Raw genomic sequence first — 114,304 nt, 5'->3', positions numbered from 1 at the left:
GCGGCATAGGGTGTGCGGTTTTCGAGCTGCCACATGGCGTGTGCCTCGTCAGTTGATGCCCACGTAGGCACCCTTGACGCGGTTCGCACCGCGCGAGCGCGTGAGCACATAGTTGCCGTTGATCAACACCTTGCCCGCACGCGTGAGCACGATGCTGGCCTCGCCGCAGCGCAGCTCGATGCGCTCGCGCGCCTGCAGCACGACGCGCTCGCCATCCACGCGCGCATCGAGTGCCGGTGGCGCTTCGGTGCGCAGCGGCTGCACGCGTCCGACGATGACCGGGTGCCGCACCTCGCCCTGCTCGAAGGCCACGACGATCGCCGCGCCTGCATCACCAGGCGCCAGGCCCACTGTCGAGAGCGCCTGCACCGGCGTCATGCCATCGCCCAGCGTGACCAGGAAGCGCCCCTCGGCATCGAAGCCGGCAAAGGCGGCCACCGCCACGCCCTGGCCCGACAGTTTCGACCAGGCCGCCACGCTGTGCAGCACGCTGCGCGCGCTCTGAAGATCGGTGTGGTCTTCCACGGCTCAGTCCTCCCCCAGGTTGGAGCCCTTGATCTTGATCGAGCCACCGGCCTTGAACGACGCGCTGCCGTCGGCCTTGATGGTGATCTTGGCGCCCTTGATGGTGATGCCGCTGGCGTTCATGACGATCTTGCTGCCGCCCGCCTTGAGCATGATGGTGGGCGCCTCGACCATGCAGATCGCGCCCGCCTTGATCTTGATCGGCCCCTTCGATGTCTCCGAGATCACCGCGGCCGACAGCTTGTGCGGACCGCCCACGGAGATCGACTGCAGCGCGCCCACGCTCACCTTTTGCACGCCGCCCACACTGACCATCTGCGCGCCGCCAACGCTCACGGTCTGCACGCCGCCCACGTTGATGGCCTCGCCCGCGCCAACGCTGTGCATGCGGCCCGCGCCCACGGTGTGCGCCTCGGCCACAGAAATGGTGGTGGTCTGCATGCCATTCACGGTATGACTGCGCCCGCCGTTGACGGTCACGGTCTCGCCGCCGTTCACGGTCTCCGTACGATGGCCGGTGATGACGATGGTCTCGGTGCCGCCCACCGTCTCGCTGCGGTTGGAGCCTATCGACACGGTCTGGTCGACGCCCACGTGCTGCTTCTGGTTGTTGCCCACGCTCTCCGAGTCGTCCACGTCGATGGTGTCGGTGCGGCTGTTGTGCACGGTGGTCGTCTGGTTGTTCTCGACCGTGGTGTTCATGTCGTACTGGCCGTGGATGGTCACCTTCTCCTTGCCGGCGGTGTCGTCCATCGACAGCTCGTTGTAGCCCTTGCCCTTGTGCGTGTTCGACTTGATGCCGCTCACCACGGCGCCGGCCGGCAGGCCGAAGGGCGCCATCGATTCGCCGTTGTAGAAGCGGCCGACGATGATGGGCTGGTCGGGGTCGCCATCCAGAAAATCGACGATCACTTCCTGGCCGATACGCGGGATGCTGATCGCGCCCCAGCTCTTGCCGGCCCAGGGGTGCGACACGCGCACCCAGCATGAGCTGTTCTCGTCGTTCTTGCCGTAGCGGTCCCAGTGGAACTGCACCTTCACGCGGCCGTGCTCCTCGGTCCAGATCTGCTCACCGCTGCGGCCCGTGACGATGGCGCTCTGCGGGCCGGGCATGGTGACGCGCGGCGTCAGGCGCGGCGGGCGCCAGGGCGTGTTCAGCGGAATCACCGTGAGCAAAAAACTGCTGCTCGCGCGCTGGCCGGTGCTCAGCGCCGGCGTCTCCGCGATCAGGTCGCCCACCAGTTCGCCCAGCCCGGTGTTGACGGGGTCGTCGGCCAGCGCGTCGTGCAGCACGACGTCGATCGAACGCCGGCTCTCGGGAAAGTTCGCGCCCTCGTAGCCGGGATGGCTCGCGACGAATGTGCAGGCCGCGATCAGGTAGTCACCGTCGCGCTTGCCGTCGGGATCGCCCTTGAACGCGAAGCTGCGCCCGGCCGTCACGTCGGGCCAGCTGGTCAATGCCCAATGGCGCTGCCGCCGGCCGATCAGCTCGTCGAGCCGCAGCTGCGCGAGGTTGTCGGTGTCGTCCCCCGACTGATAGCCGCCCGGGAACTCGAACACTTCCAGGTCCGACAGCTCGTGCGTGTCGGGATCGCCCTTGTCGGCGCGCAGCTGCTTGCTGATGACCTTGAAGTCCCGGTCGCGCGACGCGAACTTGCCCGATTCGAATTGGCGCGAGCTGATCCAGCGCGTGATCTCGTTGAAGCGCCCTTCCGACGCACCGCGCTCTGCATGGTTCAGCGTGTCGGCAACGGGCAGTTTCTCGTGTGCCAGCGTGCTGCTGTCCGACAGGTACAGGGTGCCGGGCGCGTCGTGCGCGTCGAACCAGTAGTAGATGCCCTCTTCTTCCAGAAGGCGCGAAAGAAACTGGTAGTCGCTCTCCCGGTATTGCACGCAGTACACGTGGGGCTCATGGGGGCCGACCACGCCGCTCGCCTTGAGCTTCTTGAGGCTGCCGATTGGGCTGTCGTCGAGCACGGCATCGATCACGCCCAGCACCGGCTTGTTCTGCAGGATGCGTGCGTTGACGCGCTTGCTCAGCAGCCAGAACCACGAGCGCAGGCTGATGCGGTATTCGAGGAAGCGCCCGCTCTGCGCCACGCGCGTGAAGCGCACGGCATGCCCCTGGCAATGCCGCTTGTGGGTGTCGCCGTCGGCATCGGCGAATTCGATCACGACGTCGAAGGAGCGGCCCAGTATGTCCGCGGCATCGATGCTTTCGTTGTCGGTCAGCACAGTGAGTTCGTAGGCCGACGGGCGCGCCAGCACCTCGTGGCCCACGATGCGCCAGAACATGAGCTTGTCGACTACGGGCGAATCGCCCTGGATGCTGAACTTGTGATCGGCCATGCTTCCCGTCCCTTTTTTTGCGTTCCCCTCCCTCGCGAGCCGCACCGCCGTGCGGCCGCGCAGCCACCTCCGCCTACGGCGCCAGCAACAGCACCAGCGGCTGGCTCGGCACCGTGCGCACACCGGGGCAATTGGTGCTGTTCTGCAGCGACGTGCTGGTAAGCCGCGACGCGGGCATGCCCATCCACAGCACCGTGAAGGCGCCGGTGAGATGGCGGCTCGGCCCCATCACCGTGCCCGAGGCCACGCCCAGCATCACGCCCGGGTTGTCGCCGTTGGTCATGGGAATGGTGGTGTCGAGGTTGTGCGCCGGCCCGCCCATGATGAGGATCGTGGGGCAGTTCGGAATCGCCATCGGCCCCATCGCGATGTTCGGATATGGCACCGGAATGGGCGACGGCGCAGCGGGCGTGATGCAGACATCGGGAAAGCCCATGTCGGTGCCCATCAGCTGGCAGTTGGCGAACATTTCCTGTTCTCCCTTTTCGCTTCAGCCGAAGTGGATCTGCGCGCCGCGCGCCTTGATGAGCTCGCGGCCGTTCACCAGCGTGTGCTCGCCTTCGAGCCGCAGCAGTTGCTTCGCCTCGCACTCCAGATGCGTGGCCGCCACGCGGTCGATGCCGTCGGTGGTACGCAGGTAGTGCTTGCTGAAATGCTGCACGCGGTCCATTACCGAAGACAGCACCGAGCCGACCAGCTTGATGCCGGTGCCCACCACGGTGAGCTGGCGGCCGACGACGTCTGCGGTGTCGGTGGCCAGGCGCGTGCGCTGGGTGGCCACGTCGAGCTCTTCGGCCGCGAGTTCGAGCCGGCCGCCCTCCACGGCAATGCGCATGTTGTTGCCTTCGCAGCTGACGACGTTGGCAGTGCCTTCCTCCCGCTGCAGCACGGCCATGACCCAGACCTCGTCGGGCGCGATGCGCAGGCAGGCAACGCTGTCGCCGGCTGCGGGCTCGAGCAGGCAGCTCGCCGCGCGCCGCGTGCGAAGCCGCAGGCCGCCACTGTCGACGACGAGCGCCCCGACCTCGTCGAGGCCGAGCACGCCGACGCACCACTGGCCGGTGATGGCCTGGGCGGGCGCTGGTTTCAGGCTGCTTGTCTTCATGGTGTGTTCCCTCCGTTGCTTGGCTTCGATGTGGTGTGGCTGCGATGTGGCGTCATGCGACCAGCGGCTGCCAGCGCTCGGATTTCTCCAGCTCCGGGTCGCTCTCGATGGCGCGTGCGCGGTCGGTCATCTGCGCGTCTTCCGTATTGGCGCCATGCAGCACGGTGCGCATCAGCGTGGCGTGGCGCAGGTCGGCGGTGCCCAGGTCGGCATGGCGGAAATCGGCATAGGTGAGTTCGGCGCCCGTGAAGTTGGCGCCGCGCAGCTTCGCGCCCGCGAAGTGCGTCTGGTACAGGTCGCAGCCCGAGAAGTTGGCCTGCGGCAGCACGGCCCCGGTGAACAGCGCCTGCCTCAGCTTCGCGCCGGAGAAGTCGCACCCCGTGCCGCCCGCCTCGCAGAAGATCGACGAGGGCGCCACCGCCTTAGCGAACTTCGCTCCATCGAGCCGCGCGCCCTGGAAGTTGCACTGCCGCAGCACGATGCCACTGAAGTCCGCGCCACCCAGGTCGGTGGACGAGAACTGGCAACCCTCCAACTCCAGCCCCGCGAACGACATGCCTTTCAGCGAGGTCTTGAAGAACACGTTGCGCAGCATGCGCGCCCCGGTCCACGTGAGGTGCGACAGGTCGCACTCGTTCACCGCGGTGTAGTGCCAGCTGGTGTCGTCGGCGCACACGTCCAGCAGCACCGACTGGCTGAACACCGCCGAGTCGAGCTGCGCGCCGCGCAGCACCGCATGGTCGAGCCGGCACTTCGCGACGGTGGCCATGGTGAGCACGGTGCCGGCCAGCTGCGCGTGCGTCAGGTCGCATTCGGTGAACACCGCACCGTGCAGGTTGGCCTCGCGCAGATCGACGTGGTCGAGCAGGCAGCGATTGAACACAACCTTGCGAAGGTTAGCGCCCGAGACGAGAGCGCCACGCAGGTCGCACTGGTCGAACACGGTCTCGCGCAGGTCTGCTGCGCGCAGGTCTGCTTCGGCGAAGTTGACCTTGGAGAACACGCCGCCGCCCAGCGGCAGTTTCGCGAACTGGCCCTTGCGCAGGTCGAGGCCTTCCAGCGTCTCTCCGACGCCAACGGCAATGGCGAGCAGTTGCGGTGTCATGCTGCAGCCTGCTGTTCAGGAGTGAGCCTGGGCCACGTGCGCGCACGCTGGAGCAACGCGCCGTCGAAGCTGGTCGATCCGTCGAGCCGCACGCGGCTGAGGTCGGCACCGAAGAGGTTGCTGCGCCGCAGGTCGGCACCGCGCAGGTCGGCCGACTGGAACACCGCGTCGCTGAAGTTCACGCCCGACAGCAGCGCTCCGGTGCAGATGGCCTTGCGCATCAGTACGCCCTTGGCGCTGGCCAGCCGCAGGTCGGCCCCGTCGAGCCGCGCATCGCAGAGGTTGGCGCCGTCGAGCACGGAACGCACCAGCTTCGCACCGCGCAGGTCCGAAGCGCCGAAGTTGAAGTTGCGCAGGTCGGCCAGGCCCATCTCGGCATCGGCGAGGCTGGTGCCCTTCACGGCCACGGCGCCGGCGCACTTCGCGCCCATGAGCCGGGCGGCGTCTAGCTTGCAGGTGACGAAGGTGGCGGCTGCGAGCGTGGCGTCGTGCATGTCCACGCCCGTGAGGTCGCACTCGATGAAGTTGCAGGCCGACAGGTCGGCCTCGGGCCAGCGCATGCCCTTGAGGTCGAGCTTGTGGAAAACCTGGCCCGCGAGCATTGCACCCGTCCAGTCCGCCTCGCCCCAGGTGGTGTCGAGCAGCTGGGCCTTCGTGAAGTTGGCGCGCCGCATCTGCGTGTCGCCGAAGGCGCAGTGCATGAGCATGGCCTGCGAGAAATCGCAGCCGTCGAACACGGCGCGCGCGAGCCGCGCCTTGCCAAGGTTGGCCTCGCGAAAGCTGGCACCGATGGCAATGGCGCCTTCTAGGTTCGCATGCGCGAGCACCGCCCCCGCGAAAGTGGCGCCCGAGAGATTGGCATTGCTGAAGTTGGTGCTCTCCAGCCATGCGCCTTCGAAGTTCACCTCGCGCAGGTCGAGGCCAGAAAAGTCGGCGCCCGTGAAGTCGGCGCGCGAAAACAGCTTGATGCCGGCCGCGATGGCGCGCGTCATCTCCGCACGCAATACCGCTGCCGCATCGGCCGGCATCGCAAAGGCCGGCGGCTGCACATGCGCGGACTGCAGGTAGCCCTTGCGCTGCACTTCCTCGAGTTCGCAGAGCCTGGGGAACATCGGCGTCAGGTCGACCTTGCGGGTGCTGCCCGCCGCCTGCGCCTGCATCTCGGCCAGATGCTTCTCGGCGTTGTAGAGCGGCGGCCCGCGGTGCTGCACCTTGGCGAGGTCGATGCGGTGCTGCTCCGCCGCTTCCAGTGCCTTCTCGAGCACGGTCACGGCGTCTTCGACGGCAGCCCAGCCCTGCGCGTTGGCCTCCTTCATCTTCTTCTCGAGGTACGGTGGCAGCTCATCGCCCACCGGCACCTTCTCGCGCGGCGGCATCCTGATGCCGAGCGCGTCGGGGTCCTTGCCCATTTCCACGGCCTTGTCGCGCGCGAACTCGACATCCATCTCCGCTCGGCGGTACTGCGCCTCGCCCTGCAGGCCGTCCATGCCGAACGGTGCCTTGGCGGCTTCGACGTCGGGGTCGAGCGTGCTGATGCCTTCGGGCAGCAGGTCGCTGTCGATGATGGCGTAGACGGGGCCCATCTTCGGGTCTGCGCGCTTCGCGGCGGCCTCAAGGTAATGCGCGTCGCTGCGCGGCTCGCCGGTGCGCTCTACCGCGCCCATCAGGCTGGCCACGTCGGAGCCGTCGTCGGTACCGACCTCGGCCAGCCCCTGGAAGATCGCGATGCAGCGCTCCGCATGCGGGAAGAACCACACGGTGGTCAGCCGCAGCGGCACCTCGCGCACCTTGGGCTCGCTGCTGCCGGCAATCCTGTAGCCGACGAACACGCGCGCGCGCAGGCCCGGCAGGCGGCCTTCGATGCGCGGCTTTTGCGGGTGCATGTTGTCGAAGGCGAAGGGCTCGTCGCCGACGAGAGGCGCGGCCATCCACTGGTCGGGAGGCGCGAGGTTGAAGTAGCGCCAGTCGGTGTCGGGCGCAAAGCCCGGCGCATGCAGCTTCAGGTAGTCGGCGTCGTAGGTGCCGCGGTACTGCGCGCGCTGCGGATGCATCAGGTCGAGCGCGCCGAAGCCGGCCGGCGCAATGGCCTGGTCGGGCCTCAGCAGGCGGTCTTGCGGCAACTCGGTGTTCGGCAGCCACAGGACGCCGTCGCGTGCCTGCCGACCCCGTCCTTGCGGGTTCTGCGCGAAGTCGGCGCCGCCGTATGCGGCAGCCCAGTCGAGCGGCAGCGACTCGAAGGGCTGCGGCGCGGTGACGCGCGTGCCCTCCCAGTGCCGCTCGCCAAAGACGAGCAGCGTCTTCTCGCACGCGCCGAAGCGCGCGCGCACCGCGCAGGCATCGGGTCGGTCGGCCGGCGCGAAGGCCTTGCCGTGCACCAGGAACTCGGGCGTGAGCTTGGCGACGCCTTCGTCGATCAGCGGCTGCGCCATTTCCTTCGCAAGAAAAGACCACATCGACTGCTCGGCCCACAGCGTGCCGCGCTCGCCCTGCGCGAACGGCAGGTGCAGGTACGCGCTGACGCTGAGTCCGAAGCGCTTGCGGAACTCGATGGGCCGCGTCGAGAGGCCGAGCGCCTGGGGTTTGAGGACTTGCATTCGGCGCCCCGGCTAGTCGTCTTCGGGCTCGCGCTCTGCGGGCGGCCGGGCCGAGCCGTCGGGCTCGACGGCGTTGTTGACCTTGCCGAGATCGGCGGTGCCGCTGGGGTCACTGGTAAAGACCTCCGCGATCGGCAACCCCAGCCCCATGATCGGCACCAGGCCGAGGATGGCGTCGAAGCGCCGGTTGCTGGCCTTGCCCGCCAGCGACCGAAGCCGGTCTTCCAGGCTGTGCAGGCCTTCGGCATGCGCGTCGTCGGCGGCCTTGCCCAGGGCCTCGGCCGCATCGGCGTACTGCTTGAGCGTGGCGCCGATGTCGACATAGGCCGAGGCGGCGCCTGCCACGGCGGCCAGGCCGCCGGCCACCGCGGCCGCCCCGGCGCCCGCGCCACCGGCGCCCGGCGTGAAGGTGTGCAGCGCCGATTGCTTGACATCCATCGCCACCGCCGCGATGTCGGGCGCCGCGCAGTTGGTCAGCTTCACGCCCGCCGTGTTCTCGATGTTCACGCCCAGCACGTTGGCCATGGCCAACGCCAGCGCATTCTCGATGCTCATGCCGATGAAGGTCGAGCGGGTCACGCCCATGTTGGCTTCGCTGTTGGTGCCGATATAGCCGCTCGAGTTGGAGCCCAGCACCGTGGTGTTCGAGCCGATGGAGGTGGCGTTGATGTCGCCCACCGCCATCATCTCGATCTTGGTGTTGCTTATCAGCTTGATCTTGTCGGCCATCAGCCCCAGCGGGCCGCTGGGCACGGTGATGTACTTGGAGTTGGAGCCCGTCACCAGCCAGTCGATGTGGGCGGCCTCGAAGCTCATCTTCGCGGCCTTGTAGGTGACGTTGCCGCTGACGGTGATGGTCTGGTTGCCGGTGACGTTGCGGGTTTCGCCGGCGCGCGAGGTGTCGGTGCGCGCGCCTGTCACGTCGCTCAGGCTGGTGCCCGTGACCATGGTCTTGTCGTCGCTGTCGACGAAGGTGGTGCGAGTGCCAACCACCTGGTTGTTCTGCTTGCCCTTGACCGTGTTCTTCTGGTCGACCACCACCATGTTGGTGTCGTTGCGCGTGACGGTGCTCTTGCGGTCGCGGTCTACCAGGCTGGTCTGGTCGCGCTTGACGGTGACGGTCTGGTCGCGGTCGATGGTGGTGGAGTCGTCGCGCTCCACGCTGCGGCTCATGTCGAGCTCGGCGTGGATGTTGATGTTCTCCTCGCCCTTCTTGTCCTCGAACATGATCTCGTTGTAGTTCGCAGGGCCGCCGCCGGGCGTGGAGCGGGTCTTGAAGCCGCTCTGCGTGGGCGACTTGTACGGAATGGGCTGCTCGTCGTTGTAGACGCGCCCGACGATGATCGGCCGGTCGGGGTCGCCGTTGAGAAAGTCGACGATCACCTCCTGCCCGATGCGCGGAATGAAGTAGCCGCCCCAGCCCTTGCCGCCCCAGGGCTGCGACACGCGCACCCAGCAGGTCGACTTCTCGTTGCTCTCGTCGTAGCGGTCCCAGTGAAAGTGCACCTTCACGCGGCCGTGGTCGTCCACGTGCAGCTCATCGCCCTTGGGGCCGACGACGATGGCGGTCTGCGGGCCGGGCATGGTCACGCGCGGCGTGAGGCGCGGCGCGCGGAACAGGCGATCGGCCGGCATCACGGTGAGCAGGAAGATGCTGTTGCCGGTCTGCGCGGCGGCCAGCGCGGGCGTGGCGGCGATGAGCTCTTCGAGCACAGGCAGCGTGTCGGCGTTCACCGCGTCGTCGCGCAGCACGTCGGCCAGCGCGTTGTGCACGGGCCGCGCCGCGGCGCTGGCGCTCACGCCCTCGTAGCCTCGGTGGCTGGCGACGAAGGTGCAGGCAGCAATGACGTAGTCGCCGTTGCGCGTGCCGTCGGGGTCGCCCTCGTACTTGAAGCCGCGCCCGGCGGTGACGTCGGGCCACGGCGTCACGGCCCAGTGGCGGTCGCGGCGCGCGTTGAGTTCGTCGCCGCGCAGCTTGGCGCGGGTCTCGGCTTCGTCGCCGGTGAAGTAGCCGCCCGGAAACTCGAACAGCTCCAGGTTGGCCAGCTCGTGGTCGTCCGAGGCGTCGATGTCTGCGCCCAGCTTTTTCTTGATGGCCTTGAAGTCGCTGTCGCGAGATGCATGCTTGCCGGTGTCGAACTGGCGCCCGCTGACCCAGCGCGAGATTTCGTTGAAGCGCGGCTCGGCGGCGTTGGTGGCCATGTGGCGCAGGGTGTCGGCAGCGGGCAGCTTGTCGTGCGCCATGTCGCTGGCGTCCGAAAGGTGCATGGTTCCGGGGGCGTCGTGCGCGTCGAACCAGTAGTAGATGCCTTCGTCCTCGAGCAGGCGCGAGAGAAACTGGTAGTCGCTTTCCTGGTGCTGCACGCAGTAGCGGCGCGGGTTGTGGGTGCCGACGACGTTGTCGGCCTTGGTTTTCTTGAAGCGCTTGATGGGGCTGTCCTCGAACACGGCGTCGAGCACTTCGAGAACTTTCTTTTCTTGCAGGATGCGGGAGTTGGCGCGCTTGGTGAGCAGCCAGAACCACGAGCGCAGGGTGATGCGATATTCGTAGTGCCGTCCCATGTGGCCGGCGCGCACGAAGCGCACGGCATGGCCCTGGCAGTGGCGCTCGTGCGTGCCGCCGTCGGCATCCTGGAACTCGATGACCACGTCGAAGGCATGCCCGAGGATGTCCTTGGCCTCGATGGCCTTGTTCTGCGAGATCACCGTAAGCTCGTAGGCCGACGGACGCGCAAGCGCCTCGTGGCCGACGATGCGCCAGAACATCAGGTCGTCCTTCGCGGGTGAATCGCTTTCTATGCGGAACTCGTGGTCGGCCATTTTTTTCTCTTGATGGTGGTGGCGTGTCAGTCAGTCAGGAAGACATTCGGGGTGCGTGCGAATGACACCGGGTACTCCCCTCCGCGAATGTCCCCCGCCTTCGGCTCCTCCTTTATTTCGCTGCGGGGAGCACCCGATGCCATTCGCACATGGACGCGGCTGTGGTGCTGGCCGATCAACCACCGATGCGAACAACGATCACGCCGATGGGGTGCCTTGCGCAGCGAAATAAAGGAGGAGGCCGCAGGCCGGGGGACATTCGCGGAGCAAGGCACCCCGTCGGCGTGATCGCACCCCGAACCAGCGCAGCGAATAAAAGAGCAAGACGACATCTCAGTCGAACGCGTAAGTGAAGTCCGCATCCTTCACGTCCAGCGCAACACGGCGGATCTCCCCACCAGAGGCCAGACGCTGCAGATACTCGACAGAAATCGTAGGCAGCACGGTGTTGGTAAGGATCGCGTCGATCACGCGCCCACCCGACTCCGGGTCCTGGCACCGCGCGACCACCTGCTCGACCACCGCTTCGCTGTACTCGAAGGGCACGCCGTGGTTGGTCTCGACGCGCTTCTTGATGCGCCCCAGCTGCAGCCGCACGATCTTCTTCATCATCTCGGGCGACAGCGGGTAATAGGGAATGGTGACGATGCGGCCCAGCAGCGCGGGCGGGAACACCTTCATCAGCGGCGCCTTCAGCGCATCGGCAAGCGCGTTGGAGTCGGGCAGCAACTCGGGGTCGCGGCACATGCTCATCACCAGCTCGCTGCCGGCGTTGGTGGTCAGCAGGATGATCGTGTTCTTGAAATCGATCATGCGGCCCTCGCCGTCTTCCATCCAGCCCTTGTCGAACACCTGGAAGAAGATCTCGTGCACGTCGGGGTGGGCCTTCTCGACTTCGTCGAGCAGCACCACGCTGTAAGGGCGGCGGCGCACCGCCTCGGTCAGGATGCCGCCCTCGCCATAGCCCACGTAGCCCGGAGGCGCGCCCTTGAGCGTGGAGACGGTGTGCGCCTCCTGGAACTCGCTCATGTTGATGGTGATGATGTTCTGCTCGCCGCCGTACAGTGCCTCGGCCAGCGCCAGCGCGGTCTCGGTCTTGCCCACGCCGGAGGTGCCGCAGAGCATGAACACGCCGATCGGCTTCTGCGGGTTGTCGAGCCGCGCGCGCGATGTCTGGATGCGGCGCGCGATCATTTCCAGACCGTGCTTCTGGCCGATGACGCGCTGGTTGAGCGTGTCGGCGAGCTTGAGCACCGCCTCCACTTCGTTCTTCACCATGCGGCCGACGGGAATGCCGGTCCAGTCGGCGACCACCGAGGCCACGGCCTGTTCGTCGACCGAAGGCAGGATGAGCGGCGACTCGCCCTGCACCGCGTGGATCTTGGCCTGCAGCTCGTGCAGCTCGGCGAGCAGCGCGGCTCGGTCGTGCGCGGGCTCGGCGGCGGCTGGTGCCGCATCGGTGGCAGCTGCAGCCGCAGGCGTATCCACCGGCTTGTTGCCTGCACGCAGCTTGCTGCGAAGTTCGAGCAGTCGGTCGACCAGCCCTTTTTCTTCCTGCCAGCGCGCATTCAGCGCATCGAGCTGCACCTTCGATTCGGCCAGCAGCGCGGTGACCTGTGCTGCGCGCTTGGTCACGTCGATGCCGATGGCTTCTTCGCGGCCGATGATTTCCTGCTCGACCGTGAGCCCTTCGATGCGGCGCATGCAGTCTTCCACCTCGGGCGGCGTTGCGTGCTGCGACACGGCCACGCGCGCGCAGGCCGTGTCGAGCAGGCTCACGGCCTTGTCGGGCAGCTGCCGCGCGGGAATGTAGCGGTGCGACAGCTTCACGGCCGCCTCGATGGCCTCGTCGAGCAGCTGCACGCGGTGGTGCTTCTCCAGCACGCTGGCCACGCCACGCAGCATCAGGATCGCCTTGGTCTCGTCGGGCTCCGGCACCTGCACCACCTGGAAGCGGCGGGTGAGCGCCGGGTCTTTCTCGATGTACTTCTTGTACTCGGCCCAGGTGGTGGCGCCGATGGTGCGCAGGTTGCCGCGCGCCAAAGCCGGCTTCAGCAGGTTGGCCGCGTCGCCCGTGCCTGCCGCACCGCCCGCACCCACCAGTGTGTGGATCTCGTCGATGAACAGGATGATGGGCGTGGGCGAGCTCTGCACCTCGTCGATCACCTGGCGCAGGCGCTGCTCGAATTCGCCCTTCATGCTCGCGCCGGCCTGCAGCAGGCCGATGTCCAGCGTGAGCAGCTTCACGTCTTTCAGCTGCGGCGGCACGTCGCCGCGTGCGAGGCGCTGCGCAAAGCCTTCGACCACGGCCGTCTTGCCGACGCCGGCCTCGCCGGTGAGCAGCGGATTGTTCTGGCGGCGGCGCATGAGGATGTCGACGATCTGGCGGATCTCTTCGTCGCGGCCCGTGACCGGGTCCATCTCGCCCTTCTTGGCCTTCTCGGTGAGATCGACCGCGAACTTCTTCAGCGCATCGCCCTTGCCCATGGCGGCTGGAGCCATCGCGCCCGAGTCTTCGCCGGGTGCGCCGCTGCCCATGCCGGTGCCGTCCTGCGCGCGCATCTGTGCTTCGGGCGAGGCATCGCAGATCTTCGCGAAGTTGTCGGCCAGGTCTTCGACCTTGACCTTCTCGAACTGCTTCGACAAGCCGAACAGCGGGTTGCGCAGGCTCTGCGTCTTCAGCATGCCCACCAGGATGTAGCCGGTGCGCACCTGCGCCTCGCCGAACTGCAGGGTGGCATAGGTCCAGGCGCGCTCGATGGCGTTCTCGATGTGCGGAGAAAAGTCGCTGATGGCGGTGGCGCCGCGCGGCAGGCGGTCGAGCGCGGTGGTCATGTCTTTCGCAATGACCGACACGTCGAGCCCGTAGTGCTGGATCACGCGGTGCAGGTCGGAGTCCTGCGCCTGCAGCAGCTGGGCGAACCAGTGCTCCAGCTCCACGTACGGATTGCCCCGCATCTTGCAGAACACGGTGGCGCCTTCGATGGCCTTGTAGGCCAGCGAGTTGAGTTTGCCGAAAAGGGCGGTGCGGCTGATTTCACTCATGAGGGACTCCGTATCTCTTCTGAACGAATGAAGATGGGTTTGTTGAAAGACTGGTTGCCGATGCGCACGTCCGCTGCATCGCGCGAGCGCTTGCGCTGCCCGAGCCACGACACCCAGCCCAGGCGCGGTGCATTGCCCTTCGCGTCGCCAAGGCGCGTGAGCGGAACCTGCGCCTTCTCGAGCACCAGCTCGGCGTCCCACTCGAGCTCATCGCCGAGCAGCTGCTGCATCCAGCGCTGCAGCACGGGGCGCGCATTTCCGATGGGAAGGAACATCCGGTACTGCTCCAGCGTGAGCGGGCCCAGGTGCAGGCGCACGCGGTGCTGGCGGTCCCAGGCGCGGGTGCCGAGCATGGCGCCCATGCCCATGGAGCGCGAGCTCTCGCCCTGCCCCAGCCGCGTGAGCTCTGCCACCGGCAGGCTCATCCAGTGGCCGACCCAGCGCTCCAGCTTCACGGGCACGCCGAAGTAGCTGCACAGCACCGACTCCACGCTTTCCACGTTGTGCACGCGGCGCGCGAGCCAGCCCGAAAAATGCAGGCGCGCGTCGTCATGGATCTCGTCGCGGTCCACGCGGCCCGGCGTGCCGATGCCGACCAGCGCACCGACCTGCAGGCGGAAGCGGTCTTCGCCCGGCCGGTCGAGCGCCACGGCCGGACGCGACTGCGCCCACGCGCGATAGAAGTGCAGCGAGAAGCGGTGCGAAAAGCTGTCGAGAAAGGCCAGCCACGTCGGGTCGCCATGGTTCAGGCTGCGCTCGCGAATGAAGTCGCTCAGGTGCACCGGCAGCGGACCATTGGGGCCGATGTAGCTGAAGAAGTGCTGGCGCAGGCGCGGCGGCGAATAGGCTGTGGCGGGCTCGAAGCGGCTGAAGCTCGCGGGCGCGAACGACAGCGATGGCTCCTGCCCCACGCGCACCGGCTCGGCGCTCGGCAGCAGCGCGCGGCCCCAGCGCGGCGTGGTCTTCGCGACGGACTCCAGCCGGCGCATGACGGCAAAGTAGTCGAACGACCACGGCTCCGCGGACCACCCGCGCAGCGCGTTGTCGACGCGGGTGCTCACAGAATCTGTCGCGTCCCGCACAGCGGCCTCCAGCGCATGGTCTCGCCCTTGCCCGCGATGCGCAGCACGGTCTCGACGAAATGGTTCACCTCCACATGGCGCGACAGGAAGCGCGCCAGCACGGCCCCGAACAAGAAGGCGCTGTGGCCATGAAAGGCGTCCTTGTCGACTTCGAGCGTCACTTCGAGCCCACGCCCGAAAGCGATCGGGCCCTTCAGCGGCAGGCGGCGCGCAACCGGCTTGCACTTCACCGACAGCAGGCCGCGCACCTGGCCCTGGCGCATCTCGTCGGCATGCACGGCATAGAGCATCAGCGTTTCGCGCAGCGCGGCCGCGCCCTGCTCCGGCGTGCTGTCGGACAGCGACAGGTAGTTCAGCGCAAGGTGATCGACCACGCGCCACCCCAGCCCCTGGCTCACCACCGGCGACACCGGTCGCGACGGCCCGCGCACCATGCGCACGCGCTGCACGGGAAATGAATCGACGCAGTCGAAGTCGTTCTCGCGGCCCAGCGGCATCAAGAGCGGCAGGTCGCGGTTGGTGCACAGCGCCGTCACCGCCAGCTGCCGCAGCGTGGCCGCATACGGCGCCTGCTGCGGATCGACGATCTGCATGTAGACCTCGGAGCCGATGTGGCTGCTGCGGTTGCCCTCGGTGCGCTGTCGCACCGACAGCATGCGCGGCTCGCGCGTGGTCGTGAAGTAGGCCGGGTGGCTGTTGCGGCTGCCGTGAAAGGCCGAATAGAAAGGCCTGAAAGGCTGCTCGGCCGCGACCGCATCGGCACCGGGCGCGCCGTGGCCGATGACTTCGGTGATGGTGTGCACCTCGAAGTCCTGCGGGCGCGTGCGATCGGGCACCAGGTGGAACTGGCTCACGCCCTCGGTCATGGGCACGCGGTCGAGCCGCTTGCTGAACAGGTTGACGGCGGGCACACAGTGCAGCTGCACGTTGTCGGCGCTCACCAGCTTTTCGAGTGCTGCGTCGCCGCGCGAGAACAGCAGCACGATTTCGACGTCGGTCACCGGCATGGCCGCGAGCAGCGCCTGGAGCCCGCCGATGCGCACGAACTGGAAGCGCTGCGGAAACGCGAAGTACTCCTGCAACAGCCTGAAGCCCGAGAAGCCGGTGGCGGTGGTGGGCAGCAGCGCTTCGTCCTCCTCGAAACCCACCGCGCCGATGGCGCTGGCCGGCAGGCTCTGCGCCACGCCTTGCAGCGCACCACCGGGCGCGAGCGGCCGCACCAGCACGCCGATGGGCTGGCCCAGCGCGCATTCGTGCAGTTGCCAGGCCACGTCTTCGGCACCGCCGAAGTGCAACACCAGATCGTCGAGTGCGATCTGGCTGAAGTTCAGGCCGGCCGTGGCATGCAGCGCAATGCGCAGGCCGCCGCGGATGGAACGCGACTGCGGGTGCGTGTTCAGCGGCAGGTCGGGCGCGTAGGTGAAGTACTGCGCGCGCTGCACTTCGATGGGCCAGATGCGCAGCGCACTGGCCGTGCGGAATTCGCAATGCGTGTTCTGCCCCACCGCTTGCCGTGCGCGCAGTCCGCTGCCGCGCGGCAACGTGGGGCCGGTCGCAAGGTTCGCGTCGTCGGGGTCGGGCACGAAAGACACGACCACCATCGCCGGCGTGGGCGAAAGAAAGTGCGGATAGACGATGTCGAGCAGGTGGCCCGTGAAGCGCGGGTACTCGGCATCGAGCTTCAGGCCCACCCGCGCCGAAAGAAACGCCGTGGCCTCGATGAGCCGCTCCACATACGGGTCGGCCACTTCCTGGCCCTCGATGCCAAGTCGATGCGCAATCTTTGGAAATGCCCGCGCGAACTCGGAAGCGCTTTCGCGGAAGTAGCGCAGCTCCTGTTCGTACAGGCTCAGCAGCCGAGGGTCCATGCGGGACTCACCTTGGGTTTTGCGCCATGTCCACTATCTCGATGCGTCCTTCTTCCAGGTCAACGCGGCTTCGCATCAGGAACTCCAGCGGCACGGGCTGTGCCCACAGCATGCCGCGTATCTGCAGGCCGATGCTGTTGTGGGAGTCCAGTGCCGGGCCTTCCATGACGAGTTCCACTTCGAGTGTGCGGGACAAAATGCGCGGCTCGAACTGCAGGATTGCGTTCTTCAAAGCCTGTTCCATGCTGACACGCTGCACCGACGAGGTGAACTGGCCAGACAGCATAGGCAATCCGTAGTTGATGACCGAGCGCGCCGCATTCGGGTATTGCTTGTCGTCCATCGAGAGGCCGTAGCCGGTGGCGTTGAACAGCCAGCCGAGGTCGCGCAGCACGGCCTGGCGCAGCGCCTGCTTGGTCAGCGTGCGCTTCTCGTCGCCCTCGCGCTTTTCGTCGGGTGCGTTGTCGACGAGGCGATCGAGCAGCGAGGGCTGCAGCCGCTCCTGCGCGGTGAGCTCAGCCATCGACGCTGCCCTCGGCCTCTCCGGCCTCTGCAACGCTTTCGCTGGCCTGCGTGAACAGGATCTCGCGCACGTCCATCAGCGCGTACTCGCCCGCGTCGCTGCCGAGCACGCGCTGGCCGTAGCCGGCCCAGACTTCGGGGCGCAGCTCGCGCCACTCGGTCTTGCGCGCGAGACGCAGCTCGCCGTCTTCCACCTTCTCTGTGCCCTCGTAGCGCGTGGGAATCAGCGCAAGGGTTTCACCGCCGTTCTCGAACTGCAGGTGCGCGGGCATCCACACGCAGTCGCGCAAGTCTTCGGGCGGATCGATCTTGATGTGCGCGAGCCGCGCGTACGGAATCCAGTAGTACTTGCCGTTGACGAAGGCTTCGAGCACCGGGCCCAGTCGCATGTCGGCATCGGCCAGCCATTCGAAGGGTGCGCCGTCGATGGTGCCGCTGATGGCGGGCGCGCCGTCGAAGGCGCGCTGGCGCAGGTCCTCGGCCAGTTCGCTCTCGCCGCGGCCCTGGCGCAGCAGCGACTCGATGAGCAGCGCCAGCCATTGGTCGGGCTGGCCGAAGATCATGGGCGTGCGCGTGCCGGCGAACACTTCGGCGCGCAGGCCCTCGCAGCGCACGGCCTCGCCGTAGACCTGTTTCATGGGCACGGCCAGCGCGTCGAGCTCGGCCGCAACGGTCAGCTGGTTGAGCGCGCGCTCCCACTGCCCGAGCACGCACAGCAGCTGCGCCATGAACACGCGGTGCTTGCTGTCGGAAGGCTTGGCGCGCACGTCGTCGCTCAGGGCCTTGAGGGCGGCGGCCGGATCGGCGGCCTTGAGGAATTCGGCGGCGGTCGTCATGGTGTGCGGCTCCTGGGTGGGGTGATGAGGCTCAGGCGCGGGTGAACTGGCATTCGCGCACCGCGCCGCGCAAGCCGGTGGTCTTCTGCGGTGCCGACTTGACCTTCACCGTGCGGTAGCTGATGGAGATCAGCTCCGAGGGCACGCCCCAGTGGCCGCCGGAGTTGAGCACCAGCCGGCAGATGCGCGCGTTCTCCAGCACCAGCTCGAAGGTCGACTGCGCATCGGGCGAGCGCTCGTCGCCGCCCGACTTGAAGGCGCTGATGACGACCTTCAGGTCTTTTTCCTGCGCGCGCAGCAGGCTGGCGATGGTGGCGGTGGCCGCATCGCTGCGACGCGCAACGATCAGGTTGTTGGGCACGACCTGGTTCTGGCTGGAAGACTCGGGCACCTGCACCGACCAGTAGTAGCCGCCGATGTTCATGCGCGCCTTGCCGTCGTCGAAGGGGCGGTCGAGCTCGCCTTCGACTGGCGCACCCTTGTTCTCGATCAGCATGACCAGGTCGGTTTCGGCTGAGCCGGTGCCGATCAGTTCGTAGAACCGCTGGGCGTCTTCAGGGCTCCAGGAGCCGTCGTCTAGAAATGCCATATCACCTCCGGAAATCGAAACAGGAAAAGGAAACCGTGATCTCGGACCGCGCTGTCATGGCCGGGCTCCGCCGTCCGCTGCGCCGCTGCTCCTGCGCAGCAGGGCCGCGAACACCTGCCGCTCGCCGCTCTCCGCCGGCGGCTGGCCACCGCGCACGCGCACTTCGGACACATCGGTCTGCGCATAGGCCACGCCGAACAGGCGCGGCGCGCTGTAGGGCGTGGCGGGCACTGCCATGACCAGCAGGCGCGCGTCGCCGGCGGCATCGAGCCACGGCAGGTCGAAGCGCTTGACCGAGGGCTGATCGGGCGTGCCGCGCTTGAAGCGGTTGGTTTCGCCGACGAGCTCGTCGGGGTAGACCGACTGCAGGTTGCCGCGCGCGTCGATGCCGGCGATGACGAGGTCGAGCGAACGGCCGCTGGTGTTGCGCACGTTCAGGCGCAGGCGCTCGCCGGCGCGCAGCGAGGGCAGCGCGTTCGCCGCTTGGGCCTGAACTTGAACGATGGGCGTGCTGCGCAGCATGCGGTCGGCGCTCCACACTTCGAGCGCGGCGTCGAAGCCGTCGAGCTGGCCGTCCTTCCCGTGGGCCTGCAGCTGCGCGAGCCACTTGAGCTGTGCCAGTGCCTGCAGGCGGCGGCGCAGCGCGGCGGTGTCGGGCAGCACCACGGTGGAGACAGTGGCGCCGAACAGCGGCGAGAGCAGTTCGAGGCGCTGGCCCGAGGGGCCGAGGTCGGTCCAGCGCACGTCGGCGGTGGCCGCATCGTCGGTGGGGCGGATCGCAGCCGGGTAGTCGAGGCTGAGGCCGGCGGGCAGCGGCTTGTCGGCGCGCACGCGCAAGGCGGTGGCGGCCGGTTCACTCATCGGCGTGACGCTCCAGAACGCAGCGCCCGACACATCCTTCAGCGCCGCCGGCACGGCCAGCCACGCGCCGCCGAGCTTGATCTGCGACACGGTGGCCGGTGCGCTGCGCACGGCGCCGTCTTCGAGCGTGGCGAGCACGCGCAGCTCCTGCTGCTGCGCGAGGCCGTCGAGCAACCCGGCCTTGATGGCCAGGCTGTCGCCGCTGCGTTGCGCGCGCCATACGGGGCGCGTGGATGCGGGCGCGCCGCTGTTGGCGAACAGCGGCGCATCGAGGTTGCCTTCGGCCACCGGAGACGGCAGCTCGCGCGTAGGAAAGCGCTGCGCGAGTTCGTCGATGACCGGCGGGTACTGCGCGAGCACGCCGTCGAACAGGTCGCGCCAGGTGGCGGGCTTGCGCGACAGCGCCTCGACCACGGCCCAGGTCAGCAGGCCCTGCGGCCGGGCATTGCGCCCCTTGCGGGGCAAGCGCAGCTCGGGCGTGATCTGGTGGCTTTCGGACGCGAAGAAGGCGACGTAGCGGGCGCGGGGCACGGCTTCGGTCGGCACGGGTGGCGTCTGCGGTCGCGCGGGTGGTGCCCCGCCGGTCAATTGCGTCACGCGCAGGCCGCGCCAGCGCACTTCGTCATCGGGCGGGCCTTCGGCTGTGGCGGGTGCATCGGCCGTGCCGCGCGTCATGGAGTTGGCCGAGCAGGTGTCGAACACCGAGGCGACGAACACGTTCTTCGCCAGGAAAGACTGGATCCACGCATCGAAGTCGACGTCGCGCAGGTCGCCCGTGAGCACGTTGTCGCTCCCGAGCGTGCCGCGCACGTCGCGCGCGAGAAAGTTCTCCGACAGCCCATCAGGCTCCTGGTAGCGCTTGGCAATGTCGCGCAGGCGGGTGCCGTGGCCGGAGAAATACAGCAGCACGAAGTCGCCGCTCTTCGACTGCGCGAGCAGCCTGGCCAGCGCGTCGTGGATGGCTTGCGATTCTGGCAGCGCGGCGCCGCTCACGCCGTCGGCGAGTACTGCGATGTCGGGCGCCGCGAAGCCCTGCCTGAGCAGCGCGTCGCGCATCAGCATCACGTCGTTGCGAGGCGCCTGCAGCCACAGCGCCTGCGGCTGGTTGACGAGTTCGGAGACGCCGACGAGCAAGGCGCGCTGGGTGGCGAAGGCCAGGGTGCAGCAGGCGAGCAGCCACAGCACGAGCAGCACCTGGAGAAAGCGCAATTGCGTGACGCCCTTCCCCTTGGGCCGCAGGTGAAGGTGCAGACGGGCGGCATGCCCGAAGGCCGCGGCGCGTGTCATGGCCGCTGCTCCCCAGCCGGCCCGGCTGACTCGACCAGCGGCGAAGCCGCGAGCACCGCCAGCGCATCCACTGGCTCCGGCACCCGCAGCCGCCATACGCCATTGCCACCCGGATCGCCCGGCCCGCCCACCACGTCGGCCGATATCGATTGCAGCAGCCGGTCGGCCTCGTCCATGCGCACGCCGGCTTTCCAGCGCACCACCAGGTCGGCGCGCGCCGGCGCGGGTGCGGCTGGCACGTCGCGGAAGCGCACCTCGTCTTCCTCGGGAGCACCGCGGCCGCCGAGCAGCCCGACGTTCTGGATCACCACGAACAGCGCCAGCACCGCGAAGGCCGGGCGCGTCCAGCCTTCCGCGCCGAACCAGCGGCGGATGCTGCCCCACCAGCCGCCTTCGGGCCTGGGCTGCGGCCGTGCAGGCGATGGAGCGGGAGAAGAAGAAGCCTCGTCGCCCTGCGGCCGCGTCAGCGCCCTCCCCAGCTGCAAGCCCACGTCGCGGTACAGCTCCTGGTAATCGGCACGCGGGTCCTGCGGCCCGAGCGGCGTGCCCGACAGCACCGAGAACACACCGCCCACGCCGCGCAACGCGATGCGCCCGGGCTCCGGCGCAATGGCGAGCGATGCGTGCGCGGCCCACTCGTCGTGCACCGCGCGGATCGCGGCGAGCCGCGTGGCCGAAACCTCGCCGAGCACGCGCGCGCAAAGCTGCGGAGCAGGTGCCAGCGTGAGCACGTTCCAGGCCTGGATCACGCCGAACATCGGCTCGAAGGGCTCGTCGTCAGGCTCCAGCAGCACGTCGAAGGCAGATGCCCAGTCGGCCTCGCCGGCGGCCATCCAGCCCTGCCAGAGATCGCCCTGGATGCAGCGGTCGAGCAGCACGCCGAGCAGCCGCCCTTCGTGCACCACGCTGACAAGGCGGCCCGGCGCCCAGCGGGCCGGAAAGGCGCGCTGGGCGACAGCCTCGCGGCGCCGGGCCAATTCGACAAGAGGCAGCAGCAGGTCGGATGCGGCAGGCGCCGGGGCCGGTGCTGCGCCCGTTGGAGGGGACGTGCCCGGCATGGCCACGGTGGCCGTGCCGGGTGCGCTGTCCGGCGCATCGTCGGGCACGGTCGCGCCGGTTTCCAACGCGTGGCGGATCACGCTGAGCGGGGGCCAGAGGTCGTGGGTCATGGCGTCTGTTCCTGAATGGCTATGTCTTCAGGCATAAGACGCTTCAGCACCGAGGATTTTGAAAACCTGCAGGATCGCGGCCATGTTGTCGGGCTCGATGGCGATGCCCAGCGTCTGCTGGAGCCAGCCGCCGATCCGGGTTTTGGCGTAGTCCGCGGTCAACCCCTCGCGCTTGTGCACGAGGCCGAGCCGGCCCGCGCGGTAGTGATAGGAAGCAATGGCGTGGCGCGAGGCAATGCCCGACAGCCCGCCCTCGGCCTCCTTGCCGAAGCCCTCGCACAGCAGCAGGCGCTCGGGCTCGGGCAGTTCGGCGATGAAGGCGCGCGCGGCCACTTGCACGGCCTGCGCACTCAGGCCGTGCTCGGCCAGGCAGCCGTCGAGGTCTTCGCCCGCGCCGATCTCGTCTTCGAGCTGCGCCTCGGTGATCTGGTCGCCGATGGAGAGCTTGCGGCGGAAGGAGCTGGCGCGCGTGCAGTCGATGAGATAGCGGCGGAAGTAAGCGCACAGGGCAAAGGCGGTGGAAGGCGCGCTGTGGCTCGCGCGCTCGTCGGCTTCGTCCGGGTCGGCATCGAGCCGCAACACCTTCACATAGATGAACTGCGCCACCAGCTCCTGCCGGCCCTCGCCCAGCACCTGCAGCTCTGGCGGATTGCAGGCCACCAGCGCATCGCCCACGATGCGGTACATGGCGCCCATGTCGTTCGGGGACAGCGTCTGCCGCCGCCGCCAGAGGCGGACGAGCTCACTGCTTTCCGCGGACGAAAGGGTTTCCTGCATGAGGAGTCAAGGCGCCCGATCGATCAGTCGTCGACGCAGCTGCCCTCCGAAGGCACCAGGCACTGCGGCAGGTTCGCGCCCACCGGCCCGCCGCGCGTGCGGATGGCCGACGACACCGCGGCCTGCGCAACGGCCAGGCCGCGCGGCAGCAATATCCACAGCTGGCCGCGCTCCTTCATGCGGCGCGCGTTGGTCGCGGCCTGCTGGCCGTTGCCGAAGAAATAGTCGGCCCGCACCGCGCCGCGGATGGCGCCGCCGGTGTCCTGCGCGATCGTCAGGCGCTGCATCGGCGCGCCGCTGCCGGGCGTGCGCGTCGACACGAACACCGGGTAGCCCAGCGGCGTACTGCGCGGATCGACGGCAATCGAGCGCCCCGCCGACAGCGGCACGCCGAAGGCGCCCACCGGGCCGCCCACGGGCGAGGTCGATTCCTTGAAGAACACATAGCTCGGGTCCTTGATGCCCGAGCCCGACACCGCGCCGGCCGCGCGCCGCCCCGGCACCACGACCGGGCCGCTGGCAACGGGCCGCGCGAGCGTGAAGCCGCGCGTGCGGATGGTGCCGCTGTCGACCGCGCCGACGTCGTCGTCATCGCCGTCGTCAAGCTGCAGCTCGATGGACGAGCCGCGCACCTTCACCGGACTGCGCGGCTTGCCGTTGGAAGCCTGCGCCAGCGTCGGGCGGAAGGGCTGGCCGTTCTGCTCGGCGTAGGCGACACGAACGATGTCGCCGTTGGCCAGCTTGATGCGGCCCGAACCCTGGATCTGCATTTCGTACAGCGCAGTGGCGCTGCTCACGAAGGCCAGCACCTTGGCGTTGGGCGCGCCCTTGGTCTCGATTTCTTCGCGCGTGTAGTACGGCAGCAGCTGCTTGCCCTCGACCCGCAGGCGCACCTTGCGGTCGAGCGTGTCGCGCGAGATGGCCGAGAGGTCGAGCGCAAAGAGGCCCGGCGCGCCCATGTCGCGCGTGCTGAGACCGGTCTGCACCACCACGTTGCGCCCTTCCACGCGGGCCGCCACCGTGCCGTTGCCGGCGGGCAGCTTGCGCGCATCGGCGAACAGCATGTCGTCGGGCTGGCCGTACACGGGGTAGATGAAAGGCGCGCCGTACTGGCGGGCGCCCGCGATCTCGGGCTCGAAGTAGCCGGTGACCACGCCGTCGGGCTTGCGATCGTCGTCGCGAATCTGGTAGGCCGAGAACTCGCCCTCGAAGAAGCCCCGGATGGCGTTGTTGTTCTTGCCGTCGACCTTGAGCGCGCGGTCGCACACCTCTTTCCATTCGGCGCCGCGCCCGGTCAGCACCTTGCAGCTGCCGAGAAAGGCGGGCCAGCTTTCGGAGAAGTCGTCGCGCGACCAGCCCGGCACCGAGTCGAAGCCAACCGAGGTGTAGGTGGCGAGCTGGGTCGAGAAGGTGCGCGCCTGGCCGGCCACGCTGGCGCCGGTCGGCGGTGGGCGCGAGGCGCTGCTGCTCGTGCCGGCGGTGTCGGTCGTGGCCGCGCCGGTGCCCGTGGTGGCCGGTGGCGGGGCGGTGCAGCCCGCCAGCGAGGCGATGACGGCAACAACGGCTGCAGTAGCGGCCCACTGGAGCACGTAGTTGAGGCGCTGTTGCAGCTGCTGTTGTCGTTGCTGCTGCAGTGCTTGCGAAGTGGTCATGAAAGTCTCCTTGTCCGGAAAGTGGCGACCCGAAGGGCCAACGCTCTACAGACGATTACTTCTCGACGATTTTGAAATTCCCGACGCCATAGACGTCGTTGCACGGGGCGCCGGGTGCGCACACGGGTTTGCCCAGCAACGGCGAGGGGCCGGTACCGCGCGTGGCTTCGAGCGCGGCCAGCACCGGCAGCGGGAACACCGGGAACACGCCGTCGTTCTGCACGCCGGCGGCGCTGAAGTCGCGCTCGTGCTCGCTCACGAGCACCGCGAACTGGTCGGTGCCGGCCGGGCCGCCCGCGTCCATCGGCCACGAAGCGCGCGGCAGAGAAAGCGAACCGCCCGCGGTGATCTTGTTGTACTTGTCGAGCAGGTTCGGGAACAGCAGGAACATCTCACCGCCGCTGGACAGCAGGAACACGTAGACAAAACCTTCGCGCTTGCTGCGCACCTCGAAGGCAAGGCGGTCCTTGCCGATGGCGACTTCGGCCTTCTTCGGCGTGGCCGTCACCTCGAAGCCGGGCGCGGCGCCGGTTGCGAGAGATTGCAGCGATTCGGCGGGCGTGCGCGGGGCCGGAGGGGGCGGTGGTGGTGGCGGCGGTGCTGGAGGAGCCTCTGCGATCTTTGTGTCGGGTGGCGGGGCCGGCGTGGTGGTGACGACCTTCTTGTCATCGGCGTTCGTGTTGCCGCCGGTGCGGCCCTGGAACCACCACCAGCCGCCACCGGCCGCGGCTGCAAGCACGGCGACCGATACGAGTGCGGCGACGGTCTTGTTGCTCTTGCCCCCGCCGCCGGTGGGAGCGGGCGCGGGCGCCGGTGCCTTGCCACCTGCCTTGCTCTTTCCGCTCGCGATGACTGTCGCAGCGTCGGCGTTGCTGTTGCCGCTGCGCGCACCCGAAGGCGGCTGCGTGCGCGGCGTCGGCGCGATGCTGTGCCCCACTTCGAGATCGAGCGCGGCTCGCAGCTCGGCCATCGACTGCGGCCGCTGCTCGGGCCGCACGCCGAGGCCCGCGTCGATCGCCTCCAGCAGCCGCAGGCTGTAGCGCTGCCGCAGGATCTCGTTGCCCGCAAGCGGTACATAGCTGTCGGACAGCAGCCGCGCCACCGAAGGCGGCGGCGCGCGACCGCACACCGCCACGTGCATCACGGCCGCGAGCGCATACACATCGGTCCACGCGCCCTGCGACATGTCGGGCATCTCGGCGTACTGCTCGATGGGGGCGTAGCCAGGCTTGAGGATGACGGTGATCGCCTGGGTCTTGTCGGTGATCACACGGCGCGCGGCGCCGAAGTCGAGCACCACCGGGCGGCCCGAGCCTTCGAGCAGAATGATGTTGTCGGGGGCGATGTCGCGGTGGTAGCAGTTGGCGTTGTGCATCACCGCGAGCGCCTGCGTGACGCCGTCCATGATGCGGATGAGCCATGACTCGTCTACGCCTGCGGGGATGGCTACCAGGGCCTCTCTCAGCGTGTCGCCTCTGTAGAAAGGCATGACCATGTAGGTGGTGCCTTTTTCTTGCCAGAAGCGGTAGACCTTCAGGAGCGACGGGTGGTCGAACTGGGCGAGCAGGCGGGCTTCGTTGATGAAGCTGCGCATGCCCAGGTCGAAGGTTTCTCTGTGGCGTTCGGACAGGGGGACTACTGTGCCGTCGTTCTGTCTTGTCGACAGTGACGTGGGGAGGTATTCCTTGATTGCTACTACGCGTTCCAGCGTGTGGTCCCACGCCTCGTAGACGACGCCGAAGCCGCCTTGGCCTATGACTCTTGTGACTTCGAATTCGGCCAGGCGGCTGCCTACCGGGAGCAGGCCGGCGTCTGTGCTTCCCGTGGCGGGGCTGGTGACTGGGGTAGCGCCTGCGGTGATTACGGTCGCGGCCGTGTCGCCGGTTGTTGTTGTCGGCTGACCAGGCTTGGGGACTACGCGGGTGCGGTCGTCGTTGGAGTCGGTCATTGACTGGCTCCTTTGTTGAGTGTTTGCTTCCCGAGGCCGGGTCTCGGCCCGGCGGCCGACCTACTTTTCTTTGCTTCGCCAAAGAAACGTAGGCAAAAGAAAGGCGACCCCACTGTCTGCGACCCCTTCGCTGCGCTACGGGGCAACCTGCGGTGCTCGCGTTTCGCGGGGTCTCGCCCAAACTCGCTTCGCTCAGACAAGGGCGAGCCCTGATCCGCGAAACGCTGCGCTCCTCGGCGCAGCCAGAGGAGGGTGGAGGCAACACGGGCCTTTGCTTCGCTTGGCCTCCAAGCGACTGCAGGCGCGCAGCGCCTGCAGTCGTACCGAGCCGAGCGCAGCGATGGCCAGTTGGTTCCCCAATCCCTTCTGGCTGCGCCGAGGAGCGCAGACGTAGGAGGGATCAGGGCCGCAGCTGTTTGAGCGAAGCGAGTTCTGCGGACCCCCTCCGGAGTCGAGCACCGCAGGTTGCCCGTAGCGAAGCGAAGGGACGCAGACAGTAGGGTCGCCTTTCTTTTGCCTACTTTTCTTTGGCGAAGCAAAGAAAAGTAGGTCGCCCGCCGGGGCGAGACCCGGCCCCGGAAAAACAAACGAGAAGAGGCCTTCATCTCACCCCTCCTCCGCAAACCCGAAGAACAGGGCTTCAAACTGCTCATCCCGAGGCAACCCAGTACAGAGCATCCGAACCCCATGCTCAGCAGCAGGATCACTCAGCCAAAGCGACGCCCCCGCCAGCGGCAATTCCAGCGAATCAACACTACTCTCACGTCCGTCAGCAGAAGCGCCATCAACAAACAGCCGATGCAACACCGCATCAAACCGCAGCGCATCCAGATCCCCATCAAGCCCTTCCAACGCAGCCTGCGTAGCATGAGCCCACCACTGCAACGCCATAGCCAGCGCCTCCCCCTGCAGTTGCCCGGAAACGGACCGATCGAGCTCCATAGCCAGGGCAAACGGAAAGTACCGCCCCACCCCATCGACAGAAGGCATCAGCACCCCGATCCACGCCTGCTCCCCCGCCACCTGCCGCCCCAGCGCAAAGCACCAGATAGGCGCTTCGAGGTATCGCTCAGTCCAATCCGCATGCCGATCCCGCAGCCGGGCCATGCCCCGCTGCAGCCATTGATCCCACACGGCACGAAACGCCTCAGGCAGCCGCCGATGCGCAAAATCCCCCATGCCCGGCAACTTGCCGAACCACCCCGGCAACGCAGTCGAGGCAAAGAGAGGCGAAGGTGAAGAGGCCGCCTCGTTCACAGCCCCTCCGGACAAGAAAACTCCCGCAGCTCACGCAACCGGATCGGATGCTGCACGCTGTTCGTCGTCACCTCGAAGCGCGTCTTGCGTGCACCGATCTGGAAGGTGATGAAGAACTTCTCAGGCGCATCGCCGGCCTCGAGTTGCCCGTCGTCGAGCGCACGGAACAGCGCCCACGGCCCATCCACAGCCGCACCCGAGCTGCCAGTGGTCGAAGGCGGGCTGACCTGGATACGCACCTGGTTGCTGCCCTTCGGCCCCGGCCACTGCACGGCCATCGGCACCACAGGCCCGTGCGCGTACTTCACGAGCTGGCCATCGACGTCGAGGATGAACTGGGTGATGCCCGCATCCATCTCCACCGGCTTGAAGTCCAGCCGCATCGATGGCCCACGGCCACCGCCGCGGAAGAAGATGTCCTTGATGCGCGCGGCCCGCTCGAACTGCGCGAGCGCCTGCGTGGTGATGGCGCCGCGTTCGGCCACGGGCTTGTAGCGCCACGGCTTGGTGCTGGTGTCGACCAGCGCGGCCAGGCGCTTCTGGAAGAAGTCGTCCATCAGGCCACCGGGGCCGAACATCTGGCCGAAGTCCTCGGGCAGCACGTCGCGCTTGCTGGTGCTCACGAAGGGATAGCGGCCCGCGATGGCGCGCGCGCAGAACTCGGCCACGGGGCGCAGGTCCTGGCTCAGGTTGCCGCGCTCCGCCGTCTGCGCCTGCGCGGCGCCCGACTGGCTGAGGTTCTCGACCATCGAGCGCACCGGCTCTGGCAGGCGGCCCGCATCTGACTTGAGCTTGCCGGCCACGTCGCCGGGCGGTGGCGAGGTGCGGCCCTTCACGGCCGTGTCGACCGCGTTGAGGTACACGTAGACCTCGTTGAAGAGCTTCAGCGCATCGTCGATGGGCGCGGGTTGGTTGGGTCCGCCGGCGGTGACGAGGCGGCGCAGCGACTCGAAGCGGTCGTCGACGATGCTCTCGATGCGCTTGCCCGGGGCCACCTGCCGGCCGGGGTCGCTGCCGAACAGGTCTTCCAGGCCCTTGCGCGTGTTGCGCACCGTTTCAGTCGCCTTGCTGACGACGTCCTTGTTGGCGTCGGCCGCCGGGATCAGCGTGGTCTGCTTGACCACCGCGCGCAGGAAGTTCGCGAGCGGGGAATCGACGCCCGAAAGAATGCGCGCGGTCTCGATGTTCTTCTCCAGCCCGGTGGCGCGGATCAGTCGCACGTCGGCGAGCAGTGCTTCCCACTGCTTGACGTATTCCTCCAGATACAGGCGGCGCACGCGATCGGTCAGCGCGCCGAGCGCGGCCACGTCGCGCAGGCGGTCGGCTGCGTTGCGGTCTTGCCCCAGCACCCACGGGTCTTCGTTGGCGAGCAGGCCGGTGAGCACGGTCACTTCGTTCTGGAAGCGCTTGTGATAGCCGTCGTAGGTGAACATGCCCGGCACGCCATCGGTCAGCGGCTTGCCGCTGATGCGCTCGAACACCAGCGGGCCCGAGGGGCCGGTGGCAGTGGCCACGCTGAAGGCCGGAATGTCCTTGGTGGCGCGCTGGCGCTTCAAGCGGCTGAACACGCGCTGTTCCAGCGGGTAGCTCGCGAGCACGGCGCGCACGCTGCGCACCAGGTTCTCGTCCATCTTGAGCGGCGAGCGCGGCGGGCCTTGGGCGATGAGCACGTCGAGCTGGTCTTCGAGCGCCTTGCGCTGGTCTTCGGGAATGCCTCGGTCGAGGTTGCGCGACCAGTCGAGCGTGATCCAGGCCTTGAGCGCCTCGGCATCGAAGTGCTCGGGCTGGTAGAGCATCAGGTAGCTCTTGAGCGCCTCGTACGTGTACTCGAGGTTGTCCTTCTGCGCGGTGCGCAGCTGGTCTTCGATGCGCTTGGCGATCTGCGGCAGGAAGGCGTCGTTGAGCGCGCGCTGGTGCGTGAGCATGGCGGCGGCGTCGAGCTTGTCGCCCTGGTAGAGGCCCAGCGTCATCGACAGCGGCTCGTCGCCCTGGTGGTTGTCGGGCGTCTTCCAGATGTCGCGCAGGCTCTGCAGCACGGGCGCGACCTCGACCAGGTTCTGCACGCGCGCGGGCAGCGCCGCGAGGTTCTGCCTGGCGGGCTCGACGCGGGCCTCGACCGACTTCAGGTAGTTCATGTTCTGCAGCGTGCTGTAGCCCCAGGCCGCGAGCAGGCCGACGGTGACCAGCGTCATCGCCGTCACGCCGATCACGCGCAGCGTGTGGCGGCGGCGCTCCAGCTTCACGTCGGCGCCGGCGAGGCGCTGCTCGGGGAACACCACTTCGCGCAGCAGCGAGGTGAGGAAGTAGCTGCGCCCGCTCGACTTCTGCGGCGCGAGCATGGCGCGCTCGATGCCGAAGCTGCGCGCGAGGCTGCCCATCACGCGGTCGATCGGACTGCCTTCCTGCGTGCCGCTGGTGAAGTACACGCCGCGCACCCATGGCGGCTGTGCAAAGCGCGAACCGGTGAACACCTGCTCCAGCAGGTCGGACAGCAGCGAGCCGATGGAGCCGAACTGCGCCGGAAAACCGAAGATGGCCGCGCGGCGCGTGCCGTCGGTCTCGCGCTGCATGCGCGCGATGAGGCCGTCGTTCACGCGGTTGTGCAGCAGCGCGAACTCGCGGTTGAAGGCCGTGGAAAGGCCTTTCTCTTCCAGCTGCACGTTCTCGTTGGCCGGCAGCGTGAAGCCGAAGACCTGTGCGCGCTGTTCCTTGCCGAGGTCGTCGAAGTAGTCGGTAAAGCCGTAGAGCAGGTCGCTCTTGGTGACGAGCACGTACACCGGCAGGCGCGTGGTGAGCTTGCCGTCGAGTTCGAGCAGGCGTGCGCGGATCGAGGCCGCAAGCTGGGTGCGCGCCTCGGGGCCCTGGCTCAGCAGGTCGGCCACGCTGACGGTGAGGAACACGCCGTTCAGCGGACGACGCGGGCGCGCCTTCTTCAGCAGGCCCAGGAAGCCTTCCCATGCGCTCTTGTCTTCCGACTGGTGGCTGTCCTGCGTGGTGTAGCGCCCGGCGGTGTCGATGAGCACGGCCTCGTCGGTGAACCACCAGTCGCAGTTGCGCGTGCCGCCCACGCCACGGATGGCGCCGGGGCCGAACTTCTCGGCCAGCGGAAAGCTCAGGCCCGAGTTGACCAGCGCCGTGGTCTTGCCCGCGCCCGGTGCGCCGATGAAGACGTACCACGGCAGGTCGTACAGGTAGCTGCCGCCCGAGATCGACATCCAGTCGCGCAAGCCGGGCTTCTTGCCGGCGGCATGCAGGCGCATCTGCTTGAGCGTGGCAACGGCTTCGCTGAAGCGCGTGTCGAGGATCTTCTGCTCGCCGTTGACCGGCGCATCGGTCTTCGCGGCCGGCGCCTTCATGAGGCCGTCGGTCAAATGCTGGCTCGCACGGCGCGCGCGCCAGCGGCGGTACAGCGCGCGCAGCACCACGATGAGCACGATGACGCCGATGACGATGGCGCGCGTCATTTCGCTTTCGAGCGGCGCGAGCGAGCCGATCTTCACCAGCGGGCCGATCCACCAGATCAGCAGCGCGACGACGATCAGCGCGAGCAGTGTCAGCAGCAGCGGGCTGAACAGGAAGCCGAAGATTTTCTTGATCATTTCGTCGCTCCTGGTACGGGAGCAGCCGGTGTGGCAGCAGCGAGCCGGTCGGGTTCGGTCAGCAGCACGATGTCGACGCGGCGGTTCTTCGCGCGATTGGCGGGCGTGTCGTTGGCGGCCACGGGCTCGGCGTCTGCCTTGCCGTCGGAGCGCATGCGCGCCGGGTCGACCAGCGTCGTCAGCGCGCCCTTCACCGCATCGGCCCGCGCGGCCGAGAGGTGCCAGTTGGAGGGATAGCGCAGCGAGCGGATCGGCTGGTTGTCGGAGTGGCCGGTGATCAGCACCTCGCCCTTCACCTCGGCCAGCGCCTGGCCGATGCGCCGCAGCACGGGCAGCGACTGCGCCATCGGCTCGGCGCTGCCGGAGCCGAAGAAGGAGTCGCCGCGCAGGCGCACCACGCTGCGGTCGGCCTCGTCGGTCACCGTGACCAGGCCCTGCTTGATCTCGGGTTCGAGAAAGCGTGCGAGGCGCGGCGTCTTCGCCGGCAGGGCGGGCGGCGCGATCTGGATGTTGGGCGCGCGCAGGCTCGACACCGCGGCGTAGGTGGTGTCGGAGCGGTAGTTGAGCGTGAGCCGCAGGCCGAACCATGCCAGAGCCAGCAAGAGCGCGAAGCCGGCCGCGAACACCCACAGCGGCAGCGACTCGCGCAGCCGCACCGTGCCCGCGCCCTGCCCGCGCCAGTGCGGAGAAAGCTCGGGCTCGACGGCCGGGCGGTCCTTCGCGATCAGGTCCGCGAGGCGCTGGCGCACCGAGTCGAGCTGCGCGCGGCCGTTGTCGACCACGCGGTAGCGGCCTTCGAAGCCGAGCGCGAGCACGCTGTAGATCAGCTCCAGAAGCTGGCGGTGCGTGGGCACGTCCTGCGCAAGCTTGGCAAGCAGCTGGAAGACTTTTTCGCCGCCCCAGGTTTCGTTGTGGAACTGCACCAGCAGGCTCTGCTTGTTCCAGCCGGCCTGCACGCCCCACGGCGTGTTGGCCACGGCTTCGTCGAGCGCCGTGCACAGCACGTAGCGCGCGGCGAGCACAGATTCATTGCTGACGCCGGCGCGGCGCGCATTGGCATCGAACTGGTTGACGGCGTCGGCGGTGGAGGCGCGCAGCGCCGGCACATTGGGCGGCTGCGCAAGGTTGCGCAGCTTGCCGATCAACACCAGCAGCTTGCCGGCGGCGGACACCAGCGGGTTGAGCAGGCCGAGCTCGCCGACGTCGGCGGCCGGCGTGGGATCGGCACCGCCGAAGAAAGGCGCCGGTGCCGGCGCGGGCGGCGTGCCGCCGGGCGTGCGCGGCTTGGGCTTGATGACCGTGCGTTCCGACTCGAAGGCGGCGAAGGGGTCGGGAGGTGTGCTCATGATGGTGTTCCGTTTCCGTCAGCCCGGTGTGGCTAGGAACGAATGGCCCAGAACGCGAGGTCCAAGCCCGGGAAATCTCCGGCGATGTGCATCGCGATGCCGCCGGATTGCTCGAGCTGGCGCCACAGGTCGCTGTTGCGCGTTTCGAGTTCGAAGTAGTTGGCGCCGGTGTGGAAGGGAATCTGCCTCGGCGCGACCGGCATCGGCGTGAGCGTGACCCCCGGCAGCGCGAGGTTGACGAGGTCGCGGATGCGCTCGACCGGGCCGATCTTCACTTGCGTGGGGAAGCGCGCGCGCAGCGCTTCGCTGGGCATGTTCGCATTCACCGCGAGCACGAAGGTCGCCTTGCGCTGCAGTTCCACGTCCGTCACCATCGCCACGCGCACGCCGTGCTTGCGGTCGTGCAGCTCGATGCGGATGGCCGATTGCTCGAACACCATCGAGAGGCTGCGGCGCAGGTCGTCCATCACCGGGCGGAAGCTCAGTGCAAGGTCGTCGTGGATGTAGGGGCCGAAGCGCGCGACGCGGCGCGAATCGCGAAAGCTCGAAAGGTCGCCGGCCAGCCCCAGCGCATGCTCGAAGAAATGCTGCGGGTGCAGCATCGCGCTCTTTGCCAGGTGCGCAAAGATGGCCTCGTTGCGGTTCACGGCCTGCAGCAGCATGAAGTCTGCGATCTCGGCCACGCCGCCGGTGCCGCCCTGCGTCATGCGGCCCGCGAGCGCTTCGCCGCGCTGGCGCAGCAGGCCCAGCAGTTCGTCGAGCCAGGCGCGGATGACGGCATGGCCGGCCACGTCCAGCAGCGGCGGCAGCATGGCGCGGTCGAGCTGCACCTGGTTGTCGACGCGGCGCTCGACCACGCGGGCAACGCCGATGGTGGTCCAGGCGTCGGTGGCTTCGCCGGCGCGCATCAGGCGCGTGTGGAGCTGGCCCAGCTGCAGCATCGCCGTGCGCTCGCCGGCGGTGTTCGAATCGGGCACTTCGGATTCGAGCACGCGGTGGCGCACCAGCTCTTCATATTCCTCGGCGTCGGCCTCGCGCGCACCGGCGCGGCGCAGCGGCAGCGCGAGCACCACGGCCTCGTCGCGCATGGAAGAAGGAATGTCGATGGGCTCGGGCAGCGGGTCGACCGCCGGCATGTCGAAGACCGTGCCGTCGCCGAAGACGCCGACCGCCCGCACCAGCGCCAGCTTGCCCAGCGTGAGCGCGGCCGGGTCGATCTCCAGCTCGGCAAAGCCCCAGGCGTAGGGGGTGGTCGAACGCAGGAGCACATGCCTCGCATGATCGGCATGACGCTCGCTCTGCTGCAGGTGCTGAGGCTGCAACAGCATCCCCTCGCTCCAGACCACTTTTGTTCGCCAACTCATCCGCACTCCGTCAACGGCAAGGGTGCCTGAAAGAAACACGAAGTTTCCGGCGCGGGGGACGGGAGGCAAATCCGCCTTAAGGCCTAGCTAATGGCCTAGGCAGGGGGATTTGGAGCTACGGCGAAGGGACTAGGTTGAGAGCCGAACCGGGCGTTCAGCGCGCCGGAGCCGCGCGCAGGATCTCGACCTGCTCCGCATATGTCTTCTCGATGCGCTGCAGCCGCTGTTCGCGCGCCGCGTCATTGACCCACGAGGCGGCCATGGCGCGCTGCTTGCCCAACTGGTGCTCCAGCCGCGCCTCCGGCAGCAGCGCGCTGTCGTCGGCCGCAACGTAGCCGTAGGCCGCGCGCAGGGTCTTGAGCACTTCGCGCTCGGCGTCCGCACGCGGCCCCTTGCCCTTGCCGTAGCCGGTCAGGAAGTTCTGCAGCCGCGCCTGGAACTCGGGCGGGAAGTCGCGCCGCACCACCATCGGCGCGCCGGGCGGCGGCTCCGATTGCCAGACCACCTGCAGCCGCTCGGCCTCCACTGGGAACTGCTGGCGAAAGCGCTCCAGGTCGGTGGTGTTGTTGGTTGCCACGTCGGCGTCGCCGTTGGCCACGGCCAGTGCGGTGGCCTGGTGGGTGCCGACGAATTCGCTGCGAAAGCGTGTCTCCATCTCGATGTTGTTCGGCAGGAAGAGCTGGCTCTGCGGCACGATGAAGCCGGTGACCGAACGGCTGTCGCCGCGCGCGAGCCGCCATTTCTCCGGCTGGGCCAACACGGCTTCGAGGGTGTTGAGCGGCCCGGCCTTGCGCACCAGCAGCACGGCGCGGTGCTCGGGCACGCTGGGGTGCCGCGCGATCTGCGCCACCACCTTCATGCGCCGCTGCATCACGGCGTCGAGCGCCATCTTGGCCGAGAGGAAGGCCATGTCGATCTCGTCGCGGCCGATGGCGCGGTCGAGCTCTTCGTAGGTGGGCACCGAATAGGCGCTCACCGGAATGCCGAGGCTGCGGCTCATGTCGGCCATGAGCGGGGTCCACAGAGCGCGCGACTCGACGGTGCCGCCCAGCGGCAGCACGCCGAAGCGGATCATCCTGATCGGCACCGGCGCGGCCTTCTCTGCTGTCTTTTCGGATGATGCGGCGGCGCCCTGCGCCATGGCCGGCAGCGGCGCGGCCAGCATGGCCGCGAAGGCCAGCACCAGCACGGCAGCCACGCGCCAGGCCTTCGTCGTCACGGTGTCACGTCCTTGAGCACGCCGACCTGTTCTGCATAGCCGCTCTCGATGCGCTGCAGGCGGGCTTCGCGCGCGGCGTCGTTCACCCATTGCGCGGTCATGGCGTTCTGTTTGGCGAGCTGGTAGGCCAGCTTGGCCGCGGGCTGCAGCGAGCTGTTGTCGGCGGCCACGAAGCCGGCCAGGTCGTGCAGCGACTTGAGCACCACGCGCTCGGCATCGCCGCGCGGCCCCTTGGCGCGGCCGTAGCCGGTCAGGAAGGCCTGCACGCGCTTGCGCAGCTCGGGCGTGTATTCGCGGCGCACCACGATCTGCGCGTGCGGGATCAGGTCCGACTCCCACAGCACCTGCAGCCGCTCGGTCTCGGCCGGAAAGCGCAGCTTGAAGCGCTCGAAGTCGGCCGTGTTGTTGGTGGCCACGTCGGCCTCGCTGTTGGCCACGGCCAGCGCGTTGGCCTGGTGGGTGCCCACGATCTCGCTGCGAAAGCGCGTCTCCATCGCGATGTGGTTCGGCAGGAAGAGCTGCAGCTGGGGCACGATGAAGCCCGACACCGACTGCTTCTCTCCGCGCGCCAGCCGCCAGCGCTCGGGCTGGTCGAGCATGTTCTTCAGCGAGTTGAAGGGCGGCGCCTTGCGCGACAGCAGCAGCGCGCGGTAGCCGGGCAGGCCGTCGTGCCGCACCACCTGCGCCACCACCTTCATGCGGCGCTGGGTCACGGCGTCGAGCGCCATCTTTCCCGAGAGGAAGGCCATGTCGACCTCGTCGCGCTGGATAGCATGCTCCAGCGCCTCGTACGAGTTGACCGACAGCACGCTCACCGGGCGGTTGATGGCGCGGCTCAGCTCGGCCAGCAGTGGGTCCCAGTCGCTGCGCGACTCGAAGGCGCCTCCGAGCGGCAGGATGCCGAAGCGGATCGGCCCGTCCGGCGAAGGGGCGGCCTGGGCCGAGGCCCACAGCGGAAAACCCATGAGCAAGGCCAGTGCCGCCGCTCGGAGGACACCGGAGAAATCGACGAATCGGCGCATGGAAGCCTGCATTTGTGGTCCTAAAGAGATAGGGCCGTTGCGCATCGGCGGGTCTAACATGGGCAGCGCGGACGCCATTAAATATCAATTGCAAGCAATTTTTGTGATGTTTTTCCTGTCTTCCCGGTTCCGGACCGGCCTCCTAAGCTCGGCGCCCATGCGTCCGATGCCCCCATGAACTGGAACTTCCGCGTCCTGCGCGGCCTGGCCCGCCTGACCTTTGCCCAGCAGCTGATCCTGCTGGCGCTGGTGCCGGCGGCGCTGGCCACGGTGGCGGCCATCACCGTGCTGACGCGGCAACACCTGGGCAACCTCACGGAGCTGATGCGCGCCAATGCGCAAACGGTGGCCCTGCAGGTGGCCACGGTGGCGCAGGCGCCATTGGCGCGCATGGACCGCCGCGCGCTGGCGCGCACCGCCCAGTCGGGCACCTACCAGCCCAACGTGCAGCAGGTGCAGATCTGGACGGAAGACGGCGAGATCGTCGCCAACTCCGAAACCGTCGACCGCGCCCGCGCCGACGGCCTGCAGGTGGTGGTGCCCATCGTGGGCGACGACGGCCGCCACAACGGCCAGGTGATGGTCGAGATGAGTCTGGCCGCGGTGGAAAGCGCGCGGCGCTCGGTCTGGTTCAACGTGGGACTGGTGCTGGCGATCAGCCTCTTCGGCGTGAGCCTGGCAGGCTGGTGGGCGGCGCGGCGCATCAGCGAGCCGATCCGCGCGCTCGGCAAGGCGGTCGACCGGCTCGGCGCGGGCGAGGACGCGAGCGTGGCCATCGAGGGCACCTCCGAAGTGCGCCACCTGCAGCACGGCTTCAACCAGGCCGCGCGCGCGCTCGCGGAAAGCCACCGGCTGCTGCAAAGCCGCATCAACGAGGCCACGGCCGAGCTGGCCCGCAAGAACCAGCAGCTCGAAGTGGCCAGCCAGGCCAAGACCCGCCTGCTGGCCGCCGCCAGCCACGACCTGCGCCAGCCGCTGCATGCGCTCACGCTTTTCTCCGACGGGCTGGCCAACGGCGAGCACGACCCGGTGAAGCTGCAGCGCATCGGCCACATCCGCGAGTGCGTCGATTCGCTCGACCGCTTGTTCTCGGAGCTGCTGAACTTGTCGCAGCTCGACGCGGGCGTGCTGCAGCCGCAGTGGATCGACTTTCCGCTCGACCGGCTGTTCGATGAAATCAGCCGCAACTTCCGCCCGGTGGCCGAGCAGCAGTGCCTGCGGCTGGTGGTGCGCAAGACCGACATGTGGGTGCGCTGCGACTACGTGATGCTGTCGCGCATCCTGAACAACCTGGTGTCGAACTCGCTGCGCCACACCATCGAGGGCGGCGTGCTGATCGGTGCGCGGCGGCGCGGCAGGGGCGTGCGCATCGACGTGGTCGACACCGGCGTGGGCATTGCCGCGCAGCACCAGGCGCGGGTGTTCGAGGAGTTCTACCAGGTGGAGCCCACCGGCCGCCAGGCGGCGCGCGGCGCGCGCGGCATGGGGCTGGGCCTGGCCACGGTGCAGCGCCTGGCCGAGCTGCTCAACACGCGCGTAGAGCTGAGCTCGAAGCTGCACAAGGGCACCTGCGTGCGGGTGCTGGTGCGCTCGGCCCCGGCCGCACTGCCGCCGGCGGCGGGGTCGCAGGCCGTTGCCGCCATCGAGGAAGAAGAAAGCCTGGCCAACGTGCGCATCCTCGTGATCGACGACGAGCGCACCATCCTCGAAGGCCTGACGGTGGTGCTCTCCAACTGGGGCGCCGAGGTGCTGCCCGCACAGACCCGCGCCGAGGCGCTGGCGCTGGCCGACACCTGGGAGCAGCCGCCCGACGTGGTCATCAGCGACCTGCTGCTGCAAGGCGGCGACAACGGGCTCGACGTGATCGCTGCGCTGGAGCGCCATCCGCGCGGCATCGGAGTCGGCACCGCGCGCCTGCTCGTCACCGGCGAGACCAAGCCCGACCGCCTGCGCGAAGTGGCGAGCGCAGGCATCACGGTGCTCTACAAGCCGGTGTCGCCGCGCGTGCTGCGCCAGGCCATCCAGACGCAAAGGGCCGTCGCAGCCCTCGCGGTAGGTGCGTAGGTAGTCCATCGGACATAGGCCGTGCGGCTGCCACCGCGTGACATCCGTCACACGAGCAGGCCCTCGCCGACACGGACATAAGCCCTCCGCCTTATCGCGCCAAGCCGGGTCCGTCCTTACATTGGACTATCGCCCCTTGCTGCGGAAGCAGTCCATGTTTGTTGCCGTGAATTCCTTTCTCTCGCCCTTCTGCGGAAGGTTGCGCCGCGCCGTGCTGGCCGTGGGCTTCGTGTGGGCCGGTGCTGCTGTCTCGTCTGCCTTGTTCGCTGCCCCGGCCTCGGCCGCCAGCCTCACGGTGCTGATGGGCGACGATGCCGCGGCGTCTTCCGAGTTCGTGCAGCAGCTGCGCGCGGACCAGGAACCTGGCGGCAAGTTCGAGCTGGTGCGGCTCACTCCCGGCGGCGCCGATCCGCAACCGCCCGCGGAGGCAACGGACACCGAGCGCGCCGCGAACGCCGGCGTGCGCACGCGCAGCCTGCGCACCGCTTCCGACGCGCCGCTCACCATGGCCGTAGGCCCCGCCGCCGCGCGCGCCGCCGTCGAGCGGCCGGGCCAGGAGCCGCTGGTGCTGGCGATGCTGAGCCGACTCGAATACGAAACCCTGAAGGCCAGCAGCCCTGCCCTGCGGCGCGGCGACCGGCGCGTGGGCGTGCTGCTGCGCGACCCGGCCATGGCCGACCAGCTCGCGCTGATCACCGCCGTGCTGCCGCAGAAGCACCGCATCGGCGTGGTCGCCACGCCCGAGTCGGAGCCGCTGGTGCGCGAACTGCAGCGCGCGGCGCAAGGCGCGAACCCGCCCTGGGACCTGCGCGTGGAATACGCGCCCGACGCCAAGTCGCTCGCCAACGCCCTGCGCCAGGTGGTGCCGCTGAGCGATGCGCTGATGGTGCTGCCCGACCTGATCGGCGACAGCCAGGCGGCCACGCTCTCGGTGCTGCGCGCCGGCGCGAGCGCGGGCCTGCCGGTGTTCGGCGCAAGCGAAGGGCTGGTGCGCTCGGGCGGCCTGGCCGCGGCGGTCTCGACGCCATCGCAACTCGCGCAGCAGGCCCGGCTGCTCGGCCAGAAAGTGGCGAGCGCGGGCACGGGCAGCAGCAACAGCAATGCGCCGCTGGTGGAAGCGGCAACGCCCGCCACCGTGCGCGTCAACGCCACCGTGGCACGCGGACTCGGCCTGCGCATGCCGGAGGAACGGGAACTGACCGACCGGCTCGCAGCCCCGCGATGAGCACCGCACCGCCCTCTCAAGGCCCGCCGGGAACAAACGGGGCCGGTGCGCCCGCGCCCATGCCCACGCCGCCGCCCCAGTCGCCCCACACGCTGGTCGTGCGCGGCAACCTGCAGCGCGATCTGTTCCGTCTTGGCGTGGTGCCGTGCGCGGCGGTGGCGCTGGCGCTCACCGGCTGGTTCACGCACAACCGGCTGCAGACCCTCGAAGCCGCCTTCGACGCCGAAGGCCAGGCCGTGGCGCGGCAGGTGGCGGCCATGTCCGACCTGAGCCTCTACGCGGGCGACTTGCCGGCGCTGCAGAACGTGGCCAATGCCGCGCTGCGCGGCGGCCAGGTGACGCGCGTGGAGATCAGCAACAGCGCGGGCGTGTACGTCACGGCCGGGCCCAAGACGCCGTCGCTGGCGCAGCTGCGCATGTTCACCTCGCCGGTCACGCTGCGCGAGGCCTCGCGCGCCAGCGCCTTCGCGCCCGCCGGCTCCACCGCTGCGGGCGACACGCCCATCGGCCTCGTGCAGACCTTCCGCGACACCACCGCCTACACGCGCGAGCGCAGCCGCTCGCTCTTTGCAGGCATCGGCATTGCGCTGGTGGCACTGGTGGCTGCATGGGCCTCGGTGCGCCACATGGCGCGCACGGTGGCGCGGCCGCTGCGGCGCGTGTCGCGCACGGTGGCGGCGCTGGAGTCGGGGCATTTCGAGGTGCGCTGCGACGTGGTCGAGGGCGGCACGCGCGGCACGCACGAACTCGCGGTGCTCGCGCATGACATCGACCGGCTGGCCGAGCGACTGCAGCGCAACCGACAGGTCAGCGAGGAGCGCGTGCGCGAGGCCACCGCCGTCGCATTGCAGCGCATGGCCGAGGCCGAGCAGGCCGCGCTGTCGCGTGCGCGCTTCCTGGCGGCAGCGAGCCACGACCTGCGCCAGCCGCTGCATGCCATGGGCCTGTTCATCGACGGCCTGCTGCCTGGCGCCTCGCCCACGCAGCGCCCGGCCGTGCTGCGGCTGCAGGAGAGCACCGAGTTCATGGGCGTGCTGCTCGACGACCTGCTCGAGATCTCGCGGCTCGATGCACAGGTGCTGACGCCTGCGATCGCCAAGGTACCGCTCGCCGCGCTGTTCGACCAGCTCGATGCGCAGCACGCCGCCACCGCCGTCGAGGCCCGCGTGCGGCTGCGCTGGAGCGACCGCGGCCTGGCCGTGCGCACCGACGCGGCAATGCTGCGGCGCATCGTCGGCAACCTCGTGACCAACGCGCTGCGCCATGCGCCCGAGGGCGGCACCGTGCTAGTGGCCGCACGGCGCAGCCCGGCCGGCGTGCGTATCGAGGTGCGCGACAACGGCGTGGGCATCGCGCCGATCCACCAGGGCCGCATCTTCGAAGAGTTCTACCAGGTGGCCAACACCGAGCGCGACCGGCGCCGCGGCTTCGGGCTGGGGCTGGCCATCTGCGCGCGCATCGCTGCGCTGCTGGGAACCCGCATCACCGTGCGATCGGCGCTGCAGGCAGGCAGCACTTTCAGCTTCACGCTGCCCGAGGCGCGCCTGGCGGACATCACGCCACCCGAGCCGCCGCCACTCGCCGTCGCGCCCCTGGCCGGCCTGCGCTGCCTGGTGGTGGACGACGACCCCGCCATCCTCGACGGCAGCCGCGCGCTGCTGGAGCAATGGGGCTGCCAGGTCGAATGCGTGACCAACGGCCCCGAGGCCATCGCGCGGCTGGGCACCGGCGACCTCCACTACGACGCCGTGCTGTGCGACCTGCAACTGGCGGGCGAAGGCGACGGCGTGGACGTGATCGACGCCGCCAAGCGCCTGCAGCCCGACGCGCTGGCGGTGCTGGTGTCGGGCGCCACCGGGCCCGAGGTGCTGCAACGGCTGCGACATGGCGGGGTGATGCTGCTGACCAAGCCGGTTGCGCCAGCGAAGCTGCGGGCGCTGCTGACCACGCGGCGGCACGTGCACATCGCCTGACCCCGGCGCTTTCTACGCCCGCGAGAACTGCCGGCGATACGCAGTGGGCGATACCTTGAACGCCGACATGAAATGCTTGCGCAGCGACACCGCCGAGCCGAAGCCGGCGCCGGTCGCTACGCGCTCGACCGGATGGTCGGTGGTCTCCAGCAGCCGCTGCGCCAGCGCAAGGCGCTGGTTCTGCACCCACTGGCCGACGGTGGTGCCGGTGGATTCGCGAAAGCGCCGCGTGAAGTTGCGCCGGCTCATGAGCGCGCGCCGCGCGAGGTCGTCGAGCTCGTGCGGCGTGTCGAGGTGCCCGCCGAGCCACTCCAGCAGCGGCGCGAGGCGGTCGCGCTCGGCTGTTGCGGGCACAGGCTGCTCGATGTACTGCGCCTGCCCGCCCTGCCGGTGCGGCGCAACCACCATGCGCCGCGCGGCGCGGTTGGCCGTCTCGGCGCCGTAGCGCACGCGCAGCAGGTGCAGGCAGCAGTCGATGCCCGCGGCCGTGCCGGCGGAAGTGAGCACGCTGCCATCGTCCACGTACAGCACCTCGGGCTGCAGCTGCACCTTCGGATACTGCTTCGCGAAGGCCGGCGCCAGCTTCCAGTGCGTGGTGGCGGGCCGGCCGTCGAGCAGCCCCGCCTCGGCCAGCACGAAGGCGCCCAGGCACAGGCCGACCACGGTGGCGCCGCGCCGGTGCGCGGCCTGCAGCGCGCGGATCAGCTCGGGCGGCGCCGCGCTGCCGTCGTCGCGCCATGAAGGCACCACCACGATCTGCGCCCGGCGGATCGCCTCGAGCCCATGCGGCACCACGAGCGTGAAGCCCGCGTTGGTCTGCAGCGCTCCGGGCTCCGGCGCGCACACCCGCATGCGAAAGCGCGGCGCGCCGGTCTCCGTGCGGTCTTCGCCGAAGACCATGCAGGGCACGGACAGGTGGAAGGGGCTGATGCCGTCGAAGACGACGACGGCGATGGTTTCGATGGCCGGATTGCGCATGGCCCGATCTTATCGATGAATGGCTTTCGGGCCACTGTCGCGAAACGGTGCAAAGGCGAAGAATCAGGCCATCCGAACAACCAGAGAGAAGGAGTCTTTCATGAGCAACAACACCGCCACAACCCCGCGCCGCGCCCTCGTCGTGATCGACGTACAGAACGAATACTTCGAAGGCGGCGGCCTGCCGATCGAGTTCCCGCCCATCGAAGACACGCTGCCCAACGTGACGAAGGCCATGGATGCGGCACGCGCCGCCGGCACGCCGGTGATCGTGGTGCGCCACCATGCGCCCAAGGGCGCACCGGTGTTCCAGGCCGACACGCACAACGGCCAGCTGCACCCCGAGATCGCGAAGCGGCCGCACGACCACCTCATCACCAAGAGCTTTCCGAGCGTGTTCACCGGCACCGACTTCGCCGACTGGCTCGCGCGCCATGAGATCGACACGCTGAGCGTGGCCGGCTACATGACGCAGAACTGCGACGCTTCCACCGTGTTCGAGGCCATGCACCGTGGGCTGAACGTGGAATTCCTGGCCGACGCCAGCGGCGCTCTGCCGTACGAGAACGCGGCGGGCAAGGTCACGGCGGAAGAAATCCATCGCGTCTTCAGCGTTGTCTTCCACAGCAACTTCGCTGCGGTGACTTCGACCGACGCGTGGATCTCCGCGATGCGCGAAGGCCAGGTCATCCCGAAGGACAACGTCGTGATGTCCAACCGCCGCGCACGCGGCGTCGCCTGAACCGGGCGCGGATCAGAAGTCCGCGCAGCCGTTGCGCTTCTCGGTGTCCACGCAACTCGACAGGTTGGGCCGCGAGCGCACGCGCGACCATTCGCGCGCCAGCACGTCGCTGCCCTGCGTTGCGCGGTCGCCTTCCAGCGGCCCGGTGGCAAAGCAGATCGGCGGCGGGCCGATGTTGCGGTCGTACACCCAGGTGGCGGGCAGGTCGCGCAGCACGTCGGGGCGCGGCAGGTTGGGCAGCCCGCCGACGAACAGGGTGCCCGGCACCACGTTGACCGCATAGCCCTCGGCCGAGGTGAAGGTGCCATTGATCGGGTACGCGCCCTGCGGGCTGGCCTGCAGCGCCGGCGAGAACAGGAAGCCGGCGAAGCCCGCGCCCGTGTCGCCCAGAATGAGCCCGCCGATGCCGTAGCTGAACAGCGGGTTCGGATAGCCGAAGGGCCGGCTCGCGTTGGCGACGATCACCGTCGCCACCGGCTGCTGCGCGTAGATGAAGTGGTTGGCGCCCGCGGGAATGCTCACCGCGCACAGGCCCGAGTACGCGCAGTGGTACAGGTTGGGGTACAGCCCCGAACCCGCCAGGCCGCCGCGCGTCTCGCCCACCCAGGTGTCGGCCCAAACGCGCCACGGCGCGCCGCCGATCGTGTAGCCGCCGGTGTTCTGGAAGCGCGATGCCGCCACGAGGTCGGCTCCGTTGGTGCTGCTCACGTTGGCGCCCAGCAGCAGGTCGCCGCTCAGCGTGCGCACGAACACGGTGTCGGCCGCCATCGAAGTGGCCGACACGACCTGCGGCGCATTGCCGGCGGCGTCGTAGCCGGTGACGCTTACCGAGCCCAGCTTCACGGTGTCGACATCGACATACCGGAAGGCACCGGCCGCGCCACCGCCCAACGTGTCGGCGCTGACGTTGTTCGCTGCCTGGTCGAGCAGCACGCTGCCGCCGGTGGAGCGCGCCAGCAGCGTGCCGGCGGTGATTGGCGCAGCAGCTGTCTGCGTGATGTTGCCGCCCGAGATCAGCCCGACCTTCGACGCCGTGAGTGCGCCGCCGAGCTGGATGTTGCCGCCACCGCCGTTCTGCAGCGTGAGCGCGTTGGGCACGCCGAGCGGCCCGACGACGTTGATGTCTGCCGCATGGGCATTGCTGCCGGCGACAATGGTGGGCGCGTCGAGCCGCGTGAACTCGTCGGCCGACACCGCGAAGCCCGTGGCCGCCGTGCCGCCCAGTGTGATCGGGTTGGCCGTGCGGTCGACAGCGTTGCCGGCAGCGTCCACGCCGCCGGGGCGGAGGTTGAGCACGTTGCCCGCGCGCACGGTTCCGCCTACGACCAGGGCATCGACGGTGCCGTTGTTGCTGGCTCGCAGCACCACGCTGTTGTTGCCGTTCACCTGCGCGCCTGCGGCGATGGTGACGCCAGTGCCGTTGGCCTGCGACTCGCCCGCGATGTCGATGTTGCCCACGCCGAGCGTAGTGACCAGCGCTGTACCAGCCACCAGCACGCCGCCCGAAGGCGCATCCAGCGGACCAGGCGTCACAAGGCCGCGAATGCCGATGTTGCCGCCTACGCTGCGGACCACCGTCGCGCCGGTGATGTCCACGCTTTGCACGGACAACGGAGAAAGACTGTAGTTGTAGCTGGCGCCGATACCCACGATATCGATGTCGCCGCTGGTGGTCAGTATCTGGCTTGCCGCCGTGCCGTTCTGGATGCGCACGCCATCGCCATGCTGGCCGACGCCGGTGATCGAGACATCGCCGGTGCTGCTCTGGATGGTCACTCCCGTGAGGTCGACCGTGGGCACCGTGCTGAAGACGGTGGTCGGCAGGGTACGCCTGCCGCTCAGTTGCACGAAACCGCTCGGCCCGCCGTCGCCGCCCGCGATGGTGCGCGTGTCGATCTTCGTACCGTTGAGCGACAGCGCCGAGTTGCTGTTCGCACCGGCATCGGCGTTCATCGTCACATTGCCGCCGTTGGTATTGATCGCGCCGTTGAAGCTGATCGTTCCGCCCTGCCCGCCCACGCCCGCGTTGAACACCACGTTGAGTGCGCCGTCGGCCGACTGGATGGTGTTGCTGTTGCCCGATCCGCTGATGTTGTGCGCGGCGTCGAGCTGGAAGGTCAGGGGCGCACCGCCGGTCGTGCGCTGGATCGCCGCCAGCGTGTCGAAGCTGATGTTGCCGTCGGTCGCCACACCGCCGGTGCCGGTGGTGATGGTCACGCTGGTGCCCTTGTCGAGCGCGGCATTGATATCGCCATCCTGCACTGTCGAATTCGCCATCGGCGCGAAGGGGTCGCCCGTCAGGCTGCCGCTGGCCGTGCCATGGGCGATGATGACGTTGTAGGGGTCGATAGTCCACGTGCCGGCCGTGCCTACAGGCGCCGAGGCGTCCACGCGCACACCGGTCAGGTCGAAGTGCGGCGCCGAGGTCTCGATGCTGCCGCCGTTGCCGCCGGCACTGCCGCCCCGCGCCGACAGGCTGCCGTAGCCGCGCAGCGTGTCGCCCGCGATCACGTTCACCGTGCCGCCGTTGCCCGTGGCCGACTTCGCGTCGGCGCGCAGGCTGGCCTGATCGCTGATGGCGATGGTGCCGGTGGCGCGCACGTCGATGGTGCCGGACTGGCCCGCGCCGCCGGCGTCGATGGTGGTCACGTTGTCGAACGAATCGGTCACCAGCACGTTGCGCCCGTTGAGGCTGACGGTGCCGCCCGCGCCGGTGCTGCTCGAGACGTCGAGCACCGGCAGGATGGTGGTGCCCGACTCCAGGTCGCGCAGGTTCACGCGCCCCACGCGCACGTCGCCGCCGCGGCCGTCGACGGCAATGCGCCCGCCCTCGGCGCGCACGGTGCCGCCGGCTTCCATTCCGAGCACCACCGCCGATGCGTCGTTGCCGACGGTCGCGGCGCCGTTCGCCACGTCGAAGCCCTTGCCGCCCGCCGTGCCCGAGATCGACACGTCGCGCCCCTTGCCGGCCGTGATGCTGCCCCCGAGGATGGAAACGCCGTTGCCCGCGCCGTAGCTCACGCCGGCGCCACCGTTAGCGGCCGATGCCGAGGTCAGGAAGGCGCTGTTCGCCGTCAGGCCCTGCATGTCGCTGCCGGTGCCGTCGATGGCCACGCGGCCGCCGGCATCGATGATCGCGCCGCGCATCGAGATGCCGCCGATGTTGCCCGTGGTCACGTCGGGGAAGGAACTGTCGACGAAGTCCACGGTGCTGCCGTACACCGCGACAGGATCCGTGGCCGTCCAGCTGCGCGAGCTGCCGGTGATGTTCACATCGCCTGTGCCGGTGCGCAGCACTGTGTCGTTGCTCTCGGTGCCGTCCAGCAGCACGCCGCCCGCGCCGATGCCGCCCGCGCCGGTGATCGCGATGTTGCCTGCGCCGGTGGTCAGGCTGCTGCCCGAGACTTGCACGCCGTCAGCGCTCACGTAGTAGTTCGGGTCGCCGGCCGAGCTGCTGGAGCCCTGCCCGCGCAGCACGATCGAGCCGCTGCCGCCGCAGGCGCCCGAAGCCATCGCGCAGGTGCTCAGCGTGCTGTCGAACAGCGAGATGCCCGCGCGGCCGATATTCGGCCCGCCATCGGTGGGCGCGATGCCGCCGACCGCATAGCCGTTGGCCGCGTCGCTCTGCCCGTAGAAGCGGATGTTGCCGCCGTTGGTGGCGATGCTCGCGTTGTTGAGTTCGATCACGCCGCCGTCGGTGCCACTGGCCGAATTGGCGTTGAAGTCCACGTGCAGCGCGCCGCTTTCCGAGCGGATCGACGAGCCGCTGGACATCTGGATGTCGCGCAGCGAATCGACCGTGAGCCGCGCGTCGCGCCCCTGCGACTTGACGATGCTCGCGTTGTCCTGGAATCGCACGTCGTGCGACTCGCCGTCGTTGGAGCCGGTGCGCAGCGTCACGTCGGTCGAGTGGCCCAGCGTGTTGCCGATGGCTGTCGTGCTGATGCGCGTGTCGGCCGTGTTCAGCCCATAGTCCGACGGGTCGTAGGCCGGCACGGTGTTGTCCACATTGAGCGTGCCCTTCGACTCGACCACCCAGGTCCCGTTGGCACCGCTCGCACCGCCCGCCGCATCGATCTGCGCCAGTTCGGTCACCTCGACCTGCCGCGCCGTCGTCGTGATGGTGCCGCCCGCGCCGCTGCCCGCACCGCGCGCCTGGATCTGGCCGGAGACGTGCGTGTAGTCGGCGCTCAGGTCTACCGTGCCGCCTTGCCCGTTGGCACCGGTTGCGTTCGCGCGCAGCACCGAATCGGGCGACATGCTCACTGCGCTGTTGCCCGTTATCTGGATCTGCCCGCCCTTGCTGCCGCCTGCATCCGCGGTCAGGCCGGACAGGCGCACGTAGTCCGCGCTCGCGGTGATCGAGCCGCCGGCCACGCCCGCCTCGGTGCCTCTCACGTCGAGGGTGCCGCCGAGCAGCATCTCGTTCGAGCGCGCCGGCGACTGGCCGCCGTCGAGCACGATCTCGCCGTTGCGCGTGGACAGCGAGAGAGCCCGGATCACGCCGGTCTGGCTCACCACGAGCTGGCGTGCATCGACATCCGCTGCTGCCGCCATCAGCACCACGCGACCGCCATTGGCCGTGATGTTGCTGGTGTTCATGAGCTGCGCGGTGGTGGGACTGTTCTTGTCCCCGATCGTGTCGGTGGCCTGCAGGTCCGCGAGCTTGAAGGTGGTCTGCCCGTCCAGCGGCACCTTGAAGGTCGTGAGCCCGTCGCCGTCGAAGTCGAGGTTCATCGTGAGCTTGCTGGCCGACACCAGGCCCACCGAGCCGCGCGCGACGTTGATCTCGCCGTCGTTGCGCACCGAGCCACCGACCAGCGCCACGGTGCCGCCCGGCGATGCGGTGATCGACGCGCCGCCCTCCACCCTCACCTGCGCGATGCTGCCCGAGGGACCGACGAAGACAAGCTGCTCGCTCTTGTCGAAGGCCTTGTTCTCCGAGCCCGCGGGCATGAAGTTGCTGTTGGCGATATCCAGCGTGGACGCGACCAGCCCGCCCACGTTGACCGACGAGCCCTTGCCGAACACGATGCCGCTCGGGTTGATGAGGAACACGCTGCCGCCGGGCAGGTTCGGGCTGCCGATCAGCGAAGTCTTCAGCGTGCCGTCGATGCGCGATGCCTGGATGGTGCCGCCGTCACCCACCACGCGGTTGAGCAGCACTGCACGCGTGCTCGGCTGCGCAATGTTGACTGTGTTGGTCGCGCCGATGGAGAAGGTCTGCCAGCTGGCGATACCGCGCAGGGACGGCTGGGTGATGCTCATCACGTTGCCGCTCTGCGTCATCGTGACGCCGCCGGCAATGGGTGTGAAGCCGGTGGGCAACACCTGCGCCATGGCCGGGGCCGCGCCCGCACAGATCAGCGACAGCGCGATGGGCCGCAGTTGAAGCCGCTGTGGAAATCGATTGCGTTGCTTCATGGTCAGAACGCCTTGATGAGCTGCACGTACAGCCTCGGGTTGCGGCCACCGCCGTCGGTCTGCGCAGGCGGCGTGCCGGCGCGCCAGGCGAGCGTGGCGTTGATCGAGAAATTGCCCGGCCGCGACCAGCTCAGGCCCACGCCGTAGCCGCGCAGGCTGTGGCTGTTGACGCCGTCGTAGGGCGTCGGGTTGCGCACGATCTTTCCGTGCGCGGCGTCGTAGAACAGGAAGGGCGTGAGCTCTTCGTTGAGCGACCAGCGCCATTCGACCGTGCCGATCACGCCCTGGTCCACCAGCAGTTCGCCCGAGGGGTAGGCACGCACCGCGCGTGCGCCGCCGAGCGCGAGTTTTTCCGAGGCGTCGAGGTTCTTGCTGGCCCACTGTCCACCCAGCGACAGGTACAGCGAATGGCGCGGCACGATGGCCTGCAGGCGCGAGAGCTGGAAGCTCAGCTTGGTGAAGCCGCCTTCGGTGTTGTGCCCCGTGATGCTGCGATCGAAGTCGCGGCTTTCCGGGTCGCGGATCGAAAGGTTGCCGTGGTACAGCGTGCCCGAACTGGCCCAGTAGCCGCCGCCCAGAAGTTCGTCGCGGCGCTCCCAGGTCCATCCCAGGCTCAGGCCGTTGACGCGCTTCTTCGAGCTGAAGTCGGCCGCGCGCAGTTCGTCGGTAAGGTCTTTCACGTCGACACCCAGGCGCAGGAACAGGTTCTGCTGGCGCTGTCTGATCAGCGGATAGTTCAGCGAAAAGTCGAGCACGTTGGCGCGGCCGCGCGCATCGAGGTCGACGAACTGGCCGCCAAGCTCATAGCTCACCCGCGACAGGCCAACGCCCGCACGAAGCCCGCTGGTGCCGATGGGCGCCTCGTAGGCAATGCGGCCGTATTGCAGCGCGTTGCTGTCGGACACCATCACGCGCATGTCGAGGTTGTCGCCGATGCCGAAGGGGCTGAGCCAGCGCGCCGTGCCGCCCACGCGGTAGCGGCCCGATTCCTTTGTGCCGTGGTTGTCGGCCTCGGCCGTGAAGGCCCAGCGCGGCGCGGCGGCCACTTCGACCGACAGGTCGGTGGTGCCGGCCTGCGCGCCTTCCTGCAGTCCCGATGACACCTTGACGCCAGGCTGGTCGGACAGCAGCAGCATCGCGCGTTCATAAGCCGGCGCGCTCACGGCCTCGCCGGGCTGCAGTGGCGCGAGGAAGCCGCGCACGCGCGACTCGGCAATGGGCGCGTCGGGCGCAACCACCACGTCGACCTTGCCGAGGCGGCCTTCGATGACGCTGATCTCGACGATGCCGTCGCGCACGGTCTGCACGGGCACCACGGCCTGTGCGAGGAAGTAGCCTCGTTCCTTGTAGCGGGCGGTGATGGCCTTCGCCAGCTCTTCGAGGTCGGTGAGCGTGACGTCGCGGCCGATGTAGGGGCCGGTGATGGTCTGCAGCTCTTCGTTGGTCAACGCTTTCACGCCGTTGAGCCGCAGGTCGTTGAGCTTGAATGTCGAGCCTGTTGGGCGCGGCGGTGCCGGAAGGCTCTGCGGTGCAACGGCGCCGGTTGCCTGTGCCAGCGGACGGTCGCAGGTGCCGCAGGGGTCCTTGGTGGGCAGCAGTTCGGTGCTGTCGCCGGCATCGTTGGCCGACGTGGCTTGCGGTTCAGCCTGCGCCTGCTCCTGGGCATGCGCGCGATCGGCAGCCATGAAGAACATGGCCGACACCAGCGCGCCGGCGGCCCAGGCAACGGGACGCAGTGCGCTGCGCGGATCAAGAGCAAGGGGGCGGTTTCTTTTCATGGCATTGCGCATGGCTCAGCTCCCCACCGTCAGGCGCCAGTTACCGATCAAATTGAACGGCGCCCAGAAGAAGGGATGGGACATCTTTGGGTCCTTCAATACAGCGAGTTGCCCGGCCTGCATGGCCTTCTGGATGTCGCGTCCCTTGGCCAGCTCGCCGTAGAGCGTGCTCATGAGCACCGCGGTCGCGTCGTCAGACACCGGCCACAGCGAGGCGATCAGGCTGGAGCTTCCAGCCGAGAGAAACGAGCGCGTGAAGCCCAGCACCTCATCGCCCTGCGCGATGCGCCCCAGTCCCGATTCGCAGGCCGACAGCGTGACCAGCGCGGTGCCGTCCATCGGCAGCTCGAGGATCTCGTGCGCCTCCAGAAAATTCTGCTTGCCGCCTTCGTTGGCCAGCAGGATGCGCGAGTACAGCGGATCGACCGCATCCGCCTCGGCATGCGCCGCCACGTGCATCAGCGGCGAGCGCGAGGCCACGTCGCGGAACTGCGTCTTGGTGGCGGCCGCGCCCATGTACACGGTGTTGCGCGGGAACAGCTGCGCGAGCTGCTTCACTTCGGTCTCGGCGCCGGGCAGGTCGTACTTGTCCTCGATGCGCGGATTGCCGAAGGCCGTGAGCGATGCGTTCACGCGCGGCGTGCGCTGAGCGAGCTGCACCGCGATGCTGATAGACGGCGCCACCGCCACCGGATGCGTCTCGATGACGTAGCGGCCGTCGAGCCGCAGCGCCTGGAACGGCAGGTAGTGCAAGGGCCCGTGCGGCACCACGATCAGCCTCTGCCCCGGTGCCAGGCCGAGCGGCCCGAGCAGCGCGGCGCCCAGCTTGTCGGCGTTGGTGATGGCGGTGCGGCGGCCGCGCACGATGGAGTTGCGGAAAGTCTCGACCAGCTCGTTGAGTTCGTCGCGCTTCACCGCCACCGTCTTCTCGGTGATGCTGCTCGAGCTCACGACCCACACCACGAGCCGGTCGGGCAGCGAGTGGAACTGCACCACGCGTTCGTCGGGCGCCAGCGTGCGTTGCAGCGTGGCAAGGTCGACGGTGTTGGCGGCTTGCTCGTTGATCTTCGCGCGGCCGCGCACCGCGTCGAGCAGCGCGCGCGAGCGGCTGTGCTCGCTCACCTCGAATGCGGCCCGCGCATCGCCCGCATCGCTGTAGATGGCCACGCCACGCTCGAACACCGTCTGCAGGTCCGAGAACAGGCCCATCTTGAATTCTTCGCTGCGGAACTTGGCGCGCACCTTGTCGACGTCGCCCAGCGCGCGGCCCACGGCCTCGGCCGCGGCCTGCTTCTGGCCCAGCGCGAGTTCGCTGCGCGCCACGCCGTCCCAGGCCCAGAGGCGGTAGTACTCGGTGTCCGCGCCGACCTGGCGCGCCGTGAGCGCGCGGTACATGTCGCGCGCCTCGGCCGGCTTGTTCTCGGCCAGCAGCAGGCGGGCGCGGGTGCGGTCGAGCTGCGCGGTGAGCGGTGCGTCCTTCGGCGGAGCCATGGTGCCGAGCACTTCGCGTGCCCGTGCGGGGTCGCCCGATTCGATCAGCGCGTTGACCAGCGAGGCCTGCACCAGCGGCGCATAACGCTGCGAGCTGTTGGCCAGAGCTTCGTCATAGCTGAGAACCGCGCCGGAGAAATCGCCGCGGCGCGTGCGCACGTCGCCAATCACCTTCTGCACGGGGCCGACCACCAGCTTGGGGTCGCGCGCCTGGTGCCTGAGCGCTTCGCGTGCGAACTCTTCGGCTTTTTCGAGCTGGCCCGAGTAGCTGTAGACGATGGCCAGGTCGCGATTGGCCATGGCCATCAGGTTCGGGTCGTTGGTGGCGTTGGCCAGGTGCAGCGCCTTGCTCGCGGCGCGCACGCTCTGGCGAAACTCGCCGGCCTCGGCCAGCGCAACGGCCTGGCTGCAGTACTGGTAGCCCGAGAGCTTGACCGCGTCCTGCCCATAGAGAACAGCGCCTTCGCTGGTCAATGCCAGCAAGGTGTCGGTGTCGGCCAGTCGGGCCTGCTCCATCTTGCTGGCCGCGGCTTCGGCGCTCGTCGCTTGCTGCGCCGATGCCAAAGAGCCGTAGCCCAGGAGAAGAATGCCAGCCAGACCGAGCGCACCTGCGAAGCCCGCACGATGACGTGCAGGGCGCTCCCATCCCCATCTTGAAAACCACGCCATTGAACCCCCTGCGTGCGGCCCATGCATCCGCTGCTGCGGATGCTCGACGCCGCGGGAGTGCGCGCCGTTCAGGCCTCGGGGGGAAAGTCTAGGAGCGGCCTCCTGCCGCGCCTATTCTCAATACGGTCTAGCGCTAAAGGACTAAGAGGGTGCTTGCGCCAGGTCAATTTACCGTGTGCGCGCCCAGGCCGTCGGAGGTGTCCTCCGGCAAACCGATCCATTGCACCGACGGATCGAAAGCAAGGCCCGGGTTGCGATCCCCCGCCTTGATGTCCGGCTTGCGGCGCAGGGTCCGGTTCAGCGTGCCGACTCCGCCGGCGGTCCATTCGGTTCCAGGGTCAAGGCCGACTTGACCGAAGCGATCGATGACCACGCCCGACTTTTCCAGCGTCAGGGCATCGTCGCCATTGAAGTTGACTACGCCGCTGGTGAGCGTGCCTGCGGGCTTGAAGGCAGCCGTCGCACTGGCGTTCGCCAGCACCAGCACGCCACCAGGCGGCAAGGAGCCGGAAAGCACCTGGGAGTTGGTTGGCGGCGTGGCCGTGCCGTTGGAATACAGCCTGACGGTATACAGGCTCAGGTCCACCGCCGATGCGGTCGGGTTGTAGATCTCGATCGCCTTGTTGCTCGCCGTGCCTTCCACGTATTCGCTGAAGAACAGATCCGGCGCTCCGGGCGGTACAACCACGACCACCGCGCTCACGTTCACGCTGCTCGATTGCGTTGCGGCCTGACCGGCGGAGTTGGTCAGCGTGGTCACCACGTTGTAGGTGCCCGCGGCCGCGTAGGTATGCGTCACCGTGCCGGTGCCAGGCACTGTCGTGGCGCCGCTGCCGTCTCCCCAATCGACTGCAAGAGAAGTCAGCGTGGTCGCGCCGCCGGGTGTGGCTTCGAAGATGTTCACGCTGTAGGCTTCTCCGACCTTTGCGGCCGTCGGGACCGACGCACTGACGATGGGTTGCGTCACCGCGGCATCGGCCGCCAGGGTCAGGGCGACAAGCACAGGGTCATGGTCCGATGCCCGGAAGGGCGTGGGCGCATAGCGGTCGTCGGTCGTGAAGTCGGTGTTGTAGTCCAGCGCAGTGGGCTCGTCGGCGTTGATGTGCCACACGCTCACGCCGCTGACCTGCGAGCCCAGCGAGGCCGAGGCATAGGCATGGTCGAGTGCGCCGGTTTCGCCGCCGAAGACATAGGTGTACCGGTTGTCGGCGGGCATGCGCTTGAGCAGGCTTTCGTTGCCGGCAGCTTCGAGCACCTTGGTCGGGTCTTCCAGCAGGTAGCTGTTGAAGTCGCCCATCATCAGTACGTCGGTCTCGTCCTCGTCCATGGCCTTGAGCTTGGCGACGAAGCTGTTCAGTGCGTTCGCCTGCTGGGTACGCGCCAGGTTGAAGCAGCCCTGCCCCTGGTCGACGTCGCCCGTGGTCGGGCAACTGCCCTTGCTCTTCAGGTGGTTGACCACGAACCAGAAGCCGCCGTTGTTGCCTACGGCGCTGAATCGCTGGGCCAGTGGCGGGCGTCCGCTTGCAGCGGTGTAGTCGGCCAGGTCCGTGCCCGTCGGAAGAACGGCGTTGCCCACGCGCTGGACTTTCGCGGGCTTGTACAGGATGTCCACTTTGATGGCATCCGTGCCGAACACGCCGCTGCTGACGGCGGCATAGGTGTTCGGGCCGACCTTGGCGTTGAGGGCCGCCAGCAGGTCGTTCGTTGCCACGTCGGAGTTCTGGATTTCCATCAGGCCCACCACGTCGGCATCGAGGCCTGCGATGGCGGCCACGATCTTGGCCTGCTGCCGCTGGAACTCGTTCAGGTTGTTCGCGCCGCGGCAGTTGGCCGCGGATGCAGGACCGGTGCCGAACGAGCAACCCTGGCCGGTCTGGCCCGATGAGGTTTCTCCGTTCACGAACGTGGTGAAGTAGTTGAGCACGTTGAAGCTGGCCACTTTGAGCGGGCCGCTGACCACCGGTGCGGTCGGCGAGCGCGGATTGGCCTGCGCGAACACGGGCGCCACCGTTGGCTGGATGCGATAGGCCGCAAAGTTGTGGCTCAGGATGCCGGTGACTTTCTGCGTCGTATCGCCGATGCGCCGGGTGCCGTCGGTGCCTGCTGCGCTCAGGTACGGAATGGGGTTCGGGTTCTGGCGCGAGGAGCCGTCGTCCAGCACGATGCGCGAAAGCAGGTTCTGCGCATGGGTTGCCGCCGCGTTGCCGTTGGTGGCGTTGAACTGCCGCCCGTTCAGTGCCAGCACCATCTGGCCATAGCGGCCCAGCTCGAACAGTTCCGTCACGGCCAGGGGCTGCGCAATTTCGACCAGCATGCCTTCGTAGCGCTCCAGCGTTGATTCGTTGGCCACCGGCAGCGTGATCTGTGTCGGGCTGATTGCAATGCCGGAAGCGCAGACGCTGATGGCCAGTGGGTCCGCTGTCGTGCCCGCAATCTGCGTGAGGCTGTCGGGCTTTGCATCGGCGCCCGCGGTCTGGCCGAACTCGGTCACCACACCGGAGACCTGAACGAAATCGCCAACGGCCACACGTGTGGCGCTGTTCGGTGCATAGACAAAGACGCCTTCCGAGGTCAGCGGATCGGCATCGGGCACGAGCTGCTGCATGAAGAATCCATTCAGCTTCACGGTCGTGGTGCCGGTGTTCTGGAAGTCACCGACGACCACGCCACGCACGGTCACGGGTTGCGTTGCCAGAGGACTCGTGTCGCCCGTACCTTGAACGGATGAGATGGCCGTGACCGGCGCATTGGCCGGAACGGCGGCAGTACATGTGGGCGGTGGCTGCTCCGCAACCGGCGGCGTGTCTGTCGACGGCGGCGTGTTCGGCTGCGTGGTGCCCGTAGAAGGCCCGGGGATCAGCGGGAAGGAGGTCCCGCCACCACCGCCGCCGCAGGCGGTCAGCGCAAGGACCAGTGTCAATGCCAGAGCTTTGAACTGCCAGGTCGGCCTCAGTGCGGGATGAGTCATGTGGGTTTCTTTGAATGAAGGGGGAACAGCGAGCAGACAGCGCGCGTTTATATGGACCATGTGTGTAGCCCCCGAGAAACCCGGACTCGTCATGGGTGATTGCCTGCTTGATTGCCTGCGTCGGCGCGACGCGCCACGCGCTGCAGGCCGCATTACGGCCTGCAGACAGGTACGTCAAAAGCTCGCTAGGCCGGTACCGCGTCGATGTTCACGCGATCCCAATGGCGATGCTTCGCGATGGCGGCGATGAAGTCATGCGCGATCTGCGTTGCGGCAGTCGCATCGCCCAGGTTGGTGACCGGCGTGGCGGCCACGATCACGCCTGCTGGAGCATCGGAGTCGGCGGCAATGCCCAGCGTCGAGAGCAGCTGCACGCCCTCGCCCACGGTGCAGATCGCCTTGCAGTGCTTGTAGGCCTCCAGCACGAAGTGCACCGCGTCGCCAATGCCCGCCAATGCAGCGACGCTTTCGCCGCCGGCTGGCACCAGCACCGCATCGAACATCACCGACGGCGTGTTCGCGAACGTCATGTCGACTTCGATCTGCCGCTTCGACGCGCTGGCCACGGTGCCCAGACGCGGCCCGACGACCTTGCATTGCGCGCCAGCCTGTTCGAGCGCATCGCGTATCGGCTTCAGCGAAGCCGAGTCGACACCGTCGGCCACGAGGATCGCGATCTTGCGCGTGCGGATCGAACCGTCGCCGGTGTCGGCCATGCTGAGCGCGGGCGATTCGTCGATGGGCAACTCGATACGGTGGTCACGAAAGCCCGCGCGGCCTGCCGCCGCCTTGGCATCGGGCTCACCGATGCCCAGCGGCTCGGCCACGCGGCGCGCGAGCTTCTCGTCCACGTGCGCGAGGTTGTCGACCATGCGCTGGCGGATGGCGGGCACTTCGAGCTTCGACAGCTCGAAGCGAAAGGCCCCGATGATGTGCTCCTTCTCGGCCGCACTCTGGCTGTTGAAGAACAGGCGCGCCTGCGTGAAGTGGTCGTCGAACGACGGGCTGCGGCGGCGCACCTTGGGCGGATCGATCTCTTCGGGGAAAGACTGGAAGCCGTGCTGGCCGCCGTCCACGCGAAACTCCGTGCCGCTGCCCAGCGTGTTGGGCTCGTAGGCCACCTGGCCGCGCGCGATGGTCTGCCTGTGCATGCCATCGCGCTGGAAGTTGTGGAACGGGCACACGCCCTTGTTGATCGGCAGCTCGTGGAAGTTGGCGCCGCCCAGCCGCGAGATCTGCGTGTCGGTGTACGAGAAGAGGCGGCCCTGCAGCAGCGGATCGTTGCTGAAGTCGATGCCGGGCACCACGTGGCCCGGATGGAAGGCCACCTGCTCGGTCTCGGCGAAGAAGTTGTCGGGGTTGCGGTTGAGCACCAGCTTGCCGATCTTCTGCACGGGCACCATCTCTTCGGGAATCAGCTTGGTGGGGTCGAGCAGGTCGAAGCCGAGCGAGTGTTCCTTGTCCTGCGGAATCATCTGTACGCCGAGCTCCCATTCGGGGAAGTCGCCGTTCTCGATGGCTTCCCACAGGTCGCGGCGATGAAAGTCGGCGTCTTTACCCGCGATCTTCTGCGCCTCGTCCCATGCCAGGCCATGAATACCGAGCCTGGGCTTCCAGTGGAACTTCACGAAGTGGCTCTCGCCGCGGCTGTTGACGAAGCGGAAGGTATGAACGCCGAAGCCTTCCATCATGCGCAGGCTGCGCGGAATGGCGCGGTCGCTCATGGCCCACATCAGCATGTGGGTACTCTCGGGCATGAGCGAAGCGAAGTCCCAGAAGGTGTCGTGCGCGCTCGCGGCCTGCGGCATCTCGTGGTGCGGCTCGGGCTTCACGGCATGGATGAGGTCGGGGAACTTCATCGCGTCCTGGATGAAGAACACCGGAATGTTGTTGCCCACGAGGTCGTAGTTGCCCTCGCGGGTGTAGAACTTGACGGCGAAGCCGCGCACGTCGCGCACCGTATCGGCGGATCCGCGCGAGCCGGCCACGGTCGAGAAGCGCACGAAAACGGGCGTCTTCTGGTCCGGGTCCTGGAGAAAGTCGGCGCAGGTGAACTGCGACATCGACTTGTAGACCTGGAAGTAGCCGTGCGCCGCCGAGCCGCGCGCATGCACGGCGCGCTCGGGAATGCGCTCGTGGTCGAAGTGCGTGATCTTCTCGCGCAGGATGAAGTCTTCCAGCAGCGTGGGGCCGCGCACACCCGCTTTCAGCGAGTTGTGGTTGTCCGGTATCTGCAGACCCTGGTTGGTGGTGAGGGTCGTCGGATGCTCGACGGTGAAGCCTTCGAGTTGCTGCTGCTTGGCGTTGCTGCCGTCGCTCGCCTTGGTGGCGCTGGCGCGGCGGCCTGCGGCGGCCTTGTTCTGCGGCGTCATCGTGGATCTGCTGGAATCTTTCATGGGTGGGCACTCAGCCTGTTTCGTTGTTGCTGTCGAGGAACATGTCGAGCACGTTGACCACGGCGACGAGGCATATGCAGCCTGCCACGGCGGCAACGGCCCACACGAGGATTTCGTCGCCCCAGGTGCTGGCGAGCGTGTCGAAAAACGATGAAAGCTCCATAGGTCCCTCCAAGGATGCAAGCGAATTGCAAGGTTATGTTTCGCACCGCGCGCGACCCGTAGTGGCCGCCCTCCCCCGTCTGTGGGAGAAAGAGTGCGTGCAAGGTAGGAGCGCACCGACAACGCATCGCACCCGCCTACGCTGCTTCGCGGGTACTGGCTGTGGAGCCTGAAAGATTCGTCGCATAGCATGGGCCCACGGGACGGCACTGATCGTGCTTGTCTTTCATCGCACTGCCTCTCGCGCACCGGCCGCACCGCCCGGATCCCCTCAGGGAAGAAAGAACCCCATGCAGATCAGGATCGGCTTCGACATCGAACTCGGCGTTACCGCCCCCACGGCGGTGATCTACATGCTGCAGGTGCACCCGTCGCGTGCCCAGGACCTGCAAGGCGGCGAGAACATCACCCTCAGCCCGCCGATGGCCACCGACCACTACCAGGACAGCTTCGGCAACAGCTGCGCGCGCGTGCACGTGCCCGTAGGGGTGAGCAACGTGCGTTTGCGCAACCACGCAGTGGTGTTCGACACAGGCTGGCCCGACCCGGTGGACTTCAGCGCCAGCGAGCATGCGGCGGCCGACCTGCCGGTGGAGACGCTGCCTTTCGTGCTGCCGAGCCGCTATTGCGAGGTCGACGGCGAACTGCTGCAGTTCGCCTGGGCCAACTTCTCGAACGTGGCGCCGGGCTGGTCGCGCGTGCAGGCAATCTGCGACTTCGTGCACCGGCATCTGCGCTTCGACTACCAGAACGCACGGGCCACGCGCACCGCTTTGGAGGGTTTTCGCGAGCGCACGGGCGTGTGCCGCGACTTCGCGCACCTTGCGATCACGCTGTGCCGCTGCATGAACATACCGGCGCGCTACGTCACGGGCTACCTCGGCGACATCGGCATTCCGCCGGTGCGCTTTCCGATGGACTTCAGCGCGTGGTTCGAGGTGTACCTGGGCAACCGCTGGCACACCTTCGACGCGCGGCACAACACGCCGCGCATCGGCCGCGTGGTGATCGCGCGTGGTCGCGACGCGGCGGACGTGCCGATCACGATGGTGTTCGGCGCGAACACGCTGCAGCGGTTCGAGGTAACTACCGAGGAAGTGCTGCAGTGAGCATCAACCTGCGGTGCGTGCAGCACGAATCGATCGGGGCCAGGCCGGACTCTGCAAACCGTGGCGCGGGAAACCGAAATCAGAGATCGTCAAAAATTTGACAGTCTCGGTGCGACCCGATGCATAGCATCCGGCTCCACATGAATACCGACCTTTCTCACACCATGCGCACGCTCGAGCGCCTTCGCGAGGCACCGCTGCATACCCGCTCAGGCTGGGATCTCGCCCATGTGCTGCACCACGCGGCGCAAAGCATCGAATATTCCCTGGATGGCTTTCCACAGCTGAAGCCTGCCTGGTTTCGCGCCTCGTTGGGCGCCATGGCATTTGCAGTGTTCTCGGCGCGCGGCAAGATGAGCCATGGATTGGAAGAGCCGATACCCGGCGCGCCCACGATTGCTTCAGGTCAGCCGTTGAACGCTGCGGTGGAGCACCTGATGGACGCATTGAATCGTTTCGAACGACACAGCGGGGTACTCGCACCGCACTTCGCCTACGGCGCACTGGGCAAATCCGAGTACACGCGCGCTCACCTCATGCACCTGGCGAATCACTGGGAGCTGGTGGACGCAGGCTGACGCGCACCCGAACAGCACCAACCGGATCGTGCGCCTGTGGACGGCTGGCCTGGCAAGCTCAACTTCCCCGCACTGCCGGCATGCTCGCGGGAGCCTGGTTCAATTCGGAACTCGCGTTGGCGTGCTGCATCGACGCAGACCGTTCATGATTGATGAACAGCACGGCAATCATGCCGATGACAGCCGGAATGGCGATCGCAATGAAGTTCTGGTGCAGCGGCAGGCTCATGCCGACAAGCACACCGATCAGGATCGGCGCGAGGATCGCACCGCTGCGGCCCACACCCAATGCCCACCCGAGACCGGTAGAGCGGAACGCCATCGGATAGAACTGCCCGGTATAGGCGTTGGCGACGATCTGCGTGCCGATCGTCGAAGCACCAGCCAGTCCGACAAGGACGAACAACGCAGGCGTCGGCATCTTGAACCCAAGCAGCGTCAGCGAGACCGCGGCAAGCGCATACATTGCCGCGAGCACGTACTTGATGTGGAACCTGTCGGCGAGCCAGCCGCCGCCGATTGCGCCAACCATGGCTCCCGCGTTCAGCACCAGCACGAACGTCAGCGCCGAGCCCAGGCTGTAGCCGGCGCTGGCCATGAGCTTAGTCAGCCACGAACTCAGCGCGAAAACCATGAACAGGCACATGAAGAACGCAATCCAGAACATCACGGTGCTGAAGCCGCGGCCTTCACGAAAAAGGTGCCTGATCGGCGCGCTGTCGGCCTTGTCTTGCGCCGGCACTACGAATCGGTCCGTCGCCTGCGGCCGATAGCCGGGATCGAGCCTGGAGGCTATTTCCTTCAGCTCGTCGCTGCGGCCCTTGGCGAGCAGGAATGGCATCGATTCCGGAACCGACTTCAGGATGACGGGAATCAGGAGGACCGGCAGGCCCGCCGCGAAAAACACCGATTGCCAGCCGTAGGTTTCGATGAGCCCCTTGCCCAGAAGCGCTGCAATGATTCCGCCAACTGCGTAGCCACTGAACATCAGGGTGACCAGGGTCGCGCGAATCTTCCTGGGTGAGTATTCGGTCATCTGCGCGACCACGTTCGGCATCACGCCTCCGATGCCGAGCCCGGCAAGGAAGCGCATTGCACCGAAGGTGAAAGGGTCGTCGGCGAGGCCGGCTGCGGCCGTGAAAACGCTGAACAGGCCAATGCAGATGGCGATCGCCCAGCGGCGGCCTATCTTGTCGGCAATGGTGCCGAGGAAGATTGCCCCGAACATCATGCCGAAGAGCGCCGAGCTCACCATGAATCCGGCGTTGGTCGCATCGACGCCCATCTTCGCCATGATCGAAGGCAGCGCAATGCCGACGACCGACAGGTCGTAGCCGTCAAACACAATGATCAGCGCGCACCAGAAAAGCACGCGCCCGTGAAAGCGGTTGAAGCGGGCATCGTCGGCCAGCTTGTGAAGATCGATTTGGCGCATGGCTCTTGTCTCCGACTGAATAGATCTCACGGCGAGGGTTGTTCCGCGACGGGCTGAATGATGGTCGCCTCGCAGTGGCGGGTCCAACGCATTTTTCGGATGTTCCCTATCAATCCTGGAAATTCTGGGGAGGGTCTACCCATGGATCGGACTGTCGCGGTGCCCTGCCCGCTCTTTCATTCGCCTGGCGAATGCGCGCTATCACCGATATTCGTTGGACCACATCCCGGCGCCTGCATAGATTCAGCAGCCAGGCGAACGCCAACGTGGCGCTGCCAGGAACCCAAGCAACGGCAGAGCCCGCGCGCACAAAGGAGATGGTCATGCAAGGCAAGATCGGCCTCGAGGAACACTTTGCGATTCCCGAGACGCTTCAGGATTCAGCCGGCTTCGTGCCGGGAGACTACTGGCGGGAGCTCAGCAGCCGCCTCCTAGACATTCACGAAGGGCGCTTGCGCCAGATGGATGAGCACGGCATGGAAATGATGATCCTCTCGCTGAATGCACCTGCCGTGCAGGCGGTGCCCGATCCGAAGAAAGCCTGCGAGCTCGCGATCCGCGCTAACGATTTTCTGGCGGAGCAGGTGGCGCGACGGCCCGACCGCTTCCAGGCGTTCGCAGCCCTGCCCATGCAGGACCCCGAAAGGGCCACCCAGGAACTCGAGCGGTGCATGACCGAGCTGGGTTTCCGCGGCGCCCTGGTCAACGGCTTCTCGCAGATCGGCACGACCGACAACGCCACCTACTATGACGCGCCGCAGTACGCCCCTTTCTGGGAGGCGGCGCAGCGGCTCGACGCGCCGTTCTACCTGCATCCGCGCAACCCGCTCGCGAGCGGAGCGCAGATCTACGAAGGCCACCCGTGGCTGCTCGGCCCTACGTGGGCCTTTGCACAGGAAACCGCCGTCCACGCCCTGCGCCTCATGGCCAGCGGCCTCTTCGATCGCCATCCCGGTCTCAAGATCATCCTCGGCCATCTGGGCGAAGGCCTGCCCTACAACATGTGGAGAGTCGACCACCGCAATGCCTGGGTCAAGGCGCCCAAGGGCTATCCGGCCAAGCGCAAGCTGTGCGAATACTTCCAGGAAAACTTCTATCTCACGACCTCCGGCAACTTCCGCACCCAGACGCTGATCGATGCGATGCTGGAAATCGGGTCGGACCGGATCCTGTTCTCGACCGACTGGCCTTTCGAGAACGTGGATCACGCTTCGAACTGGTTCAACGACGCGAGCATCAGCGAGGCCGATCGGACGAAGATCGGCCGGACGAACGCGCTGTCGCTGTTCAAGCTGAAGCAGTCCTGATTCACCCGGGCAGGCACGGGACCTAATGATCGACATCGACGAATGGACCATCACCAGCGCAGTCCGGAAAGCGCACGGTGCAACTTCCAATGCGCGCCTGAAGACCGTGATGGACAGCCTGGTGCGCCACCTTCACGACTTCGCACGCGAGGTGCAGCTCACCGAAGCCGAGTGGTCCCATGGCATCGACTTCCTCACGCGCGCCGGAAGCATCACCGACGACAAGAGGCAAGAGTTCATTCTGCTGTCCGATGTGCTGGGGCTTTCGACGCTCGTCACCGCACAGTGCAACCGGCGCCCTGCCGGATGCACCGAGGCGACAGTCTTCGGTCCCTTCTACGTACCCGACGCCCCGGCGTACAGGAACGGCGACGACATCGCCAATGGCGCGAGCGGTGAACCCTGCTTCGTTGGCGGAACGGTCCGCGGGATCGACGGCGAGCCGATCGCCGATGCGCGCATAGACGTCTGGCAGTCCGACGACGAAGGCTGGTACGACGTTCAGCGTCCGGAGCTGGAGCATGCGCAAGGTCGAGGCCATCTGAGCAGCCTCGGGGACGGCAGCTACCGGTTCAGATCTGTCGTGGCCGTTCCTTATCCGATTCCTCACGACGGCCCGGTGGGGCAACTGCTGGAAGAGCTCGGCCGCCACCCGTGGCGGCCGGCACACCTGCACTTCATGATCCGGGCGCCGGGGTACGAGACGCTCATCACCCACGTGTTTCGCGCAGAAGGTCGCTATCTCGACTCCGACGCGGTATTCGGCGTGCGCAGCTCGCTCATCGCCGAGTGGAAACGCAATGAGCCCGGCGTCGCGCCGGATGGCACATGCATGGACGTTCCCTTCTACACGCTCGAATACGACTTCGTGTTGAACGACTCCAGGAACGACTAGGGTCCGTCAACGCCATTTCCGGCACCGCGACGGCAGGCCAATCCAGGCGCACCGTACGACGTCTACACCTGTGGATCGCGGCGTGATCGCTGATGGAAGAGGCCGAATATCAGTTCGCGCAGCCAGCGATTTCCGCTGTCCTGATGAAATCGCTCGTGCCACTGCTGCCGTATTTCGAATGGCGTGACCTCGAACGGCGCATCGACGATATGCAGATCCGCGCGTGAAGCCACCATCGCCCTGGCGAGACGGGCCGGCGCAGTCAGCAGCAGGCCCGATGCGGCGACGATCGACGACAGGCCCAGCGAGTGAGCGGCCGTAAGGACGACCCGCCGGCGATCGAGCGCACCCGCCCGATCCAGGGTCTGCTGCAATTGCGAGTCGGTCGTTCCCTGAGGCCGGTACGCAATGTGTTCCGCCGCGAGGTAGTCGTCGAGTTCGATGCTTGCGGGTGTGCCCAACGGCGAAGTCTTCGACATCAGCACGACGAATGATTCGTCGAACAGTCGCTGCTGGTAGAACGACGGCCCCATCGGCTCCCAGCTGCCGAGCGCTATGTCGATCTGTCCATGGAGCATCCGCTGCCGGGCGTCGGCCATGGAGACGTCCACTGTTTCGAAGCGAACCCCGGGTGCAGCAGCGCGAGCGACCATGAGCAGCTCGGGCATCATGACCAGTTGCCCGATGTCGTTGACGGCAATCCTGAACGTGCGGCCCGATGTCTGCGCATCGAAGGTTCTGCCTTGATCGACCGCCTGCACCAGGCAGGCGATTCCCTCCTCGATCGGGGCGATGAGGCGTTCGGCGACGGGCGTGGGGACCATCCCGTCCGCCGAGCGCACGAACAGCGTGTCGCTGAAACGCTCGCGCATGCGCTTGAGGGCGTTGCTCACCGCCGACTGCGTCATGCCGAGCCGATCACCCGCGAGCGTCACGCTGCGCGTGGCGTAGATCGCCTGAAAGACCAGGAAGAGATTCAGATCAATGGAGTTGATGTTCACCGCGTCGTCTCCGGCCGTTTATCGAGCCGTCATTCGTTGTCCAGCACGGCCAGGTTGTCGTAGACCATCCGGAGCATGTCCCGAAGCGACTCGGCCTGCGCGAAGCTCAGTCCTGACAGCGACACCCGCTCGTACAACTGGGCCAGCGGAATGATCCGCAACGCGAGGTCGCGCCCTGCCTCGGTCAGTGCGAGCGCAAGGGCCCGCGCATCCTCGTCGGATCGATCGCGCACCACCACACCGCGTTGAAGCAGGCCGTCGACAGTTCGCGAGAGCGTGGAAGGCTCGGTCGATGTGTGCAACGCCAGGTCGGAGAGGCGCTGATGTGGCTGATGGTGCAGCGCGACGCAGATCCGCCACTCGGTCAGCGAAAGGTTGAACTGCTTGAGCTCCCTGCTGAACGACTGGCCCATTCGGGTTCCCGCACGTGCAAGCAAGTAAGGGATTGCCCGTTCCAGATCGTGATTCACAGATTTATCTGCTTCTGCAATCAATTCCGGGAGCGCTTCGGGGCTTGTCTTGCGCTGCTTTACGGGGGTGGTCACTGCCGGCTTTCTCTTGGTCATGGGCCATCTTACAAGCGAAAAACATCACCGATATAGCGTAAACCCCGAGCCAATATTGATTGCATTTGCAAATGTTATCCGCTTCAATTGAGCCCTCTGATCGCAGAGCCACACATCCTTTGGAGACACCCATGACTGATGCCGCAACGAACCCGCTCGCTCAACTCAATCACGTCGACATCCCTGCGCCAGGCCGAAAGTCGCCTGCGATGGGCGCCCCTTCGATCGAAAAAATAGTTGCATCCGCAAGCGAATTGGTGCCGGTGCTGCGCGCCCGGGCTCAACGCACCGAACAGGATCGCCGCGTTTCGGAAGAGACGACGCGTGCATTCCATGACGCGGGCTTCTTCAAGCTGATGCAGCCGGCGCGCTACGGCGGGTTCGAGTACGGCTTTACCGCTTTCATCGACGTGGTCAGCGAACTGGCACGAGGCTGCACCTCGTCGGCGTGGGGCTGCTCGCTGGGCGCCATCCATCAATGGCTGGTCGCGACCTTCCCCGAGCAGGCGCAGGACGACGTCTGGCGCGAGGACCCCAGCGCAATCGTGTGCGGCTCGTATGCACCGGCGACGATGGCCGAGAAGGTCGACGGCGGCTACCTCGTGCATGGCAAATGGCTTTTCGCGTCCAACGTGGACAACTCCCAGTGGGCACTGCTGGGCGTTCAGTTTCCGCCGGAAGAAAAGGGCGCTGCGCCAACGGCCGGCTTTCTGCTCGCACCCCGATCGGATTGGTCGATCGAGGACAACTGGCACGTGGCGGGCCAGGCCGGAACGGGATCCAAGGCGATCGTCATCGACAAGCCGACATTCATTCCGGGGCACCGCAAGCTGACGTTTGCGCAGGCTTCCTCCAACAACCCTCCCGGCGCCGCCGTCAACACGAACCCGATCTACCGCATCCCCTTTCTGTCGGCGGTGCCGGTATGCCTCGTGTCGCCGATCATCGGCACGGCCCAAGGCGCGGTGGACGAACTGATCGGGCTGGCCGGCTCGCGCGTCACGCGAGGGGCTGTTGCTGGAGGCGGAAGCAGGCTGAGCGAGTTCTTCCCGGTGCAGTCTCGCCTGGCTGAAGCGTCGGCGAGCGTCGATGCAGCGCGGCTTCTCCTTTATCGCGACACCGCACAGGTAGAGCAGATGGCAGCCGATGGCCATGTCATCAGCATCCAGCAACGGATTCGCAACCGGCGCGACCACGCCTTCGCCGCACGTCTCTCGCGCGATGCCGTGGAAGCCGTGTTCGCCAGCGTAGGAGGCGCAGGCCTGGCACTCGACCAGCCGATCCAGCGCATGTGGCGGGACACGAACGCCATCTCGCGCCACATCAGCCTCAACTGGGATGCAGTTTCTTCGATGGTGGGGCAATACCTGCTCGGCCTCGAGCCGAAGGGCCAGTACTGATCGGGGTATCGGCCATGTACTCCTGGGCTCTCATCACGGGCGACGCGGCCGACACGGTCGATGCCCGCCAACTGCGACAGGCGCTTGGCGCCTTTCCCACGGGGGTGTGCCTCGTGACGACCGCGACACCTGAAGGCAAGCGCGAGGGCATGACGATCAACTCGTTCGCCTCGGTGTCGCTGGATCCACCCTTGATCCTGTGGAGCATCCGCGACGACACGCGCAGCGCCGACGCATTCCTTGCGGCGCGGCCGTTCAACCTCAGCGTGCTGACCGCAGAGCAGCGCGACCTGGCCTGGCATTTCGCCAAGCCCGCGGCGGACAAGTTCGAGCGCTACGCCGAAGCATTCGAAGTTGGACCCAACGAATGCCCAAGGCTTGTCGAGAGCGTCGCAACCTTCGAGTGCTCGACCTATTCACGCCACCAGGAAGGCGATCACACGATCATCCTCGGCCGGGTCGATCGCTTCTCGCGGACCGACACGCCGCCTTTGCTCTTTCATTCGGGGCAGATGGGTTCGTTGTGGGAGCTCGCGGCGACGCTGGCACGGCCTCGATGAGGCTGGTTCGCAGTTTCGCGCGCAACTCTCGACTGGCGGCGGGCATCACTCCAGCTTGTAGCCGAGCAGCTTCATCGCCGCAGCAAGCCCCTTGCGGCTGCGCTCCATCGCGGCCCAGGGCTTGTTGCCGGTTTCGAAGCGCTGCGCCGCATTGGCGACGGTCCACTGCGAAGCGCTCGTGAGCTCGGGCAACTCTTCCCACGCAAGCGGCACCGACACGCCCAGCCCCGGGCGCGAACGCGCCGACCACGCGCTGACGGTGGTCGCGCCGAAGCCATTGCGCAGGTAGTCGACGAAGACCTTGCCCACGCGGTTGCGCGGCCCGCTCTTGGCGACGAAGCGCGCCGGAATGGTCTGCGCCAGATGCGCCACCACGGCCTGCGAGAAGCCCTTGACGGCATCCCAGTCGTACTGGCGCCGGATCGGCACGACCACGTGCAGCCCCTTGCCGCCGCTGGTCTTCAGGAACGAGGGCAGGCCAAGCTCGTCAAGCAGCGTTCGCACCAGCATCGCGGCCTCCTGTATCTGCGGCCATGCCACGCCTTCGCCGGGGTCGAGGTCGAAGGTCATGCGGTCGGGCTTGCCGATGGCGCGCGAGGTGGCGTTCCAGGTGTGCAGCTCGATGACGTTCATCTGCGCGGCGCCGAGCAGGCCCTGCTTCGTGTCGATCTGCAGCAGCGGCTCGTGGCCCGGGTCGAGCGCGGGATCGAGCAGGCGCACGCCGGGAATCTCGCGGTTCTGCACGTGCTTCTGGAAGAACAGCTCGCCGCCCACGCCCTCGGGCGCGCGCACCAGCGACACCGGCCGGCCGCGCAGGTGCGGCAGCATGAGCCTGGCCACCCCGTCGTAGTAGGCCGCGAGCTCGCCCTTGGTGATGCCGCTGTGCTTGTCGATCACGCGGTCGGCGTGGGTGATCTTCTGGGACATGGGGGCGCTCTTTCTCTTTCCTTCCTCCGGCCGCTCGCGGCGGATGTCGCGCGCGGGCTTGTCGGCGCGCAGGCCTTGAAAGACGGCCTGGCGCACGCGGTCTTCGCGCGTCCATTCGCCGAACGAGACTTCGGCCACGAGTGATGGCTTGACCCACTGCGCCTTGATGCCGCGCGGCGTGGGGGTGAACGGGCAGTCTTCGGTGGCCAGCCTGTCGAGCTTCGCCTTGATGTCGGCGAGGCGGTCGGCGTCGAAGCCCGTGCCGACGTTGCCGCAGTAGCGAAGGCGCCCGGTGGCCTCGTCGTGCACGCCGAGCAGCAATGAGCCGAAGCCCGAGCGCGTGCCCTTGGGCGTGGTGTAGCCGCCGATCACGAATTCCTGGCGCTGCTGGTTCTTGAGCTTGATCCAGTCGGGCGAGCGGCGCGACACATACGGCGAGCCCTTGCGCTTGCCGACGATGCCCTCGAAGCCGATGCGCGCCGACGACGCGAGCAAGTCGCGCGGCGAGGCGTCGAAGGTTTCGCTCAGGCGCAGCAGCGCGGGCGGCTTCTTGCCGAGCAGCTGCGCGAGCCGTGCGCGGCGCTCCTCGACCGGCAGGTCGCGCAAGTCTTCGCCATCGAGAAAAGGCGCGTCGAACAGCCAGTAGACGATGGACGACGTCGCACCGCTGTCGAAGGCGTTCTGCAGCGCCTGGAAGTCGGGTGCGCCGTTTTCGCCGTCGACGGTGATCTCGCCGTCGAGCCAGGCCGAGTCGGTAGGCAGCTTCGCGAGGGCCTTGGCGAGCGCAGGCAGCTTCGCGGTCCAGTCATGGCCGTTGCGGGTGAAGCAGCGGGCCTTGCCCTTGTCGATGCGCGCGAGCAGGCGGTAGCCGTCGAACTTGAGTTCGTAGAGCCAGTCGTTGGGAGACGGCGGTGGCGAAGTCGCGAGAGTGGCGAGCTGGGGCTGGAAGGTGGCGGGAAGTGCGGCTTTCTTTGCGGGCGCCTTCTTCGTTGCGACTTTCTTCGGCGGCTGGTCCACCTCGTCCACGTCGCGCCCGGTGATCACGCTGGCCGGTTGTTCTTCGAGCACGTCGTAGTCGTCGAGCGCACGCGCATCGCCGTCGCGCTCCTTGATGAGCAGCCAGGGTTCGTGCTTCTCGTCGCCCTTGCCGTGCATGCGCACCAGCGTCCAGTGGCCGTGCAGCTTCTCGCCGCGCAGCTCGAACTTGAGCTTGCCGGCCGCGAGCGCCTTGCGCGCATCGCCGTCGGGCAGCCAGTCGCCGCGGTCCCAGACGATGACGGTCCCCGCGCCGTACTGCTTCGGCGGGATCGTGCCCTCGAAGCCGGCGTAAGAGATCGGATGGTCTTCGACGTGCACGGCCATGCGCTTCACGGTCGGGTCGAGGCACGGCCCCTTCGGCACGGCCCAGCTTTTGAGCGTGCCGTCGAGTTCGAGCCTGAAGTCGTAGTGCAGATGGCTCGCGTGGTGCTTCTGGATGACGAAGGACAGCACGCCCTTGCCATTCCTGCCGCCGGCCTTGGGCTCCGGCGTGCGGGTGAAATCGCGCTTGCCGTGGTAGCGCGCCAGCGCCTTGCGCGCGGTCGATGCGGTGGTGCCCATGGCGGCAGGCCGGCGTCAGGCGGCGCGGCGATGTCGGACCGGGGCCTTGCGCGCTGCTGTCTTGGTGGCGGGCTTGCGCTTCTTCGCCGCGGCCTTGGGTGGGGGAGCTTCTTCTTCGCCGGCAGCCTTCGCCTTGCCGCGCAGGCTGCGCTGCAGCAACTCGGTCAGGTCGATGATCTTGGCGCCGCGGCCTTCGGTGGACTGCTCTTCTTCAGGCTCGGGCTGCGTCACGGTCTCGGTCTGGCCGGCCTTCACCTTCTTGTCGATCAGCCGAAGGATCTCGTCCTTGAACTCGTCCTTGAATTCGTTCGGATCCCAGTCGGCGCTCATGTCGTCGACCAGTTGCTTCGCCATCTTGAGCTCGCGCTCGCTCAGGCCTGCCTTCTTCGCATCTTCGGAGGGCAATGGCAGGTCGGTCCACGGGCGGATGTCGGCGCCCCAGCGCAGCAGGTTCAGCACGAGGCCGGGACCGACGGGCACCAGCACGGCGAGGTGCTGCTTGGTCTGGATGACGACCCGCGCCACGCCCACGCGCTCGCTGCGCTGCAGGGTTTCGCGCAGCAGCGCGTACACCTTGGCGCCGCGGTTGATGGGCGCCACGTAGTACGGCCGCTCCAGATACACGAAGGGAATGCCGTTGGCCGGCACGAAAGTCTCGATCTCGATGGTCTGCGTGGTCTTGGGGTAGGCGGCCGCGATCTCCTTGTCGCTGATCACCACGTACTCGCCGTCCTCGTATTCGACGCCCTTCACGATCTGCTCGCGCGCGATCTCCTTGCCGGTCTTCTTGTTGATGCGCTTGTAGCCGACCGGGTCCATGGTCCGCTTGTCGAGCCAGTCGAAGTCGATGCCGTGGTCGGTGGTGGCCGAATAGAGCGCCACCGGGATGTGGACGAGGCCGAAGCTGATGGCGCCCTTCCAGAGGACGCGCGGCGCGGGGGCTTTTTTCGAGACTGGCATGGGCACACTCCTTCAATCTTGGAATGTGCGCCACCCATGTGCGGGCGATGTAGGAGCGCGGCGTCAGGCTTCGTCAGGCCGCGCCGGCCACCGGCCCGAGCCGGCGCTCGCTCGGGCGCGCGAAATAGAACCACTCGGCGCCGGGCAGCGCCATCGCGTTGGGAAACACGATGAAGCCGTCTTCGGGCGCGCTCAACAGCGTGCCGTCGTGGCGCATGCCGATGGGCTCGCCGCGCTGCACTTCGTCGAAGGTGGCCCAGTCGCGCACGAAGCTGTCTTCCTCGTGCAGGCGGTCGGTCACGCTGGCCAGGCGCAGCAGCTTGGGAGGCTGCACCGGCGCACCCGACAGCCCTTCGGGCAGCGCCGCCATGCCCAGCAGCGCAAGCGTGCGTCGGATGGCGCGCCACGCCACCTCGGGTGCCTGCGGGTCCAGGTGCTGGCCGCATTCGAGCGTGACGCCGTAGCCGCCGCGGCTGCGGATGTATTCGTTGGTGCCGCGGCCGAAGTCGAGCGCGGCCTCGTCGGCCGGCGTGCCGCCCGCGCGTTGCGCGAGGCCGGCGGCGTAGATGTCGAGCCAGCCCTCCACCACGATGGGCGTGCCGATGTGCAGCGCGAGCTGGCCCTCTTCATACGAACGGGCGAAGGGCTCCAGCGTGCCGGTGTTGTCGCGCGGGCCGATCATGGCGAAGGCCTCGCCCTCGCTCTGGAAGGAATGCAGGTCGAGCAGCACTTCGTGGCGCGCGATCAGCGGCGCCAGCACGTTGGTCACGCGGGCTTCGTAGTCGGCCGGTGCCTCGGTCGGGCGGAACAGGCGGTTGAGGTTGCGCTCGCCCTCGCGCTGCAGTCGGCGCCGTGCGAGCGGATTGGCGACGGGCACCAAGGTCAGCTCGCCGCGCTGCAATTGCAGGGTGCCGGCCTCGAACTCGCCCAGGATGCGCTCGATGCCCAGGGTGCCGGAGACTTCGTCGCCATGCACGCCGCCCATCACGAGCAACCGGGGGCCCGGGTTCAGCGAGACGAAGGTGTGGATGCGCAGGCTGTCGGTGGCAATGCCGGCAAATGGATCTGAGGGATCGGAGGACATCCGGGGATTATTGCGGAGCCCCTTCCCTGCGCGCAAAGGCGCTACTCATTTCATAGCATAGTGGCGGGCCACGCCCGCCTACAGGGGCTGCCTTGCATGTCCTACCGCCCCGGCGGCAGTCGCGACACAGGCTCGTTCTTCATTGAAGGAGCCCCGCATGAGCAAGAGCAGCAAGAGCAAGACCGCGCCGGCCGATCCTCAAAAGGATGCCGGCGGCGGCAAGACCAAGGTGGAGCAAGGCGGCGAATCGGCGCCGCGCCTGCCGCACGAGCACGACCAGTCGTCCGACAGCCAGCAGACGCCGGACGGCCGTCCGACCGAGGTGGGCCGCCAGGCCCATGAAGACGTGGAGCGCGGTTTGGTCGATACCGACCGCGGGCTGGAGGCCAACCGCGTCTACAAGAGCGGGAAGATCAAGCGCTGACGACGCCCGCCAGCTGCTTGCGCATGTCGGTGATGACGGCGCCGTAGTCCTTGGCGTTGAAGATGGCGCTGCCCGCCACGAAAGTGTCGGCGCCGGCCGAGGCCACGCGCGCGATGTTGTCGGCCTTGATGCCGCCGTCCACCTCGAGGCGGATGTCGCGCCCGCTCTGCTCGATGCGCTTGCGCGCGAGTTCGATCTTGCGCAGGGCCGAGTCGATGAAGCTCTGGCCGCCGAAGCCGGGGTTCACGCTCATGATCAGGATCAGGTCAATGTCGTCGATGGCCCAGTCGAGCGCCTCCAGGCCCAGCCCCGGGTTGAACACCAGCCCGGCCTTGCAGCCGGCCGCCTTGATGGCCTGGATACTGCGGTGCGTGTGGGGCGAGGCGTCGGGGTGGAAGCTGATGTAGTCGGCGCCCGCTTGCGCGAAAGAGGCCGCCAGTGCGTCGACCGGCTGGATCATCAGGTGCACGTCGACGGGCACCGGGGTGCCGTCGGCGGTCTTGGCGTAGGGCTTGAGTGCCTGGCAGATCATCGGGCCGAAGGTCAGGTTCGGCACGTAGTGGTTGTCCATCACGTCGAAATGGATCCAGTCGGCGCCGGCCGCAATCACGTCGGTCAGTTCTTTGCCGAGGTGCGCGAAGTCGGCGGACAGGATGGAGGGCGCGATGCGAAACGGGGTGCTCATGCCCCCGATTGTCGCTTCAGCCCCGCCCGCCTGTCCTTGGAGCAAGGAGTACTTCCCGATACATTTGTGTGGCCCGCAGAGGGCGGCACTACAAGACGGGGGAGCTTCCATGGACGAGGGCTGGTGGTACGCACGGGGCGAAGACAGGCAGGGTCCGTTGTCGGTCGCGCAGATCCATGAACGCATTCGCACGGGCGTCATCGACGCGCAGACGCTGGTCTGGCGTCCGGGGCGGCTGGCCTGGAAGCCCCTGCACCAGGTCGAGGAACTGATGCTGCCCGGCATGCGCATGGAGCCCGTGCTGCTGCCGGACTTCGGGCCCGCCGCAGTGCGCGAGGCGCCGCCTTTGCCCGACGAGCAAGCAGCCCCGGACCACCCGATGCCCGCGCCGCAGTCCGCGCGCCCCGACCCGGAACCGTGGCTGTCCGACGGCCCCCTGGAGGCACCAGCACCGCAAAGGCGTGACCCCGGCCTGCCGGCGGCCGGCCCGTGGCGCCGCTTTTTCGCCCGTCTCTTCGACGTCTGGACGATGTGCCTGCCCGCTGGCTTCTTCATGGCCGCGGTGGTGGGCCGCATCTGGCCGGCCTTCGGCCTGTGGATGGAAAACCCGTCGTCCACGCCAACGCTCGGGATCATCTTCCTGCCCGTGGCGCTGGTCTTCGAAGCCATCGTCTTCGGCCTGTTCGGCACGACGCTGGGCAAGCTGCTGTTCGGCGTGCGGGTCAGGCTGCGCGACGGCGGGCGGCCAACCTTCCTTCAGTACCTGGGACGCGTGGCGTGGATGTACCTGTCCGGCCTCGGCCTGGGCATTCCCTTCGTCACGCTGTTAACCATGGGCCGCCAGTTCTTCGAGGTGAAGGAGGGCCGCCCCGCCACCTACGACGCGAAGCGCTATCTGGTGCAGGCGGCCGGAACCGGCGTGTTGCGCACGGGCCTGGCCGTGACCGCACTGGCGGGCCTCGTGGCCGGCGTGGTCTTCATCAACCAGCGCGAGGCGCAAAGAAGCATGCGCTTCTACGCCGGCTTCGAGTGGACGAACCCTGTCACGAAGCTGCGCGCGAGCATCCCGCGCGGGTGGCAATACCGGGAGCAGTCCAACACCACCGGCGACGTGGTTCACACCTTCTTCTCGGACACCGTGGTCGCGGTCTTCGCCGTGGAAGGTGGCATGGAGCAGGTGAGCCTGGACGAGTACCAGCGGATCTGGGCGATGGCGGTGCGCCCGTCGATGGAGCTGGACGCGCGCGCGCGCCCCATCAACGTCAAGGGCCGCCTGGGCCTGCAGATGAAGGGTGCGATGACCACGGACGCCTCGCGGCACGTGGACGCCACGCTGCTGAAGAGCGGCACCCAGGTCTGGCGCATCGTGCTGGTCGGCACCTCGGACCGGGACCCGGACACGGCCGCCACCGCGGCGCTGCGCGACCTGCTGTTCCAGACCGTTCCGGCCGCGGCACCCGAGAGCACGCCGAAGGGCAACACGATCTGACATCGCCAGGCGGACATGGGGAAAAGGCCTGCAGTTACCATCGCGCCCATGTCACACAGCCCCTTCAGCGTGCAAGTCGAACCGCGCTACCTGGCCGAACAGTCGTCGGCCAAGGACAACATCTACACCTTCTCGTACACGGTCACCGTCACCAACACGGGGACGGTGGCTGCCCAGCTGATCGCCCGCCACTGGCTCATCAACGATGCCTCGGGCCATGCGCAGGAGGTCAAAGGCCTCGGCGTGATCGGCCAGCAGCCGCTGCTGGCGCCCGGCGAATCCTTCCGCTACACGAGCGGCTGCCGCCTGCAGGCGCCCAGCGGGACGATGCATGGCAGCTATTTCGTGGTGACGGAAGAAGGCGAGCGCTTCGACGTGCCGATTCCGATGTTCGTGCTTGAAGCGGATGTGGGCGGAGCCCCCGTCTCCCGCGTGCTTCACTAGGTACTCCCCCAGGCTTCGCGCACTTCGTGTCGCTTCGCCACCCCCCTCGCCGGGGGCAACACCTGCGGCCCGGCAAAGCCGGTTCCGCGGCGTTCCCCGGCGCTTGACGAGATCGTTCCATGGCTGCCGCATCGCGCGACTTGCAGGGGCTGCTTGCCGGCCTCGACCCGACAGCCGACGTGGCACAGCGCCACATCTGGCTCATCAATATCTTCGACTGGCTGCGCGGCGACCGCGCCTCGCCCCAGGCAGCGATCGGCCGCGTGCAGCTGCTGCTCGACGCCATCGAGGCGCGGCCCGAATTGCGAGAGCGGCTGCGCGCCTGGTGGCGCGTGTTCACGCAGGCGGTCGACCTGACCACGCTGCTGGCCGACTACGGCTTTGCGCCCCGCACCGCCTTCGCCAGCGAGCTGGGCGAGCGGCTGCGCCGCAAGATCCTGCCCGGCACGCCCGAGACCACCGACGCGTCGGACCTGTTCCGCATGGTGCTGCCCGGCGTGTTCGACGCGGGCTGGATCGCTCTGCTCGACGAGACGCAGCTGGCCCGCATCGGCGCGCTGCTGGCCGATGCGGCGCTGGACGACGACGGCGCGCCGCGCTGGCGCCACACGGTGATGGATGCCGTCACCTACTGCAGCAGCCAGGTGGTTGCGGCCGGTTTCTCGCCGGAGCTGCGCCTGCGCATGAGCACCGAGGTGCTGGGCCAGGGGCGCCCTTTCCATTCGCTGATGGCCGACCTCGACGAACTGCGCGAGCAGATGTTCGACCGGCCCGGCGAGCCCCGCGACGAGGAGGCGCTGCAGGCTGCCTTCTTGGCCTTCCGCGACCGGCTCGACGCCTGCCGGGCCGGCGCCGCCTCGGTCTACACGCACCTGGAAGACAACGGCATCTCGGTCGGCCTGGTGTTCCGGCTGCGCCAGTTGCGCGAGCGGGTGTTGCGCATTCGCGAGCTGCTCGACTGCCTGATGGCGCCCAACCCCGCGCCCAGCGTGGCGCGACTGGTAGGCCGGCTGGTGCTGGCGGGCGGCGAGCGCAACAGCATCCGCGCGCTGATCGCTTCGAACTCATCGATGCTGGCCGCCAAGGTGACCGAGCGCAGCGCCGAGACCGGCGAGCACTACATCACCCGCGACCGCGCCAGCTACCTGCAGATGGTGAAGAAGGCCGCGGGCGGCGGCGCGCTCACGGCCATCACGGTGCTGTTGAAGTTCGGCATCTATGCGCTGGGCCTGTCGGCCTTCTGGAGCGGGCTGGGCGCGGGGCTGATGTATGCGGCCAGCTTCGTCGCGATCCAGCTGCTGCACCTGACGCTGGCCACCAAGCAGCCCGCGATGACGGCGCCGGCCATGGCGGCGCGGCTGCGCGACATCGATTCGGACGGCGCGGTGAACGATTTCGTCGACGAGGTCGCGAACCTCGTGCGCTCGCAGGTGGCGGCGGTGCTGGGCAATGTGCTGGTGGTGGTGCCGGCGGTGGTGGGCATCGCGCTGCTGGCCCAGCTGGCGCTGGAACGACCGTTGCTCGACGCCGCGCATGCCGCAGCCACGCTGAAATCGCTTTCGCTGGCGGGGCCGACCGCGCTTTACGCGGCAATCACCGGCATCCTGCTGTTTTCGGCCAGCATCGTCGCCGGATGGACAGAAAACGCCTTTGTCCTGCATCGCATGGACTCCGCCATGCGTTACAACCCCCGCATCGGCGCTTTTCTCGGCGCCGCACGGGCCCGCCGCTGGGCCGATTTCATGCGCACACACATCTCAGGCTTCGCCTCCAACATCTCGCTGGGACTCATGCTCGGGCTGCTGCCCGCGTTCGCGGGTTTCTTCGGGCTTGGCCTTGATGTGCGGCACGTGACACTCTCGGCCGGACAGATCGCCGCAGCCGCGGCATCCACCGGCCTCGGGATGCTGCAGCAGCCCGCGCTGTGGTGGGCGGTGGCGGCGATCCCGGTCATTGGCGCGCTCAATGTGAGCGTGAGTTTCTACTTCGCTTTCCGCCTGGCGCTGCGCGCGCACAGCGTGAGCCTCGGTGACCGCGCCCGCATCCGCAGCGCGATCTGGGCCCGCTGGCGCAGCCGGCCGGTGAGCTTTTTCCTGCCTGGATGAATTTGACGAGCTTCCTCAACGATCTGCTGGGCTTCTGGTCCGAATGGGTGCGCCCTTCGGCGGGCCTGCCCACCGTGCTGTGGTCGCTGCTGCTGGCGGCGGCGGCGGCTTCCGGCCACCTGGTGCAACGCTATCTTGGGTTTCCCAAGGTCATCGGCTATTCGCTGGTGGGCGCGGTGGTGGGCTTCGCCGGCTTCGAAGGCGCGATCTGGCCGCTGCGCGGCATCAGCCTATTTCTGCTCGAACTCGGCGTGGCCGTGGTGCTGTTCGAGGCCGGCGGGCGGCTGCCGCTGCGCTGGTTCCGCCACAACCCGATGGTGCTGGTGCAGAGCCTGCTCGAAGCCACGCTGACCTACTTCGGCGTGTACTGGGTGCTCACGCTGCTGGGCCTGCCCGAGCCGGTGGCCAACCCGATCGCGCTGATGGCCATCGTCGCCTCTCCGGCGGTGCTGAGCCGCGTGATCATCGACACCCGCGCCGCCGGCCCCGTGACCGAACGCGCGATGACGCTGGCCACGCTCAACACCTTCTACGCACTGGCACTGGGCTATGCGCAGGCCGGGCTGATCGAGCGCGCGCCGCAGACGATGCTGCAGAAGCTGTATCCGGTGGCGGTGGTGCTGGGCCTATCGTTCGTGGTCGGCGGGATCATGGCACTGGCGCTGCGCTCGGCCCTGCGGGTGATGAGCCCGTCGAGCGAGAACACGTCGATCCTGCTGCTGGCGATCATCGCGGCGGGCGCCGCGCTCACCGCGCACATCGGCGGTTCGGCGCCGCTGGCAGCGTTGATCGGCGGCGTGCTGTTGAAGACGCTCAACCCCAAGCCCTGGGCCTGGCAGCGACAGTTGGGCACAGCGGCTTCGCTGCTGACCATGCTGATGTTCGTGCTGGTGTCGATCGTGGCGGCGCAGGCCGACTGGACGTTGCCGGTGGCCAGCGTGGTGCTGGCCGTGATCGGCGTGCGCCTGCTGGCCAAGATTTCGGGCGTGGCCATTGCCAACCCGGGTAGCGGCGCGAGCTGGAAGCAGGCCTTCTGGGTCGGCTGTGCGATGTCGCCGCTGTCGTCGATTGCGCTGCTCATTGCCTCCAATTTCGCCACGGCATCGCCGCTGCTGGGCACGATGATCACGCAGGTGGCCCTGCCCTCGATCCTGTTGATGGAGGTGGTGGGCGCGATGCTCGCCACGGTGGCCATCCACGCGGTGGGCGAAAGTTCGGTGCCCTGGATGCCCCAGGCCTTCAGCATCACGGAGGACACGCAGCGATGAGCACCGCAACCAACAACCACAACAACACGCCTATCGACCCGGACAGCGACGACGTCCGCTCGGCGCCGCTGCCTTCGGACCCCGAGAGCCGCGCGGTCAAGCTCGAGCCCTTCAACAAATCGGAGGCGCTGTCGCTCGGCGTGGAGCTGGAGCTGCAGCTCGTGAACACGCACGACTACGACCTGGCCCCCTACGCCGAGGACATGCTGCGCCTGATGGCGCAGACCCCGCTGCCCGGCAGCGTGGTGCCCGAGATGACGTCGAGCATGATCGAGATCTCGACCGACATCTGCCACTCGGCGCAGGACGTGATCACGCAGCTGTCGCCCATTCGCGAAGCGCTGATCCGCAATGCCGACAAGCTCAACATCGCGGTGGTGGGCGGCGGTACACATGCGTTCCAGCAGTGGCACGAGCGGCGCATCTATGACAAACCGCGCTTTCGCGAACTGTCGGAGCTGTACGGCTACCTGAGCAAGCAGTTCACCATCTTCGGCCAGCACGTGCACATCGGCTGCCCCGACGCCGATGCTGCGCTACTGATGCTGCACCGCATGTCGCGCTACATCCCGCACTTCATCGCGCTGTCGGCATCCTCGCCCTTCGTGCAGGGGCAGGACACGCAGTTCGACTCGGCGCGGCTGAACTCGGTGTTCGCGTTTCCGCTGTCGGGCCGCGCGCCCTTCACGCTGAGCTGGAAGGAGTTCGAGGCGTACTTCGAGCGCATGACCCGCACCGGCGTCGTGCGCAGCATGAAAGACTTCTACTGGGACATCCGCCCCAAGCCCGAGTTCGGCACCATCGAGATCCGCGTGTTCGACACACCGCTCACCGTCGAGCGCGCCGCCGCGCTCGCGGGCTACGTGCAGTCGCTGGCAGCGTGGTTCCTGCAGGAGCAGCCCTTCGAGCCGACGGAAGACGACTACCTCGTCTACACCTACAACCGCTTCCAGGCCTGCCGCTTCGGGCTGGACGCGGTGTACGTGGACCCGGCCACCGGCCAGCACATGCCGCTGCGCGACCACATCCTGATGACGATGACCCAGCTCGAATGGCACAGCGAGGCGCTCAACGCCACGCAGGCGCTGGGCGAGCTGCGCACCAGCGTGGAAGCCAACCGCAACGACGCGCGCTGGCTGCGCGAGAAGCAGGGCAAGGAGCGGCTGCTGGCCGAGGTGGTGCGGCAGGCGTCGCTGCGCTTCCGCGGGCAGGCCTGAGCACGGCCTCAGCCCTTATGCTCACCCCCCATGGGTGAATTCGACCTGATCACGCGCTACTTCAAGCGCCCCGCCACGCGCTCCCCGCTGGGCGTGGGCGACGACTGCGCGCTGCTTGCGCCCGCTGCGGGCATGCAGCTCGCCGTGTCTTCCGACATGCTGGTCGAGGGCCGGCACTTTCTTTCCACCGTCGATCCGGCGCGGCTGGGCCACAAGGCGCTGGCGGTGAACCTCAGCGACCTGGCGGCCTGCGGTGCGAAGCCGCTGGCCTTCACGCTCGCGCTTGCGCTGCCGGGTGTCGACGAGCCCTGGCTCGAGGGCTTCTCGCGCGGCCTGTTCGCGCTGGCCGATGCGCACGGCTGCGAGCTGGTGGGTGGCGACACTACGCGCGGCCCGCTCAACATCTGCATCACGGTGTTCGGCGAAGTGCCGGCCGGCGCGGCGCTGCTGCGTTCGGGCGCGCGCGCGGGCGACGACATCTGGGTGAGCGGCACGCTGGGCGATGCGCGGCTGGCGCTCGAGGTGTTTCGCGGCACGATCGCGCTGTCGGCCGAGGCCTTCGAATCGACGCGCATGCGCATGGAGCAGCCCACGCCGCGCGTGGCGCTGGGGCAGGCCTTGCGCGGCATCGCCTCTTCGGCGGTGGATGTGAGCGATGGGTTGATCGGCGACCTGGGCCACATCCTCGGTTCGAGCGGCGTGGGCGCCACGCTCGATGCCGATGCGGCCACGGCCCTGATCGCTGCCGAGGCGCCAGGCCTGCGCACCGAGCTCTTGCGTACCTGCGCACTCTCTGGGGGCGACGACTACGAGCTGGTCTTCACTGCACCCGCCTCTGCGCGCGACGCGGTCACGCAAGCCGGCCTGAACAGCGCCACGCGCGTCACGCGCATCGGCCGCATCGAGGCCGATGCCGGCCTGCGCATCGTCGATGCAACCGGCGCGCCGGTGTCACAGCGCTTCGGCTCGTTCGACCACTTCGTCTGAGCTCTTGTCGTTGCTGCGCTGCTCCGGTCAGGAGCCGCGCACCATCGCCTGCATCTTCTGCTGTGCAGCGTTGATGGCTGCCGATTGACCGTTGAGCTGCTGCAGCATCTTGTTGAGCTCGGCCTGCACCGCCGGGTCGGTCACGGTGACCGAAGAGCCTGCGACCTGGATCTTCGACTTGTTCTTCTCCATGAAGTCGCCGATGGCCAGCGCGCTGTTGAACACGGTGTCGAGCGCGGGGAACACTTCCTTGAAGGTGGTGGACGGCGCAGTCACGGTCTTGTCGAAGGCCTTGTCGTAGACCTGCTTCAGGTCGTCGGGCTGCTTGAGCTGCGCATGCGCGGCATCGGCCTTGGCGGTCTGCTGGTCGAGCGCGGTGCGCAGGGCGGTCAGGCCATCCTTCGCGGCCTTGAGGTCGTCGCGGCGAGCCGGCAGGTCGGCGATGGAACGCAGCGCGCCCTTGGCCATGATCTGCGTCATGGGCTGGCTCACCGACTTGTTCATGCCTTCGTTGAAGTCGGTGATCACGGCGTAGTGCTTCGCGTAGTCGCCGAACGAGGTTTTCTCTTCCTCGTTAGGCACCGGCACGCGCAGGCCGGGCTTGTCGAGCACGCGGGTCTGCAGGAAGGTGGTGAAGGCCTTGCGCTGCTCGGCCTCCTTGTTGCCACAGGCCACCAGCGCGAAGCTGAAGGCCACCAGGAGCGACAGGGCCCCGAGACGTTGAATGAAAGTTCTCATGGGGACTGGCCCTCCCGTGTGTTGTGGATCTAAAAATTATAGGGAGCGCTTCAGAGCCTCTATGAAGGCACGCGCCGCGGCCGAGAGCGAGTGGCCGCGCTTGGTGACGATGGAGATGTCGCGCGCCACGCGCGGCGAACTCAGTATCTTGATCACCAGAGACGGATTGGCCTCCGCGCGCGCGAAGGCCGAGGGCATGATCGACGCGCCCATGCCGGCGGCCGTCATCCAGATGGCGGTCGAGAGAAACGAAACCTCGTTCACCACGTCAAGCGCCACGCCCGCATCGGCCGCGGTGCCGTCGATGAGCGGGCGCACGCCGTAGCCCGGGCGCACGGTGATGACGGGATGGCGCGCCAGGTCGGTCCAGCGCACCACGCGCGCCTTGGCCAGCGGGTGGTCTTCCCGGCACACCAGCGCAAGGTGGTCGCGCATGAGCCGCTGCACCTCGACCTCGGCGCCGGGCCGCTCGGGCGTGCCGATGCCGAAATCGACGTGCTCGCCGAGGATGCGCGAGATGAACTGGTCGGGCGCGCAGTCGTTCACCAGCACGCGCACGCCGGGGTGCTGCTCGTTGAACGCGCGCATGGCATCGGGCAGAAGAAAGGCCGAGAGCGTGGGCGTGATGGCCAGCGTGACGCGGCCGCGCTCGAGCGTGGCCAGTTCGCGAAAGTCGGCCGAGAGCGAATCGACGTCGCGCAGGATGCGCTCGACCGTGACCATCATCTGCTCGGCCGCCGCCGTGGCCTTGAGCGAACGCGTGGTGCGGTCGAACAGGCGCGTGTCCAGTCCGTCCTCGAGCTGGCGGATCAGCATGCTCACCGCCGACTGCGTAACGAACAGCCGCTGAGCCGCCGCGCTGAGCTTTTTCAGCTGGTAGACCGCCAGGAATGCACGCAGCTGGCGGATCGTAGGACTGAAGTTCGTATTCATCAGAAAAGATGATATTTCATTAGAAATATCTTGATTTACGAATGAATGCTGTCATCGTTCAATCGTTGAAAAGACACATCACATTCAAGGAGCCTCGATGGCAGTACCTCTTGCCGACGGGAAGAGCGCGCTTCGCAGGCAGCTCATGCTGGGCGCAGTCGGCGCGGCATTGACCGGCGGCTCGGCTTTCGCGCAGGTCCCTGCGCCATCGCCATCTTCGACCGTCGGCGATTTCCCGAACAGGCCCATCCGCATGGTCGTGACCTTTCCGCCGGGCGGCAGTGCCGATGCGGTGGTGCGCCTGATGGTGCCGAGGCTCAACGAGAAACTGGGCCAGCCCTTGGTGGTCGACAACCGGCCCGGCGCCGGCGGCAACGTGGGGCTCGCGCTGGTGGCCAAGACACCGGCCGACGGCTACACGCTGGGGCTGGGCGCGGCCGGTGCGCTGACGGCCAACGCGAGCCTGTACGCACAGATGCCCTTCGACCCGGTGAAGGACTTCAAACCCGTGGGCATGGTCGCGGCCACGCCCTTCGTGATCGTGGGACACCCTTCCCTTCCGGCGCGCACGCAGCGCGAGCTGATCGCGCTGGCGAAGGCGAAGCCGGGCACGCTGTCGATCGGTCATGGCGGCAACGGCACGGCCATGCACCTGTCGGCGGCGCTGTTCGCGCAGATGGCCGACGTGAAGCTGGTTGAAGTGCCCTACCGCGGCTCGGGCCCCGCGGCGCTCGACACCATGGCGGGACAGATCCAGCTCGCGCTGGTCGACCTGCAGGCTTCGCTGCAGCAGATCCGCGCGGGCAAGCTGATCGCCTTCGCGGTGACCAGCGCGCAGCGCGTGCCGATGCTGCCCGAAGTGCCCTCGGTGGCGGAGGCCGGCCTGCCCGGCTACGACTCCACGGGCTGGTTCGGCGTGGTGGCGCCCGCGGGTACGCCCGTACCCATCGTTGCGCGGCTCAACGCCGAGATCAACGCCGCGCTCGCCGACGAGCAGATCAAGGCCGCGATGCGCAACCTCGGCGCGGAGCCCGCGCCGAGCTCGACCGAAGCCTTCGAGGCCTACATCCAATCCGAGACGAAGAAGTGGGCGAAGGTGATCCAGACCGCCCACATCCGGCTCGACTGACGGCACGCTCCCTTCCGCCCTCTTCCGAACATGACCGACCACCACACCGCAGCAGCACTGCAGGCCGACGTGATGATCGTCGGCGCCGGCCCCGTGGGCCTTACGCTGGCCATGGACCTCGCCTCGCGCGGCGTCTCGGTCGTCATCTGCGAGACGCGCCGTTTCGCGGAGCCGCCGAACGTGAAGTGCAACCACGTGGCATCGCGCACCATGGAGCAGTTCCGCCGCCTGGGCGTGGCGCAGAAGCTGCGCGACGCGGGGCTGCCGGCCGACTATCCGAACGACGTGGTGTTCCGCACCAGCGTGACGGGCACCGAGCTCACGCGCATTCCGATTCCGTGCCGGCGCGACCGCTACACCGAAACCGAGGGCCCCGACGCGTGGTGGCCCACGCCCGAGCCGCCGCATCGCATCAACCAGATTTACCTGGAGCCCATCCTGCTGAAGCACACGGCCGCGCTGCCGGGCGTGACGCTCCTGAACCGCACGCAGTTCGCAGGTTTCACGCAAGACGATGAAGGCGTGACCGCCATCGCCACCGACATGGACAGCGGCGTGACGCGCAGCATCCGATGCCGCTACATGGTGGGCTGCGACGGCGGCGCCTCCACCGTGCGCAAGCAGATCGGCGCAAGGCTCGAAGGCACGGCCGTGATCCAGCGCGTGCAGTCGACCTTCATCCGCGCGCCGCAGCTGCGCGCGCTGATTCCGGGCAAGCCGGCGTGGTCTTACTACGCAATGAACCCGCGCCGCTGCGGCACCATGTTCGCCATCGACGGGCACGAGACCTGGCTGGTGCACAACCACCTGAATGCCGAAGAGCCCGAGTTCGATTCGGTCGACCGCGACAAGTCGCTGCGCGAAATCCTCGGCGTGGGCCCCGACTTCAAGTACGAGATCATCAGCAAGGAAGACTGGATCGGCCGCCGCCTCGTGGCCAATCGCTTCCGCGAGGGCCGCGTGTTCATCGCTGGTGACGCGGCGCACCTGTGGGTGCCCTATGCGGGCTACGGCATGAACGCGGGCATTGCCGACGCGCTCAACCTCTCGTGGCTGCTGGGCGCGGTGGTGCAGGGCTGGGGCGACGACGCCATCCTCGACGCCTACGAGGCAGAGCGCCAGCCGATCACCGAGCAGGTGTCGAACTTCGCGATGGACCATGCGCAGAAGATGATCCGCGCGCGCCGCGCCGTGCCGCCGAACATCGAGGAGCCCGGCCCCGCCGGCGATGCGCTGCGCGCCGACATCGGACGCGAGGCCTACGAGCTGAACGTGCAGCAGTTCTGCTGCGGCGGCCTCAACTTCGGCTACTTCTACAGCGGCTCGCCGATCATCATTGCAGACGGCGAGCACATGGCGCCGCCCTATTCGATGGGCGAGTTCACGCCGTCCACCGTGCCGGGCTGCCGCGCGCCGCACTTCTGGCTTTCGGACGGCCGCTCGGTCTACGACGCCTTCGGCCCCGGCTACACGATGCTGCGCTTCGACCGCAGCGCGGACGTGCGGCCGCTCGAACGCGCCGCGGCCGCCTACAGCATGCCGCTCACGGTGCTGGACATCGAGACCGAAGACGTGCCCAAGGCCTACACGCACCGCCTCGTGCTGTGCCGCCCCGACCAGCACGTGGCCTGGCGCGGTGCGCACCTGCCTGCCGAGGTCTACGACCTGGTGGGCCTGCTGCGCGGTGAAGGCCTGCGGGTGCGGGCGCGCAGGCGGGCGCTGGCCTGGGAAGGCGTGGTGGCCTGAGCCTTCTCTTCTTCTAAGGCTGGCCCGCTCACCAGCCGCGCCGTGCGACGGCGCGGTACGCAAGCCACACCGCCAAGGCCGGCGCGAGCGCAAAGCTCGCGAACAGCCACGCGGCCGCCGAGCGCGCGCCTTCGAGGCCGCCCGGCACGGTGAGGCCCGCTGCATTCGCCACCAGCCCCGCCACGGCCGCGCCAACGGCCATGCCGTAGAGCTGCACGGTGGTGATCGAGGCCGAGGCCAGGCCCTCTTCGCCCTTGGGGGCCAGCGACATCACGCGCGTAATCAAGTGCGGCCAGCCGATGCCGACGCCGAGCCCCACGGCCGCCAGTGCGACGGCGATCAGCAAGGTCTCGAAGCCGTCGGCGAAGAACCCCGGCGACGGCAGCAGCCACGCCAGTGCCGCCAGCCCCAGCGTGCAGATCACCGGGCCGGCGCGCAGCATGCGGTCGGCCCCCGTGCCGCTGCGGCCCGAGGACAGCAGCGAGCCCGCGCTCCAGCCGCCCGCCATCGCGGCGGTGAGATAGCCCGCTGCCAGCGGCGAGTGGCCGTGCAGCAACTGCAAAAAGTACGGCACGAAGATTTCGGTGGTGCTGCCGATCAGCAGCAGCGCCACGCTCGCGTAGATGGCGCCCAGCGGCGCGCTCATCGAATAGGCGCCGCTCGGCAGCACGCGCACAGTGGCGCGACTGTCGATGCGCGTGGCCGCGAAGCCGATGGCCAGCCCCAGTGCCACGCCGACGGCCTGCCAGAGCAGCTCGGGCCACAGGCCGCTGGCCGCAATCACCAGTACCGACAGCGCGAGCAGGCCGATCTGCATCCCCGGCACGCGCGGTGGAACCTCGGGCCGCGCGTGCTTCACGCCCATCGAGGGTCGCAATTGCACGAGCACCAGCAGCGCCTGCGCCGCCGCCACTGGCAGCAGGAACCAGAAGGCCCAGCGCCAATGCCCGGCCTGCGCGAACAGGCCGCCCACGGCCGGCCCGCACAGCGTGGCAACGCCCCACATGCCAGACACCAGCGCCACTGCGCGCGGCCACAGCCGCTGCTCGAACACCAGCTGGATCAGCCCGTAGCTCAGCGCCGCGAGCAGCCCGCCGCCCAGCCCCTGCACCGTGCGGCCCGCGAGCATCCACGGCATGGCCGGCGCGAGCGCGCAGCCGACCGAGCCGGCGCTGAACACCGCCAGCGCCGCCAGGCACGCGCCGCGCGGGCCGAGCACCGCGAGCAGCCGCACCGACAGCGTGGCGCCGAGGATCGAGCCGACCACGAAGAGCGTGGTGCTCCAGGCGTACCAGTCGAGCCCGCCGATCTCGCGCACCACCGACGGCAGCACGGTGGTCACGATGTGCACGTTGACAGCATGCAGCGCGACGCCGCCTGTCAGGGCCAGCGCGCGCCAGCCATTGCGGCCGCTGAACAATTCGCTCCAGGCGGCGGTGGCAGGCGGAGGACGCAGGGCGGCGGAAGAGGAAGACATGGCGCGAAGACGAAGCTTGGAAAGGAGCCCGGATATTAGGCGGCCGGCGCCAATTAAACAAGTTATTACTTTGATAAATAAATCGCACCGAACCGGTGCCGGCGCAGATGCGCGACACTTCTGCCCCGATGCACGCCGCTTCTTCCTCTCCTTCTTCCTTGTCCACCACGACCACCGGCGCCATGCCCCAACCCCCGATGCGCCGCGCCACGCTGCGCTTTCTGCTGTCGCACCCCGCGCATTTCATCGCGCTGGGCTTCGGCTCGGGCCTGTCGCCCTTCGCGCCCGGCACCGTGGGCACGCTGTGGGCCTGGGTGGCTTTCGCGGTGATGCAGCTTTGGTTCACGCCGGCGACCATCGGCTGGATCATCGCGGCCTCGCTGCCCATCGGCTGGTGGGCCTGCACCGTGGCCGCGCGCAACATGAACGTGGCCGACCCAGGCGCCGTGGTGTGGGACGAGGTGATCGCCTTCTGGATCGTGCTCTGGCTGGTAACGCCGGCCGGCCTCTTCGCGCAGGCCATCGCCTTTGCGCTGTTCCGTTATTTCGATGCCGCCAAGCCCGGCCCGGTGGGCTGGGCCGACGCGCTGTTCAAGCAGCGCGATGCGGTGCAGGTGCGCTGGTGGCGCGCGGGCTTCGGCATCATCCTCGACGACCTGGTGGCGGCGTTCTGCACGCTGCTGGTCATTGCACTCTGGCGCGCATGGTGAACCCGATGGACTCTTCCTCTACAACGGCGCTCGCCGACCAGGACACGCCCGAACTGGTCGTGGCCCTGGCCGGCTTGCTGCAGAAAAAAGGCTGGATGCTGGCCACCGCCGAAAGCTGCACGGGCGGGCTGATCGGCGCGGCCTGCACCGAGCTGGCAGGGTCGAGCGTGTGGTTCGAGCGCGGCTTCATCACGTATTCCAACGAAGCCAAGACCGAGCTGCTGGGCGTGGACGCAACGGTGATCGCGGCGAACGGCGCGGTCAGCGAGCCGGTGGCACGCGCCATGGCCACGGGCGCGATCGCGCATTCGCCGCCGTCGCGCGTGGCGCTGGCCGTGACCGGCGTGGCGGGCCCGACCGGCGGCACGCCCGACAAGCCGGTGGGCACGGTGTGGTTCGGCTGGTCGGTCGATGGCGATGTGCGCACCGAGCGCCGCCGTTTCGACGGCGACCGCGCCACGGTGCGCGCGGCCACGGTGCATCACGCGCTGAAGACGCTGGTCGAGCTGCTCTCGCGCTGAACGCCCGGGCAGGCTCCGGCCTTCAGGCCGTCATGAAGTCGCCGAGCGGCCGGCGCGGCGCGGCAGGCACCGGCGCCATCGGGTAACCGAGGCGGCACATCATCTGCACCGTCGGGCTGTGCCTGTCGCCCGGCCGCGCGGTGCCCAGCAGCAGGTCGTGCGCGACCGCACGGCACGGCGCCATCTCCGCGAACTCTTCGAGCGGCTGGCTCATCGGGTGCATGCCCAGGCCCAGGTCGGTGGCACGCAGTTGCTGGCGCACATGGGCGCGGCCCGCCGCGATCTGCTCGGTGCGGCTGTTGCCGCGCGTGCTGAGCCAGACGAAGCCCATCGCGGTTTGGGCCTGGTCCTCGAACATCTGCAGGGCCTGGCGGAACGAGGGGCTGTCTTCGGGCGCGGGCGCGCTGCGGCTGAACTGCCCCAGCGCAACGGCGATGCGCAGCGCCGGATCGTTGACCGAGAAACCGTCGCGGTGTTCGAGGATCTCCTGCGGGCCGATGCGCAGCAGCTGCAGGTTTTCCATGGCGGTGCCGGGCGTGGCGAGCTCCACGCGCGCGGCCGCCGCGCAGAGCCTGCGCAAGGGCAGCACGCGCGCCATCTCGACCGTGCCGGATGAGCTCACCATGCCGCCCACCGGCACCACCGAGGTGAGGCCCTGCAATATGTCGGCCGACACCGGCCGCGTGAGGTCGAAGCGCTGCTTGGGCGTGCGCCGCCGCAGCACCTGCGCGAACAGCGGATCGGGCACGCCACCGTCCGCCAGCCGCAGCCGTGCCACCGGAATGTGCGGCCAGTGCCGCGGCTCGCCGATCAGCTCGCCCTGCGGCCATAGCTGCACGCTGGCCTGCACGCCCTGCTGCGCGAGCGCCATCACCAGCAGCTCGATGAAAGCGCCGTGGCCGATGACGACCTGCCGGCCGAAGGGATCGGACTCGGGCTGCACGCGCTCGCGGTCGCAATAGACCACGATGGCGTCGGGCTCGCGCAGGTCGACCAGCCAGGGCTGGCAGTTGTACGCGGTGGGGGCAGTGACGGCATAGGCGACGGCGCGCTTGCGCACGTCGGGCTCGTTGCCGGGGCCGTTCCATACCTCCAGCGCGGCCGCCGGCATGTCGGAGTTCAGCCACCAGGCTGCCAGCGCGGCCGCACCCGCCGCTACGACAACGCCGCCTCCCAGCAGCCGGACAAAGTTTCTTCGCTCATCCATTGCGCGGATTATCGAAAGCGCGCCCGCAGTTCACAATGCGTCAAGCTTCGATAACTGCTATTCAAAACTGAATACCGATGAGACCCGACAAGGAACTAGGCTTCGACTGGCGGCTGGTGCGCGCGTTTCTGGCCGCGCTCGACCATGGCAGCCTGCTGGGAGCGGCGCGCGCCGTGGGCGCGAGCCAGCCGACGCTGGGCCGCCACATCGCCGAACTCGAAGCGCAGCTGGGCGTGGTGCTGTTCGAGCGCACCGGCCGGGGCCTGCGGCCGACCGAAATGGCCACGCGGCTCGCGCAGGCCGCGCGCGCCATGGAAAGCGGTGCGCTCGCGCTGTCGCGCAGCGTGTCGGGCGCCAACACCGCGCTGGCCGGCACGGTGCGCATCTCGGCGAGCCAGGCCACGGCGCGGCACCTGCTGCCGGCGCTGCTGGCCCAGATGCGGCGCGAGCTGCCCGAGATACAGGTCGAGCTGGTGGCAACCAACGAAGTCAGCAACCTGCTGCGGCGCGAGGCCGACATCGCGCTGCGCATGAGCCCGCCCGAGACCGGCTCGGTGATCGCCCGGCGCGTGGGCCGGTTCGCGCTCGGCACCTTCGCCCAGCGCGACTACCTGCGCCGCCGCGGCACGCCGCGCCAGATCACCGACCTGCTCAAACACGACCTGCTGGGCTACGACCGCGACGACAGCATCCTGCGCAGCTCCGCCCAGCTCGGCGCGCCCCTGAAGCGCGAGGACTTCTGCTTTCGCACCGACGACGTCAGCGTGTACTGGGAGGCGCTGCGCCAGGGCATGGGCATCGGCTTCGTGAGCGAGTCATTGGCCCACACCGACGGCGAAGTGGTGCGCGTGCTGCCTTCGATCAAGCTGCCGGTGCTACCCGTGTGGCTGGCGGTGCACCGCGAGGTGCGCACCGACCGGCGCATCCGCTCGGTCTATGATTTCCTCGCCCGCACCATTCCCCAGGTGCTGTGACCCCCGCCAACCAACCCGAAGGCCTCATGACAGCAGCCACCAATGCCCAGACCATCGAGCGCTTCTACAGCGCGTTCGCCAAGCTAGACGCCGCCACCATGGAAGCCTGCTACGCAAGCGACGCGGTGTTCGACGACGAGGCTTTTTCGCTGCGTGGGCGGCGCGAAGTGGGCGGCATGTGGCGCATGCTGGCCACGGGCACGAAAGCCAAGGGCGCCGACGTGTGGCGCCTGACCTGGCGCGACGTGAAGGCCGACGACAACACCGGCAGCGCCCACTGGGACGCTCACTACCGCTTCAGCGCCACCGGCCGCCTCGTCGACAACAGCATCGACGCGCGCTTCACCTTCACGCCCGAAGGGCTGATCGCGACGCACCGCGACAGCTTCCCGTTCTGGACCTGGTCGCGCCAGGCGCTCGGCACGCCGGGCCTGCTGCTCGGCTGGACGCCCATCCTGCGCAACAAGGTGCGCGCCACCGCCGCAGCCAACCTCGCCACTTTTCTTGCACGCCAGCCATGAGCAACAACACCGCCCTCACCTTTTCCAACAACGAAGCCCAGCACCGCTACGAGGCCACGCTGGATGCCAAGCTCGCGGCCTATGCCGAGTACAACCTGCTGACCGACGCGATCATGTTCACGCACACCGAGGTGCTGCCGGAACACGAGGGCAAGGGCGTGGGCTCGGGCATCGCGAGGCACGTGCTCGACGAGGCGCGCGCCAAGGGGCTGCATGTGATTCCGGTGTGCCAGTTCATCGCGGGCTACATCCGCAAGCATCGCGAGTACGCCGACCTCGTGCGGCCGGACATTCAGCGCGCCTTCAAGATCTGACGGAATCGGCCTTCGGCGCGGGCAGCCACGCGAAGGCCGCGATGCCAATCACCAGCAGCGCGGCGATGGTGGACAGCACGGCCGTCAGCGGGTCGCCACCATGCGCCGACGCGACCGAAGCGGCGACGCCCGTGCCCCACTGCATGAGCGCCACGCCAAGGAACATCGCCATCGTGAACACGGCCATCGCGCGGCCGGTGAGCGTGGCCGGATAGGCGCCGCGCACGTCGGCGTATTGCCAGACGATGAAGCCCGAGAGCACGCCGATCAGCACCATGCCGGCGATGTCGAGCCAGGCCGAGTGCAACACCGCGATGAGCGCGAAGAGCCCCGCATAACCGAGCGCGCAGATCACGATCCAGCGGCGTCGCCCGGCGCCGTCGCGGTCGAGCCGGCCGAAGAGCGGCGCGCCGAACAGCGAGATCACCGACACCGCCAGCGCGACGTTGCCGCTCTGCACCAGCGAGTAGCCGTGGCGCTCCATCATCAGCGGGCCGAGCCACAGGCCGCGCAGCGAGATGAAGGCGGCGTAGGTGACTGCCCCCAGCACCATGATGCCCAGCGTGTGCGGCATGGCGAACAGCGCGCCGAACTGGCGGATCGCCTCGGGGATCGACTCCTTGACCTGCGGCACGGCCGAGGCCGGCTCGTGCACCCAGTACCAGATTGCGAGCCATGCCAGCGCGGCCGCCACGGCCAGCACCAGGAAGCCCGCGCGCCATGAATAGGCCTGCACCAGCCACGCCAGCGGTGTGCCGGTCGCCAGCATGCCGAGGCCGCCGACGGCCAGCACCATGCCCGACACGGTGGCGAAGCGCGCCGCCGGAAAGTGCCGCGCGATGAACACCGTGCACACCAGGAAGGCTGGCGCGCAACCCACGCCGATCAGCGCCTGGCCCGCCACCAGCACGAGATAGCTGGACGACACCGCCGACAGCAGCGCGCCCGCGATGGCGACAGGAAAGGCCACCAGCACCGTGCGGCGCACGCCGTGCAGGTCGATGCCGATGCCCATGAACAGCTGCATGGCGCCGAACGCAAAGTGAAAAGCCCCCGAGAAGATCCCGAGGGCCTGGGCGGAAAGATGAAAGTCGGCCTGCAGCGGGCTCGCCATGATGGCGCCGACCGTGCGGAATGCCTGGCTCAGCGCGACCCCGGCGCACAGCGCCAGGACCATCACCCAGGCCGCGCGCGGCGTCAGGGGTGCACTGTCAGAGCCAATGCCGGCGCTAGGTGGCACCGTGGCACTTCTTGTATTTTTTTCCGCTGCCGCAGGGGCACGGGTCGTTGCGGCCGGGAGCAGCTTCCTTGCGGATGGTCTCTGCCTTCGGCCCGAGGCTCTTCCAGAGCTGGCGCAGGTCGTACACGGCCCAGATGGCAGCGCCGAAGTCGTCCAGCCGCTGCTGGCTCACGCTGGGTGGGGCGTCGTCGCTGTACATCGACAGCGTTGGCTTGGCGTTGTCGTCCTCGGTGAGGGCAACGATGTTGTCGAGTGCGTCGTCGAGCATGCGCGCAGCATCTTTGTCGCGCGGCGTGGCCCAGTCTTCGGGCCAGTTCTCGACCGCGTACATGAAGCCCAGCGCCCAGACCTGCGCGAATGAGGGAATCGCTTCGCCGGCCACTTCGGCACGTTCTTCCTCGGGCAGCGAGGCGATGGCGCCGCGGGTGTCGAGCACCTCGGGCTGCCAGCTGCGTTCGTCGTCGAGGGTTTCGACGGGGGCATCGAGACCCTCTTCGATCTCGACCCAGCGGCGCTTCCAGTTCCAGACGAACTCCATGTGCTGCGCGGACGAGAAGCTGTCGCCCAGCAGCACGGGCCAGTATTCGGACGGCATGATGGGCCGGCGGGTGCAGATCAGCGCGGCCATGAAGCCCTCGCAGAACTCCCATTGGGGGATTTCCTCGTCGTGCTCGCGCATGGCGTCGAGCGCCTGGTCGAGTGCGTCGAAATCGTCGGGGCCGAGGGGGGACTGGGCTGCGGAGGTGGCCTCTGGGGGCGAAATGGGGTCGGGAATGGTCGTCATGGCAAGTTCGGGGCAGCCCTCTATGATGCAGCAGGCTCCGGTCGAGACTATTTCTATGCCCACGATTATTCCGTTTCCGACGCGCTACAGCGCCTTCGCCCTGTGCGTGGTCGGTCTGGTGGCCTGCCTCGCGTTCGTGCTGGTGTCGCCGCACCTGTGGCTGGCCTGGATCGGCGTGGCAGTCTTTGCGGTACTTACAGGTACCGGCGTGCACGACCTGCGGCAGGCCCGCCACGCCATCCTGCGCAACTACCCGGTCATCGGCCATTTGCGCTTTCTGCTGGAGTTCATCCGGCCAGAAATGCGGCAGTACTTCATCGAGAGCGACTCGGAAGCCGCACCCTTCTCGCGTGCCCAGCGCTCGCTGGTATACCAGCGCGCCAAGGGCGACCCCGACAACCGGCCCTTCGGCACGCAGCTGAACGTGACCATCGCGGGCTACGAGTGGATCAACCATTCGATGCAGCCGACGAAGCTCGAGAACCACGATTTCCGCATCGTGATCGGCGGCACGCCGCAGCCGGTGGGCGCCAACCCGGCGCAGGTCTGCACGCAGCCCTACAGCGCGAGCGTATTCAACATCTCGGCCATGAGCTTCGGCGCGCTGTCGGCCAACGCCATCCTCGCGCTCAACAAGGGCGCGAAGATGGGCGGTTTTGCGCACGACACCGGCGAGGGCTCGATCTCGCAGCATCACCGGGTGCACGGCGGCGACCTGATCTGGGAAATCGGCTCGGGCTACTTCGGCTGCCGCAACGACGACGGCACCTTCAACGAAGAACGCTTCACTGCCAACGCACGCGACCCGCAGGTGAAGATGATCGAGATCAAGCTGAGCCAGGGCGCCAAGCCCGGGCACGGCGGCGTGCTGCCGGCCCCCAAGGTCACGCCCGAGATCGCGGCGGCGCGCGGCGTGCCGGTGGGTGTGGACTGCATCTCGCCCTCGTCGCACAGCGCGTTCTCCACGCCGACCGAGATGATGCATTTCGTCGCGAAACTGCGCGAGCTGTCGGGCGGCAAGCCGACCGGCTTCAAGTTCTGCCTGGGCCATCCGTGGGAATGGTTCGGCATCGTCAAGGCGATGCAGGCCACCGGCATCACGCCCGACTTCATCGTGGTCGACGGTGCCGAGGGCGGCACCGGCGCGGCGCCGGTCGAGTTCAGCGACCACGTGGGCGCGCCGCTGCAGGAAGGCCTGCTGCTGGTGCACAACACGCTGATCGGCGTGAACCTGCGCCACCGCATCAAGATCGGCTGCGCCGCCAAGGTGATCACCGCCTTCGACGTGGCCCGCATGATGGCGCTGGGCGCCGACTGGTGCAACGCCGCGCGCGGCTTCATGATGGCGCTGGGCTGTATCCAGGCGCAGAGTTGCCACACCGGCCACTGCCCCACGGGCGTGACCACGCAGGACCCGCTGCGCCAGCAGGCGCTGGTGGTGCCCACCAAGGCCGACCGCGTGCGCAACTTCCACCGCAGCACGCTGCATGCGCTGCAGGAGCTGGTGCAGGCCGCGGGCCTCGACCATCCGCAGCAGATTACCGCGCACCACATCGTGCGCCGCATTTCCGACACCGAAGTGCGCCTGTTGAGCAACCTGGTGATGCAGGTGCAGCCGGGCGCCCTGCTCGGCCCGCTCGACGAGCAGCACAATGTTTTCCGTACCTACTGGCCGCTGGCCAGTGCTGAGAGTTTCCAGCCCGTCACACAGGGCCCGCAAGGGCTTGTGACGGGCTTTGCAATGGCCGCATGAGTGCAGCGCCGGGCCGCCCCAAGCAAGCTCGTACCGCAGCACGGAGTGCGGAGGTATCGACCTGATGAATCCTTTGAGACGAGGCGCCAACGCGCGCCTGCAAACGCGCAAGGGCGCAGCTTCGGCGCCCGCGCCCCTCGACGCGCTTTCCCCGAACCCGCCAGCGCCCAGCGACTACGCGGAGTTCCTGCGCACCACCCTGCCCCAGCAGAAGAAGAACGTGGCCAGCCACCGCTTCGGCAGCGAACGCGTGTGGCTCAAGAAGGCCGGCCCCCGGCATGGCAAGTGGGGCTACCGCGTGATGGCGGCGGTCGCCCGCATGGCGCGGCTGGACATCATCAAGCCGGTGCCCAACCCGGGCGGCGAAGCGGCCATCGCCACCGAGGCGCGTCGGCTGAAACAGCTCGCGGCCGCCGGCCTGCGCGTGCCGGTGGTGCTGGCACAACAGGCCGATGGCCTGCTGATCTCCGACCTGGGCGAAAGCGGCCGCGCGACGGTCGTGCTGCAGGAGCGGCTCGACCAGGCCGCCGCAGCGGGCCCCGCGGCGCTGCTGGCTGTTTGGCGCGAGGGCCTGACAGCAATCGCCGCCGTGCACGTGCGCGGCCAGCACCTGAGCCAGGCCTTCGACCGCAACCTCGTGCAGTGCCCTGACGGCGTGATCGGCTACATCGATTTCGAGGACGACCCGGCCGAGGTCATGACACTGGCCGAATGCCAGGCGCGCGACTGGCTGAGCTACCTGCACTCGACGGCCATGATGCTGGAAGCCGCCGCGCCGCAGGCTGCCGGGCAGCACTGGCATGCGGCGCTGTCCGGCGTGAACGAAGAGGTGCGCGAGCGCATCGCGAACGCAGCGCGGCGCATGAAGTGGGCGCAGAAGCTGCCGGCGAGCCGGCGGTGGGGGCGCGATACGCAGCGGGTGCGGGCGGTGGCGCGGTTGCTGGGGCGGTGGTATCTGGCGCCTCTCCCGAATTAGCGACAGTCGTTGCGCGAGTTATTGGCGATCGAGTCGCTTCTGCCGCCATTTGCGGAATGCCCAGTCGCCTAACCAACCACCCACGATGGCGCAAATTGCCTGCACCGCAAGGGCGATTACAAAGGCTTGAGTTAGATCGCTCTCGCTTTGCGCTTTGTTCATTTCGTACCACTGGCCAATGGGCACGAGCACGCACTTTGCCACAACAAAACTGAGCGCCAGCCCCCCCAGCACAATGCAGATGAGGCGAAGTAGGATTTTCATGAAACCTGCCAAAACCAAATAGCTTGCGCTAGACGCATGTCAGTGATGATCCCCTCCCAAGAGAGATGCCACTGCACACGGAAATATGACATGAGTTCTGTCATCCGCGACCCATTCCAGAGGTCGATGTGGTCACCTTGTCTCCCCTCGCCCCAGTAGTTCTGGATGAACACGATTCCAGTGCGCTTGGCGATTTTGTCGAATCCTTCTTTGCCGGTGTACTTTTCGGTGCGCGACATAAGACCCGAGGTTCCCGAATCCAGCCAGTTCGCCAACTCCTGCGCACGAATCGGGTACTTCGGCCTGTCTTTCTGCCAGGAATAGACACCTCGGAAGTTGTCGAGGCTCATGCTCGAACGAATAAAGGCAGCGCCTACGTTGATCGCGCATTGGTCCTTGTAGGTATCTTTGTCCAGCAGGTCATCGTCGCCCTTGATATTGGGGTGATTCGACCAAAGAGTCGCAAAAGATGGTTGCATGGTTTCCAGTCATAGCAAAGGCTGAAGGGGTGGCGTCGGTGCCGCAAAAAAAGCAAGGGACTGCAATGCCTATTCGCCGCAACCATCCTTGCCTTGCTGAAAAATCTAACAGCGTCCTGACAAGGATCGATGACTAGAAGGTTGTCAATTGATACCCGACACCCGAACCATTGATGCAGCTAGGCCGCGAACGTCGCCTGCACCGCCACCCCACGCAGCGCCAGCCTCTTCTTCATCGACAGCACCGCCCGATCCTTGCTCAGCAGCAGCGCCCGATGCGCCACAGCCAGGTCGATGAACACCTGGTCATCAGGATCGCTGCACACGCAAGGTGCGCGCGGCGGAATGCCCTCGACCATCTGCACCCGCGCGTCGAAATCTGCCAGCACCATCGGCACCTGCAGTTCGCGCTGCGCCATGCGCCTTGCAATCAGCGGATAGCCCAGCACGCGTTCGAGCTCCATGCGCATGGCGGCCGTAACCAGCCAGCGCAGTTCTCCCGCGGCCAGCCGCGCAGTCAGCGGCTCCCAGGCCGGATCTTCGAAGACCAGCAGGTCGAGCGCGATGTTGGTGTCGATGACGACGGGGGCGGAGGATTCTGTCAACGTCATGGAATGTGCGGGGGATATCGCCGATGTTGCACCATGCGGGGCCGGCGTCAGGCCCGAGTCGGTTCGGCCGACGACAATGCTCCCGGGCGCTTGCGCGCCCTGCCTCATCACAGCATCCGCCCTCTTTCATGAAACGTCTCCCGCTGCTCTGCCTCGTCCTGCTCGCCTCCGTGGGTGTCCGGGCCGAGTGGTTCACGCTGTCGGGCACGCCCGGCGACGCCACCAGCAGCTATGTGCAGGTCGAGCCGACCAGCGTCGAGGTGGACGGCTCGAACCGCCTCGTGAGCCTGCGCATGAGCCTGCCTGAAGACCGCACGGGCCGCGACGGCATCAGGTTCCGCTCTTTCCAGGCCCGGGCCAAGGTCGATTGCGAGGCCCGCAGCGCGCGCTACGTGAGCGCCACCTACTTCGGCCATCCGGATTTCGTCGGCGAGCCGGTCGCGGTAAGGCATTTCGAGGAGAGCGACGTGCGCACCGTGACCTTGGCCGGCGCGCGCGACCTCGTCACGCGAACGATCAACGCGGCCTGTGCCGTTCGCCCCAAGGAAGCCAAAGAACAGCAGCCGAAGCCCGAAGGCGAGCTACTTCCGCGCTGAGCCCGCGACCATGTCGAAGCGGAACAGGCGGCATTCGATAGGGCCGTTCCACATCGGCACGCGGCGCGATTCCTTCAGGCGCATCTGCTTGGGCAGCTTGAGGTCGGGCGTGAGGACCCAGGCGGTCCAGCCGGCGTAATTCTTCTTCCAGTGGGTGGCGAGCTGCGGGAAGAATTCGCCGCCATCACCCCCTTCGCCTGCTTCGGTCTGCGCCGATTCGCGCGCACCCGAGCGCCCCGTGCCGGCCACGCCGCCCACCTCGATGCGCTCACCGTACGGCGGGTTGAGCATGATCACGCCGCCCTCGGCCGGCGGCATGCGCTGCAGCGCGTCGCCGCCGCGGAACTCGATGGCCTGCGCCACACCGGCGCGCTCGGCGTTGCGTTCGGCAAAGTCGACCATGCGGTGCGACACGTCAGAGCCGAAGATCGCCACGCCGCCCTCGCGCACGGTCGTCTCGGCCTCCTGCCTGATGGCGGTCCACACGTGCGCCTGGAACGGCAGCAGCTTCTCGAAGCCGAAGCGCCGCAGCGACCCGGCCGCGATGCCGCGCGCGATCTGCGCCGCCTCGATGGCAATAGTGCCGCTGCCGCAGCAGGGGTCGTACAGCGGCTGGGTCGACACTTCGCCCGTTTCGGGGTTCCACCAGCCGCTGGCGGCCAGCATGGCGGCGGCCAGGGTTTCCTTCAGCGGGGCGTCGCCCTTGTCCTGGCGCCAGCCGCGCTTGAACAGCGGCTCGCCCGAGGTGTCGATGTAAAGCGTGCAGGTGTCAGTGGTCAGGTGGGCGAACACGCGGCAGTCGGGCCACTGGGTCTCGATGCTCGGGCGCACGCCGTTGGCCTTGGCGCGGAAGCGGTCGGCAATGGCGTCCTTGATGCGCAGGGTGGCGAAATTCAGGCTCTGCAGCGGGCTGTGCTGGGCGGTGGTCTCGATCTTGAAGGTCTGCTTCGGGGTGAACCAGATCTCCCAGGCCACGCCGTTGGCGATGGCGTACAGGTCGTTCTCGCTGCGGTAGGGCGCGTGGGCCAGCTCGACCAGCACGCGCTGCGCAAGCCGGCAGTGCAGGTTGAGCTTCAAGGCGTCGCGCCAGTCGGCGCGCACGCGCACGCCGCCGCGCAGCGTGAGCAGGTCTTGGCCGACGCGGCCGGTCAGGGCGTGCACCTCCTGGGCGAGGAATTCCTCGACGCCGGCGGCGCAAGGCAGGAAAAAGGAGAGATCGTTCACGGAAATTTGGCCATCGGGGAACCCGACTAGGGGACTCCATTGTCGCCGCGTCACGCACCTTCTCTATATAGTCGATTCGCCGATGACCCCCACCCCCGCATCACCGACCGCGCCGGCCGCCGCCAGCGACAGCAGCGACGACCGCTTCGCGATCCAGTGCGAGGTGCTGCGGCTGTCGGTCCGGCCCATCGGTCCGGTGCTGCTGGTGCAGTACCTGCTGAACTGCGGCGTGGCGGCGCTCTTCGCCTGGCAGTACTCGCTGACGCGCGCGCTGGTCTGGATCGCAATGGTCACGGGGGTGACGGTAATGCGCGGCTTCTTCCCGCAGCGCCTGCCAGAGCCCTTCACGCCCGAAACGCTGCGCGAGGCGCAGCGCACGCACACGCTGCGCACGGCCATCTGGGAGCTGGCGCACGGGCTGGCCGGGGTGCTGCTGTTCAACCCCGCGAGCGCCGACCTGCAACTGCTGCTGGGCCTGATCCTGATGGGCATGACGCTGTCGTCGGCCTTCTCGGTGTCGTTCTACACGCCGGCCACGCAGCTCGCCATCACGCTGCTGCTGGCGCCGATCATCGTTACCGGCCTATGGATGGGCGCGCCGGTGATGATGGCCGTGGCGGTCATCGGCATCGGCCTGATCGCGATGATGTGGAAGCTGGTGGCCGAGCGTTCGCGCCAGCTCGAAGAGAACATCGGCCTGCGGCTCAACGAGCGCACCCTGCGCGAACAGGCTCTGGCCGGCCTGCGCGCCTCCGAGCATGCGCAGGCCGAGCGTCTGCGCTTCTTCTCGGCCGCCAACCACGACCTGCGCCAGCCGGTGATGGCCATCGGCCTGCAGGCCGAGGTGCTGCGCCAGCAGCTGAACAACGGCGCGGACATGGAGGCGGTGCAGCACACGGTGGGCTCGCTTGCGCGGGCGCAGCAGGCGCTGGAGGGGCTGACCAACCAGCTGCTGGAAATCGGCCGCATCGAGGCCGCGGTCGATCCGCTGCGCCCGGCGGCAGTGGCGCTGGCGCCGCTGCTGCAGGAACTGGCGCGGCAGGCGGGCGACGGCCGGGTGCTGGTGCACTGTCCGCGCGACGCAATCGCCTGGAGCGACACGGTGTCGCTGCGCCGCGTGCTCGCCAACCTGGTCGACAACGCCGTCAAGTTCACACCGCGCGGGCGCGTGCTGCTGGCGGTGCGGGCGCGGCGGCGAGGCGCCGGCAGGGCCTGGCGCGTGGAGGTGCGCGACAGCGGCATCGGCATCGCGGCCGACGCGCAGCAGCGCGTGTTCAACGACTTCGAGCAGATCGGCAACGTCGAGCGCAATCTGCAGCGCGGCCATGGGCTGGGCCTGGCGATCGTGCGGCGGCTGGCAGCGCATCTCGGCATTGCGGTGTCGCTGCGCTCGGCGCCGGGGCGAGGGTCGGTGTTCAGCTTCGAACTGCCTGCCGCACCGGAAGGCGCGGTGGTGGCGACGCGCCCTGCTGCGGTGGCGCAGAACGATGGCGACGAGGCGGCGCGCACGCCGTTGCGCCCCGGGCTCGCCGTGCTGGTGGTGGAAGACAACACGGTGGTGGCCGACAGCCTCTCGGCCCTGCTGCTGCAATGGGAAGTGGAGCCGCGCGTCTATGCCAGCGCCGCCGAGGCGCTGGCGCTGGCCGACCTGCGCGCGCTCGACGCGGCGCTGTGCGACATCCGCTTGCCGGGCGCGCTTGACGGCATCGCGCTGGCCGAGAAGCTGCAGCGGCAGAAGCCGTCGCTGGCGATCGCGCTGATTTCGGCCGACATCAACGAAGCCACCCAGCGGCTCGCCGCCGAGCGCGGCTGGCATGCGCTGCGCAAGCCGGTGCAGCCGGACGAACTGCGCGGCGTGCTGCTGAAGGCGCAGCAGCTGCGGGGCTGACCGAGGCCACCGGGCTGGCACGGGCCCTGCTGTGCTGTCATGGCTTCCGATATATGCTCCGCGCACAGGCCGCCAGCCCTGCCTTCGATGTCCACCGACACATCCCCCCCTCCCCTCGCCGCCGACCCGCGCTACGACCCGCTCGCGATCGCGCTGCACTGGCTGCTTGCGGCCCTGATCGTCGGCTCGTTCGGCGTCGGGATCTACATGACGGGCCTGCCGTTCTCGCCGCTGCGGCTGAAGGTCTACAGCTGGCACAAATGGGCGGGCATCACGATCCTCGCGCTCTCGGCGCTGCGGCTGCTGTGGCGGCTGGGGCACCGTCCGCCGGCGCTCCCGCCGGGCATGACGCGGCTGCAACTGGCCAGCTACCGCATCAGCCATACGCTGATGTACCTGCTGTTCTTCGCGGTGCCGCTGTCCGGCTGGGCCTACAGCTCGGCCATGGGCATGCCGGTCGCGTGGTTCGGCGTGCTGCCGCTGCCCGACTTCGTGCCTGTCGACCACGACTTCGCCGAGGCGGTGCTGCAGCCGCTGCACCGCAACTGCGCCTTCGTGCTGGCGGGCGTCACGCTGCTGCACGTGGTGGCGGTGCTCAAGCACCACTGGATCGACCGCGACGGTCTTCTGAAACGCATGTGGCCCGGGCCACGCAAGGAATCTGCTCGATGATGAAGCGACTGTTTTTCCGCCTCTTGCCGTCGCTCGCGGCACTGGCCTTCGCGATGGCGCTGCCGGCCGGCGCCGAGCCCGCGGCCGCGAAGCTCGTTGCCGACAAGAGCCAGATCGTGTTCGTCACCAAGCAGATGGGCGTGCCGGTGGAAGGCACGTTCAAGAAGTTCGACGCACACGTCGCCTTCGATCCGAAGAAGCCCGAGGGCGGCAGCGTCGCGCTGCAGATCGACACGGCCAGCGCAGGCTTCGGCGTTCCGATGAGCGATGCCGAGTTGCCCAAGCAGCCGTGGTTCGACGCCGCGCATTTCCCGCAGGCAAGCTTCCAGTCGAGCGCCATCAAGGCGCTGGGCGACGGCAAGTTCGAGATGGCGGGCAAGCTCACCATCAAGGGCACGGCCAAGTACGTGACGGTGCCCGTCAGCATCGCGGCGGCCGGCGGCAACTACGCGGTGGCCACCGGAAGCTTTACGATCCAGCGGCTCGACTACAAGGTGGGCGACGGCGAATGGACCGACACCTCGATGGTCGGCAACGAGGTGCAGGTGCGCTTCAAGTTCACGCTCACAGGCCTCGGGCCGCTGTGAACGGCCGAATGGGCCTGCCCTCCCCTCACTCACTTTTCTCTTTCATGACCCACACAACCAACGCCATGAAAAAGCTCCTTCTCGCCGCGGCCCTGTCGGCCGCCGCGTTCACCGGCGCCACGGCACAGCAGCAACCACAAGGGCCCGAATACACCGCGCCGGCCGTGGCCGCCAAGCCCGCGGGCGGGCCGGTGAAAAACGCCAACTACGTGGTCGACCCGACGCACACCTTCGTGATGTACGAAATGGGCCACTACGGCACCACCACCAACCGGGGCCGCTTCAGCACCAAGGACGGCTCCGTGCAGATCGACGGTACCGGCGCCAGCGGCAAGGTCGACATCACGATGGACATCAGCTCCATCAACACCGGCGTCGACCTGCTCAACCGCCACGTGCAGAGCAAGGACTTCTTCAACGTGGCCGAGTTTCCGACCGGCCGCTTCGTGGCCGACCGCATCGACTTCAGCGGCGGCAAGGTGGTCGACGTGCCCGGCACGCTCACGCTGATGGGCCAGACCAAGCCGGTGACGCTGAAGGCCGTGCGCTTCAACTGCTACCTGAGCCCGCTGATCAACCGCCAGGTGTGCGGCGGCGACTTCGAGACGACCGTGGAGCGCAGCGACTGGGGCATCACCTGGGGGCTGAACTTCGGCTTCGAGAACAAGGTGAAGCTGCTGGTGCAGGTCGAAGCGGTCAACGTGCAGTGACACCGGAGAAGGCAAGGCCATGATGGACACCACCCTTTCGCTGCTCGGCATCGCCGGCGCCATGACTGTGGGCGCGATGAGTCCCGGCCCCAGCTTCGTGATGGTGGCCCGCACCGCCGTGACCTCGCGCACCGACGGACTGGCCGCAGCGCTGGGCATGGGTGCCGGCGGGCTGGTCTTCGCGATTGCCGCGCTGGCCGGGCTGCAGGCGGCGTTCCTGGCCGTGCCGGCGCTGTACGTGGCCATCAAGGGCCTGGGGGGCGCCTATCTCGTCTACCTGGGCTTTCGCATCTGGAGCGGCGCGCGGCAGCCGCTGGCCGTGGCGGCGCAGGAGACGGACGGGTCGCCGCGCCAGCAGGGCCGTAGCGGCCGCACCTTCCTGCTGGGCCTGGCCACGCAGGTCAGCAACCCGAAGACTGCCGTGGTCTACGCCAGCATCTTCGCGGCCTTCCTGCCGCGCGAGGTGCCGCTGGTGCTCGCACTGGCGGTGCCGGCGGTCATCTTCTGCATCGAGACGGGCTGGTACGCCATCGTGGCGCTGGCGCTTTCCTCGGCAGCGCCACGCTCGGCCTACCTGCGCTACAAGGTCTGGATCGACCGGGCCGCCGGCGGCGTGATGGGGCTGCTGGGCCTGCGGCTGATCTGGTCGGCCGTGCGCGGCAACTGAGCCGACGCTACAACAGGCTCTCCGGCGTCAGCGGCGCCAGCAGTTCGAGCATGGTCCGGTCCCAGAAGCCGGAGTCGGGCTCCTCGCTCAGCACAGTGAGCTTGCCGGCGTCGTCGCTGACCCATTCGATGCGCGACTCGTTGCTGCCCTCGGCAAAGCGCAGCCGGTAGGCGCCCTGCTGCTTGAGCACGTCGATGAGCTTGAGCGCCTGTTGCGCCATCTCGGGGCTGCGGATGAAGAGACCGATCTCGGTGTTGTGCGTCTCCGAGCGCGGATCGAAATTCATCGAGCCGACGAAAAGAATGCGCCGGTCGATCACCGCCGACTTGGCATGCAGCCTGCCCACCGAGGTGCCGAACAGGCCGAGCCGCACGCTGCGCCGGGTGCGCGTGGAGCTCAGTTCGTAGAGGTCGGCGCCGAGCTTGAGCATGTCGGGCCGGTAGCGGCGGTAGGCGGTGTGCACCAACGGCTCGTCGGTGGCGGCCAGCGAATTGGTGACGACGCTGATCTTCACGTTGCGGCCGCGGATCTCGCGCATCACCTCCAGCCCCGAGGCGCCCGGAATGAGGTAGGGCGAGACGATGGTCACCTCGGAGCGCGCACGGCGCATCTGCTCGACCACGTTGTAGCGCACGCTGTCGACGTCCAGCAGCGGCACGCCGCCGTATGAGGCGGTCTTGCCGATCACGCGCTCGGGCGAATCGGCGTAGGCCTCTGCGGTGGCCCAGATCAGTCCGAGCTTGCCGGCGTTCAGGTCTTCCGCCATCGGGCTGTAGCCAAGCAGGTCGTTAGGTGCGGGCGGCGGCGGCGGTGGCGTCGTGTCGGGGCCGGTGGCGATGTCGAAGCGCTTCTGCAGCTCCTCGCGCGACAGGTCGCTGGCCACCACCGACTGGATCGGCCGCACGTAGATGCTGTTCCAGTACTGGTCGAACAGGCTGCCCAGCCGCGGGATCAGCGCGCCGGTGACGAAGGTGTCGAGGTCTAGAAAGTTCTCACCCGCCGTGCGCCTGAAATACTGGTTGCCGATGTTGCGCCCGCCCGCCACCGCCATCGCGCCGTCGGCAATGAACAGCTTGTTGTGCATGCGGCGGTTCACGCGGCTGAAGTCGAAAAGCGACGCGCTGAAGCGCTTCAGCAGGCTGCCGCGCCCGGCCGGGAACGGGTTGAACAGGCGCAGCTCCACGTTGGGCGTGGCGGCCAGGCCGAGCAGCAGCTCGTCTTCGCCGGAGGTGTAGAGGTCGTCCATCAGCAGCCGCACGCGCACGCCGCGCTGGGCGGCGTCGCGCAGGGTGCGCATCAGGTAGCGGCCGGTCTCGTCGTTCTCGATCTGGTAGTACTGCACGTCGAGCGTGCGCTGCGCGCGACGGGCCAGCTGGATACGGGTGTCGAAGGCGAAGTCGCCGCCGGGCATGAGGCGAAAGCCGCTCAGGTCGGGGTCGGGCTGCGAGGCCAGCGCGATCTTGCCGAGCGCGGTGTCGGCTGACACGGCCATGGCCTTGGTGGGCGGGCGCGGCGCCTCGTCGGGCAATGTGGCGCAGCCTGCGAACAGCAAGACCGCCGCCATGACGAAAACCCAATGCCCACAACGCGAAAGCGACGGCAGGCGGCGGGTCATCGGTGGCTTTCTACAGGGCCTTGCGCAGGTTGGCGGGCGCGATGCGCAGCGCCTCGCGGTACTTGGCCACAGTGCGGCGCGCGCACTCGATGCCCTGCTCTTTCAGCATCTCGGAGATCTGGCTGTCCGACAGCGGCTTCTTGATGCTCTCGGAGCTGACGAACTGCTTGATCAGCGCGCGCACCGCAGTGCTCGACGCATTGCCGCCGGTCTCGGTGCCGAGCGCCGAGCCGAAGAAGTACTTGAGCTCGACCGTGCCGAAGGGCGTGGCCATGTACTTGGCGGTGGTCACGCGCGAGATGGTCGATTCGTGCAGGCCCAGCTCGTCGGCGATCTCGCGCAGCACCAGCGGGCGCATCGCGAGTTCGCCGTGCACGAAGTAGCTCTTCTGCCGCTCGACGATGGCGTTGCTCACGCGCAGGATGGTGTCGAAGCGCTGCTGGATGTTCTTGATGAACCAGCGCGCTTCCTGCAGCCGCTGCGACAGCGCCTGGCTGCCTTCGCCCTTGTGCGACTTGAGCGCACCGGCGTAGATGTCGTGCACGCGCAGGCGCGGCATCACCTCGGGGTTCAGCATGACGCGGAACTTCACATTGGTGCCGCGGCCCGTCTTGGTGACGATCACGTCGGGAATGACGATGTTGCGCTCGACGTCGACGAAGCGCCGGCCCGGCTTGGGCTCGAGCCGCGCGATGATCTGCAGCGCCGAGCGCACCAGCTCCTCGTTGCTGCGGGTGAGCGTGGCCAGGCGCTTGAAGTCGCGGCGCGCGAGCAGCTCCATTGGCTGCTTGCAGATGGCGATGGCGGTCTTGCGGACCAGCTCTTCCTCGTCGGTCTCGTCCTCGCGGGCCAGGGCGCGCAGCTGGATGCCCAGGCATTCGCCGAGGTCGCGCGCGCCGACGCCGGCGGGTTCCAGGCTCTGCAGCAGGCCGAGCGCCACCTGAAAGTGATGCACGAGGTCGTCGAACTGGTCGTTGTCGTCGCCGGCCAGGCCCGAGGCCAGTGCGGGCAGCGAGTCTTCCAGGTAGCCGTCGTCGTTGAGCGATTCGATGAGAAAGCGCAGCGCGGCGCTGTCGTTCTCGTTCAGGCGCAGGCTCAGGGCCTGGCGGTGCAGGAAGGACTGCAGCGACTCCTGGCTGCGCGCGAGTTCGGTGGCGTCGGCACGTTCGTCGTCGCCGAGGTTGTTCTGGCGCGCGGGTGCATCGCTGCCCCATTCGCTGTCGTCGGGCGCCATGTCGACGGTGCCGTCGCCTTCCCAGTCGGGCTCGCGCTCGGTGATTTCGGCAGCGGGGCCGTCGGTGTCGGCCGTGGTGGTGGTGCTGGTTTCGGTGGAAGCAGTGGACGTGCTGGCGGCGGGCGAAGCGAAGTCGCTTTCGCCGTCGCCGCTATCGCCGCCGTCGTCGCGCGGCACCGGGGCATCGGCCGTGTCGAGCCCGAATTCCTCGCGCGCCGCTTCTTCCGCAGTGCGCTCGAGGAACGGGTTCTCGTCGAGCATCTGCTCCACCTCCTGGCTCAGTTCGAGCGTGGAGAGTTGAAGCAGCCTGATCGACTGCTGCAGCTGTGGCGTCAACGCCAGATGCTGCGAGACGCGAAGGGATAGCCCTTGCTTCATGGGAACCGCTCCCGCCCTTACATGCGGAAGTGTTCGCCCAAGTACACCCTGCGTACTTCGGCGTTGTCGACGATCTCCGAGGGTGTGCCTTGTGCCAGCACATGCCCGTCGCTGATGATGAAAGCGTGATCGCAGATGCCCAGCGTTTCACGCACGTTGTGGTCGGTGATGAGCACGCCGATGCCGCGCTCCTTCAGGAAACTGATGATCCGCTGGATCTCGATCACCGCGATCGGGTCGATGCCGGCGAAGGGCTCGTCCAGCAGGATGAAGCGCGGCTGCGTAGCCAGCGCACGCGCAATTTCGACGCGGCGGCGCTCGCCGCCCGACAGCGCGAGCGCGGGCGAATCGCGCAGGTGGTCGACGCGCAGGTCGGCCAGCAGCTCGGCCAGGCGCTCGTCCATGTGCTGCTTCGACAGCGGCGCCATCTTGCCGTTCTCGTCGGGCTCGCTCTGGAGCTCGAGCACGGCGCGCACGTTTTCCTCGACCGTGAGCTTGCGGAAGATCGAGGCTTCCTGCGGCAGGTAGCTCAGGCCCATGCGGGCGCGGCGGTGGATCGGCATGTGGGCGATGGGCTCGCCGTCGATGCTGATGTCGCCCGCGTCGGCGCGCACCAGTCCCACGATCATGTAGAACGAGGTGGTCTTGCCCGCGCCGTTCGGCCCGAGCAACCCGACGACTTCGCCCTTCTGCACGTCGAGCGAGACGTCTTTCACGACCGTGCGGCTGCCGTAGCTCTTCTTCAGGCCGCGCGCGATCAGGCGGCTGCCCGGTGCGCCGTTGGCGTCCTGCGTTCCTGCGGTTTCGATCACTTGCGGGTTTCTCCCTGGTCACTGAGCGTGGTGCTCTGGCGCAGGCCCTTGCCGGGTGCGGGCGTGGGCGCCGGCGGCGCCGCCTTCGCGCCGGCCGGGGCCGAGGCACCGGCTGCCGGTGCGGTGGCGGCCTTGGGGGTCAGGATGGTCTTGACGCGCCCGCCCGGGGTGGACGCGTTGACGGCGGTGTTCGGCGGCACGGTGGAACCGTTGACCGTGTAGGTGTCGTTGCTCTGGTCGTAGACGATCAGCGCGCCCTGGCTCTCGTCGTTCGGCGTAGCGCCAAGCAGGCGGCGCATGGTGGCGTTGCGGATGAACTTGACGTTGTCGGCGCGGCTGTCGTACTCGATGACTTCCGACTCGCCCTCGATCCACTCGTCGGGCGCATTGCGTTTCTGCTTGTAGTAGGCCCGCTTGCCCGGTGCCGCCGTGACCACGCCGTACTGGTAGCCCTCGGGGTCCTGGCGTACATCCATGCGTGCGCCGCGGATGATGATCGTGCCCTTCGTAACGAGCACGTTACCGGTGAACACGCTGGTCTGCTTCAGGTCGTCGTAGCGCATCGAGTCCGACTCGATGTTCATCGGCTTGGTGCGGTCGGCGGTTTCGGCCAGTGCGCCCGAGGCAAGGCCGGCCAGCAACAGCGCGCCGGCGGCCAGGCGGCCGATGCGACGGAGGAAGGGAGTGGTGGGGTGAGAGTGCAATGTCATAGAGGCACGAAACTTGCTCGGCATTGTATGCGGCTGATTGCGTCAGCCCCGCACGCACAGATGAAAAAGCCCGCCGATGCGGGCTTGACTTTCTTCCTGGATTTCTCTCGGGAATTCCTCCAGGAACACCACGGAACCGGCTCCGCCGGACCGCGATCCTGGGGGGTCAGCCCTTCTTTGCTTCGCCGATCAGATAGTTCACGACCTGAAGCACTTTGGTCATGTTGCCGGCGGTTTCGCCATCCACGTACCAACGGCCGGCCACGGCCATTGCCGGCACGCCAGCCACCTTGTAGGCGTCGGTCATTTGCGAGGCGCGCTTGGCCTTGCTGGCCACGCCGAAGGAGGTGAAGACTTCCTTGAACTTGGCGCCGTCCAGGCCGTTCGCGGCGGCCCAGGCAATGATGTTGGCGTCGCCGTTCACGTTCTGGCGCTGCGCGTGGATCGCGTTGAACACCTTCGGCTGATATTCGTCGACCTTACCCATCGCCTCGAGCGCGTAGTACAGGCGCTGCTTGGCTTCGACGTCGTTGCCCACGAAAGGCACGGGGATGCGGCGGAAGGCGACTTCCTTGGGCACCGTCTTGATCCAGGCTTCCAGCGCCGGCTCGAAGTCGTTGCAATGCGGGCAGTTGTACGAGAAGAACTCGACCACCTCGATCTTGCCGGCGGGTGCATCGACCGGCACGCGCTTGTCGAGCACCAGGTACTCGGTGCCGGCCTTGGGCGCACGCGCCTGGGCGTGGGCCGGGTTGGCGGCCAGGGACAGCAGCCCGAGCGAAGTGGCGGCCAGCGAAAAGTCACGACGTTTCATTGAAAGAGCTCTCCAGTTGTTACGGCAGACTGAGCCGGCGCGCGGCGGGGAGTTCCCCCCTCATCCGGCGCGCCCGAGGCAGTGGATGGTGGCGGCAAACGCCGCGCGGCGAAGCTTAGGGGCTATTTGTGTCGGCTGCCGGGTCAGCGCTGCACGCGAACCAGCGCCGAATCCATGCCGCCGCCGTCGAGCCGCTCCTTGAGGCGGTCGGCGTCGTCCTTCTTGTTGAAGGGGCCGGCGCGCACACGGTAGACGGTGCGGCCCGCCTGCTCGCGCTCAGTGACCTTGGCCTCGACGCCCATCAGCGACAGCTTGGCGCGCTGCGCCTCGGCGTCGTCGGTGGTGCGGAAGGCGCCGGCCTGCACGAAGTACATGAACGGATCGGGGCCCGAACTGCTGCCGGCATTGCTGTTGCTGCTCGGTGCGGCCGACGCGGTGGTCGTGCTGCCGGAGCTGGCGCCGCCGCCCGAGCGCGCCCGGGCCAGGTCGCCCAGCGGATCGTTCGAAGGCGGCAGGGCATTGGCTTCGGCCGGCACCGGCGCAGGGCGCGGCGGCTTGGGCGCCACCACCACGGGCACCGGCGGTGCGGTCGTGGGCGGGGCGGTGGCAGGGGCCACGGCGGTGGTGGCCGGCTCGCCGGTGACGGGGTTGACCGGGCCGGTGGGTGCGGGCGCCGGCTTGGCGGCGCCTGCCTTGCCGGCCAGCGGCGCGTTCGGGTCCCAGTCGCGGTTCTTGCGGGCTTCGGCCTCGTCCTGCTCGGCGCCGCCGCGCTGCGTCTTGGTCACGAACGGGATCGGCACCTTGGTCACGTAGACCGCGATGCCCAGCGCGACGCCCAGGCCGAGCACCAGCCCGATGATCAGGCCGATGACGATGTTGCCGCGTTGTCTGGTTGTCTTCTTCATGGTGAGGAGGTTCACATCTTGCTCGGCGCACTGACGCCGAGAATCGCGAGGCCATTGTGCAGCACCTGCGCGGTCGCGGCGACCAGCGCCAGGCGGGCCAGCTTGACCTTTTCGTCGTCGACCAGGATGCGCTCGGCGTCGTAGTAGCTGTGGTAGCTGGCGGCCAGCTCGCGCAGGTAGAACGTGACGTCGTGCGGAGCGAAGTCCTTCGACGCAGCCGTCAGCATGGCCGGGTACTTGGCCAGCAGCAGCATCAGCGCCTGGGCGGCCGGGCTTTCGAGCGGCGACAGGTCGACGTCCTTGAGCGTGGCGGCGTCGCCGCCCCAGCCGGCCAGCACCGAGCAGATGCGCGCATGCGCGTACTGCACGTAATAAACCGGGTTGTCGTTGTTTTTCGTCACCGCGAGGTCGACGTCGAAGGTGTATTCGGTGTCGGGCTTGCGGCTGAGCAGGAAGAAGCGGATGGCGTCGGTGCTGGTCCACTCGATCAGGTCGCGCAGCGTGACGTAGCTGCCGGCGCGCTTGCTGATCTTGACCTCTTCGCCGCCCTTCATGACGCGCACCATGGTGTGCAGCACGTAGTCGGGATAGCCCTCGGGAATGCCTTCGCCCGCCGCCTGCAGGCCGGCGCGCACGCGCGCGATGGTGCCGTGGTGGTCGGTGCCCTGGATGTTGATGACCTTGTGGAAGCCGCGCTCCCACTTGGCGATGTGATACGCGACGTCGGGCACGAAGTACGTGTACGTGCCGTCCTGCTTTTTCATCACGCGGTCTTTGTCGTCGCCGTAGTCGGTCGACTTCAGCCACAGCGCGCCGTCCTGTTCGTAGGTCTTGCCGGCGGCCACGAGCTTCTGCACGGCAGCTTCGACGCGGCCGCTGGTATAGAGGCTGGACTCCAGGTAGTACTGGTCGAAATGAACGCGGAAGGCCTGCAGGTCGAGGTCTTGCTCGCGGCGCAGATAGGCCACGGCGAACTCGCGGATTGCGTCGATATCGTCGATGTTTCCGCTGGCGGTGACTTCGCGGTCTTCCGACTTGACGGTCTTCTTCGCCTTGAAGTCTTCGGCGATGTCGGCGATGTAGTCGCCGTTGTAGGCCGGGGCCTTCTCGCCGCTGGGCCATTCGGCGTCGCCGGGCTTGAAGCCGCGGGCGCGCAGCTGCGTGCTGGTGGCCAGCGTCTGGATCTGCACGCCGGCGTCGTTGTAGTAGTACTCGCGCCAGACGCTTTCGCCCTGCGAGGCGCGCAGGTTGCAGATGGCGTCGCCCAGTGCCGCCTGGCGGCCGTGGCCGACATGCAGCGGGCCGGTCGGGTTGGCCGAGACGAACTCGACCAGCACCTTTTCGCCGGTGGCGGGCTGTTGCCCGAAAGTATTCCCGGCCGACAGCACCTCGCGCACGATCTGCTGCTTGGCCGTCGTCTTCAGGCGGATGTTGAGAAAGCCGGGCCCGGCGATCTCGATGGCCTCGACCCATTGGCCGAAAGCGGGGGTGGCGAGCAGCGCAGCGCTCAGTTGCTCGGCCAGCTCGCGGGGCTTGCGCCCCAGCGGTTTGGCGAGCTGCATGGCGGCCGTGCTGGCGAAATCGCCATGCGCAGCCACCTTGGGCGACTCGAACGCGGCTTTGGAGCCAGCGCCGGGCGAGAAGGATTCGAGCGTGTTCGCGAGCGCCGCGAGCAGCTCCTGTTTGACCAATAGCATCCGGGAATTTTACCGGGGGCAAACCCGGGTGCAGTTGACGATGGTCATCCGATTGTTGGCTTGGCCCGTTAGGATGGTCGGCCCCGAGGCGGGGCTCCTGTCACAACCCAACCTTGCAAGGACACATCACCATGAAGAAGCTCCTTTCCCTGCTCGCACTCGGCGCCTGTCTTTCCTTCGGCGCCGCACAGGCTCAAGACAAGGCCGCCACCCCGGCACCAGCCCCCGCCGCCGCTGCTGCACCCGCTGCCGCCGCCGGTGCAAGCTGCGAATCCAAGGCTGTGGACAAGAATGGCAAGGCCCTCGCTGGCGCGGCCAAGGCCAGCTCCATCAAGAAGTGCGAGAAGGACACCAAGGCTGCAGCTGCTCCCGCCTGCGCCGCCAAGGCCGTCGACAAGAACGGCAAGGCACTGGCCGGCGCCGCCAAGAACAGCTTCATGAAGAAGTGCGAGAAAGACGCCAAGGCCTGAAGCCACGCTGCGCTGACAATTGTGAAAAGAGGCCCGCCACGTGCGGGCCTTTTTCATGGCCGCGCCAATGCACCACGCTACTTCAGCACGCCCAGCAGGTTGTTGAAGTCGTCGGTCCAGGGCCGCTGGCCCGGCTTCGTGGCGATCGGCGTCGCGGCCTCCCGTATCAGCTCGCGCGCCAGCACCTGCGGATCGCGCGCGACCAGCACCCAGTCGGTACGGTGCAGCCAGTCGGACTGCTCGGCCTCGTCGTGCACCAGCACCGCGTGCAGTCCCCGGGCCTCGGCCACTTTGGCGATCACGGGTGCGAGCGCCAGGAACCGGTTGGTCACGTGAAAGGCGATCACGCCGTCGGGCTTCATGTGCCGCAGGTACACGTCCATCGCCTCGGCCGTGAGAAGGTGCACCGGCACCGAATCCCCTGAAAAGGCGTCGACCGCGAGCACGTCGAAACCCTGCGCCGGCTCTCGCTCCAGCGCCAGCCGGGCATCGCCGAGCACGCGCTCGATGCGCGCTTCGCTGTCGCGCAGGAAACTGAACTCCTTGTCCGCCAGCGCGAACACCTGCGGATTGATCTCGTAGAAGCGGTAGACGTCGCCGCTGCGGCCATAGGTCGCGAGCGTGCCCGCACCCAGTCCGATCAGGCCCACGCGGCGCGGCCCGGCCGGCGCAGAGTCGATCGCGCGGCCGATGCCGGAGGTTTCGCCGTAGTAGGTGGTGGGCTCGTGCCGACGCTCCGGGTCCAGGAACTGCGAGCCGTGCTTGATCGACCCATGCGCCAGTTGGCGCACGTTGTCGGACGGAGGATCGCCCGTCGTGTCGTAGACCAGCAGCGCCCCATAGAAATTGCGCTGCAGGCTGCGCGCGCCCGACCGGTCGCTGCCGACCTGCAGCAGCAGGAAGAGCGTGCAGCAGGCGGCCAGCACCACGCAGCAGACCCGCAGCCACACCCGCTGGCGCAGCACGGCCGCCGCCGCCAGCGCGGTCAGCATCAGGCCGAGCCCCAGCTCGTAGTACGCCACCAGCACATGCGGCGCGACCAGCCCGACCGTCACCCCACCCAGCGCCCCGCCGAGCGACATCATCAGATAGAAGCGCGTGAGGTAGCGTGGCCCCGGCCGCAGCTTCGCGGTTTCGCCGTGCAGGAACATGCACAGCACGAACAGCCCCGACACATACAGCGGCAACGCAATGCGGACCTCGGCGCCGATGTGGTGCTGCAGGCCGAAGGCGCACAGCAGCAGCATGACGGCCGCCAGCGGCAGGAACACGCCGCGCCTGTACCAGCGGTCGCTCTCGAAGCACAGGACGAAAGTCAGCAGGTACAGCGACAGCGGCAGCACCCAAAGGAATGGCACCGCGGCAACGTTCTGGGTGATGTGGTTCGTCACGGCCAGCAGCAGCCACGACGCCAGCGCCGGCAGCGCGAGCCACAGCAGGTAGTCGGCGACGCGCGGCGGCTTGTCCTCCACGACAACCTGGGCGGCCTGGCCCGGCGATGACTGCTGCGGCACTACCTCGGCCGTCAATCGCCGCGCCATGTACAGCGTCGTGCCGGCACACAGCACCACGAAGGCGGCGTAGCCCCACGACCATCCGTGCGCCTGCTGCAGCAGCGTGCTGCGCGGCTCGATCAGCACGGGATAGCTCAGCAGCGACAGCAGCGAGGCCAGGTTCGACAGCGAGAAATAGCGGTACACCTGCGCGCCCCACGGCGTGCGCGCCACCCATGACTGCACCAGCGGCCCGGTGGTCGAGAGCAGGAAATACGGCAGGCCGATGGTGCCGAACAGCAGCCCCAGAATGCGCCAGGCCGGGTCTTCGGTGCCCGTCGGCTTCCAGTTCGCGCTCACCACGATCGGAAGAAACGCCAGGCTCGCGAGCAGCAGCGCCACGTGCAGCACGGCCTGCGCCCGCATGCGCAGATGGCGCGTGACCCAGTCGGAATACGCGTACCCCGCGAGCAGCACCACCTGGAAGAACACCATGCAGATCGACCACACCGCGGCCGAGCCGCCGAACCACGGAAGAATCTGCTTCGCGATCAGCGGCTGGACCAGGAACAGCAGGAACGCGCTGCTGAAGATGGTTCCGGCAAACAGAAGCTGGATGCCGGGGTGTCCCATGCCGGGCTTACTTGCCGAAGCCGCGGGCCAGGAACACCGCCACCAGCGGAATGAGCGCTATCAGGTGCGCCTGCACCATCACCAGCTTGCGCGTTTTCTTGATGTCGGCCTCGGCCGGCAGCTTGCCGGTGGCACGCAGCGTCTTGCGCCAGCGGAAGTAGGTGAGCGTCGGGAAGATCGAGAGCACGCCCACGATGATGAACAGCCCCAGCTTCACGTGCAGCAGCGGGTTGGTCCAGTACCAGGCCGTGCCCTTCACGCCCCACCAGGTGCGCGCGATGCCCGTGGCGAGCACCGCGATGGCGGCAATGCCGTAGACCATGTCGACCTTGGCCAGCCGCTCGACCACTGCGGCGTTGAGCCACTGCACGCGGCATAGCGCTGCTTCGCTGGAAATGAAGACAACCATCGTGAGGATGGCAAGCAAGTGCAGGTACGCGAGGATGGCTTCGAGCGTCATCGATGGCTTTCTTCCGAGTGGGGTTGCAAATGCAAACAGATTGTGACGCCGCTGATGCGCCTCAGGCCCTTCCACCCCAGAATTCCGGGTTGCCGTATTGCTCCTTGAGGAAATCAAGCCACAGTCGCACCCGCAGCGGCAGGTGCTTGGCGCCCGCGAACACCGCGTAGATGCCGTTGGGCGGCGCGGCGAACTCGTCGAGCAGGGGCACGAGCAGGCCGGCATCGATCTCGGCCTCGACCTCCCAGGTGCTGCGCCAGGCGATGCCGTGGCCGGCCAGGCACCAGTCGTGCAGCACCTGCCCGTCGGAGCAATCGAGCGGGCCGCTGGGGCGCAGGTGGATCAGCTCCTGGGTGCCTTCCTCGTTGACGATGCGAAACGCCCAGCCGCGCGTCTGCGAGGCATCGCTCGACAGCGTGAGGCAGGCAAAGCGCGAGAGCTCGCCCGGGTGCTTGGGCATGCCGTGGCGTCGCACGAACTCGGGCGTGGCCACGCAGCGGCGGCGGTTGTC

The 114,304-nt window shown here is 67.9% G+C and carries 92 protein-coding genes (2 of these 92 only partly in view); 33 read left to right on the top strand and 59 right to left on the bottom strand.

Features of this window, described 5'->3' with window-relative positions:
* The 25 genes from ACN9MV_RS03400 to phnD (ACN9MV_RS03280) form a co-directional block, all read right to left on the bottom strand.
* A protein-coding gene (locus ACN9MV_RS03400; RefSeq protein WP_426391307.1) for a DUF2169 family type VI secretion system accessory protein crosses the window boundary here: on the bottom strand, nucleotides 1-35 show its start. 1,018 nt of this gene lie to the left of the window's left edge; 35 of the gene's 1,053 nt are visible here — the first part of the coding sequence; the start codon lies at nucleotides 33-35; its stop codon lies beyond the left edge, outside the window.
* A 13-nt stretch (nucleotides 36-48) separates the two neighbouring features.
* Nucleotides 49-525 carry a DUF6484 domain-containing protein gene (locus ACN9MV_RS03395; RefSeq protein WP_426391306.1) on the bottom strand — a complete coding sequence of 159 codons (477 nt, stop codon included), beginning with the start codon at nucleotides 523-525 and terminating at the stop codon, nucleotides 49-51.
* A gap of 3 nt (nucleotides 526-528) precedes the next feature.
* Nucleotides 529-2,874: a type VI secretion system Vgr family protein gene (locus ACN9MV_RS03390; RefSeq protein ID WP_426391304.1), complete on the bottom strand. Its 2,346-nt coding sequence runs from the start codon at nucleotides 2,872-2,874 to the stop codon at nucleotides 529-531.
* Between the two features lie 73 nt (nucleotides 2,875-2,947).
* Nucleotides 2,948-3,343, bottom strand: coding sequence for a DUF4150 domain-containing protein (locus ACN9MV_RS03385; RefSeq protein WP_426391303.1), 396 nt, complete (start codon nucleotides 3,341-3,343; stop codon nucleotides 2,948-2,950).
* Between the two features lie 21 nt (nucleotides 3,344-3,364).
* Nucleotides 3,365-3,979 carry a DUF3540 domain-containing protein gene (locus ACN9MV_RS03380; protein WP_093175049.1) on the bottom strand — a complete coding sequence of 205 codons (615 nt, stop codon included), beginning with the start codon at nucleotides 3,977-3,979 and terminating at the stop codon, nucleotides 3,365-3,367.
* A 52-nt stretch (nucleotides 3,980-4,031) separates the two neighbouring features.
* A complete protein-coding gene (locus ACN9MV_RS03375; RefSeq protein WP_426391302.1) occupies nucleotides 4,032-5,084 on the bottom strand; it encodes a pentapeptide repeat-containing protein in 1,053 nt (350 codons plus the stop codon).
* On the bottom strand, nucleotides 5,081-7,678 hold the full coding sequence (locus tag ACN9MV_RS03370; RefSeq protein ID WP_426391301.1) for a DUF2169 family type VI secretion system accessory protein: 2,598 nt from the start codon (nucleotides 7,676-7,678) through the stop codon (nucleotides 5,081-5,083). The genes ACN9MV_RS03375 and ACN9MV_RS03370 overlap by 4 nt, the downstream gene beginning before the upstream one ends.
* Before the next feature lie 12 nt (nucleotides 7,679-7,690).
* Nucleotides 7,691-10,498, bottom strand: a complete 2,808-nt coding sequence (locus tag ACN9MV_RS03365) for a type VI secretion system Vgr family protein (RefSeq protein ID WP_093058748.1) — start codon at nucleotides 10,496-10,498, stop codon at nucleotides 7,691-7,693.
* 333 nt (nucleotides 10,499-10,831) lie between these two features.
* Entirely contained in the window at nucleotides 10,832-13,543 is a 2,712-nt protein-coding gene (tssH, locus tag ACN9MV_RS03360) for a type VI secretion system ATPase TssH (RefSeq protein WP_426391299.1), read from the bottom strand.
* Complete coding sequence (gene tssG, locus ACN9MV_RS03355; protein ID WP_256216773.1) at nucleotides 13,540-14,604, bottom strand: type VI secretion system baseplate subunit TssG; 1,065 nt, start codon at nucleotides 14,602-14,604, stop codon at nucleotides 13,540-13,542. Before tssG ends, tssH begins: the two co-directional genes overlap by 4 nt.
* Nucleotides 14,601-16,493, bottom strand: coding sequence for a type VI secretion system baseplate subunit TssF (gene tssF / locus ACN9MV_RS03350; RefSeq protein ID WP_426391298.1), 1,893 nt, complete (start codon nucleotides 16,491-16,493; stop codon nucleotides 14,601-14,603). The genes tssG and tssF overlap by 4 nt, the downstream gene beginning before the upstream one ends.
* A 7-nt stretch (nucleotides 16,494-16,500) precedes the next feature.
* Nucleotides 16,501-17,016, bottom strand: coding sequence for a type VI secretion system baseplate subunit TssE (gene tssE, locus ACN9MV_RS03345; RefSeq protein ID WP_093058744.1), 516 nt, complete (start codon nucleotides 17,014-17,016; stop codon nucleotides 16,501-16,503).
* On the bottom strand, nucleotides 17,009-17,851 hold the full coding sequence (locus ACN9MV_RS03340; protein WP_426391297.1) for a type VI secretion system accessory protein TagJ: 843 nt from the start codon (nucleotides 17,849-17,851) through the stop codon (nucleotides 17,009-17,011). The genes tssE and ACN9MV_RS03340 overlap by 8 nt, the downstream gene beginning before the upstream one ends.
* A gap of 31 nt (nucleotides 17,852-17,882) precedes the next feature.
* On the bottom strand, nucleotides 17,883-18,440 hold the full coding sequence (locus tag ACN9MV_RS03335; RefSeq protein ID WP_093058742.1) for a type VI secretion system tube protein Hcp: 558 nt from the start codon (nucleotides 18,438-18,440) through the stop codon (nucleotides 17,883-17,885).
* A 54-nt stretch (nucleotides 18,441-18,494) separates the two neighbouring features.
* Nucleotides 18,495-20,588: a caspase family protein gene (locus ACN9MV_RS03330; protein WP_426391296.1), complete on the bottom strand. Its 2,094-nt coding sequence runs from the start codon at nucleotides 20,586-20,588 to the stop codon at nucleotides 18,495-18,497.
* Nucleotides 20,585-21,757 (bottom strand): hypothetical protein, encoded by a 1,173-nt coding sequence (locus tag ACN9MV_RS03325; protein ID WP_426391295.1) that lies wholly within the window; start codon nucleotides 21,755-21,757, stop codon nucleotides 20,585-20,587. Before ACN9MV_RS03325 ends, ACN9MV_RS03330 begins: the two co-directional genes overlap by 4 nt.
* 27 nt (nucleotides 21,758-21,784) lie before the next feature.
* Nucleotides 21,785-22,534, bottom strand: coding sequence for a hypothetical protein (locus tag ACN9MV_RS03320; protein WP_093058740.1), 750 nt, complete (start codon nucleotides 22,532-22,534; stop codon nucleotides 21,785-21,787).
* Between the two features lie 23 nt (nucleotides 22,535-22,557).
* Nucleotides 22,558-24,186: a murein transglycosylase A gene (gene mltA, locus ACN9MV_RS03315; protein WP_426391294.1), complete on the bottom strand. Its 1,629-nt coding sequence runs from the start codon at nucleotides 24,184-24,186 to the stop codon at nucleotides 22,558-22,560.
* Between the two features lie 55 nt (nucleotides 24,187-24,241).
* On the bottom strand, nucleotides 24,242-26,134 hold the full coding sequence (locus tag ACN9MV_RS03310; RefSeq protein WP_093077072.1) for a serine/threonine-protein kinase: 1,893 nt from the start codon (nucleotides 26,132-26,134) through the stop codon (nucleotides 24,242-24,244).
* Between the two features lie 606 nt (nucleotides 26,135-26,740).
* Nucleotides 26,741-27,391, bottom strand: a complete 651-nt coding sequence (tagF, locus tag ACN9MV_RS03305) for a type VI secretion system-associated protein TagF (protein WP_093054223.1) — start codon at nucleotides 27,389-27,391, stop codon at nucleotides 26,741-26,743.
* Nucleotides 27,388-30,990 carry a type VI secretion system membrane subunit TssM gene (gene tssM, locus ACN9MV_RS03300; RefSeq protein ID WP_093077069.1) on the bottom strand — a complete coding sequence of 1,201 codons (3,603 nt, stop codon included), beginning with the start codon at nucleotides 30,988-30,990 and terminating at the stop codon, nucleotides 27,388-27,390. The genes tagF and tssM overlap by 4 nt, the downstream gene beginning before the upstream one ends.
* Nucleotides 30,987-32,336, bottom strand: a complete 1,350-nt coding sequence (locus tag ACN9MV_RS03295; protein ID WP_093077067.1) for a DotU family type VI secretion system protein — start codon at nucleotides 32,334-32,336, stop codon at nucleotides 30,987-30,989. Before ACN9MV_RS03295 ends, tssM begins: the two co-directional genes overlap by 4 nt.
* Nucleotides 32,337-32,368: 32 nt before the next feature.
* Nucleotides 32,369-33,700, bottom strand: coding sequence for a type VI secretion system baseplate subunit TssK (gene tssK / locus ACN9MV_RS03290; RefSeq protein ID WP_093077066.1), 1,332 nt, complete (start codon nucleotides 33,698-33,700; stop codon nucleotides 32,369-32,371).
* A gap of 154 nt (nucleotides 33,701-33,854) precedes the next feature.
* On the bottom strand, nucleotides 33,855-34,841 hold the full coding sequence (phnD, locus tag ACN9MV_RS03285; protein ID WP_426393141.1) for a phosphate/phosphite/phosphonate ABC transporter substrate-binding protein: 987 nt from the start codon (nucleotides 34,839-34,841) through the stop codon (nucleotides 33,855-33,857).
* A gap of 74 nt (nucleotides 34,842-34,915) precedes the next feature.
* On the bottom strand, nucleotides 34,916-35,953 hold the full coding sequence (gene phnD, locus ACN9MV_RS03280) for a phosphate/phosphite/phosphonate ABC transporter substrate-binding protein (RefSeq protein WP_426391293.1): 1,038 nt from the start codon (nucleotides 35,951-35,953) through the stop codon (nucleotides 34,916-34,918).
* Nucleotides 35,954-36,115: 162 nt separating this feature from the next.
* Here phnD (ACN9MV_RS03280) and ACN9MV_RS03275 point away from each other — a divergent pair, with 162 nt between their 5' ends.
* The 3 genes from ACN9MV_RS03275 (at nucleotide 36,116) to ACN9MV_RS03265 (ending at nucleotide 41,203) form a co-directional block, all read left to right on the top strand.
* Nucleotides 36,116-38,005 (top strand): ATP-binding protein, encoded by a 1,890-nt coding sequence (locus tag ACN9MV_RS03275; RefSeq protein WP_426391292.1) that lies wholly within the window; start codon nucleotides 36,116-36,118, stop codon nucleotides 38,003-38,005.
* Nucleotides 38,006-38,171: 166 nt separating this feature from the next.
* The gene (locus ACN9MV_RS03270) at nucleotides 38,172-39,230 is read left to right on the top strand and encodes an ABC transporter substrate binding protein (RefSeq protein WP_426391290.1); all 1,059 of its coding nucleotides are present in this window, start codon (nucleotides 38,172-38,174) and stop codon (nucleotides 39,228-39,230) included.
* Nucleotides 39,227-41,203, top strand: a complete 1,977-nt coding sequence (locus tag ACN9MV_RS03265) for a hybrid sensor histidine kinase/response regulator (RefSeq protein WP_093054207.1) — start codon at nucleotides 39,227-39,229, stop codon at nucleotides 41,201-41,203. Before ACN9MV_RS03270 ends, ACN9MV_RS03265 begins: the two co-directional genes overlap by 4 nt.
* A 12-nt stretch (nucleotides 41,204-41,215) precedes the next feature.
* Here ACN9MV_RS03265 and ACN9MV_RS03260 read toward each other — a convergent pair whose 3' ends face one another.
* The gene (locus ACN9MV_RS03260) at nucleotides 41,216-42,181 is read right to left on the bottom strand and encodes a GlxA family transcriptional regulator (protein WP_426391288.1); all 966 of its coding nucleotides are present in this window, start codon (nucleotides 42,179-42,181) and stop codon (nucleotides 41,216-41,218) included.
* A 100-nt stretch (nucleotides 42,182-42,281) separates the two neighbouring features.
* Between ACN9MV_RS03260 and ACN9MV_RS03255 the strand changes: the two genes are divergently transcribed.
* Nucleotides 42,282-42,923, top strand: a complete 642-nt coding sequence (locus ACN9MV_RS03255) for a cysteine hydrolase family protein (RefSeq protein ID WP_093077060.1) — start codon at nucleotides 42,282-42,284, stop codon at nucleotides 42,921-42,923.
* Nucleotides 42,924-42,935: 12 nt separating this feature from the next.
* On the opposite strand, the gene ACN9MV_RS03250 is transcribed toward ACN9MV_RS03255, so the two are convergent.
* From ACN9MV_RS03250 to ACN9MV_RS03225, 6 genes are all read right to left on the bottom strand, one after another.
* On the bottom strand, nucleotides 42,936-48,347 hold the full coding sequence (locus ACN9MV_RS03250; protein ID WP_426391287.1) for a filamentous hemagglutinin N-terminal domain-containing protein: 5,412 nt from the start codon (nucleotides 48,345-48,347) through the stop codon (nucleotides 42,936-42,938).
* A 2-nt stretch (nucleotides 48,348-48,349) separates the two neighbouring features.
* Entirely contained in the window at nucleotides 48,350-50,125 is a 1,776-nt protein-coding gene (locus ACN9MV_RS03245; protein ID WP_426391286.1) for a ShlB/FhaC/HecB family hemolysin secretion/activation protein, read from the bottom strand.
* A 15-nt stretch (nucleotides 50,126-50,140) separates the two neighbouring features.
* Nucleotides 50,141-52,285 carry a CHAT domain-containing protein gene (locus tag ACN9MV_RS03240; protein WP_426391285.1) on the bottom strand — a complete coding sequence of 715 codons (2,145 nt, stop codon included), beginning with the start codon at nucleotides 52,283-52,285 and terminating at the stop codon, nucleotides 50,141-50,143.
* Between the two features lie 163 nt (nucleotides 52,286-52,448).
* Entirely contained in the window at nucleotides 52,449-55,253 is a 2,805-nt protein-coding gene (locus ACN9MV_RS03235) for an ExeM/NucH family extracellular endonuclease (RefSeq protein WP_426391284.1), read from the bottom strand.
* Between the two features lie 185 nt (nucleotides 55,254-55,438).
* Nucleotides 55,439-57,625, bottom strand: a complete 2,187-nt coding sequence (gene katE / locus ACN9MV_RS03230) for a catalase HPII (RefSeq protein ID WP_256216770.1) — start codon at nucleotides 57,623-57,625, stop codon at nucleotides 55,439-55,441.
* Nucleotides 57,626-57,659: 34 nt separating this feature from the next.
* Nucleotides 57,660-57,812, bottom strand: a complete 153-nt coding sequence (locus ACN9MV_RS03225; RefSeq protein ID WP_176928769.1) for a hypothetical protein — start codon at nucleotides 57,810-57,812, stop codon at nucleotides 57,660-57,662.
* 289 nt (nucleotides 57,813-58,101) lie between these two features.
* Between ACN9MV_RS03225 and ACN9MV_RS03220 the strand changes: the two genes are divergently transcribed.
* Nucleotides 58,102-58,920, top strand: a complete 819-nt coding sequence (locus tag ACN9MV_RS03220) for a transglutaminase-like domain-containing protein (RefSeq protein WP_426391283.1) — start codon at nucleotides 58,102-58,104, stop codon at nucleotides 58,918-58,920.
* A gap of 140 nt (nucleotides 58,921-59,060) precedes the next feature.
* Nucleotides 59,061-59,498 (top strand): DUF1569 domain-containing protein, encoded by a 438-nt coding sequence (locus ACN9MV_RS03215; RefSeq protein WP_177142329.1) that lies wholly within the window; start codon nucleotides 59,061-59,063, stop codon nucleotides 59,496-59,498.
* A gap of 58 nt (nucleotides 59,499-59,556) precedes the next feature.
* On the opposite strand, the gene ACN9MV_RS03210 is transcribed toward ACN9MV_RS03215, so the two are convergent.
* Nucleotides 59,557-60,933 carry an MFS transporter gene (locus tag ACN9MV_RS03210; protein ID WP_093054188.1) on the bottom strand — a complete coding sequence of 459 codons (1,377 nt, stop codon included), beginning with the start codon at nucleotides 60,931-60,933 and terminating at the stop codon, nucleotides 59,557-59,559.
* A gap of 323 nt (nucleotides 60,934-61,256) precedes the next feature.
* Between ACN9MV_RS03210 and ACN9MV_RS03205 the strand changes: the two genes are divergently transcribed.
* Both ACN9MV_RS03205 and ACN9MV_RS03200 read left to right on the top strand, forming a co-directional pair.
* Nucleotides 61,257-62,240 (top strand): amidohydrolase family protein, encoded by a 984-nt coding sequence (locus tag ACN9MV_RS03205; RefSeq protein WP_093054282.1) that lies wholly within the window; start codon nucleotides 61,257-61,259, stop codon nucleotides 62,238-62,240.
* A 25-nt stretch (nucleotides 62,241-62,265) separates the two neighbouring features.
* Nucleotides 62,266-63,135 carry an intradiol ring-cleavage dioxygenase gene (locus ACN9MV_RS03200; RefSeq protein WP_426391282.1) on the top strand — a complete coding sequence of 290 codons (870 nt, stop codon included), beginning with the start codon at nucleotides 62,266-62,268 and terminating at the stop codon, nucleotides 63,133-63,135.
* Nucleotides 63,136-63,197: 62 nt separating this feature from the next.
* Here ACN9MV_RS03200 and ACN9MV_RS03195 read toward each other — a convergent pair whose 3' ends face one another.
* Both ACN9MV_RS03195 and ACN9MV_RS03190 read right to left on the bottom strand, forming a co-directional pair.
* Nucleotides 63,198-64,136 carry a LysR family transcriptional regulator gene (locus tag ACN9MV_RS03195; RefSeq protein ID WP_426391281.1) on the bottom strand — a complete coding sequence of 313 codons (939 nt, stop codon included), beginning with the start codon at nucleotides 64,134-64,136 and terminating at the stop codon, nucleotides 63,198-63,200.
* A 29-nt stretch (nucleotides 64,137-64,165) separates the two neighbouring features.
* A complete protein-coding gene (locus ACN9MV_RS03190; RefSeq protein ID WP_426391280.1) occupies nucleotides 64,166-64,681 on the bottom strand; it encodes a MarR family winged helix-turn-helix transcriptional regulator in 516 nt (171 codons plus the stop codon).
* Between the two features lie 152 nt (nucleotides 64,682-64,833).
* Between ACN9MV_RS03190 and ACN9MV_RS03185 the strand changes: the two genes are divergently transcribed.
* Nucleotides 64,834-66,102, top strand: coding sequence for an acyl-CoA dehydrogenase family protein (locus tag ACN9MV_RS03185; protein WP_426391279.1), 1,269 nt, complete (start codon nucleotides 64,834-64,836; stop codon nucleotides 66,100-66,102).
* Between the two features lie 14 nt (nucleotides 66,103-66,116).
* Nucleotides 66,117-66,662: a flavin reductase family protein gene (locus tag ACN9MV_RS03180; RefSeq protein ID WP_426391278.1), complete on the top strand. Its 546-nt coding sequence runs from the start codon at nucleotides 66,117-66,119 to the stop codon at nucleotides 66,660-66,662.
* A 45-nt stretch (nucleotides 66,663-66,707) separates the two neighbouring features.
* Here ACN9MV_RS03180 and ligD read toward each other — a convergent pair whose 3' ends face one another.
* The 3 genes from ligD to ACN9MV_RS03165 form a co-directional block, all read right to left on the bottom strand.
* Complete coding sequence (ligD, locus tag ACN9MV_RS03175; protein WP_426391277.1) at nucleotides 66,708-69,188, bottom strand: DNA ligase D; 2,481 nt, start codon at nucleotides 69,186-69,188, stop codon at nucleotides 66,708-66,710.
* Between the two features lie 15 nt (nucleotides 69,189-69,203).
* Nucleotides 69,204-70,148 carry a Ku protein gene (locus ACN9MV_RS03170; RefSeq protein WP_426391275.1) on the bottom strand — a complete coding sequence of 315 codons (945 nt, stop codon included), beginning with the start codon at nucleotides 70,146-70,148 and terminating at the stop codon, nucleotides 69,204-69,206.
* Between the two features lie 73 nt (nucleotides 70,149-70,221).
* Nucleotides 70,222-71,232: a succinylglutamate desuccinylase/aspartoacylase family protein gene (locus ACN9MV_RS03165; RefSeq protein WP_097200416.1), complete on the bottom strand. Its 1,011-nt coding sequence runs from the start codon at nucleotides 71,230-71,232 to the stop codon at nucleotides 70,222-70,224.
* A 157-nt stretch (nucleotides 71,233-71,389) separates the two neighbouring features.
* Between ACN9MV_RS03165 and ACN9MV_RS03160 the strand changes: the two genes are divergently transcribed.
* Nucleotides 71,390-71,656, top strand: a complete 267-nt coding sequence (locus ACN9MV_RS03160; RefSeq protein WP_093077045.1) for a hypothetical protein — start codon at nucleotides 71,390-71,392, stop codon at nucleotides 71,654-71,656.
* On the opposite strand, the gene rpe is transcribed toward ACN9MV_RS03160, so the two are convergent.
* Nucleotides 71,646-72,341 (bottom strand): ribulose-phosphate 3-epimerase, encoded by a 696-nt coding sequence (gene rpe, locus ACN9MV_RS03155; RefSeq protein WP_093054169.1) that lies wholly within the window; start codon nucleotides 72,339-72,341, stop codon nucleotides 71,646-71,648. The two genes, ACN9MV_RS03160 and rpe, sit on opposite strands and share 11 nt — an antisense overlap.
* Before the next feature lie 109 nt (nucleotides 72,342-72,450).
* On the opposite strand from rpe, the gene ACN9MV_RS03150 reads away from it, so the two are divergent.
* From ACN9MV_RS03150 to thiL, 6 genes are all read left to right on the top strand, one after another.
* The gene (locus ACN9MV_RS03150) at nucleotides 72,451-73,830 is read left to right on the top strand and encodes a GYF domain-containing protein (RefSeq protein ID WP_426391273.1); all 1,380 of its coding nucleotides are present in this window, start codon (nucleotides 72,451-72,453) and stop codon (nucleotides 73,828-73,830) included.
* 48 nt (nucleotides 73,831-73,878) lie between these two features.
* On the top strand, nucleotides 73,879-74,274 hold the full coding sequence (gene apaG / locus ACN9MV_RS03145; protein ID WP_093054165.1) for a Co2+/Mg2+ efflux protein ApaG: 396 nt from the start codon (nucleotides 73,879-73,881) through the stop codon (nucleotides 74,272-74,274).
* A gap of 119 nt (nucleotides 74,275-74,393) precedes the next feature.
* Nucleotides 74,394-76,379, top strand: a complete 1,986-nt coding sequence (locus ACN9MV_RS03140) for a site-specific recombinase (protein WP_426391272.1) — start codon at nucleotides 74,394-74,396, stop codon at nucleotides 76,377-76,379.
* Nucleotides 76,376-77,647, top strand: a complete 1,272-nt coding sequence (locus tag ACN9MV_RS03135; protein ID WP_093077040.1) for a cation:proton antiporter — start codon at nucleotides 76,376-76,378, stop codon at nucleotides 77,645-77,647. The genes ACN9MV_RS03140 and ACN9MV_RS03135 overlap by 4 nt, the downstream gene beginning before the upstream one ends.
* A complete protein-coding gene (locus tag ACN9MV_RS03130) occupies nucleotides 77,644-78,864 on the top strand; it encodes a YbdK family carboxylate-amine ligase (protein ID WP_097200420.1) in 1,221 nt (406 codons plus the stop codon). Before ACN9MV_RS03135 ends, ACN9MV_RS03130 begins: the two co-directional genes overlap by 4 nt.
* A gap of 30 nt (nucleotides 78,865-78,894) precedes the next feature.
* Complete coding sequence (gene thiL, locus ACN9MV_RS03125; protein ID WP_097200421.1) at nucleotides 78,895-79,851, top strand: thiamine-phosphate kinase; 957 nt, start codon at nucleotides 78,895-78,897, stop codon at nucleotides 79,849-79,851.
* A gap of 27 nt (nucleotides 79,852-79,878) precedes the next feature.
* Here thiL and ACN9MV_RS03120 read toward each other — a convergent pair whose 3' ends face one another.
* Complete coding sequence (locus tag ACN9MV_RS03120) at nucleotides 79,879-80,589, bottom strand: DUF3053 domain-containing protein (RefSeq protein WP_426391271.1); 711 nt, start codon at nucleotides 80,587-80,589, stop codon at nucleotides 79,879-79,881.
* A 36-nt stretch (nucleotides 80,590-80,625) separates the two neighbouring features.
* Nucleotides 80,626-81,522 carry a LysR family transcriptional regulator gene (locus ACN9MV_RS03115; protein ID WP_093054151.1) on the bottom strand — a complete coding sequence of 299 codons (897 nt, stop codon included), beginning with the start codon at nucleotides 81,520-81,522 and terminating at the stop codon, nucleotides 80,626-80,628.
* Between the two features lie 97 nt (nucleotides 81,523-81,619).
* Between ACN9MV_RS03115 and ACN9MV_RS03110 the strand changes: the two genes are divergently transcribed.
* The gene (locus ACN9MV_RS03110) at nucleotides 81,620-82,651 is read left to right on the top strand and encodes a Bug family tripartite tricarboxylate transporter substrate binding protein (RefSeq protein ID WP_426391270.1); all 1,032 of its coding nucleotides are present in this window, start codon (nucleotides 81,620-81,622) and stop codon (nucleotides 82,649-82,651) included.
* A 30-nt stretch (nucleotides 82,652-82,681) separates the two neighbouring features.
* Entirely contained in the window at nucleotides 82,682-84,397 is a 1,716-nt protein-coding gene (locus ACN9MV_RS03105) for an FAD-dependent oxidoreductase (protein ID WP_426391269.1), read from the top strand.
* Between the two features lie 28 nt (nucleotides 84,398-84,425).
* Here ACN9MV_RS03105 and ACN9MV_RS03100 read toward each other — a convergent pair whose 3' ends face one another.
* Nucleotides 84,426-85,874, bottom strand: a complete 1,449-nt coding sequence (locus ACN9MV_RS03100; protein ID WP_426391268.1) for an MFS transporter — start codon at nucleotides 85,872-85,874, stop codon at nucleotides 84,426-84,428.
* A gap of 182 nt (nucleotides 85,875-86,056) precedes the next feature.
* Here ACN9MV_RS03100 and ACN9MV_RS03095 point away from each other — a divergent pair, with 182 nt between their 5' ends.
* Nucleotides 86,057-86,584: a phosphatidylglycerophosphatase A family protein gene (locus ACN9MV_RS03095; protein WP_093054280.1), complete on the top strand. Its 528-nt coding sequence runs from the start codon at nucleotides 86,057-86,059 to the stop codon at nucleotides 86,582-86,584.
* Nucleotides 86,578-87,105: a CinA family protein gene (locus tag ACN9MV_RS03090; protein WP_093054143.1), complete on the top strand. Its 528-nt coding sequence runs from the start codon at nucleotides 86,578-86,580 to the stop codon at nucleotides 87,103-87,105. Before ACN9MV_RS03095 ends, ACN9MV_RS03090 begins: the two co-directional genes overlap by 7 nt.
* Nucleotides 87,106-87,127: 22 nt before the next feature.
* Here the strand turns inward: ACN9MV_RS03090 and ACN9MV_RS03085 are convergent, their stop codons facing one another.
* Nucleotides 87,128-88,312 carry an Acg family FMN-binding oxidoreductase gene (locus tag ACN9MV_RS03085; RefSeq protein ID WP_426391267.1) on the bottom strand — a complete coding sequence of 395 codons (1,185 nt, stop codon included), beginning with the start codon at nucleotides 88,310-88,312 and terminating at the stop codon, nucleotides 87,128-87,130.
* A gap of 77 nt (nucleotides 88,313-88,389) precedes the next feature.
* Here ACN9MV_RS03085 and ACN9MV_RS03080 point away from each other — a divergent pair, with 77 nt between their 5' ends.
* From ACN9MV_RS03080 to ACN9MV_RS03070, 3 genes are read left to right on the top strand one after another with little or no spacing between them, the layout of a single operon-like run.
* Entirely contained in the window at nucleotides 88,390-89,286 is an 897-nt protein-coding gene (locus ACN9MV_RS03080) for a LysR family transcriptional regulator (RefSeq protein WP_093054139.1), read from the top strand.
* A 26-nt stretch (nucleotides 89,287-89,312) separates the two neighbouring features.
* Complete coding sequence (locus ACN9MV_RS03075; RefSeq protein WP_426391266.1) at nucleotides 89,313-89,807, top strand: nuclear transport factor 2 family protein; 495 nt, start codon at nucleotides 89,313-89,315, stop codon at nucleotides 89,805-89,807.
* Nucleotides 89,804-90,121, top strand: coding sequence for a GNAT family N-acetyltransferase (locus ACN9MV_RS03070; RefSeq protein ID WP_093054135.1), 318 nt, complete (start codon nucleotides 89,804-89,806; stop codon nucleotides 90,119-90,121). The genes ACN9MV_RS03075 and ACN9MV_RS03070 overlap by 4 nt, the downstream gene beginning before the upstream one ends.
* On the opposite strand, the gene ACN9MV_RS03065 is transcribed toward ACN9MV_RS03070, so the two are convergent.
* Together ACN9MV_RS03065 and ACN9MV_RS03060 are read right to left on the bottom strand one after the other, a co-directional pair.
* Nucleotides 90,111-91,298 carry an MFS transporter gene (locus ACN9MV_RS03065; RefSeq protein WP_093077022.1) on the bottom strand — a complete coding sequence of 396 codons (1,188 nt, stop codon included), beginning with the start codon at nucleotides 91,296-91,298 and terminating at the stop codon, nucleotides 90,111-90,113. The genes ACN9MV_RS03070 and ACN9MV_RS03065 overlap by 11 nt on opposite strands.
* 52 nt (nucleotides 91,299-91,350) lie before the next feature.
* Nucleotides 91,351-92,145 carry a YecA family protein gene (locus ACN9MV_RS03060; protein WP_093054132.1) on the bottom strand — a complete coding sequence of 265 codons (795 nt, stop codon included), beginning with the start codon at nucleotides 92,143-92,145 and terminating at the stop codon, nucleotides 91,351-91,353.
* A 55-nt stretch (nucleotides 92,146-92,200) separates the two neighbouring features.
* Here ACN9MV_RS03060 and ACN9MV_RS03055 point away from each other — a divergent pair, with 55 nt between their 5' ends.
* Together ACN9MV_RS03055 and ACN9MV_RS03050 are read left to right on the top strand one after the other, a co-directional pair.
* Nucleotides 92,201-93,898: an FMN-binding glutamate synthase family protein gene (locus ACN9MV_RS03055; RefSeq protein ID WP_093077021.1), complete on the top strand. Its 1,698-nt coding sequence runs from the start codon at nucleotides 92,201-92,203 to the stop codon at nucleotides 93,896-93,898.
* A 64-nt stretch (nucleotides 93,899-93,962) separates the two neighbouring features.
* On the top strand, nucleotides 93,963-94,874 hold the full coding sequence (locus ACN9MV_RS03050) for a hypothetical protein (RefSeq protein WP_093054128.1): 912 nt from the start codon (nucleotides 93,963-93,965) through the stop codon (nucleotides 94,872-94,874).
* Between the two features lie 18 nt (nucleotides 94,875-94,892).
* On the opposite strand, the gene ACN9MV_RS03045 is transcribed toward ACN9MV_RS03050, so the two are convergent.
* From ACN9MV_RS03045 to ACN9MV_RS03035, 3 genes are all read right to left on the bottom strand, one after another.
* Nucleotides 94,893-95,138: a hypothetical protein gene (locus ACN9MV_RS03045; protein WP_093054125.1), complete on the bottom strand. Its 246-nt coding sequence runs from the start codon at nucleotides 95,136-95,138 to the stop codon at nucleotides 94,893-94,895.
* Nucleotides 95,135-95,617 carry a type VI secretion system amidase effector protein Tae4 gene (locus tag ACN9MV_RS03040; RefSeq protein ID WP_093054123.1) on the bottom strand — a complete coding sequence of 161 codons (483 nt, stop codon included), beginning with the start codon at nucleotides 95,615-95,617 and terminating at the stop codon, nucleotides 95,135-95,137. Before ACN9MV_RS03040 ends, ACN9MV_RS03045 begins: the two co-directional genes overlap by 4 nt.
* Before the next feature lie 179 nt (nucleotides 95,618-95,796).
* Nucleotides 95,797-96,228, bottom strand: a complete 432-nt coding sequence (locus ACN9MV_RS03035) for a putative toxin-antitoxin system toxin component, PIN family (RefSeq protein ID WP_426391265.1) — start codon at nucleotides 96,226-96,228, stop codon at nucleotides 95,797-95,799.
* Between the two features lie 128 nt (nucleotides 96,229-96,356).
* Between ACN9MV_RS03035 and ACN9MV_RS03030 the strand changes: the two genes are divergently transcribed.
* Nucleotides 96,357-96,824, top strand: coding sequence for a surface-adhesin E family protein (locus ACN9MV_RS03030; protein WP_307615320.1), 468 nt, complete (start codon nucleotides 96,357-96,359; stop codon nucleotides 96,822-96,824).
* Here the strand turns inward: ACN9MV_RS03030 and ACN9MV_RS03025 are convergent.
* Nucleotides 96,810-98,048 (bottom strand): THUMP domain-containing class I SAM-dependent RNA methyltransferase, encoded by a 1,239-nt coding sequence (locus ACN9MV_RS03025; protein ID WP_093077016.1) that lies wholly within the window; start codon nucleotides 98,046-98,048, stop codon nucleotides 96,810-96,812. The genes ACN9MV_RS03030 and ACN9MV_RS03025 overlap by 15 nt on opposite strands.
* Nucleotides 98,049-98,130: 82 nt before the next feature.
* Between ACN9MV_RS03025 and ACN9MV_RS03020 the strand changes: the two genes are divergently transcribed.
* The 5 genes from ACN9MV_RS03020 (at nucleotide 98,131) to ACN9MV_RS03000 (ending at nucleotide 102,572) form a co-directional block, all read left to right on the top strand.
* Entirely contained in the window at nucleotides 98,131-99,936 is a 1,806-nt protein-coding gene (locus ACN9MV_RS03020) for an ATP-binding protein (protein WP_426391264.1), read from the top strand.
* A gap of 87 nt (nucleotides 99,937-100,023) precedes the next feature.
* Nucleotides 100,024-100,608: a cytochrome b gene (locus ACN9MV_RS03015; RefSeq protein ID WP_426391263.1), complete on the top strand. Its 585-nt coding sequence runs from the start codon at nucleotides 100,024-100,026 to the stop codon at nucleotides 100,606-100,608.
* Complete coding sequence (locus tag ACN9MV_RS03010; RefSeq protein ID WP_307615323.1) at nucleotides 100,608-101,195, top strand: YceI family protein; 588 nt, start codon at nucleotides 100,608-100,610, stop codon at nucleotides 101,193-101,195. Before ACN9MV_RS03015 ends, ACN9MV_RS03010 begins: the two co-directional genes overlap by 1 nt.
* A gap of 65 nt (nucleotides 101,196-101,260) precedes the next feature.
* Nucleotides 101,261-101,905 (top strand): YceI family protein, encoded by a 645-nt coding sequence (locus ACN9MV_RS03005; protein ID WP_093054276.1) that lies wholly within the window; start codon nucleotides 101,261-101,263, stop codon nucleotides 101,903-101,905.
* 19 nt (nucleotides 101,906-101,924) lie between these two features.
* On the top strand, nucleotides 101,925-102,572 hold the full coding sequence (locus ACN9MV_RS03000; RefSeq protein ID WP_093175159.1) for a LysE family translocator: 648 nt from the start codon (nucleotides 101,925-101,927) through the stop codon (nucleotides 102,570-102,572).
* A 7-nt stretch (nucleotides 102,573-102,579) separates the two neighbouring features.
* On the opposite strand, the gene ACN9MV_RS02995 is transcribed toward ACN9MV_RS03000, so the two are convergent.
* From ACN9MV_RS02995 to argS, 7 genes are all read right to left on the bottom strand, one after another.
* Nucleotides 102,580-104,187, bottom strand: a complete 1,608-nt coding sequence (locus ACN9MV_RS02995; RefSeq protein WP_426391262.1) for a phospholipase D family protein — start codon at nucleotides 104,185-104,187, stop codon at nucleotides 102,580-102,582.
* Between the two features lie 10 nt (nucleotides 104,188-104,197).
* Nucleotides 104,198-105,799, bottom strand: a complete 1,602-nt coding sequence (rpoN, locus tag ACN9MV_RS02990) for an RNA polymerase factor sigma-54 (protein ID WP_426391261.1) — start codon at nucleotides 105,797-105,799, stop codon at nucleotides 104,198-104,200.
* A gap of 17 nt (nucleotides 105,800-105,816) precedes the next feature.
* Nucleotides 105,817-106,611 carry an LPS export ABC transporter ATP-binding protein gene (gene lptB / locus ACN9MV_RS02985; RefSeq protein ID WP_093054106.1) on the bottom strand — a complete coding sequence of 265 codons (795 nt, stop codon included), beginning with the start codon at nucleotides 106,609-106,611 and terminating at the stop codon, nucleotides 105,817-105,819.
* On the bottom strand, nucleotides 106,608-107,321 hold the full coding sequence (gene lptA, locus ACN9MV_RS02980) for a lipopolysaccharide transport periplasmic protein LptA (protein ID WP_307615326.1): 714 nt from the start codon (nucleotides 107,319-107,321) through the stop codon (nucleotides 106,608-106,610). The genes lptB and lptA overlap by 4 nt, the downstream gene beginning before the upstream one ends.
* 166 nt (nucleotides 107,322-107,487) lie before the next feature.
* A complete protein-coding gene (locus ACN9MV_RS02975) occupies nucleotides 107,488-108,135 on the bottom strand; it encodes a thiol:disulfide interchange protein DsbA/DsbL (RefSeq protein WP_093054102.1) in 648 nt (215 codons plus the stop codon).
* Nucleotides 108,136-108,278: 143 nt separating this feature from the next.
* Nucleotides 108,279-109,040: an SPOR domain-containing protein gene (locus ACN9MV_RS02970; RefSeq protein ID WP_093054274.1), complete on the bottom strand. Its 762-nt coding sequence runs from the start codon at nucleotides 109,038-109,040 to the stop codon at nucleotides 108,279-108,281.
* A gap of 11 nt (nucleotides 109,041-109,051) precedes the next feature.
* On the bottom strand, nucleotides 109,052-110,737 hold the full coding sequence (gene argS / locus ACN9MV_RS02965) for an arginine--tRNA ligase (protein ID WP_093175169.1): 1,686 nt from the start codon (nucleotides 110,735-110,737) through the stop codon (nucleotides 109,052-109,054).
* Nucleotides 110,738-110,868: 131 nt separating this feature from the next.
* On the opposite strand from argS, the gene ACN9MV_RS02960 reads away from it, so the two are divergent.
* Nucleotides 110,869-111,207, top strand: coding sequence for a hypothetical protein (locus ACN9MV_RS02960; protein WP_093077002.1), 339 nt, complete (start codon nucleotides 110,869-110,871; stop codon nucleotides 111,205-111,207).
* A gap of 77 nt (nucleotides 111,208-111,284) precedes the next feature.
* Here the strand turns inward: ACN9MV_RS02960 and ACN9MV_RS02955 are convergent, their stop codons facing one another.
* The 3 genes from ACN9MV_RS02955 to ACN9MV_RS02945 all read right to left on the bottom strand — a co-directional run.
* Nucleotides 111,285-113,333, bottom strand: coding sequence for a spermidine synthase (locus ACN9MV_RS02955; protein WP_426391260.1), 2,049 nt, complete (start codon nucleotides 113,331-113,333; stop codon nucleotides 111,285-111,287).
* 7 nt (nucleotides 113,334-113,340) lie between these two features.
* Nucleotides 113,341-113,793, bottom strand: coding sequence for a DUF2214 family protein (locus ACN9MV_RS02950; protein WP_093054094.1), 453 nt, complete (start codon nucleotides 113,791-113,793; stop codon nucleotides 113,341-113,343).
* A gap of 61 nt (nucleotides 113,794-113,854) precedes the next feature.
* Nucleotides 113,855-114,304, bottom strand: the final stretch of a protein-coding gene (locus ACN9MV_RS02945; RefSeq protein ID WP_093054092.1) for a LysR family transcriptional regulator. 477 nt of this gene lie beyond the right edge of the window; the window shows 450 of its 927 coding nt (coding positions 478-927); its start codon lies beyond the right edge, outside the window; the stop codon is at nucleotides 113,855-113,857.

Origin of the sequence: Variovorax sp. R-27 (genome assembly GCF_049913215.1) — a bacterium.
Classification (GTDB): domain Bacteria; phylum Pseudomonadota; class Gammaproteobacteria; order Burkholderiales; family Burkholderiaceae_C; genus Variovorax.
This window is presented reverse-complemented; position numbering and strand designations above follow the sequence as displayed.

Coding starts and splice junctions, on each gene's coding strand:
- katE (WP_256216770.1), bottom strand. CDS start 57,625: ATGACGCCGCAGAACAAGGCCGCCGCAGGCCGCCGCGCCAGCGCCACC.
- ACN9MV_RS03075 (WP_426391266.1), top strand. CDS start 89,313: ATGACAGCAGCCACCAATGCCCAGACCATCGAGCGCTTCTACAGCGCG.
- ACN9MV_RS02955 (WP_426391260.1), bottom strand. CDS start 113,333: ATGGGACACCCCGGCATCCAGCTTCTGTTTGCCGGAACCATCTTCAGC.
- ACN9MV_RS03180 (WP_426391278.1), top strand. CDS start 66,117: ATGTACTCCTGGGCTCTCATCACGGGCGACGCGGCCGACACGGTCGAT.
- ACN9MV_RS03130 (WP_097200420.1), top strand. CDS start 77,644: ATGAGCACCGCAACCAACAACCACAACAACACGCCTATCGACCCGGAC.
- ACN9MV_RS03110 (WP_426391270.1), top strand. CDS start 81,620: ATGGCAGTACCTCTTGCCGACGGGAAGAGCGCGCTTCGCAGGCAGCTC.
- ACN9MV_RS03255 (WP_093077060.1), top strand. CDS start 42,282: ATGAGCAACAACACCGCCACAACCCCGCGCCGCGCCCTCGTCGTGATC.
- ACN9MV_RS03370 (WP_426391301.1), bottom strand. CDS start 7,678: ATGCAAGTCCTCAAACCCCAGGCGCTCGGCCTCTCGACGCGGCCCATC.
- ACN9MV_RS03100 (WP_426391268.1), bottom strand. CDS start 85,874: ATGTCTTCCTCTTCCGCCGCCCTGCGTCCTCCGCCTGCCACCGCCGCC.
- ACN9MV_RS03060 (WP_093054132.1), bottom strand. CDS start 92,145: ATGACGACCATTCCCGACCCCATTTCGCCCCCAGAGGCCACCTCCGCA.
- ACN9MV_RS03020 (WP_426391264.1), top strand. CDS start 98,131: ATGACCCCCACCCCCGCATCACCGACCGCGCCGGCCGCCGCCAGCGAC.
- ACN9MV_RS03245 (WP_426391286.1), bottom strand. CDS start 50,125: ATGAAAAGAAACCGCCCCCTTGCTCTTGATCCGCGCAGCGCACTGCGT.
- ACN9MV_RS03275 (WP_426391292.1), top strand. CDS start 36,116: ATGAACTGGAACTTCCGCGTCCTGCGCGGCCTGGCCCGCCTGACCTTT.
- ACN9MV_RS03165 (WP_097200416.1), bottom strand. CDS start 71,232: ATGTCCTCCGATCCCTCAGATCCATTTGCCGGCATTGCCACCGACAGC.
- ACN9MV_RS03265 (WP_093054207.1), top strand. CDS start 39,227: ATGAGCACCGCACCGCCCTCTCAAGGCCCGCCGGGAACAAACGGGGCC.
- tssH (WP_426391299.1), bottom strand. CDS start 13,543: ATGAGTGAAATCAGCCGCACCGCCCTTTTCGGCAAACTCAACTCGCTG.
- ACN9MV_RS03295 (WP_093077067.1), bottom strand. CDS start 32,336: ATGAGCACACCTCCCGACCCCTTCGCCGCCTTCGAGTCGGAACGCACG.
- ACN9MV_RS03380 (WP_093175049.1), bottom strand. CDS start 3,979: ATGAAGACAAGCAGCCTGAAACCAGCGCCCGCCCAGGCCATCACCGGC.
- ligD (WP_426391277.1), bottom strand. CDS start 69,188: ATGGGCACCACCGCATCGACCGCGCGCAAGGCGCTGGCGCGCTACCAC.
- lptA (WP_307615326.1), bottom strand. CDS start 107,321: ATGACATTGCACTCTCACCCCACCACTCCCTTCCTCCGTCGCATCGGC.
- ACN9MV_RS02995 (WP_426391262.1), bottom strand. CDS start 104,187: ATGACCCGCCGCCTGCCGTCGCTTTCGCGTTGTGGGCATTGGGTTTTC.
- ACN9MV_RS03030 (WP_307615320.1), top strand. CDS start 96,357: ATGAAACGTCTCCCGCTGCTCTGCCTCGTCCTGCTCGCCTCCGTGGGT.
- ACN9MV_RS03185 (WP_426391279.1), top strand. CDS start 64,834: ATGACTGATGCCGCAACGAACCCGCTCGCTCAACTCAATCACGTCGAC.
- ACN9MV_RS02975 (WP_093054102.1), bottom strand. CDS start 108,135: ATGAAACGTCGTGACTTTTCGCTGGCCGCCACTTCGCTCGGGCTGCTG.
- ACN9MV_RS03080 (WP_093054139.1), top strand. CDS start 88,390: ATGAGACCCGACAAGGAACTAGGCTTCGACTGGCGGCTGGTGCGCGCG.
- argS (WP_093175169.1), bottom strand. CDS start 110,737: ATGCTATTGGTCAAACAGGAGCTGCTCGCGGCGCTCGCGAACACGCTC.
- ACN9MV_RS03010 (WP_307615323.1), top strand. CDS start 100,608: ATGAAGCGACTGTTTTTCCGCCTCTTGCCGTCGCTCGCGGCACTGGCC.
- apaG (WP_093054165.1), top strand. CDS start 73,879: ATGTCACACAGCCCCTTCAGCGTGCAAGTCGAACCGCGCTACCTGGCC.
- tssK (WP_093077066.1), bottom strand. CDS start 33,700: ATGAGTTGGCGAACAAAAGTGGTCTGGAGCGAGGGGATGCTGTTGCAG.
- phnD (WP_426391293.1), bottom strand. CDS start 35,953: ATGCAGGCTTCCATGCGCCGATTCGTCGATTTCTCCGGTGTCCTCCGA.
- phnD (WP_426393141.1), bottom strand. CDS start 34,841: ATGGCGCAGGGCGCCGCCGCATCATCCGAAAAGACAGCAGAGAAGGCC.
- ACN9MV_RS03090 (WP_093054143.1), top strand. CDS start 86,578: ATGGTGAACCCGATGGACTCTTCCTCTACAACGGCGCTCGCCGACCAG.
- ACN9MV_RS03135 (WP_093077040.1), top strand. CDS start 76,376: ATGAATTTGACGAGCTTCCTCAACGATCTGCTGGGCTTCTGGTCCGAA.
- ACN9MV_RS03170 (WP_426391275.1), bottom strand. CDS start 70,148: ATGCCAGTCTCGAAAAAAGCCCCCGCGCCGCGCGTCCTCTGGAAGGGC.
- ACN9MV_RS03365 (WP_093058748.1), bottom strand. CDS start 10,498: ATGGCCGACCACGAGTTCCGCATAGAAAGCGATTCACCCGCGAAGGAC.
- tssF (WP_426391298.1), bottom strand. CDS start 16,493: ATGGACCCTCGGCTGCTGAGCCTGTACGAACAGGAGCTGCGCTACTTC.
- rpoN (WP_426391261.1), bottom strand. CDS start 105,799: ATGAAGCAAGGGCTATCCCTTCGCGTCTCGCAGCATCTGGCGTTGACG.
- ACN9MV_RS03235 (WP_426391284.1), bottom strand. CDS start 55,253: ATGACTCATCCCGCACTGAGGCCGACCTGGCAGTTCAAAGCTCTGGCA.
- ACN9MV_RS03240 (WP_426391285.1), bottom strand. CDS start 52,285: ATGGCGTGGTTTTCAAGATGGGGATGGGAGCGCCCTGCACGTCATCGT.
- ACN9MV_RS03045 (WP_093054125.1), bottom strand. CDS start 95,138: ATGAAAATCCTACTTCGCCTCATCTGCATTGTGCTGGGGGGGCTGGCG.
- ACN9MV_RS03150 (WP_426391273.1), top strand. CDS start 72,451: ATGGACGAGGGCTGGTGGTACGCACGGGGCGAAGACAGGCAGGGTCCG.
- ACN9MV_RS03375 (WP_426391302.1), bottom strand. CDS start 5,084: ATGACACCGCAACTGCTCGCCATTGCCGTTGGCGTCGGAGAGACGCTG.
- ACN9MV_RS03035 (WP_426391265.1), bottom strand. CDS start 96,228: ATGACGTTGACAGAATCCTCCGCCCCCGTCGTCATCGACACCAACATC.
- ACN9MV_RS03140 (WP_426391272.1), top strand. CDS start 74,394: ATGGCTGCCGCATCGCGCGACTTGCAGGGGCTGCTTGCCGGCCTCGAC.
- ACN9MV_RS03330 (WP_426391296.1), bottom strand. CDS start 20,588: ATGACACGCGCCGCGGCCTTCGGGCATGCCGCCCGTCTGCACCTTCAC.
- ACN9MV_RS03095 (WP_093054280.1), top strand. CDS start 86,057: ATGCCCCAACCCCCGATGCGCCGCGCCACGCTGCGCTTTCTGCTGTCG.
- ACN9MV_RS03115 (WP_093054151.1), bottom strand. CDS start 81,522: ATGAATACGAACTTCAGTCCTACGATCCGCCAGCTGCGTGCATTCCTG.
- mltA (WP_426391294.1), bottom strand. CDS start 24,186: ATGACCACTTCGCAAGCACTGCAGCAGCAACGACAACAGCAGCTGCAA.
- ACN9MV_RS03220 (WP_426391283.1), top strand. CDS start 58,102: ATGCAGATCAGGATCGGCTTCGACATCGAACTCGGCGTTACCGCCCCC.
- ACN9MV_RS03385 (WP_426391303.1), bottom strand. CDS start 3,343: ATGTTCGCCAACTGCCAGCTGATGGGCACCGACATGGGCTTTCCCGAT.
- ACN9MV_RS03310 (WP_093077072.1), bottom strand. CDS start 26,134: ATGACCGACTCCAACGACGACCGCACCCGCGTAGTCCCCAAGCCTGGT.
- ACN9MV_RS03200 (WP_426391282.1), top strand. CDS start 62,266: ATGATCGACATCGACGAATGGACCATCACCAGCGCAGTCCGGAAAGCG.
- ACN9MV_RS02950 (WP_093054094.1), bottom strand. CDS start 113,793: ATGACGCTCGAAGCCATCCTCGCGTACCTGCACTTGCTTGCCATCCTC.
- ACN9MV_RS03335 (WP_093058742.1), bottom strand. CDS start 18,440: ATGGCATTTCTAGACGACGGCTCCTGGAGCCCTGAAGACGCCCAGCGG.
- ACN9MV_RS03065 (WP_093077022.1), bottom strand. CDS start 91,298: ATGGTCCTGGCGCTGTGCGCCGGGGTCGCGCTGAGCCAGGCATTCCGC.
- ACN9MV_RS03210 (WP_093054188.1), bottom strand. CDS start 60,933: ATGCGCCAAATCGATCTTCACAAGCTGGCCGACGATGCCCGCTTCAAC.
- ACN9MV_RS03325 (WP_426391295.1), bottom strand. CDS start 21,757: ATGACCCACGACCTCTGGCCCCCGCTCAGCGTGATCCGCCACGCGTTG.
- thiL (WP_097200421.1), top strand. CDS start 78,895: ATGGGTGAATTCGACCTGATCACGCGCTACTTCAAGCGCCCCGCCACG.
- ACN9MV_RS03225 (WP_176928769.1), bottom strand. CDS start 57,812: ATGGAGCTTTCATCGTTTTTCGACACGCTCGCCAGCACCTGGGGCGAC.
- ACN9MV_RS03205 (WP_093054282.1), top strand. CDS start 61,257: ATGCAAGGCAAGATCGGCCTCGAGGAACACTTTGCGATTCCCGAGACG.
- ACN9MV_RS03005 (WP_093054276.1), top strand. CDS start 101,261: ATGAAAAAGCTCCTTCTCGCCGCGGCCCTGTCGGCCGCCGCGTTCACC.
- ACN9MV_RS03250 (WP_426391287.1), bottom strand. CDS start 48,347: ATGAAGCAACGCAATCGATTTCCACAGCGGCTTCAACTGCGGCCCATC.
- ACN9MV_RS03120 (WP_426391271.1), bottom strand. CDS start 80,589: ATGAGAACTTTCATTCAACGTCTCGGGGCCCTGTCGCTCCTGGTGGCC.
- ACN9MV_RS03050 (WP_093054128.1), top strand. CDS start 93,963: ATGAATCCTTTGAGACGAGGCGCCAACGCGCGCCTGCAAACGCGCAAG.
- ACN9MV_RS03390 (WP_426391304.1), bottom strand. CDS start 2,874: ATGGCCGATCACAAGTTCAGCATCCAGGGCGATTCGCCCGTAGTCGAC.
- ACN9MV_RS03260 (WP_426391288.1), bottom strand. CDS start 42,181: ATGCGCAATCCGGCCATCGAAACCATCGCCGTCGTCGTCTTCGACGGC.
- rpe (WP_093054169.1), bottom strand. CDS start 72,341: ATGAGCACCCCGTTTCGCATCGCGCCCTCCATCCTGTCCGCCGACTTC.
- tssE (WP_093058744.1), bottom strand. CDS start 17,016: ATGGCTGAGCTCACCGCGCAGGAGCGGCTGCAGCCCTCGCTGCTCGAT.
- ACN9MV_RS03340 (WP_426391297.1), bottom strand. CDS start 17,851: ATGACGACCGCCGCCGAATTCCTCAAGGCCGCCGATCCGGCCGCCGCC.
- ACN9MV_RS03040 (WP_093054123.1), bottom strand. CDS start 95,617: ATGCAACCATCTTTTGCGACTCTTTGGTCGAATCACCCCAATATCAAG.
- ACN9MV_RS03105 (WP_426391269.1), top strand. CDS start 82,682: ATGACCGACCACCACACCGCAGCAGCACTGCAGGCCGACGTGATGATC.
- ACN9MV_RS03015 (WP_426391263.1), top strand. CDS start 100,024: ATGTCCACCGACACATCCCCCCCTCCCCTCGCCGCCGACCCGCGCTAC.
- tssM (WP_093077069.1), bottom strand. CDS start 30,990: ATGATCAAGAAAATCTTCGGCTTCCTGTTCAGCCCGCTGCTGCTGACA.
- ACN9MV_RS02960 (WP_093077002.1), top strand. CDS start 110,869: ATGAAGAAGCTCCTTTCCCTGCTCGCACTCGGCGCCTGTCTTTCCTTC.
- ACN9MV_RS03160 (WP_093077045.1), top strand. CDS start 71,390: ATGAGCAAGAGCAGCAAGAGCAAGACCGCGCCGGCCGATCCTCAAAAG.
- ACN9MV_RS03320 (WP_093058740.1), bottom strand. CDS start 22,534: ATGCAGGAAACCCTTTCGTCCGCGGAAAGCAGTGAGCTCGTCCGCCTC.
- ACN9MV_RS03085 (WP_426391267.1), bottom strand. CDS start 88,312: ATGGATGAGCGAAGAAACTTTGTCCGGCTGCTGGGAGGCGGCGTTGTC.
- ACN9MV_RS02970 (WP_093054274.1), bottom strand. CDS start 109,040: ATGAAGAAGACAACCAGACAACGCGGCAACATCGTCATCGGCCTGATC.
- ACN9MV_RS03000 (WP_093175159.1), top strand. CDS start 101,925: ATGATGGACACCACCCTTTCGCTGCTCGGCATCGCCGGCGCCATGACT.
- ACN9MV_RS03055 (WP_093077021.1), top strand. CDS start 92,201: ATGCCCACGATTATTCCGTTTCCGACGCGCTACAGCGCCTTCGCCCTG.
- ACN9MV_RS03215 (WP_177142329.1), top strand. CDS start 59,061: ATGAATACCGACCTTTCTCACACCATGCGCACGCTCGAGCGCCTTCGC.
- ACN9MV_RS03070 (WP_093054135.1), top strand. CDS start 89,804: ATGAGCAACAACACCGCCCTCACCTTTTCCAACAACGAAGCCCAGCAC.